Genomic DNA, 115,343 nt, shown 5'->3' on the forward strand with positions numbered 1-115,343 from the left:
CGAAGCACTCACCGCTTCGGCGGCGAGGCGGCGTGCCCGCGCGATCTTGCCAAGCGGCCAAAGCACCAGGGCAAGAAACCTCATGATAACGAACGGGAGATCCAGTGCCGAAGCCCTGAACGTCGCGGGATCCGGCTCGGCAGCATAGATCTCGAGTGCCTGCTCGAGACGCATGCTCGCGTTCAAGTAGTCACCGCCGAACCAGCAGGTAACCCCGCCCGTCCAATGTGCAACGACGGCGGCCACCGGTGAGTCCGGTCGTCGGTCAGCGGCGCTCCTGATGGCATCCGCCAGCTCCCGCATCGGAGCGAGTTCGCCGTGTGTCAGGCAAGCATTGAAGAGACCCGAATGGACCGGCGCGAGTTCAACGGGATCATTGATGTCGGCAGCGAACTGCCGGGCACGCGTCCATGCGGCAACCGTTTCGGGAGCGCTGTGGCCGAGGCTGCCTCGCAACGCACGGCCGTATGCGATTTGAAGATGCAGCCTGCTCATCATCCGGCGGGGATCATCTGGCACCTCATCGGCGGACGCAATCGCCTTGCCGAGATGCGCAATCGCCTCGGAATAGGCCGAGCGCTTCAGCGCCTGCTGGCCCGCCTTGCGCCACCATTCGAGGGCGACCTCGCTCAGCCCCGCCTCGGTGAAGTGATGCGCCAGAACTTCCGGCTCAGTCTCGGCGACGGCCGGAAACTTCTCACGCAAGACATCGCCGATGCGCTTGTGAAGCACCTGCCGTTTGCTCTTGAGCAGGCCTTCATAGGCCGCTTCCTGAACGAGAGCGTGCCTGAAGCTATAGTTTGCGTCGGGCGGCGTCCCGCGACGCACCAGCAGTTCCGCCTCTTCGAGTTGCGTCAGCGCAGCGCTCAGCGTCAGATCATCGCGTCCTGTCACATATCTTAGCAGCGCGTATGAAAAGTCGCGGCCGATGGCGGCGCCTATCTGCGCCACCTCCTTGACGGGAGCCAGCCGGTCGAGCCGCGCCATCAGCGAATCCTGCAGCGTCGCGGGAATAGCGAGCGGCGGAAGCGGACTATCGAGGCGATAACGTCCGGAATCTTCGGTGAGCAGTCCGGACTCCAGCACCATCTTGGTCAGTTCCTCGACGAATAGCGGGATGCCGTCCGTCTTGTCGATGATCTGCTCCATCATCTCGCGCGGCAGCTGGCGGCCAACGGTCACCTGCTCGACCAGCGCACGCGTGTCCTGCCGGTCGAGCCGGTCGAGCCGCAGCAGACTGACGTTGCCAAGGCCCGACCAGGAGGGCTCGAACTCCGGCCGGGATGTCATGAGCATGAGTATTGGCAACCCCCTGATCCGGTCGACCCCGAGATCGAACAGTTCAAGTGTCGTGGCATCGGCCCAATGCATATCCTCGCAGATGATCAGCAGGGGTTGCTCTCGCGCCAACCCCTCGAGCTGATCGAGAAGCGAGGCAAACGTCTGTCGCCGCTGCTGCGCCGGGCTCAAACCGAGCGGCGGATAATGGTCGCTGGTTGGAATCGAAAGGAGCGCCGCAATGAGCGGTGTCGCCCGGGCGACCTGCTGCGTTCCAAGCGCCAGCATTGTCTTAAGCTTGTCGAGCTTTTGCTCCGGCGTGTCGTGCGAGCGGATACCGGCTGCGCGCTCCAGCTGCGCGACAAAGGGATGAAGCGCGCTGTTGGTGTGGTAGGGCGAACACTGATATCGCACCCGGCGGTGCGCCCCTAACGCGGGGTTCTCGGACAGCGTTGCGACAATGCGCGACTTGCCGATGCCCGCTTCGCCGGAGATCAACACCATCTGGCCCTGCCCCTGCCATGCCAATCGCTGGCGCGAGAGCGTGAATTCGATCTCATCCTTGCGACCGACAAAGCCGATCGAACGCGCTGCGCGGACCGCCTCGAAGCGACTTTCCGATGCGGCCGCCCCCTCGACCGCCCAGACCGCGATGGGTTCGGCTATCCCCTTGACCTCGCGGCGGCCGAGATTGCGAAAAGTGAAGAGATCGCCAAGGAGCCGGCGCGTCGACGAGGCGACGACGACCACTCCCGGTTCCGCCAGGCTCTGAAGCCTGGCAGCGAGGTTTGGTGTATCGCCGACCGTTGCGTGCTCCTCAGACGCGTCTCCGCTGATGAGGTCGCCGACCACCACGAGCCCGGTCGCGATTGCGATCCGCAGTTCAACTCGTTCGTCAGCGCCCGTTTTGAGTTGCCCAATCGCAGAAATGGTGTCGAGGCCCGCTCGCACTGCGCGCTCCGCATCGTCCTCGTGGGCGCGGGGATAGCCGAAATAGACCAGTATTCCGTCACCGACGAACCTGGCGATCCTGCCGTCATAAGCAGCAATGACGCTCGCACAGGCGGCGCGGTAGGCCCGGATCACTTCCCACATGTCCTCGGGATCGAGACGCGCCGAGAGCGCAGTCGAGCCGACCAGGTCGCAAAACATAACGGTCAGGTGACGCCGCTCGGCGTCGTGAGGAGGAGCCGGTGATGCGATCAACGCAGCTGGATCGAGGTCGGCAATGGCACGCAGCATTTTGCGGCGATGGCCAAGCAGGACTCCGAGCTTGTCGAAGTCCTCGGCCATCAGTTCGGGAAGGACGCCCATGTCGATCCCATTTTGGACAAAACGCTCTGCGTATTGTCCAAGCCCCAGCTTCTCGAGCCATTCCGCAATCTGCATTGGCTCCACCGATCGTGTGGTTGGCAGTTAGCAGAATTTTGGACCACGGCGTGCGGGGACAATATCGCAACGTCACCATGATGGCACGTCTTGTTTGTTGCGCGACAACTTAGGTTGCTCAGTACCGATGCCGCTTCCAAGCAAAGACATTGCTCGACGCGAACGGCGGCGCTACTAAAAATCGTCTGCACGCAGCGTTGAACGACAGAAGTTGCGATGAGCCGTCAACCACTCGCCTTCAGACCTGACGTCGGCACTGGCACTGGTGCCCACATCACGATGCCAAGCAGACGTCTTCCGTGAGCACAATTGTCTTCATTCCTTGTCCTTGGGCACTTCGTAGTTGCGCGCCATCGTTCCCGCCGCAACTTGAAGCGAAGACCCAACGACCCAACAGCCGACGAGAAAGGCTATCAGCCCATTGGGTAGGCTTTGATCAAGGACAAGGATGCTGACGGACAGAGTTGCTGCAATCGCCGCGCCGAACGTACCGGCCGCACTCATGATCTCAGCAACCTCAGAGCCGTTGTATTCTTCCGAGGTGCTCGAAATCGACTTCCGAGCGACAGACCGGGACAAATCAATTCCAACATAATAGCTGAGAGCTCCGTAGAGCATCGTTAGCAGCACGATCCAGCCGCTTTCAAAAAGCCCGCCTTTCTGACGCAACAGGGTCGCACCCACATAGAGGCCGCAAGAGGCCCCAACGGCTGCGAGCCCAATTCTTTCGAGAAGATGGGCCGACTTGATAAGACTGGAACGGGCGATCCCAAGATTACCGGCGTACCTCGTTAGGGAAAATGCGCTGGAAACTGCGTTGCCTTTCTTCATGGGGGGCTCCTTAGTAAGTAGCAGCCTACCGGCCGACCCCGATTAGAAGCTGCGTGGACGCGTTTCGCGATGCCCTTGATTCCAATTTCCAAAAGATGTGGCTGAGTGATGGGGCTGGCTTGCTCGTAACCAAGACGAGAGCCAAACCAAAGCTGCGAGCTCGCGGCTTCGCAGGCATTGCATCTCACCCTTGTCTGTCAGTCAGCTCCGGGTGCAGCAATTTCTTGGAGGAGAGTTAGCTCGAAAAGAGAGTGATGGACTATGAGACTGTTCACATACTCCCGTTCCCTGTCGCTCCATCCAGTCACGATCTCAGGAGGACTAAGTTTGCATCGTTGCATACGCGGGATGTCGCCGCCTGCTGAAGGAATGGCCGGAATGCTTGCCCTGAAGCCCAGCGCCTCACGAATTCACGGGCACGAAGCAGGCGATCTCGCTGGCGAAGCGGCACCGATTTGGATTCTGATTTTGACGTGAAAACGCTCTACGCGTCCTGCCCGCCATGGGCTTCGCGACGCCATGCGCCCGGACTGACGCCGACCATCTGCGTGAACACGCGGGTGAAATGGCTTTGATTGGCAAATCCGGCCGAGATCGCAATCTCGGACAACGGCAGGTTGCGGACCGTCATCAGCTGCGTGGCCGCCTTCACGCGCTGACGCAGCAGCCATTGATGCGGCGGCAGGCCGGTGGAGATCCGGAATGCGCGTGAAAAGTGGCTGACCGAAAGGCCGAGCTCGGTCGCGATCTGCTCCAGCGCGACCTTGCCTGAGAGATCGGATTCGAACCGGTCACACGCGCGCTTCACCTGCCATGGCGCGAGGCCGCCACGGTTAGGCTCTGCGACAGGCTTCAGCCCGCCATAGGTCTGGGCGACGTGGGCGGTGAGCGCGAGCATCATGTGATCGACGAAAAGCTGGTTGGTCTCGTCAGGCCGACGCAGTGCTTCCTGCAAGGTGGCGCCGATATGACGGATGACCCCGTCGTCATGGCCCACACCGGGCTCGTAAGAGAGTTCGCCAATGCGCGGCGCGCCCGGTTGCCTCGCCATGTCGTGAAGGGCCGAGCGCGGCAAATAGAAGAAGAGCGAGTGAAACGGCTTGTCGATCACGTAGCGCGGGTCGCGCTTGAGGTCGTACAGATAGGTCGCGCCTGCACGAATATTCTCCCTGGTGACGTAGCGGCCTTCCTCCCAACATTCGCAAGCGGGATAGTCGCGGAGCTTCAAGCTGACGAGGTAAGCATCCTCCGCCGGCAACGAGCCGGAAAGCTCGGGCGTCGGCTTGTCATTGCGGACCTCGGTGACCGCGAGTTCCGCACTGCGCAGCGAGCGCGTGATCAGAACCGGAGCTTCCGTCACGCGAAAGCCCCGCCCGAGCCTCTGCCCGTAGACGCCTGCTTCTGTCATTTCAATATTCCATCCGTGAAAGGCACGTCCGCGTCGGCCTCTCCGAGGCGATGCATTATCGGAGATCGACGGCCGACGGTCCAGCTTCGCCGCATTAACACATAGATTGTGGCAGGCGGTCGCACTCCGTCGCGGCGAGGTGAATTCATTGTGATTTCAGCACGATTCCACAGGCTTGGCATCGCGAAGGACACCGCCGTTAACGTGTGCGGCAGATCATGGCGCGATTTTATCGTGCGTTCTCGAAAGCATCCGCTACGCGCCTTCGCGCGCTAGGCCGACCATTCCTCGCCCCAGACCTGGACGACGTGGCCGGGCGAGACTTCGCGATACTGCCGGACCGGCGGTTGATAATCCGGTGCGCGCACCGGGCTTCTGATCTCGTCGTTGGATGTCTCGCGCTTCGTGCCGCGGCGCGATGGATCGGGCACCGGCACCGCGGCCATCAGCTTCTTCGTGTAGGGATGCTGCGGATTGCCGAACAAGGCTGCGCGCGGGCCGGTCTCGACGATCTCGCCGAGATACATCACCGCGACGCGATGGCTCATGCGCTCGACCACCGCGATGTCGTGGGAAATGAAGAGATAGGCAAGGCCCATGCTGGCCTGCAGGTCGAGCATCAGGTTGACGACCTGCGCCTTGACCGAGACGTCGAGCGCGGAGACCGCTTCGTCCGCAACGATCAGCTTCGGCCCGAGCGCGAGCGCGCGCGCAATGCAGATGCGCTGGCGCTGGCCGCCGGAGAATTCGTGCGGAAAGCGCGCAGCCATATCGGCGGTCAGGCCGACGCGCACGAGCAGATCGGCGACCTTGTCTCGTGCCTGCGATGCCGTGGCGAGCCCATTGGCGAGCAGCGGCGCGGCAATCGCCGTCCCCACCGACATGCGCGGATTGAGGCTCGCGAACGGATCCTGGAATACGATCTGCATCTGCTTGCGGAAGTCGCGCAAGGTCCGGGCGTTCATGGCGAGGACGTCATGGCCGTCGACCAGGACGGTGCCGCTGTCCGGCTCCGTGAGCTTGAGGATGGAGCGACCGGTGGTCGACTTGCCGCAACCGGATTCGCCAACCAGCGCCAACGTCTCGCCGGCGCGCAGGGTGAAGGAGATGTTCTCGACCGCGTGGACCCGGCCCGAGACTTTTCCGAACAAGCCCGAGCGGATCGGAAAGCGTGTGGTGAGGTTGGCGACTTCGAGCAGCGGCCGCTCCGCGGTTGAGACCGTCTCAGGCGTCTCCGCCGGCTCGTCCGAGGTCCCCGTGACCTTGTCGACGATCGGAAACCGCATCGGCCGCGTCCGCCCGCCCATCGAGCCGAGACGCGGCACGGCCGCGAGCAGCGCGCTCGTATAGGGATGCGAGGGCGTAGCGAAGATGCGCGCGGTGGCGTCAGTCTCGACCGCCTGCCCGCCATACATCACCACGGTCCGGTCCGCGATCTCGGCCACCACGCCCATGTCGTGGGTGATGAAGAGGATCGACATCCCCTCCTCCTGCTGGAGCTCCTTCAGAAGCTCCAGGATCTGCGCCTGGATGGTGACGTCGAGTGCCGTCGTCGGCTCGTCGGCGATCAACAGCTTCGGCTTGCAGGCGAGCGCCATCGCGATCATCACGCGCTGGCGCATGCCGCCGGAGAAACGATGCGGATGCTCGTGGAAGCGTGATGCCGCCGCGGGAATGCGGACACGATCGAGCAGACGGATGGTCTCGGCCTCTGCCGCCGCGCGCGACAGGCCGCGATGCTGGATCAGCGCCTCGGCGATCTGAAAGCCGATGGTGAGCACCGGATTGAGGCTCGTCATCGGCTCCTGGAAGATCATGGCGACATCGTTGCCACGAACATCCGTCATGCTCGCTTCGGACAGCGTCAGTAGATCGCGGCCCGCGAGCGTGACGCGCCCCTCGACCCGGCCGCTCTCCTTCGGAATGAGCCGCATGATGGAAAGCGCGGTGACGCTCTTGCCCGAACCGGACTCGCCGACGATCGCCACGGTTTCCTTGGCCGCGATATCGAACGACACGTCGCGGACGACGGGAATCCATTGCCGCTCGCGCAGAAAGGACGTGGTCAGGCCCGCGACCGACAACACGGGGGACTGAGCTTCGGCAACGATTGGATCAGGCCTGCTTGCGCCGGTGCTCATGCGATTGCCCTAATAGCCGCGACTGCGATCGACGCGCCCCGGCAGATCTTCGCCGCGGCGGTGGCGGGCGATGACGTCGAGCACGAAATCGACGGCCGTATCAGGCGTCGTCATGCTGGCATTGTGCGGCGTCAGCAGGATGCGCGGGTGGCTCCAGAACGGATGGCCCGCCGGCAGCGGCTCGGGATCGGCGACGTCGAGCACCGCACCGGACAGCGCGCCGCTGTCGAGCGCCGCGAGAAAATCGGCTTGGACGAGATGCGGGCCACGCCCGACATTGACGAGCCCTGCTCCGCGCGGCAGGCGCGCGAACAGATCGGCATTGAGGATGCCGCGGGTCTCGTCTGTCAGCGGCAGCAGGCAGACGAGGATGTCGGCCTGCGCGAGAAACTCTGGCAACGTGTCGGTACCGGCGTAACAGGTGACGCCTTCAATCTCGCGCGGCGAACGATTCCAGCCGAGAAGCGGGAAGTCGAACGTCTTGAGCCGGTCGAGTACGGCCTGGCCGAGCTGGCCCAGCCCCATCACGCCGACACGACGACGTTTGGCCGGCGTGATCCGGATCTCGCGCCAGACCTGTTCCCTCTGCTGGCCGACGAAGTGCAGGAGATCGCGATGCAGGGCGAGCACGGCCATGGTGACGTATTCCACCATGGTCTCGGCGATGCCGGGCTCCAGCATGCGGACGAGCGGAATGTGCGCCGGAACTTTCGTGGCATCGAACTGATCCACGCCCGCACCGACCGAAAAGACCAGCTCGAGATTGGGAAAGGTCGTCGCGATGTCATCCGGCGGCACCCAGGCCACGAGATAGCGCACCTCGGCGGGATCGCCGATGTCGGGCCAGAGCCGGAACGGCACATCGGGCGCGCGCTCGGCGAAGAAGCTCGCCCATTCGGCGCCGCGAACCATGTTGGCCTTGTAGAGAACCGTCATGCCGCCAGCACTCTCAGAACGGGCTGACCGGCGCGAGACGCCGGCCGTCAATCATGCGCTTGTGGCTGTAGGCCGCGGGATCGACCAGCGGCGTCGCGCCGGTCACGATGTCGGCGGCGAGCTTGCCGGCGGCGGGGCCGATGCCAAAACCGTGGCCGGAGAAGCCGGTCGCGAGGAAGAAGCCGGGCAAGGCATCGACCGGCGAGATCACGGGAATGGTGTCCGGCGTGCAGTCGATAGTGCCGCCCCAGGCTTCCGCGATCTCGATGTCCTTCAGCTCCGGGTTCGCCTTGATCAGCGAGACCAGCGCCGCATTCACCAGCGACATGTCGGGCTCGGGATCGCGCACACGCTCGGTCTCGAACGGCGACGGCTTGTCAAAACTCCAGCTCGTACCGCGCACGATCTGGTCGAAGAACGACTTGCCGAACGAGAGCTTCAGCCCGTTCTTGCGATGCAGATAGGTCGGCCAGAAGGTGCGCGCGTAGCGGAACAGGTCGGGCGACAGCTCGACCGTGCCGCGGTTGCGCAGGGCCAGCGTGAAGCCGCCGTCGAGACGGCGGCGGATGCAGTAGAGATCGGTGCCGAGCGCGCCGGACGTGATCTCCGGCGCTGGCGTGGTCCGGCATGCGGTGGCGTTGACGAGGCCGATCGGCAGCTCGATGCCGTGGCGGCGGCAGAACAGCGACGACCAGGCGCCGCCCGATAGCAGCACCGCCTGCGTGCGAATGGTGCCCTTCTCGGTGACGACGGCGCTGACCTTTCCGCCAGTCGTCTCCAGCCCGCGCGCGGCGCAGCCCTGATGGATGGTGACGCCATGCTTTCGCGCGGCCGTCGCCAGCGCAGGCACGGCCATCGACGGCTCGGCGCGTCCGTCGCTCGGCGTGTGCAGGCCGCCGACCCACTTGTCGGTATTGCCTGGCATGCGCTCGGCGACCTCGGCCGGCGTCAGCACGGTCGAGTGGACCTGCATCTCGCGCGCAGTTGCGGCCCATCGCTCCCAGCTGGCCAGCTCGTCCTTGCTCTTGGTCAGGAACAGCACGCCGGTGCGGCGGAAGCCGGCATCGACACCGGCGTCGTTCTGCATGTCCTCCCACAGCCGGAGCGCCTCGCGGGCCAGTGGGATCTCCTCGCGGGCGCGGCCCTGCTGGCGGCACCAGCCCCAATTGCGGCTCGACTGCTCGCCGCCGACATGGCCTTTCTCGACGAGGGCAACGGAGAGACCCTTCTTCGCCAGATGATAGGCCGCGGACACGCCGATGACGCCACCGCCGATGACCACGACGTCCGCCTGCGCCGGCAGGCGTTCGTCGCTGTTTATACGGGTGAGCGGCGGGGACATGGGACACTCCAGCTATTCAGTTCGATCGACGCAAGTCGGCTCGGGGGCAGGCTCATCATGGGATATTCATTCGCGGGTCGAGCGCGTCGCGCAGACCGTCGCCGAGGAAATTGAAGCTCGTCACCGCGAGCGTGATGGCGACGCCCGGCGCGATCGCGAGCCACGGCGAGCTGGTGAGGTAGATCTGCGCGTTGTTGAGCATGTTGCCCCAGCTCGCGGCCGGCGGCTGGATGCCGTAGCCGAGATAGCTGACATAGGATTCGAGCAGGATCGCCTTGGCGACGTTCAGCGTCGCCGCCACCACGATCGGCGCGATCGCGTTGGGCACGAGCTCGCGGAACATGATGCGCAGGTTCGACGAGCCGAAGGCGAGCGCAGCAACCGCGAATTCGCGTTCGCGCAGCGAGCGCACCTGGGCTTCGACAACGCGGGCCACGGCCATCCAGGCGGTGGCCGCGATCAGCACGGTGGTGGTGACGGGGCCCGGCTCGGTGAGCGCCGCCAGCGCGAGCAGCAGGAAGATCGTCGGAAAGCACAGCACGGCGTCGACGAGCCGCATCAAGACCGCGCCGACCACGCCGCCATAGAAGCCGGCGAAAGCACCGACGACGACGCCGACCGCCATCGCGATCACCATCGCGACGATGCCGATCGAGAGCGAGACCCGCCCACCCATCATCAGCCGCGCCAGCACGTCGCGGCCGAGCTCGTCGGTGCCGAGGATGTGCGCGCCGGACAACGGCGGCGCGAACCGCTTCATGATGTCGATATAGGTGTCGTCGAACGGCAGCAGATAAGGACCCAACGCCGAGCCGAGCACGAGAACGAGAATGATGACAGCACCGGCGAGCGCAAGCCGGTGCCGGCGGAAGCGCCGCCATGCGGCCTGGCCGGGCGCGAGCTGAACGGTCGAGAGGGTCGCAGCCGTCATCCCTAGCCCACCCGGATGCGCGGATCGACGACGGCGTAGAGGATGTCGGCGACCAGCGAGCCGATCAGCACCATCGTCGCCGAGAACATCAGGATGCCCATCACCACGGGATAGTCGCGGTAGCCGATGGAATCCAGGAACAGCCGGCCCATGCCGGGCCAGGTGAACACGGTCTCGGCGACCAGCGCACCGCCGAGCAGCGTCGGAAACTGCAGACCCGCGACCGTGATCATCGGCAGTAGCGCGTTGCGTAGCGCGTGCACGGTGAGGATGCGCCATTCCGGCATGCCCTTGGCGCGCGCGGTGCGGATGTAATCCTGATTGATCACCTCGAGCATGGAGGAGCGCATGAAGCGGCCCCACATCGCGGTCTCGACCAGTGCCAGCACCAGCGCCGGCGCGATCAGATGATGCAGCAGGTCGAGGAAGGAGCCATCGCCGACGGTTTGGCGATTGCCGGCCGGCAGCCAGCCGAGCTTCACGGAGAACAAATAGATGGTGACGAGACCGAACCAGAAGGTCGGGATCGACAGCGCGATCATGGCGCCGACGGTGGCGAGCGAATCGAACAGCGAATAGCGGCGCAGCGCGCCCAGCACGCCGATCCAGCAGCCGAGCAAAACCGCGATGATCGTCGCCGTAGCCATCAGCTCCAACGTGGCGCCGAGATGGGAGGAGATCACCGACAGCACCGCCTCGCCGTCGCGATAGGACTTGCCCCAATCGCCTTTCAGCATGCGGCCGAACCAGTCGAGATACTGGATCGGCAACGGGCGATCGAGGCCGAGCTGCCTGGTGACGCGGTCGAGGTCCTCCTGCGTCATCTGCGCGGACGCCGCGTATTGCGACAACGGACCGCCGGGCGCCAGATGCAGGATGGCAAACCCGATCGCGGAGACGATCACCAGCAGCATGATCGCCTGCGCCAGGCGGTTGACGACGTAACGGGCCATCTCAGGCGATCCAGCGAGCCTGAGGCATCAGGCCCAGTACCATTCGCGGATGTTCCAGCAGTTGATGGAGGTGTTGATGTTGGGACGGAAGCCTTGCAGCCCCTCTTTCACGCCCTCGGCGATAAAACCCTGGAACAGCGGCAGGATGGCGAGGTCGTTGCGGATCAGCTTCTGCAGATCGCCATAGGTCGTCTTGCGCTGGGCGAGATCGAACTGTCTGGCGCCCTCGGCAAGCAGACGATCGGCCTCGGCGCTGTTGTACTGATAGGTGTTGAAGCCACGGCCGCCCTTGGCAGGGATAGCTCCGGAGCCGAAGCGCGGCGTCACGTCGGGGTCGCTGCCGAGCATGAAGTTCACGGACACCAGCACCGAATTGAACTTCGACTGCTGCCAGAAATCGCCCCAGATCACGGCGGCGGGCATGTTGTTGACGCGCATCGCCGCGCCGATCGCGCGCCAGTCCTGGATCAGGAGTTGCTGGGTCTGCTCGCGCACCGCATTGCCCGACGTGGTCGAGTTGGTGAATTCGAGCTTGACCCCACCCTTCTCGCGGATGCCGCCGGAGCCGCGGGTCCAACCGGCAGCGTCGAGCAGCGCGTTGGCCTTGGCCGGATCGTATTTGTGCTGCGGCAGGCCCTGCCGGAACGACCAGGCCTGCTGCGGCACGAAGCTCTCGGTCTGCGTCGGCAGGCCGTAGTTCAGCGCATCGATGATCGCCTGCTTGTTGATGGCAAGATAAAGCGCCTCGCGCACCGCGCGATCGGCGAAGGGGCCGAATTCGAGGTTCGGCGCGACGTGCTCCACCGATGACGTCGCGGAGACGAAGATCTTGCGGCCCTTCAGCGTCTTCGCCTCCTGCACGAAGTTCGGCAAGATGCCTTGCAGGCCGGTGTAGTCGACCTGCCCCGTGCGGAACTGGGTGTAGAGCACGGTGAGATCGGGAATGTATTTGAAGACCACGCGTTCGACATAAGGTCCCTTGCCGTGATAGCCGGCATGGGCATTCAATTGAATGTGGTCGCCGGGCACGCGCTCGCCCCAGCGGAACGGCCCGGTGCCGACAGGCGCGTTGTGGAACGGCGAGGAGTTCGGATCCGACAGCTTCTCCAGGATGTGCTTCGGCACGATGAAGGTGAGCGACAGGATCGACATGTAGGGCGAATAGGGAGCCTCCATCCGCCAGTGGATCTCGTCGGGCGCGACGACCTTGATGTCCTTGACGAGGTTGTGGCCGACGCGGTTGCGGACGCGGAAGTCGGGATTGTTGATCAGGTCCAGCGAGAACTTGACGTCCTCGGCCGTGAACGGCGTGCCGTCGTGCCATTTCACGTCGCTGCGCAGCTTGATCTTCCAGGTCAGACCATCGGCCGACAGGCCGCCATTCTCGACGGTCGGGACTTCGCGCGCGAGGTCGGGGACGAACTTGCCGTCGGGCTCGATGAACCAGAGCGGCGAGAACACCTGCCACCAGATGCCCTGATCGACCTCGATCCCCGGCATCAGCGGATGAAAGACGGTCGGCTCCTGCGACAGCGCCGCGATCACCTGCCCGCGCGGCTTGTCCGGCGGATTGGTCGGGCGTTCCGTTTGCGCGAACGCGTTGCCTGCAAGGGTCCATCCCGCCGCAGCGCCCGCGCCGAGTTGGAAGAATTGTCGGCGATTTGGAATGCCGAGATGATGCAGCCCGCCAACGCCGAACTTGCCGGTGCTGTCTGCCATGACCAGTCTCCGTTCCCGCACGCGGCACCGTCTCCCGCGCCCCCGAGACCCGGCAAAGGGACAGGAGTGGGCTTTAGTGCTTCTAAATTTTTCAGTCAAAAGTTCATCATGACTAAATACAGCTGTCAATCACATTGCTAGGATGCGCGACCTTTTCACGCCGCCGGCCATTCCGGCGGCGAGGCAATGCATGGGAGAGCGACATGGATGGTCGCGGCGAGACCAACGGCCCGAAGGACGCCCCGGCGATCGAGGCTGACGATGCGGTCGACCAGCGACTCGGCGAAACCGTGCGGCTGCTGCGGCAGCGCGCCGGCCTCTCGATCCAGGACGTCGCCACCAAGACCGGGCTCTCCAATGGGATGATCAGCCAGCTCGAACGCGCGCGCGCCATGCCGTCGATACGGACGCTGCGCCTGCTCAGCATCGCGCTCGACGTTCCCATCTCCTATTTCTTCGAGACCACCGATCCCGCCGATGTGCAGCGCTACATCGTGCGCAAGAACTCTAGGCGCCTGCTGCGGCTCACCGCCAGCGGCGTCGTCAAGGAAGCGCTGACGCCCGCAGACAAGGGCCAGCTCGAACTCTATGAGCTCACGCTCAATCCCGGCGCCTCGTCCGGCACCGACTTCTTGCAGCACACCGGCGAGAAGGCCGGCTACATCCTGTCCGGCAGCCTGCGGCTGTGGCTCGACAACCAGGCTCATCTGCTCGAGGCCGGCGACAGTTTCCGTTTTCCGAGCATCGTGCCGCACATGTTCGACAACCCGACCCAGCAGGCCGCGCGTGTGATCTGGGTCACGACGCTCCGCCAGACCGATTCGCCGGCAGGTTGAGCGCGAGGAACGCCGGCGCCCCGCCGGAAATTGCCCCTCGACGCAGGCTCGCGGAGCCTGTAGCTGACGTGAAGCCGGAGCAATCTACAGCGCGAACGCGAGGGTCCCGCGATTGACGTCGTTGGTGTGAGACCATGAAACTCAGACCGCTTCTGACACTCGCGATGGCCGCGCAGGTCGCCGTGACCGCCGCGGCCCTCCTCGCCTCTTATGCCGCGACCGGGACCGGGTTCGGCTTTGCCCAGGTCGTCGCCTTGCTGGCAAGCGGCGCCGTTGCGGTGCTGCTCGCACGGCTGTGCACGCGCGCGATCGAAATGGCGCAGGACAAACGCGCCGCCGCGCAACTGGCCGAGCAGGCCCAGGCCGGCGCGCAGATGACCCAGGCCGTCATCAAGACCGCACTCGACGCCTTCGTTCAGACCGATGCGAACGGCATCGTCCTGGAGTGGAGTGTCCAGGCCGAGGCCCTGACCGGATGGACGCGCAAGGAGGCGCTCGGCGCCGATGTCGTCAACCTCCTCATCGCCGAGCCGCTCCGCGACGGCTTCAGGCAACGCATGATGCGGCTTTTGCCGGAACTGTCGGATACGCCAATCGGCATCCGGTTCGAAGCGACGCTGCTGCACCGGAACGGCGACCAGATCCTGATCGAGGCGTCGAGCACGGCGCTCGAGCTCGGCGGGCGCACCATCATCAACAATTTCGTCAAGGACGTCACCCAGAAGCGCGCGGCCGAGGAGCAGCTGATCCAGGCCCAGAAGATGGAGGCGGTCGGCCAGCTCACCGGCGGCATCGCTCACGAATTCAACAACATGCTCACCGTGATCACGGGCACGATCGAGATCCCCGCCGACGCCGTGAAGGACAACCCGCCGCTTGCGACCATCACCAAGCTGATCAGCGAGGCGGCCGATCGCGGCGCCGCGCTGACGTCGAGCCTGTTGTCCTTTGCCCGCAAGCAGGCGCTCCAGCCGGCCGAGATCGACGTCAACGAACTGCTCGAAGAGGTGGCAAAGCTGCTGCTGGCGACCTTCGACAAGAAGATCGAGATCGTGTCCAGGCTTGACCGCAACGTCTGGCTGGCTTTCGCCGACCGCGGCCAATTGAGCGCGGCGCTGCTCAACCTCGCGATCAACGCCCGCGACGCGATGCTGGACGGCGGCAAGCTCACGCTGACGACGCGCAACGTGGTGTTCGGCGTGCGCGAGGCCGTCGCGGTGGGCGCCGGCTACGCCGGTGACTATGTCGAGATCGAGATCGCCGATACCGGCACGGGTATTCCGCAAGCCATTCTCGAACGCATCTTCGATCCGTTCTTCTCGACCAAGGATGTCGGCAAGGGCACCGGGCTCGGTCTCAGCATGGTGTTCGGTTTCGTCAAGCAGTCCGGCGGCGGCATCAAGGTCACGTCCGAAGAAGGCCGCGGCACGATTTTCACGATCTACCTGCCGAAAGCCGAGACCAGCACGCTCCGTCCGGCCGGCTATGACGAGCGCAAGGTCGTGGGCGGCACGGAAATAATCCTTTGCGTCGAGGACGATCGCGACGTCCGCCAATATGTCACCGTCCAGCTCGAAAGCCTCGGCTACAAGGTCATCTCCGCCGGTAACGCGACCGAAGCGCTCGCCATCGTGGCCGAAGGAACGCCGTTCGATCTGCTCTTCACCGACATCGTGATGGCCGGCGGCGTCAATGGACGCGAGCTCGCCGAGCAGATGGTGGCTGCGCGGCCCTCGCTGCGGGTGCTGTTCACGTCGGGTTATGCCTACGATTCCCTGCACGCGCAGGGACGCGCCACCATGGGCGCGCCGCTGCTGGCAAAGCCGTACCGGAAAGCCGAGCTCGCGCGCATGCTGCGCCGCTCCCTCGACACCGCCGTCGACGCCGCGGGCGATCCGATCCCGACGCCGTACTCGGTGCAGGCGGATGTCGAAGGCTTTTTGCGGAGGCAAGCGGCTGAAGACAGCGGCACGACGCGATCGCGAAAATAGATGCCCGCCGCCTAGCTCATCCTTCGCCGCAGCGTTGCCGACGGCGTCTCGCCGAATTTTTCGCGGTAGGCACCAGCCATGCGGCCGAGATGGGTGAAGCCGAGATCAAAGGCGATCTCGGTGATGGAGACATCCGGCGAAGCCTGCGCCAGCCGGGCGTGCAGAGCAGCGAGGCGCATGCCGAGCAGCATCTCCGAGATCGATACGCCGAAGTGGCGGCGGAAGCCGAGCTGGAGCGCGCGGACGCCGATCCCGGACGCGCAGGCGAGCTGCGCGAGGTCGAGCGGCTCACCGGCATTTTCCGCAAGATGGTCCCGCGCGGCGCGGAGCGCACGCGGCAGACGCTCGGCCTGCCCCGAAAACCTCCTGATGGCATCCGACAGGTCATGCCGCTGGCCATTGAGGAGATGATCGAGCAGCACCTCGCGCCAATCGGCCATCGCGACCGATGAAAGCCTGCCGGACGGCCCGAGACGCTCGGCAAGCCGCATCAGTTCGGCAAGGCTGGTCCGCAACGCCTGCCCCGCCGGTGCGTCCAGGTCGATCGCGGCATTAAACTCGACTGTGCCGGCCGCCCTGCCCGACAGCGACGCAGCGCGTTGCTCGATCATGCGACGGTCGAGCAGCAGGATCGCCTGGGCACAGTCGCTCCACATCATCCGGGTCGGAATGGTCGGCGACAGCAGCGATGCCGTGCGGCCCGGCGCGGCATCGATTTCGCTGACGCCGGCACGAATGCGGGCGGTGCCGGTGAGCGGGACCTGCACCAGGAAGAAGCGCTCGAGGCAGCCGGGATCGATGCTCACCGACCCGCCATAGGCCACATAGTTGATGGAGAAGCCGTCGAACGCCGCGCAATTGTGCCGGGCGGAGAAGCCGGGCCCGCGCGGCCGTGCCGGCTCGAGGTCGTGCGGGCAGAAGATGCGTCCGATCTGCTCTGCCGCTTCGTCGACATCGTCCGTGGTGACGCGGGCGAAGTCCGCAAGCCGTTCGGCTTCGGACCGCCGCGTGATCATTTCCAGCTCGGCTGCGGACATCGTCGACAACGCTTCGGGCCACGGATTTGCTTTAAGCCTATAATAGTTCCCGGGACGCGGAAAGAGCCGCGCCGCAAAATCGTCGTGCTGCATGGCAACAGCCGCATCCGGATTCGTTTAGCGGATAGACAGCGACCGTCGACGGGCCGAAGCTCCATCCTCGCCGGAATCCATGAGGAGCGAGCCATGACTGCACTCGAAAAGACTGCACTCGAAAAGGGCATAACCGCCGTTGGCACGGGCTATGGTGGCAAGAGCTGGAACATCCTGGGCCAGGTCTATTTTCCCAAGGCTGTCACAGATTCCACCTTCGCGTTCGAGACCAACAGCGAGCCCGGCCAGTTCGTGCCCGTGCACATCCATCCGACCCAGGACGAGTTCATCCTGGTGCAGGAAGGCACGCTCGACCTCAAGCTCGACGGCCAATGGGTCAAGGCCCATGCCGGGGATCTCGTGCGCATGCCGCGCGGCATCCCGCACGGCTATTTCAACAAGTCCGACAAGCCGTGCCGCGCGCTGTTCTGGGTCTCGCCGATGCAGAAGCTGGAGGCGCTGTTCAACCAGCTCCACAATCTGACCGACCCCGCCGAGGTCGTGCGCATCTCGGCGCTGCACGAGGTCGACTTCCTGCCGCCCGAGGCCAACGACTAGGCAGCGGCCTCCCGACCACTTCATCTGCTTGCAGGTCCGCCGGCCGCGCATTGCGGCCGAACGTGGCCGCTTGCGCCCGAAACACATTGATTGCGAGGAATCCCATGGTCAGCCCCAAGCATGTCTGCGTGATCGGCGCCGGCGTCTCCGGCCTCGCCGCCGCAAAGGCGTTTTCCAGCCACGGCCACCGCGTCACCATCGTCGAGCGCAGTGCCGATCTCGGCGGCGTCTGGGAGCCGGCGCGCTCCTATCCTGACGTCCAGACCCAGAGCCCGAAGGAACTCTACCGCTACACCGATCGCGCCATGCCGGACAGTTATCCGGAATGGCCCACCGGGCCGCAGGTCCATGCCTATCTCTGCGACTATGCGAAAAACTTTGGCCTCGACCACATGCTGCGCCTCAACACTGGGGTCGCGGGCATGGCGCGCCGCGCCGACGGCAAACCGGGCTGGACGCTCGCGTTGTCGAACAAGAACGGCACGACGAATGAAGATTTCGATTTCGTCGCGGTCTGCACCGGGCAGTTCAACGAGCCGCGCGAGCTGCATTGCCCGGGCGAGGACGGCTTTCTGGCGCAGGGTGGCCAGATCCTGCACTCGTCGACATACAGCGATCCGACGCTGGCGAAAGGACGCCGCGTCGTCGTGCTCGGCGGCTCGAAGTCCGCGACCGACATCGCGGTGAACGCGGTGAAATCGGGCGCGCGCGAGGTCACCATCGTGATGCGCGAGCCGGTGTGGCGCATTCCGTATTTCATCGGCGGGCTCGTGAACTTCAAGCGCATCCTCTACATCCGCGCGCAGGAGGAGATGTTTCCGGGCTGGGGCGCGAGCTCCATGGCACGGCTCGCGCACCGCATCGCCGCGCCGCTGATCTGGGCGAACTGGCGCGGACTGGAGAGCCTGTTGAAGGCACAGCTCAAGCTGAACCGGTGCAAGATGGTGCCGAAGGAGCGGATCGAGGACGGCGTCAACTGCTCGGTGCCGATCGCAACGCCGGGCTTTTACCCGATGGTCGCCGACGGCCGCATCAAGGCGGTGTTCGGCAGCTTCGATCACTATGAAGGCGACGGCATCGTGATGAGCGGTGGCGAGCGCGTCGCGGCCGACGTCGCCGTGCTCGCGATCGGCTACAAGCTCGGCGTGCCGTTCCTGCCCGCGGCCTATCGGCAGAAACTTGTCGATGCGGATGGGCAGTACCGGCTCTACCGCCTGATCGCCAACCCTGATCTGCCGGAGATGGGCTTCGTCGGCTTCAACTCGTCGTTCTGCACCGTGCTCTGCGCCGATCTCGCGGCAAACTGGCTGGTGCGCTATGCCGACGGCCAGCTCGCGAACCAGCCGACGGCACAAGCGATGCGCGACAATGTCGAGATGATGCTGCACTTCAAGCGCGTCGAACGGCCGGCTGCCGGCGTCTATGGCGGCCTCTGCGTCGCGCCTTATCACTACCGCCATTTCGACGAGCTCATGGCCGATATCGGCGCCAGGAACCAGAAGCGCGGCGGGCTTGCGGGGCACTTCCAGCCGCCGGATGCGGGTGCCTATGCGAAATTCCTGGCGACGGCGCCGGAGTACCGGGCCACAGCGTAAGGTCGGAGAACCCGGGCTGGGCGCGATTTGCAACTCGCCAGTCCGCGCGTTTGATGTTTACGATCCCGTGACCGACGAATCTCCGGCACATGGGAACCCGCCATGGGACGACGATGTCACGCCGCCACAGCCCTGGCGGTGCTTGGGCTGATCCTCACGACGTTCACGGTCAGCCAGGCACAAACGCTTAACGCAAAGCAATCCGAGGCGCTCGCCACCTACGATCGCGCGCTCGGCGATTTCAAATCCATCCTTGCCAAGCGGCGCCGACAGATCGAGGCGAAGGAGCCGTTGCCGAACCTGCCGGGACAGGCGCTCTATCTGGCACGCGTCGCTGTCATCAGTGCTTACAAGGATCTCACCGACGCCATGCCGTCGCGAATCGGCAAGCCCAACAAGTTCGAGATACCACCGGCCTATTTCGACGCCGACATCGAGCCGCTGATCGACGAATATTCAAAGCTGTTCGACGTCATGGAGGCGCCGCCGGCCGGCGCGCAGAACTCGGCGACGCCGTTCAAGGACGTCGTCGATCTCGCCACAGCGATCGCGCGCGCCAAGGGGCTTGCAGCGGCTCACGCCGAGGCTGCGGGCCGCATCAGCCTCGGGCTGTTCTTTGCGGAGACCAATGGCAAGCAGAATGTCCGCAACGGGCGTTCGAACACCTATATGGGCAGCTTCCAGACCGGCCCGTCCGAGGACCGCAACGGCCGCAGGAAATGGGAGGCCATCAAGGGCGACATCGTGGCGGCCAACCCCGAGCTCAGCGCGCGCGATGACAAGGAAGAGGCACGCGCCCGCGGCACGGACTATCGCTTCAACCACTGGACCAACGTGCGCGACGGCCTGATGAACGCACATGCGGAGGTCTTCCGGGAGATTCCGGGAATCGTGAAGACGCTTCCCGACCCGATCGACCAGATGAAGCTGTTCGAACTGATCCAGATCGTGCCGACCCCGACGCGGTCCGCGCTCAAATCAGGCGATCTGCTGAACTACAGGGTGTCCAGCCCGACCATCATGAAGCACCTGCGCAACAACAGCATCTTCGCGTTCGGACAGGCCGACCGGGCGCGGACCTCGGCCAGCTTCCGCGAGATTCTCGGTGCGATGTGGCTGTTCAACCGGAAGTTCGAGCGCGCGATGGTGAAATATTCGGAGCTGAAGATACGCTGAGGGATCGGTTGTCGCCGTCCTGGACACTGCAGGCTGTCACGCCCATACCTCCGCGCCCCGCGGCACGCAGAGAGAACGGCTTAGTTTTCCGCCTTGTAGCCGTCCGTCAGCGTCTTCAGGAACGCGATGATGTCGGCTTCGTCCTGCTCCGTCATCGCCGGCTTGTCGCCGGGGTGGCGATCGAAGGGAGGATCGGTGACGTCGACATTGGCATGATATTTTTGCGGCAGGTCGTCGTATTTCCGCACCGTGCCGTCGGCGGCGCGCGGAAAGACCTTTTCCGGATTGGTGTCGCGGAAATTGTAGAAGTCCAGCACCTGCTCGAGGGTGCTGAAGACGCCGTTGTGGAAGAAGGCGTGGCGCGTCGCCGTGTTGCGTAGCGTCGGCGTCAGGAACATGCCGCAATATTGCATCTGCTCGGGAATGTCGGTGCGCTGCGGGCCGCAGACGCCGAGATCGAAATGATTAGGATCGCGATTGCCGGCGAGCGCTGCATTGCGTGGGGCGCCGAGCGCCTCGTATTGGTGATCGGTGAACAGCGGCGGCAGGCCGTCGCGCGTCGGCGCCGAGGTGTGACAGCCGGCGCAATTGGCCTTGTCAGGGTCGTTGAACATCTGCAGGCCGCGCAGCTCGCTTTCGGACAGTCGCGCCTTGCCCTCGAGCCAGTGGTCGTACTTGCTGGTGTAGGGATGGAAGCTGACTTCCTCCACCTGATAGCGCGCCACCGCGAACATCGCCTCCGCGATCAGGAGCCGCTGATTTCTGAGCACGCCGGCGCCGAACAGCTCGACGAAGCGATTGGCGTAAGGCGCACGGCGCAGCTTGTCCGCGATGATCTCGGCACTGCCGCCGTCCATCTCGTTGGGGTCGAGCAGCGGGAACAGCGCCTGGTCCTGGAGCGTGTCGGCGCGGCCGTCCCAGAACAGACCGCCTTGCGGCACGATGTTCGCCGACGCGCCGCTGCCGCCGGCCGTCTTCGTCGTGCGCGCGGCCTGCTGGCCGATCGCAGCCATCTGCGCGAGGTCGATGACGTTGTCGTCGTCGCCCTTGTCGGGGCCGATGCTGAAATTCGGATGGCGATCGAGATAGGTCAGCGACGGCACCGCGCGTGCGCCTTGCCGCGACAGGGCGGCGCCGCCGAGCATCACCGGTCCGTCGTTGGGCGGACCGTAGGCGTGATCCGGGCTGTGGCAGGACGCGCAGGACAGCGCGCCGGACGACGACAGCGACGCGTCGTAGAAGATCTCCTTGCCGAGCTGCGCCATCGCGGACAACGGCGCGACGGGCGGACGCATGAGACGAACCGGATTCGGGTTCGCGCCGAGCTGGTTCGTCTCCGCAAGTCCTTGCGTCCCGGCCGCAAAGACGGCGCCGGCCAGACAAAGCAGGCCGGCGCCGAGGAGCCACATGGTGCGGCTGTTCATCAAGCGTCCCGTTGGACTAGTGGTGGTGATGCTCGTCCGACGGGCTGGTGATCACCGTGCCGGAGGTCGGATCGAGGAACAGCGCGTCGGTCCGATAGTCATGGCTGTGATCCTGATCGAAGTCGAACAGGTCCATGATCGAGCCAGAGCTGGCATCGAACGAGCCGCCACCGATACGCTGGCCGCGCAGCCAGTTGTCCTCGATGAACCGCACCACGGACGCCTGCGAGATGTAGGTGCTGCTCACGTGGTTGGTCCTGGCGTAGGGCGAGACCACGATGAACGGAATGCGCGTGCCCGGACCGCAGCGGCCGTTCACCGGCTTGCCGACGAGACCCTTCGGTGCCGGCTGCTTCTGCGGGCCGAGGCCGCACAGGCCCGAACCGTTGACCTGATCGGCGGTCGGGTCATACGAGGCGCTCTTCGGCGCAACGTATTGGTGGTCGTACCAGCCGTCGGAGTCGTCATAGGTGATGACGACGGCGGTCTCGCGCCATTCCGGCTGCTTCTGGAGGAAGTTGATCAGCTCGACATTGCCGACCTGCTCGTCGAGCGGATCGGAGTTGCCGGCGTGACCGTCCTGGTAGGCCGACATCTTGATGTAGGAGACGGCCGGGAAATTGCCGGCCTTCACGGCGGCGTAGAAGTCCTCGATATCGTAGCCGTGGTTGGCGGGATCGACCTTGCCGTCCATCGCGTAAGTGTGGCCGACGGCATGCACCGAGCTCGGCCGCGCATGGGTCGGGTTCGCGGTCGACTTGTAGTACTGGAACCAGGCGTGGTGCGGAATGTAGTCCACGATGGTGCCGTTGACGTTGCTGGAGAAGGTGCTGCGGCCGCAGCCGGTGGTGCCGTTGGCGTTCTTGAGCGTCAGGTCGAAGCCGCCCATGAAGCTGCCCCAGCTGATGTGCTCGGCATTGAGCAGGTCACCGATGTTCTTGCCGTCCATCAGGATGGTGCTGGTCGTGCTCGAGCAGGGATCGTTGCCCGGATCGGTGTCGCCGATCAGCGTCAGGCCGCCCTGGCCGTCGGGAACGGTCTGCGTCGACACGCCGACAACGTTCTGCACGCCGTTGGTCTGGCCGGAGATCACCTCGAGCATGCCCGGCGTCGACGGACCGAAGGTGTCGGTCCAGGCATTGTCGCTCATGGCGAAGTGCTGGGCGTAATTCCAGAAGGCGGTGGTGGTGTTGCCGTCGAAATAGCCCATCACCTGACCGTTGGTGCCGAACGCACCGGCGCCGCCGGCTGTGCCGCGGCCGGTGAATTTCGGAAACAGGTCTTCCTTGCCGTTGTCCACGGCCTGCTGCTCGGGCGTGTAGGCGTGGTTCTGCGAGCGCGTGTTGGCCTGGGTGCGGTCGAGGCGGAACGGGTCCGTCGCGCCGGTGCCGTTGGCCGCGCTGTCGTTCGGATTGCTCACGAGCAAATGCGCGTTGGCGAGATTATTGACCTTCGGCGTATGCGGCTTCGGCACGAAGGGGATCGAGCCTGACGGATTGGCCGCGTTCGGATAGGTCGCGAAGTAATGATCGAACGAACGGTTCTCGTTGAAGATGATCACGAGATGCTTGATCGGCGTCTCGGTGTGGATGTCATGCGGATGACGGTGATGATCGCGATCGTTGTCATGATCATGTCCGCGATCGCGGTCACGGCCGAAGTCGTCCGCGAGGACGGGAAGAGTGCACGCGAGCGCGCTCGCGGCCGCGAAAATCGCAGCCGTCGTCAGAAGTCTCGATTTCATTTTTTTGACGCCCCGGAAATGAGGATGTTTACGATCAGAAATATTTCTAGACAGCTGGGGTGACAGAGCTGTGTCAGTTTGACGCACGAGACACTTTGCGCACTGGTCGGCGCATAATTTTTTAAGCGGGCGCGTGCTTCACGCCGCCGGGTCACGTCATGCCGTTTTATTCCCCGAGCGCAGGCAAAAATGATCGCGCCCAGATTGTTGCGCGATACGCCCGGTTGCATTTAGCTTTGCCGGAAGAACATAACTTTCGGGGGAAACATGAAAGCCGCATTTGGCAGGCGCACGCGCCTTGCCGCGTCAGCCCTTGTAGCGACCTCGATGATCGGCGTTGCCAATTTCGCTGCTCATGCCGAGATCGTCGTCACCGCCAATGACGGCGAGATGGCGCTGGAAAATGGCGTTGCCGTGGTCCGCAAGCAGCCGCTGCCGGACACCGTCAGCGTCATCGATCTCACCGACGGCACGCTGAAACTGCTTGGCGAGGTGCCGGCTCCCGCCAGCGTCGTCGGCCCGCCGCCGAGCGTGGCGGTCGCATCCGATGGCGCGTACGCGCTGGTGACGGGCGCCAGGAAGATTGATCCGGCGGATGCGACCAAGACGGTGCCCGATGACAAGCTCTCCGTCATCGACCTCAAATCCTCGCCGCCAAAGGTGCTCGCGACGCTTCAGGCCGGCGCCGGCGCGGCCGGCGTCTCGATCAATCGTGCAGGCACGCTGGCACTGGTTGCGAACCGCAGCGAAGGCACGGTCTCGGTCTTCACGATCAGCGGCAGCACGCTGACGCCATCAGGCAAGATCCAGCTTGGCGACGCCAAATCAGGCCCGAGCCACGCCGTCTTCTCCCGTGACGGCGCGACCGCGCTGGTCACCCGTGACGGCGACAGCAAGATCTCACTTCTCACCGTGGACGGGACCAAGGTCGAATACACCAAGCGCGACCTCTCCGCCGGCATCCGCCCCTACGACATCGACCTCACCGGCAGCGCGGTGGCCGTCGTCGGCAATGTCGGCGCCAGCAGCGGCGACAGTGACACGATCAGCCTGATCGACATGAACGCCAAGCCGGTCCGCGTCGTCACGACTGTTACCGTCGGACAGACACCGGAGGCCGTGAAGATGTCGCCGGACGGCAGCCATGTCGCTGTCACCGTCATGAACGGCTCGAACAAGCCATCGGCCTCGCCCTTCTTCAACGATTTCGGGCTGCTGAAAGTCTACAAGATTTCAGGGACTGACCTCACGCCGGTTGCGGAGGCAAAGATCGGCCATTGGTGCCAGGGCATGGTGTGGTCGAAGGACTCCAAGCATGTCGTGGCGCAGTGCATGGTCGAGAACGAGCTGATTGCTTTCTCGTTCGACGGCAAGGCGCTGAACAAAATGTCCACGCTGAAGCTGCAGGTCAGCCCCGCAGGCATTCGTACCGCGGAGCCGTGAGCCAACCCTAATAGCAGGCGAGGAGCCCCGAGATGCCGTCAGAGCCGCTTGGTGAAATGGTAGCGACGAATACCACCGCCTAGTGTCTTGTTGCTGGCGGCATCGGCGATCTCTTCGCGCTCGTTCTCGTATCCCGCGCGTCGATACAGCTCCAGCGCATCCTGCTGAAGCTCGGACGTGCTTAGTTGCAATTCTAGCCGATTGCGGCGGCGGCACTCCTCTTCTGCGAACGCCAGCATCTTTCGCGCGATACCCCGGCGCCGCGCGCCGGGAGCAACGTACATGCGCCGTAACTCCATCGCGGACTCGCCGACGGCTTCCAGTCCAAACATGCCGACAATGTCGTCGTCGACGGCGACCCAGAAACCACCGTTGCGAACCGCATAATAGTCAGCGAGACGGTCAATCTCTTCCGCGAGGGAACGCGTAATGTATCCCTCAAATGCCTCCGCCAAATGGGCCGGCGCCAATAGACGATTGACCCGGACGAACAGCTCGCGCACAGCGGCTGCATCGGCCGGCAAGAAAGCGCGGATCTGAATCTCGCTTGCCATGGAGCCGCTGCCGCTACTCCGTCCGGATCGGCGTGTCCTTCAGGCCGTTGTTGTCATAGGCCTTGCGCAAGGTGCCGTTCGTCGTGGCTTCCGTCATGAACCTGGAAACGAACGTCAGCGCCTGGGGATGACCGAGCGGGACGGCGACGGCCGTCACCGTTTTCTTGAACGTCTCGTCCAGCACCTTCGTGCCCGGGATCTTCTGCGCCATCTTGTTGAGCTGGTCGCGCGACAGCGCGAAGGCGTCGATCTCGCCGCTCTTCAGGAGGCCGAAGATCTCGTCATAGGTCTGATAGCCCGTGACTTTCGCATTCTTCAGATGCGCGATCGCGCCGCGCATGGTCGTGGTGGCGTTGACGGCCGCGACCTTGATGCCGGGCTGGTCGAGGCTGGCGAAGTTGGTGACGGCTGAGCCGGGCTTGACGATGTAGGTGGCATCCGCGACCTCATAGATCGGGCCGAACATCATCTTGGTCTCGCGCTCGGGATCCTTGGGCAGCCAGGTTACGTCCCACGTCCCCTTGCCGGCTGCGTCGGTGATCTGCCCGGAATTCTGGTGCACGACATATTCGACGGGGACGCCGAGCTGGCCGGCCATCTCCTTGCCGAGGTCGACCGGCACGCCGGCATAGCCGGCTTCGGTCTTGGTCGACCAGAACGCGCCGCCCGCCGGGCTGATCGCGATCGCGACCCGCAGCTTGCCGGTCGGCGCGATCTCGTCCTTCAGGCCATCGGCTAGCGCGGGCATGGCGACTGCAGCTGCGAGAACGAGGCCGGCAAGGGCCGCCTGGAGGGACGTGGGCATGTCATGTTCTCCTCACCTTTTCTTCTTTCCACGGGCTTCGTTTCCGCTACGCCGGCTTTGACACAATTCTGGTCGATCATGCACCCGGTGAAAAGCGGTTTGCCATGACAAACCTGTCGAAGGCCACTGCGCCGTTGCAGTGCGAGGCCGGTGACCGCCATGGCTATGGTGTTCCACGGCCGGGCATTTGTTGGTAGCCTGCTACACCGACAGACAATAATCGGGGGCCACCGAATGACCTGCGCGAATCCCGCGGATCTCGCACAACGGAACGGAGCGTGGAGACATGTCGGGCGGGCACTCGTCGCCGCGGCGGCCGTGGTGGCGCTCGCCGGCTGCGAGGACAAGAACGCGTTCGTGGCGCCGCCGCCGCCGAAGGTGGACGTCGCGGCGCCCGTGCAGCGCGCGGTGACGCGCTATGTCGAAGCTACCGGCACCACCGCGCCGGTCAAGAGCGTCGATCTGGTGGCGCGCGTGCAGGGCTTCCTGCAATCGATCGACTATCAGGACGGCAGCTTCGTCAAGCAGGGCACCCAGCTTTTCTTAATCGAGCCGGAGACCTACAAGCTCAAGCTCGAGCAGGCGCAGGCGGCCGAGGTCGGCGCGCAGGCCACGCTCAAGCAGGCCGAAGCCGATTTCAAGCGGCAGGCCGAGCTTGTGCAGCGCCAGGCGGTCTCGCAGTCCACCCTCGATACCTCGACGTCGACCCGCGACAACGCCCAGGCCAGTCTCCAGCAGGCGCAGGTCAATACGAGGCTCGCCGAGGTCAATTACGGCTACACCAAGGTGAGCGCGCCGTTTGACGGCATCGTCAGCGCGCACCTGGTCTCGATCGGCGAGCTCGTCGGCGTCTCCTCCCCGACCCAGCTTGCAACCATCGTCGCGCTCGACCCGATCTGGGTGAACTTCACGGTCAACGAGCAGGATGTCCTTCGCATCCGCGCCGAAGCGATCCGCCGCGGGCTGACCGTGGCCGACCTCAAACAGTTGCCGCTCCAGGTGGGCCTCCAGACCGAGACCGGCTATCCGCATGAAGGCCACCTCGACTACATCTCGCCGACCCTCAATACATCGACGGGCACACTCGCGGTGCGCGGCGTCTTGCCCAACGACAAGCGGGCGCTGCTGCCCGGCTATTTCGTCCGGGTCCGGGTGCCCTTCGACCAGGACAAGAGCGCCCTCCTCGTGCCCGACACCGCGCTCGGCAGCGACCAGGGCGGCCGCTATCTCCTGGTCGTCAATAGCGACAACATTGTCGAGCAGCGCAAGGTGCAGATCGGTCAGGTCGACAACGGCCTGCGGGTGATCGAAAGCGGCTTGAAGCCTGATGACCGCGTGGTGATCGCAGGGCTGCTGCGCGTGATCCCGGGTCAGAAGATCGATCCGCAACTGACGAAGATCGAGCAGCCGCAGGCGTCTGCCAAGTGAGGGGTCGCCAGCCATGATCTCGAAATTCTTCATCGAGCGGCCGGTCCTCTCGAACGTCATCGCGCTTCTGATGATCCTGATCGGCGGCGTCGCGCTGTTCAACCTCGCGATCGCGCAATATCCCGACGTGGTGCCGCCGACGGTGCAGGTCACCACGCGCTATCCCGGCGCCAGCGCCAAGACGGTGATCGATACCGTCGCGCTGCCGATCGAGCAGCAGGTCAACGGCGTCGAGGACATGCTCTACATGCAGTCCTACAGCGGCTCCGACGGCACCTACACGCTGACCGTGACCTTCAAAATCGGCACCGACCTCAACTTCGCGCAGGTGCTGGTGCAAAACCGCGTCTCCAGCGCGCTATCGCAACTGCCATCCTCCGTGCAGAACCAGGGCGTCACCGTCCAGAAGAAGTCGACCTCGATCCTGCTGTTCGTGACGCTGACCTCGCCGGACAAGACATTCGACAGCCTTTATCTGAGCAACTACGCCACCATCAACATTCGCGACGAGCTTTCGCGCCTGCCCGGCGTCGGCAACGTCACGGTGTTCGGCGCCGGCCAGTATTCGATGCGGGTGTGGCTCGATCCGAACAAGCTCCAGGTCCGCGGACTGATGCCGTCGGACGTCGTCACGGCGATCCAGCAGCAGAGCCAGCAGGTCTCGGCCGGCCAGGTCGGCGCGCCGCCGACGCCGCCGGGCCAGGCGTTCCAGTACACGTTAAATGTCAACGGCCGGCTCGACGACACCACCCAGTTCGAGAACATCATCGTCAAATCAGGCACCAGTGGCGACGTCACGCGCGTGCGCGACGTCGGCTGGGTCGAATTGGGCGCGCAGACCTACAGCCAGATCTTCTCGCTGAACAATCAGCCCGCCACCGGCATCGGCGTGTTCCAGTCGCCGGGCGCCAACGCGCTCCAGGTCGAGCAGGCCGTCGAGAAGAAGATGGCGGAGCTTGCAAAACGATTCCCCGAAGGCATCAAATACGACACGCCGTTCGACACCACCAAATTCGTCGAAGCCTCGGTGCACGAGGTCTACATGACGCTGATCGAGGCCGGCCTGCTGGTGCTGGTCGTGATCCTGGTGTTCTTGCAGGACTGGCGCGCGATGCTGGTGCCGGCGACGACCGTGCCCGTCACCATCATCGGCGCGTTCGCGGCGATGGCGGCGCTCGGCTTCACCATCAACATGTCGACGCTGTTCGCGATCGTGCTCGCGATCGGCATCGTCGTCGACGACGCCATCGTCGTGGTCGAGGGCGCCGCGCACAACATCGAGCAGGGCATGAACGGCCACGACGCCGCGATCAGGGCGATGGACCAGCTGTTCGCGCCGATCGTCGGCATCACCCTGGTGCTGATCTCGGTGTTCCTGCCGGCCTCGTTCCTCGCCGGCCTCACCGGGCGCATCTATTCGCAATTCGCGCTGGTGATCGCGGCGACCGCGCTGCTGTCCGCCATCAACGCGGCGACGCTGAAGCCGACGCAATGCGCGCTCTGGCTGCGGCCGACGGTGCCGCCGGAGCAGCGCAATTTCTTCTACCGCGGCTTCAACGCCGTCTATAACCGTGTCGAGCGGGGCTACACCCGCCTCATCGGCGTCCTGTGCAGGAACAGCACGGTCTCGGTCGCATTCGCACTGGTGCTGATCGGGATCGGCGGCTACGGCCTGTCGCGGGTGCCGACCGGCTTCCTGCCGATCGAGGACCAGGGCTATCTGATCGCGGCCGTGCAACTGCCCGACGGCGCCGCGCTGGAGCGGACCCAGACGGTGCTCGACAGAGCGAGCGTGCTGATCAAGGACACGCCTGGTGTCCAGCAGGTCATCACCATCGCCGGCATCTCCGCGCTCGACAACAGCGCCAGCCTTGCCAATGCCGGCGTCGCCTACATCATCCTGAAGGACTGGGGGGCGCGCAAAGGGCCCGGCGAGGATCTGCGTTCGCTGGTCTACGGGCTGAACGACAAGCTCGCGACCATCATGGAGGCACGCACTTTGGTGCTGCCGCCGCCGCCGATCCAGGGCATCGGCAACGCGGCCGGTTTCTCGATGCAGGTCGAGCTGCGCGACGGCAACAGCGATTTTGCAAAGCTCCAGGCCATCACCGGCGCGATGGTTTCCAACGCCCAGAGCCAGAGCGCGCTGCAGCGCGTCTCGTCTTCGTTCCGCTCGTCGGTGCCGCAGTTCAACGTCGAGATCGACCGCATCAAGACCCAGACGCTGCACGTCACCACCGATCAGGTGTTCGCGGCGCTGTCGACCTATCTCGGCTCGTCCTACGTCAATCAGTTCAACAAGTTCGGACGCGTGTTCCAGGTCTATACCCAGGCCGATCCCGCGTTCCGCGTCACCGAGCGCGACATCGCCAGCATGCAGGTGCGCAACTCGAACGGCGACATGATCCCGATCGGCACCGTCGCCACGATCACGCCGGCCACCGGCCCGTCGCTGATCAGCCTCTACAACCTCTACCCTTCCTCGACCATCGTCGGCCTGCCGGCGCAGGGCTACTCGTCCGGCCAGTCGCTGAAGCTGATGGAGGAGATCGGGGACAAGACGCTGCCGCCGGGCACAGGCTATGAGTGGACCGCGATGTCCTACCAGGAGAAGGCCGTCTCGAACCAGATCTACTGGGTGTTTGGCCTTGCCATGCTGCTGGTCTATCTCGTGCTCGCCGGCCAGTACGAGAGCTGGTACGCGCCGATCTCGGTGATCCTCGCGGTGCCGCTGTCGCTGATCGGGCCCATGCTGGTCCTCAACGCGTTGAAGATCGACAACAACCTCTATTGCCAGATCGGCCTGATCCTGCTGATCGCGCTGTCGGCCAAGAACGCGATCCTGATCGTCGAGGTCGGGCTCGAGCTGCACGGCCGCGACGGCAAGCCGGTGCTGGAATCCGCGATCGAGGCGGCGCGCGCCCGTTTCCGGCCGATCCTGATGACGTCGTTCGCCTTCATCCTCGGCGTGGTGCCGCTGGTGATCGCGACCGGCGCCGGCGCCAGCGCCCGCAAGTCGATCGGCATCACCGTATTCTCCGGCATGCTGGCCTCGACCTGCCTTGCAGTGCTGTTCGTGCCGGCCTTCTTCGTGGTGGTGCAGCGCTTCGAGAACTGGCGTGCATCGAAGAAGCCGCCGAAGGCGCAACCGGTGGCCGAGGTGAAACCCTAGGCTTTTCCTGCGGAGGCCTGTCCGATAAAAAAAGTCGAAAACAACCCCATGCACAGTAGAACGGCGTTGATGGCATTGGGGTTTTTGGAGCGTTCCGGTGCTTTGACACGTCGGGCAAAACACTGGCAGAATGGCATGATGGGCAGGCATTGCACGACGTGCCGTCACATCCCCCGTCATTGCGAGCGCGGCGAAGCAATCCAGAGTCCCTCTGCGGAGGCCGTCTGGATTGCTTCGTCGCTACGCTCCTCGCAATGACGAGCGGAGAGAGCCCCGGCCTCACGCCGGCTGCGGCGTCCTGATCTCGCGCGGCAGGATGATCGCGGCGGCGATCGCGAGCAGGCAGAGCGCGGCGAAGGCGTGCAGCATGGTGACGAAGCCGCCCTGCTCGTAGAGCCAGGCGACCAGGCCGACGGAGGCGCCCGCGGCGGTGAAGCCGATGAAATAGCGCACCGCATAGGCGCGCGAGCGCCATTCCTCGCTGGTGTACTTGCCAACCATGGCATCGTTCACCGTGACCTGCCCGAACGCACCCATGACGATGCCTATCGAGACCAGGATCAGCGGGAGATTGGACAGGCTCGCGGCGAGATACAGAAACGGCGCCAGCATGAAGGACAGCGGCAGCGCCACCGTCTTCAGCGAGTAGCGGTCGAGCAGCCGGCCGATCGTGTACTGCGTCATCGCGCCGAACACGTAGACGCAGGCGGCGATGACGCCGAGCAGCGCAGGGCTTTTCGTCAGGTCCGCAAGCCGTTCCGCGAACAGTTTTGGCAGCGCGACGGTCACGGCATTGAAGGTCGTCGAGATCGCGATCACGACGATCAGCAGCGACAGGATCACGCGCCACATGTCTTTCTTCGCCACGCGCGCTTGAGCTGCCGCCTGCTTCGAGCCCTTGCGGTCCTCGTGCACGACCATCATCGCAAAGGCGATGCCGATCAGGATGGTGACGACACCGGGCACGATGAAGGCAAAACGCCATCCGAGATACTGGCCGATCACGCCGGTGACCAGCGCGGACGACGCAACGCCGAGATTGCCCCAGACGCCGTTGATCCCCATCTCGCGGCCGAGCCGGTCGGCATAGGACACGATCATCGCGGTGCCGACGGGATGATAGATCGAGGCAAAAATGCCGATCGCGAACAGCGCCGCGCCGAGCTGTGCCGGGGTCTGCACGAAGCCGACCGAGATCATGGACGCACCGATGCCGACGAAGAAGATCAGCATCATGTGGCGGCGGCTCCAGCGGTCCCCGAGCCAGCCGGTGAGCAGCGAGCCCGCGCCGAAGGCGACGAAGCCCGGCGTCGCATAGGGCAGAAGTTCCGAATAGGCCATGCCGAGCGCCGGCCCCATGATGATCACGGCGGCGGCGAAGATCAGCATCGCATAATGGTCGATGAAATGGCCTGCGTTGACGAAACTGATCACCCGGCTGGGGCTGTTCATTCCGAATCCTCTCCTGCTCCGAAATGAGTTATATGTCCTGGGCATGACGGGATGCTGCCAATGACTGTCGTCGAAACGCCAATCCTCCGGGAGGTCCGGAGCAACCATCTCTCGCCCGCGGGCGTGCACCTCGTCGCACGCGACTATCCCAAGGGCATGCGGATCGATCCGCATATGCACCGCGAGTCACAACTCATCTACGCGGCCAGGGGGACGATGCAGGTGACGACGCCCGCGGGGCGCTGGCTGGTGCCGCCGGACCGCGCCGTCTGGGTGCCAGCGGGTCTCGAGCATGCCCTCGACCTGCTCGCCGACATCGAGATGCGCACGCTGTATTTCGACCTGCCCTGGCTGAAGCGCGAGCAGCGCTATGAGGGGCTCACCAAGGAATTCGTGGTGCGGGTGTCGTCGCTGCTCAACCAGGCGATCCTGGCACTGTTCGACGCACGCAACACCGAGGAACGCACAGAGCTGCTGGTCCGCCTGGTGATGCTGGAATTGCACCAGGCCGAGGATCCCGCGACCTTCGTGCCGCTGCCGCGTGAGCCGCGCTGCCGGCGCGCCGCGATGATCGTGCTGGACGATCCCACCGGCCTGCACGACATCGACACGCTGGCGCGCGAGGTCGGAACCTCCGCGCGTACGTTGTCGCGGCTATTTTCAACCGAGACTCAACTGAGCTTCAAGAGCTGGTGCCAGCGCGCAAGGGTTGCGGCGGCGATCCAGCGACTGTCGACCGACGCCAATGTGTCGGTGAAGCAGCTCGCCGCCCAGCTCGGCTATGCCAGCGTGCCGGCGTTTTCGGCAGCATTCCGTCAGGTGACGGGGCGGACGCCGACGGAGTTTGCGGGGAAGTAGGGTTGCTGCCGCACTCACGGTGTCGTCGCCCGGCTTGACCGGGCGACCCAGTATTCCAGAGACGGCCGTGATTGAACCGAGAGGCCGCGGCGTACTGGATGCCCCGGTCAAGCCGCGGCATGACGGCTTTGGTGGCACTCTCGGCCTTCGCGGGACATGACAGCTTTCCTGATGGCGCATGGCACCACGAAAGATACAAAATTCCTCCGCTTGATTGTGATCGGCTTCCGCCTAAATCCCGTGTAAGCTTCCGCAGCGCACAAACCGGAATCGAAAAGCCCAGATGGCCAACGCCTTCTTCTCAGACCTGCTCGCCACCATCTCCGATCGCGGCCGCACGCTGTTGCGCCGCGGGGATTCCGCCGACACCAAGCACGATGCCGAAGGCCTGATCGAGCTCTGCGGTGCGCTGCTGTCCGGTCGTGGCGAAGCTTCGGGCACTGCCATGGCGCGTGACGTGCTCGACATCTACCAGGAGTTGGATGCGGCAGGACGCCGCGCCTTCTTCGAAGCCCTGGTGCGCGATTTCGGCCCCGATCGCGAACGCCTGTCCAAGGCGATCGAAAAATGGCGCGCCAGGCCCAGTGACGAAGACGCAAGCTCGCTGCACTTCGCCTCCGAGCCGCGCCGGCAGGAGCTGATCCGCCGCCTCAACCGCGCGCCGGGCGGCACCGGCGATCTCGTCAACATGCGCGCCGATCTGCTCGGCATGATGAACGGCCACACCGATCTCGCCGCGCTCGATCGCGACGTCTCGCATCTTCTCTCGTCGTGGTTCAACAGGGGGTTTCTCGTGCTGCGCCGGATTGACTGGTCGACCCCGGCCAACATCCTCGAAAAAATCATCCGTTACGAAGCCGTGCACGAGATCAGCGATTGGGACGATCTGCGCCGCCGCATCGATCCGGTCGACCGGCGCTGCTACGCCTTCTTCCATCCGGCGATGGTGGACGAGCCCCTGATCTTCGTCGAGGTGGCGCTGACCGAGACGATCCCCGGTGCGATCGCGCCGCTGCTGGCGGTCGACCGCCAGCATCTGCCGATCGAGCGCGCGCGCACCGCAGTGTTCTATTCGATCTCCAACACCCAGCGCGGCCTTGGCGGCATCTCCTTCGGCAGCTTCCTGATCAAGCAGGTGGTGGAAGAGCTGCGCCGCGAGACGCCAAAACTCGACACCTTCGTGACGCTGTCGCCGGTGCCGGGCTTCATGCAATGGGTGAAGCAGGACAAGGACCTGCCGCTGTCGGACGAGGACCGCGAGATCCTGAAGCGCCTCGACGATCCCAAATGGTTCGAGAACCCCGAGACGACCACGCTGCTACGCTCCGTGATCGAGCCGCTCGCGGCCTATTACTTCCTGAAGGCGCGCACGCCGAAGGGCAAGCTGATCGATTCCGTCGCCCGCTTCCACCTCGGCAACGGCGCACGGCTCGAGCGCATCAACTGGCTCGGCGACCTCTCGCCGAAAGGCGCGCGCGAGTCCGCCGGCGTGATGGTCAACTACCTCTACCGCCTCGACGACATCGAGAAGAACCACGAAGCCTACGCCAATGACGGCGAGGTCGTGGCTTCGAGCGCGGTGAAGAAGCTGCTCAAGGGCGAGGGACGACGGCTGCTGGACATGCGGTTGTCGTAGGGGGACGGCCTCGGCCGCTTGCGTTGGTTCGCAGCCACAATCTCGGTGTCATCGCCCGGCCTTGACCGGGCGATCCAGTATTCCAGAGGCCGGCGTTGAAGCGCTCGCTCTCGCCACATTCGCCGCAGCGTACTGGATGCCCCGGTCAAGCCGGGGCATGACAGCGGAGAGCGTGGCGTGGCCGTCGCAACCCAAGCGCCCCCTATTCCGCCAGCGCCTTCATTTCCTTGTAGAGATCCGACTTGCCTTCGAAGCCGATGCCCGGCAAGTCGGGCATGGTGATGTGGCCGTTCTCGACGCGCACGCCATCCGGGAAGCCGCCGTAGGGCTGGAACAGGTCGGGATAGCTCTCGTTGCCGCCGAGGCCGAGGCCGGCGGCGATGTTGAGGGACATCTGGTGGCCGCCGTGCGGGATGCAGCGGCTCGGCGACCAGCCGTAGGTTTTCAGGACCTCCAACGTGCGCTGGTATTCGCACAGGCCATAGGACAGCGCACAGTCGAATTGCAGCCAGTCGCGATCCGGGCGCATGCCGCCGTAGCGGATGAGGTTGCGCGCGTCCTGGTGGCTGAACAGGTTTTCGCCTGTCGCCATCGGGCCGGGATAGAATTCGGCGAGCGCGGCCTGGAGCGCATAGTCGAGGGGATCGCCGACTTCCTCGTACCAGAACAGCGGATAGTCCCTCAGCATCTTGGCGTAGGCGATGCCGGTCTCGAGATCGAAGCGGCCATTGGCATCGACCGCGAGCTGCGCGTCCTTGCCGATCTCCTTCAGCACCGCCTCGATGCGGGTGCGGTCGTCTTCGATCGACGCGCCGCCGATCTTCATCTTCACGACGTTGTAGCCGCGATCGAGATAGCCGCGCATCTCGCCGCGCAGCATCGAGAGATCCTTGCCGGGATAATAATAGCCGCCGGCAGCGTAGACGAAGACGCGCGGATTGGCGGTCACGTCGTGCCGTTCGGCGAGCAGCCGGAACAGCGGCTTGCCTGCGATCTTCGCCACGGCGTCCCACACCGCCATGTCGATGGTGCCGACCGCGACCGAGCGCTCGCCATGGCCGCCCGGCTTCTCGTTGGTCATCATCGCGGCCCAGACCTTGTCGGGGTCGAGATTGTCACCGGCCGCATTCAGCAGCGACTTCGGATCGGCCTCCAGGATGCGCGAGGCAAAGCGCTCGCGGATCAGGCCGCCCTGCCCGTAGCGGCCGTTGGAGTTGAAGCCGTAGCCGACGACGCGCTTGCCGTCGCGAACGACGTCAGTGACGACGGCGACGAGGCTCGTCGTCATCTTGGTGAAGTCGATATAGGCGTTGCGGATCGGCGAAGAGATCGGCTTCGTGATCTCGCGGACGTCGACGATGCGGACGGACATGGGATTTGGCCTTTCACTTTCGTCATTGCGAGCGAAGCGAAGCAATCCAGACTGTCACCGCGGAAATGGTCTGGATTGCTTCGTCGCAAGGGCTCCTCGCAATGACGGGGAGAGAGCGTGCTCCTCGCAATGACGAGGAGAGACAATGCGGCGCGCTTACTTCTTATCCCTGAAATACGGCTCGACCGGACCATGCACCTTGATGGTCAGCGGATTGCCGTAGCGGTCCTTGGCGTTGCCGGCGGCGACGCGGACCCAGCCTTCGCTGATGCAATACTCCTCGACATTGGTCTTCTCGACACCCTTGAAGCGGATGCCGACGTCGCGCGAAAGAATATCCGCGTTGTAATACGGGCTGTTCGGGTCGACCGACAGGCGGTCCGGAAATTCGTCGCTCATGATTGTCTCGCTCATAACAGGGTCTCGATTTGCTGCCGCAATCCTTCGGGCCGGGCGGTCGGCGCGTAGCGTGCGATCACCTTGCCGGCACGGTCCACGAGGAATTTGGTGAAATTCCATTTGATGGAGGCGCCCAGCAGGCCGGATTGCTGGCGTTTCAGGTACTCATACAGAGGGTGCGCGTGGGCGCCGTTGACGTCGATCTTCTCGAACAGGGGAAAGGTGACGTCGTAGTTGGTCGAGCAGAATGCCTGGATCTCGCTCGCCTGCCCCGGCTCCTGCGCGCCGAACTGGTTGCAGGGAAAGCCGAGCACCGAGAAGCCGCGCGGTGAGAGGTCGCGATAGAGATCCTCCAGCCCGCGATATTGCGGCGTGAAGCCGCATTTGCTCGCAGTGTTGACGATCAGCAGCACCTGCCCTTCGAAACGGCGCATGGGCACTTCATCGCCGAGAAGCGAGTTGGCCTTGAAGTCGTAGATCACAGACATCGCTAACCCACGGGATCGATCGGCGACGGCGGCACGCCGCCCGCCTCGATCGCTTCGCCCGCGAGCAGACACAGATCCTCGCGATAGCGGCCGGACACGATGTGCACGCCGACCGGCGCCTTGCCGACCAGACCGGTGGAGACCACGAGGCCCGGCAGTCCCATGAACGGGGTCGCGATCTGCGGCATCTGCGCCTCCCAGACGCGTTCGAAAGACTCACTGTCCTTGCGGTCGAGATGATCCGGGAACGGCAACTCGCCGGACACCGGCGTGAGCACCACGGCATATTTTTCGAAGAACAGCATCCAGTCGCGGGTCAGCGTGGCGCGTCGCGTGAGCGCCTTGGCGTAGTCCGCCTGATCCATCGGCGTGACCTTGGCGCGATTGCCGCGCAGGCAAGCCAGCGCACCGGGATCGCCTTCGCGCTCAGCCATCTCAAGCTGCGCCTCATAGCCGTCGCCAAGCCAGAGTTTTCTCTGCCACTCGACCGCCTCGCGCATCGGCGGCGTGTTCTCGATGACCTCGACAGTCCAGCCGGCGCGCTCCAGCCGCTTGCCGGCGTCAGTCACGGCCGCCTTCACCTCCGGTTTGGTCGCAAGCCCGTCCGGGTTGAGGCAGAGCGCGGCGCGCTTCGGGCGCGTGGGGCCTTCCAGAGGGACCGGCACGAACCAGGGGTCGCGGATGTCGCGGGCTGACATGGCTTCGAGCGAGATCCTGAGATCGTTGACGGTGCGCGCCAGCGGGCCCGACACGGCCATGATCTGCGGCCCGATCGGACGCTCCGGCAGCGCCGGGTTGAAGGCGGGGATGCGGCCGAGCGTCGGGCGCAGGCCGTGCACGCCACAGGCATAGGCGGGATAGCGGATCGAGCCGGCGATGTCGGTGCCGTGGGCGATATGGCCGATGCCGGCCGCGACCGCCGAGCCGGCGCCGCCGGACGAGCCGCCCGGGGTCAGCGAGGCGTCGCGGGGGTTCTTGGTGTCGCCATGGACCAGATTGGTGGTGAACCAGCGATAGGAGAAGGCCGGGCAATTGGTGCGGCCAAGCAGAATGGCGCCGGATTTGCGGAAATTGGCGACCACCGGATTGTCCTCGCGCGCGATCAGGTCGCGCTGGAGTTTCAGGCCGTTGGTGGTGGCAAAGCCTTCCTGGTCGACATTGGCCTTGATGGTGACGGGCACGCCGGCGAGCACACCGGGATCTTCTCCCCGGGCGATGGCGGCATCGACGGCGTCAGCCTGCTTGAGCACGTCCTCCGGCCGGTGGTCGATCACCGCGTTGAGCTGGGGATTGACGGCGTCCAGGCGGGCCAAACCGGCCTTGGCCGCCTCCCGGGCGGAGACCTTTTTGGATTTGACGAGGGTCGCGAGGTCGGCGGCCGACAGGCGCCAGAGATCTTGCATGGCTTGCTCCGTTTAACCGGCGTCTTTTAGCGCCGGGAACGCGGCAAAGCCATGCGATTTTCCCGGGGAGGAAGAGCGGGTTTGGTGTCGGGTGGCGCGTCATTCTCCGTCATTGCGAACGCGATGAAGCAATCCAGAATCCCTCCGCGGAGACAGTCTGGATTGCTTCATCGCAAGGGCTCCTCGCAATGACGGGGGAGAGAGCGGAGGCCTCAATGCCTGGTCGCGGACTCGTCTGGCATGTCCAGCAGGGCCTCGGTGAAGGGGAATTCGAGCACGATCTCCCCGTGGTCGTCGGTCACCTCGATGACGGCCTCCATGAGCACCGGCTGGGCGCCCTCCGACTTCACCACCTCCAGGATCATCTGGCGGGCGACCTCCCAGGCGCGATCGGGGTTACGCAGGTCCTCTCCGTCGGGATCCACGATCAATTCGTCGCCGATGCGGGTGTTGAAGAAGTATCTGGGCATCACGAGGGTCCAAATTGGGAGGCCTGTACCGGATTGAAAGCTGCGCTGCACTCACAACTGCTTTATCAGGACAGGGTTCGCGACCGAATGCGCCCTGCGCAAGGCAGCATCACGGGAAGTGATGTTCCACCATCATTTTTCGCGGCGCAACATGACTTTCTCGGGAAGATTTCACTAGCGAACTTTTCCACTCGCATTACTTTAACCGTTGGGCGGATACGTCCGAATTCGTGAAATGGAGAGCCAAAATGGCCTGGAAAGCCCCGAAGATCGTCGAAGTGCCCTGTGGCATGGAAATCAACATGTATGTGAGCGCCACCCGCAAGTAAGCGGTTGGTGGTTTCTGCGCAGGTGGATCTTTTGGTCACGATCGGTTTCCGGAAGACACGAACTTTGTCGGCACCCGTGTCGGCCTGAGATCCACCTCGCGACGTTCCCTCCAGGAGACGTATTATGCTTCGCGTCGTCGTCCTGGGCGCCGGGGCCGGCGGCGGAGTCCCGCAATGGAATTGCGGGTGCGAGGGCTGCCGGGCGGCCCGTGAAAATGGCCATGAGCTTCAGAGAACCCAGGCCTCGGTCGCGTTCAGTGGCGACGGCGAGCATTGGTTCCTGATCAACGCCTCCCCCGATCTTCGCCAGCAAATGAATGCCGCGCCGCAGCTGCATCCCAAGGCCGGCGCGCTGCGCCATACGCCTGTTGCAGGCGTGATCCTGACCAACAGCGAGGTGGATGCGGTCGCGGGCCTGCTGTCGATGCGCGAGGGTTCGCCCTTCACGGTCTATGCGCATCAGAAGGTGCTGGCGATCCTGAAGAGCAACAGCATCTTCAACGTGCTGAACGAGAAGAACGTACAGCGCCAGCCGATCTCCATTCACGAGCCGTTCGAGCCGCGGCTGCCTGATGGTGCGCGCTCAGGGATAGAGGTGCTGCCCTTCGCGGTATCAGGCAAGTCGGCCTGGTATCTGGAAGGCAAGGCGCATCCCGGCGGCGAGACCGGCGACGGCGATACGCTGGGGCTCAAGATCACGGACAAATCAACCGGCAAGTGCTTCTACTTCATCGCCGCCTGCGCCGAGGTGACGGATGCGCTCAAGGCCGAGATCGATGGCGCAGCACTGGTGTTCTTTGACGGCACGGTCTGGCAGGATGACGAGATGATCAAGGCCGGGCTCGGCCACAAGACCGGCAAGAGCATGGGCCATGTCGCGATGTCCGGTCACGATGGCGCGATCGCGCGCCTCGCCGACCTCACTCTCGACAGGAAGATGTTTCTGCATATCAATAACTCGAACCCGGCGCTGCTGCCCGATACACCCGAGCGCAAAGCGCTCGAGGCCGCGGGCTGGCGGATACCCGCCGACGGAACGGAGATCGTGCTGTGAATGCCGCGTCCATGACTGGAATGACTGCGCTCTCTGTTGGCAAGGACATCAGGCTCAACTCGGCGGAGGAGCTGGAGGCGACGCTGCGCCATATCGGGGCGACGCGCTATCACAGCCTGCATCCGTTTCATAAGCTGCTGCACGGCGGCAAGCTGAACAAGGGCCAGGTGCAGGCCTGGGCGCTCAACCGCTACTATTACCAGAGCACGATCCCGATCAAGGACGCCGTGGTGATCTCGCGCTTCCGCGACCGCGCCACGCGGCTGGAATGGCGCCACCGCATCGAGGACCATGACGGCGACGTCGGCAGCGAGGGCGGCATCGAGCGCTGGCTGAAGCTGACCGAAGGCCTCGGGCTCGACACGGCCTATGTGGAATCGACCGAAGGCATCTTGCCGGCGACGCGCTTCGCGGTCGAAGCCTATGTCCATTACTGCCGCGAGAAGAGCCCGCTGGAGGCGATCGCCTCCTCGCTCACCGAATTGTTCGCGCCGAACCTGCACGAGGAGCGCATCTCCGGCATGCTGGAGCACTACGACTTCGTCAATCCCGACATCATGAGCTACTTCAAGCGGCGGCTGGCGCAGGCGCCGCGCGATGCCGGCTTCGCGCTCGACTACGTCAAGGCGCACGCCACGACGCCGGAGCAGCGCGCCTCCGTCTGCAACGCGCTGATCTTCAAGACCAACGTCTTGTGGGTGCAGCTCGACGCGCTCCAGCACGCCTATGTCGAGGGCCACATTCCGCCGGGCGCGTTCGTGCCCCAAGAAACCAAAAAGGCGAGCTGAGGGACAAGCGCAATGGCCGGGCCGCGGAACATCAGCGTCAGCGAGGCAAGCCGCCCGGTGCTGCCGCGGCATGCCAAGCTGAAATATGACGAGACGCGCAAGGTCTGGGTGATCCTGGCGCCGGAACGGGTACTGGCGCCCGACGAGATCGCGGTCGAGGTCTTGCAGCTCTGCGACGGCGAGCGCAATGTCGGGGACGTCGCCGACCAACTGGCCGCGAAATACGCCGCGCCGCGCGAGGCGATCCTGGCCGACGTCATCGTCATGCTCCAGGATCTCGCCGACAAGGGCTTCCTCACCGAGGCCCGGGAGAAGACGTCATGAGCGATGTGCTCCCGACCATCCCGCCTCACGCTAGCGACAGCCTCGCGGTGCTGGAGAAGAGCCGCTCGACCGCGGAGACGTTCGGCATTCCGCTCGCGGTGCTGCTCGAGATCACCCATCGCTGCCCGCTGCAATGCCCCTATTGCTCCAACCCGGTCGAGCTCGACCGCTCCGGCAAGGAGCTGACGACCGAGGAATGGAAGAAGGTCTTGAGCGAACTCGCCGAGATCGGCGTGCTCCAGGTCCATTTCTCCGGCGGCGAGCCGACCGCGCGGAAAGACCTCGTCGAGCTGGTCAAGCATGCCAGCGACGTCGGGCTCTACACCAATCTGATCACCTCGGCCGTGCTGCTGACGCGCGAGCGGCTGAGCGAGCTGGCGGATGCCGGGCTCTGCCATGTGCAGATCAGTTTCCAGGGCGTCGAGGAAGGTCTCGCCGATCGCGTCGCCGGCTACAAGAACGGGCACCGCAAGAAGCTCGAAGTCGCAAAATGGACCCGCGAGCTCGATCTGCCGCTCACTGTGAACGCGGTGATGCACCGGCAGAATTTGCACCAGCTCCCCGACATCATCCAGATGTCGATCGATCTCGATGCCGACAGGCTCGAGGTCGCCAATGTGCAGTATTACGGCTGGGCGCTGAAGAACCGCGCCGCGCTGATGCCGACCGTGGCGCAGCTCGACGAATGCACCCGCATCGTCGAGGAGGCGCGCGAGCGGCTGAAGGGCACGCTCGCGATCGACTACGTCGTTCCCGATTATTATGCGCTGCGGCCGAAGAAGTGCATGGGCGGCTGGGGCCGGCAGTTCTTCAATATCTCGCCCGCCGGCAAGGTGCTGCCCTGCCACGCCGCCGAGAGCATCACCGGGCTCGATTTCGAATCCGTGCGCTCCAACCATTCGATCGCCTGGATCTGGCAGAACTCGGATGCCTTCAACCGCTATCGCGGCACCGGCTGGATGAAGGAGCCGTGCAAATCCTGCGAATTCCGCGAGATCGATTTCGGCGGCTGCCGCTGCCAGGCCTTTGCGCTGACGGGCGACGCCGCCAACACCGATCCGGCCTGCGCGCTGTCGCCGCTGCACGAGACCATCTTCAAGCAGGCCGAGCGCGAGGCCGAGGGCGAGACCAACCGCTTCCTCTATCGCAATTTCGCCGGCGGCACTCTGGAATCCGGGAATGATTCCTGACGCCGACGCAGGCACAGCCGCAAAACGTGCCGATCCCTTCGCGCCGCTGACCTCCGACATGCTCGACGTCGGCGACGGCCACGAGCTCTATGTCGAGAGCATCGGCCGCGCCGACGGAATCCCTGCGATCTACCTGCATGGCGGCCCCGGCAGCGGTTGCCAGCCGGATCATCGGCGGCTGTTCGATCCCGATCGCTTCTGCGCCGTGCTGTTCGACCAGCGCGGCTGCGGTCGCAGCCGTCCGAAGGGATCGCGCGAAAACAACACGACGGCGCATCTGATCGCGGACATGGAGAAGATCCGCGAGAAATTCGGCTTCGACCGCTGGATGGTGGTCGGCGGCTCCTGGGGGGCGACGCTGGCGCTGGCCTATGCCGAGGCGCATCCCGAGCGCGTCTCCGGCATTGCGCTCCGCGCAACCTTCCTGGGCACCCGCGCCGAGGTCGAAACCGCTTTCACATCGCGCCTGTCGCAATTCTATCCAGCGCTCTACGAGGATTTTCTCAGCGTGCTGCCGCCCGATGAGCGCGCACACCCGGTGGACGCCTATTGGCGCCGCATCCTCGATGCCGATCCGGCCGTGCATGGTCCCGTCGCGCGGGCCTGGCACGACACCGAGCGCGCTCTGTCTGAGCACAAGGCGGCCAAGACGCGGCTGGACCTCGCATCGCTGAACGTGTGGCGCACGCTGCCCGCGACGCCGTTCATGGAGGCCCATTATTTCGTCCACGACAGCTTCATGACGGAAAACCAGTTGTTGCGAAGCGCGGACCGTCTGTCCGGCATTCCCGGCATCATCGTGCAGGGCCGCTACGATCTGTTGTGCCCTCCTGAGACATCCGACCGGCTTGCGAAAGTATGGCCCGGTTCCGAGATTCGGATCGTGGAAGAAGCCGGACATTCGCTCTATGATGCCGGCGTGCGGGACGCGGTCATGAGGTCGATCGCCGATCTCGCGTCGAAGATCTCGCGCTAGATCCATCTCCTCATCCTGAGGAGCGCTCCGCAGGAGCGCGTCTCGAAGGATAAGGCCGAGATGTAGCAGCGGGGCCTTCATGGTTCGAGACGGCGCTTGCGCGCCTCCTCACCATGAGGGGATAGCATGGGAAGGACAAGAACAATGCCGCTCGCCGGGCAAGGCATGCTGCTGACGTCGATGAACATCGAGGTTCCAGATGAGGCCGATTTCAACCGCTGGTACGATCGCGAGCATCTGGAAGAGCGCGTCGCGATCGAGGGTTTCCTGGAGGCGCGGCGCTATGTCGCGCATGCCGCCAACCCCAAATATCTCTCGCTGTACTCGACCGCGACGCTCGACGTGCTCGACAGTCCCGCCTACCGGGCTCGCCTCGCCAACCAGACCGAATGGTCGCGCCGGACCATGGCGCATTTCAAGAACATGCTGCGCGTCGTCGCGCGCATCACCATCAGCAAGGGCACCGGTCGCGGTGCTGCGCTCGGTGTGGTGCGGCTGCGGCCGAGCGCCGACAATGCCGGGACATGGCGTGATGCACTGCACGAAAAGCTGACGCCCGGGGAGCGCGAGGGCATCATCTCGATGCATCTGCTCGAAAGCGAGCCGGAATTGTCGGGCGCGACGGCCGACATTCCGGCGGTGCGCAATGAGGGCGCGCGCGACTGGTTCGTGCTGATCGACGGCACGCATGTCGGCGCGGTCTCCGCTGTCATTGCCGAACGCTTCACCGGCCCCGCCGCATCGCCCTTCCCGCTTCCCGTCTCCGTCGGCACTTACAGCCTGATGTGGGATCTCGCGAAGAGCGATATCGCGCGCAGCTAGCGGCCATCCGCAACGCAACATATTGCACCGCACGCATCATGCGTGCGGCCGTTAATGCTGGGCGCGCGCAGCACCTATGAAAGCAGGTGATCGGGCAAATTTGCCGTTGTACTTCGGAACGGTTCTAATAAGCTAACCCAATGACGTCATTCATAAACCAGATCGACGCGCATTAGCGTTCGCGAAGCTCAAGAAAAGGCCGCCGGGTCTTTGGGCCTGTGCGGACAGGGTAGGAATGAAACCGACCGATATCGCGGCCCCCGACTACTTTCACAAAGTGGTCGATTGCCAGTGGGCCTGTCCTGCACACACCCCGGTTCCCGAATACATCCGACTGATCGCACAAGGCCGCTACAGCGACGCCTACATGATCAATTGGAAATCGAACGTGTTCCCCGGAATTCTGGGACGCACCTGCGATCGTCCATGCGAGCCGGCGTGCCGTCGCGGACGCGTCGAGGAGACGCCGGTGGCGATCTGCCGCCTCAAGCGCGTCGCCGCTGATTTCAAGGACGACATCAGGCAGCGCCTGCCGCGCCCCTCGCCGAAGAACGGCAAGCGCGTTGCGTTCGTCGGCGGTGGGCCCGCCTCGCTGACGGTCGCGCGTGATCTTGCCCCGCTCGGCTATCACTGCACCGTGTTCGACGGCGATCCCGAGGCCGGCGGCATGATGCGCACCCAAATCCCGAAATTCCGCCTGCCCAATTCGGTCATCGACGAGGAGACCGGCTACATCCTGGGTCTCGGCGTCGAGTTCAAAGGCGGTCATCGCATCGAGAGCATGAAAGCGCTGCTCGCGGAGAAATACGACGCGATCTTCGTCGGCTCCGGCGCGCCGCGCGGACGCGAGCTCGACGTTCCCGGCCGGAAAGAGGCTGCCGCCAACATCCATATCGGCATCGACTGGCTGTCCTCGGTGTCGTTCGGCCATATCGACAAGATCGGCAGGCGCGTGATCGTGCTCGGCGGCGGCAACACCGCGATGGATTGCTGCCGCACCGCGCGCCGCCTCGGCGGCGCAGACGTGAAAGTCATTGTGCGCTCCGGCTTCGAGGAGATGAAGGCCTCGCCCTGGGAGAAGGAAGACGCGATCCACGAGGACATCCCGATCCTCAACTACATGGTGCCGGTGGCATTCAAGCATGTCGCCGGCAAGCTCATCGGCGTCACCTTCCAGCACGTCAAAGCCGAATACGACGCCAAAGGCCGCCGCAATCTGGTGCCTTCGGGCGACCCCGATCAGACCATTCCCTGCGACGACGTGCTGGTCGCGGTCGGCCAGGAAAACGCCTTCCCCTGGATCGAGCAGGATTGCGGCATCGAGTTCGACAAATGGCACATGCCGAAGGTCGATCCGAAGACCTTCGTCTCGACCAATCCGAAAGTGTTCTTCGGTGGCGACGCCGCGTTCGGCCCGAAGAACATCATCTGGGCCGTGGCGCAGGGACACGACGCCGCGCTGTCGATCCACAAGATGCTCTCGGGCGATGACATCACCGAACGGCCGCTGCCGGAGGTGCACATCTCCTCGCAGAAGATGGGCATCCACGAATGGAGCTATGACAACGACATCTCCAACGACAAGCGCTTCAAGGTGCCGCATCGCGACAAGGTGATTGCGCTGAAGGACATCCGTACCGAGGTCGAGCTCGGCTACGACGTCAAGCTGGCGCTGGGCGAAGCCGAACGCTGCCTGAACTGCGACGTCCAGACCGTGTTCTCGACCTCGCTCTGCATCGAATGCGATGCCTGCGTCGACATCTGCCCGATGGATTGCATCACTTTCACGCAAAATGGCGAGGAAGACGATCTGCGCCAGCGCCTGAAGGCGCCGTCGCCGCATCCGGACCAGGACCTCTACGTGTCCAGCGATCTCAAGACCGGGCGCGTGATGGTCAAGGACGAGGATGTCTGCCTGCATTGTGGGCTGTGCGCCGAGCGTTGTCCCACCGGAGCCTGGGACATGCAGAAATATTTCATCGAGATGACTCACGCAGGTTCGACATGTCCGACAAAAAGCCGCTCAGCAGCGTAAACGACTTCGTCGTCCGCTTCGCCAACGTCAACGGCTCGGGCTCGGCCAGCGCCAACGAGATGTTCGCGCGCGCGATCCTGCGCCACGGCGTTCCGGTCTCCCCCCGCAACATCTTCCCCTCCAACATCCAGGGCCTGCCGACCTGGTACGAGGTGCGGGTGACGGAAGACGGCCATCTCGGCGCCCGTGGCGGCGTCGACCTGATGGTGGCGATGAATCCGCAGACCTGGGACAAGGACGTCGCCGGCATCGAGCCCGGCGGCTATCTATTCTACGATTCCACCAAGCCGATGCCGTCGACCAAATTCCGCGACGACATCACCGTGATCGGCGTGCCGCTCACCGCGATCACCAACTCGACCTACACCGATCCGCGCCAGCGCCAGCTGTTCAAGAACATCATCTATCTGGGCAGCCTCTCGGCGCTGCTCGACATGGATCCGAAGCTGATCGAGCAGCTGATCGGCGAGCAATACAAGGGCAAGGAGAAGCTGCTCTCCTCCAACGTTCACGCGCTGCATCTTGGCCGTGACTGGGCGCTGCAGAACCTGAAATGCCCGATCGGGCTGCGGGTGAAGAAATCCGACAAGGTCGGCGACCGCATCTTCATCGAGGGCAACAGCGCCGCCGCGCTCGGCGCGGTCTATGGCGGCGCCACCGTGTGCGCCTGGTATCCGATCACGCCGTCCTCGTCGGTGGCGGAAGCTTTCACCGCCCACTGCAAGAAGTACCGGCACGACCCTGAAACCGGCAAGGCGAAATACGCCATCGTGCAGGGCGAGGACGAGCTGGCTTCGATCGGTATCGTCATCGGCGCCTCCTGGAACGGCGCCCGCGCCTTCACTGCGACCTCCGGCCCCGGCATCTCCTTGATGACCGAGTTCATCGGCCTCTCCTATTTCGCGGAGATCCCGGCCGTGATCATGAACATCCAGCGCGCCGGTCCCTCGACCGGCATGCCGACCCGCACCCAGCAATGCGACATTATCGCCTGCGCCTATGCCTCGCATGGCGACACCAAGCACGTGCTGCTGTTCCCAGAAGATCCGGCCGAGGCCTTCGAGTTCGCGGCGGCCGCATTCGATCTTGCCGAACGGCTCCAGACCACGATCTTCCTGATGCTCGACCTCGACATCGGGATGAACCACCGTCTATGCCGCCCGCTGAAATGGGATGACGCGAAACAGTATGACCGCGGCAAGGTGATGACCACGGAGATGCTGGAGGAAGGTCGCGACTTCGGCCGTTATCTCGACGTCGACGGTGACGGCATTCCCTACCGCACCTATCCCGGCACGCATCCGACCAAGGGCTCCTATTTCACCCGCGGCACTTCGCGCGATCGCTATGCGCGTTACTCCGAGGAAGGCTCGGTCTATGCCGACAACATGCAGCGCCTGGTGCGCAAGTTCGAGACCGCGCAGGACCTGGTCCCGCGCCCGCTCCAGGCCAACGCGGAACGGCCGACCAAATATGGCGTGATCTATTTCGGCTCGACCTCGCCCGCGATGGACGAGGCGATCGGCCTGCTGGAGGCGCGCGGACATCAGCTCGACCGCCTGCGCATCCGCGCCTTCCCGTTCCACTCGAGCGTGGCGAGCTTCCTCGCCGAGCACGACTTCGTCTACGTGGTCGAACAGAACCGCGACGCCCAGCTCCGCCAGCTCATCGTCAACGAGAACGGCATCGACCCGGTGCGCCTCGTGCCGATCGTGCATTATGACGGCACCCCGATCACCGCCCGCTACATCGCAAAAGCCATTGGCGACCACCAGGATCACCTCAAGGTGACCCCGCTCCGCAAGGCCGTGTCATGACCTATATTGCCAAGCCGAAATTCCATCATCCGGGCCTCAAGAAGAACGAGCTCGGCTACACGCACCGCGACTACGAGGGCAAGATCTCGACGCTGTGCGCCGGCTGCGGCCATGACTCGATCACGGCCTCGATCATCGAAGCCTGTTACGAGCTCTCGATCGAACCGCACCGGGTGGCAAAAATCTCGGGCATCGGCTGCTCGTCGAAGACGCCAGACTACTTTCTAGGCAATTCGCACGGCTTCAACTCCGTGCACGGCCGCATGCCCAGCGTGCTCACAGGCGCCAACCTCGCCAATCGCGACCTGATCTATCTCGGCGTCTCCGGCGACGGCGATTCCGCCTCGATCGGCTTCGGCCAGTTCGCGCATTCGATCCGGCGCGGCGTCAACATGACCTATATCGTCGAGAACAACGGCGTCTATGGCCTGACCAAGGGCCAGTTCTCGGCGACCGCCGACCGCGGCTCGAAGTCCAAGAAAGGCGTCACCAACACCGACAACGCGATCGACCTCGTCGCGATCGCGCTACAGCTAGGGGCCACCTTCGTTGCGCGCTCGTTCTCCGGCGACAAGAGCCAGCTGGTGCCGCTGATCGCGGCCGCGATCGGCCACAGGGGCGCATCCTTCATCGACGTCATCAGCCCCTGCATCGCCTTCAACAACCACGCCGGCTCGACCAAGAGCTTCGACTATGTGCGCGAGCACAATGACGCCGTGAACCGGCTCGACGTGCTGGTCGGCCGCGATCCCATCGCCGTCGAATACGCGCCGGGAACGGTGCAGGTTGTCGAACAGCACGACGGCAGCAAGATCGCGCTGCGCAAAATCGACGCGGATTACGACCCGCACGACCGCCTCGGCGCCCAGACCTTCCTCCAGAAGCACGCCGCCAAGGGCCAGATCGTCACCGGCCTGCTCTACGTCGATCCCGATGCGGAAGACCTGCACACGCATCTCAACACGGTCGAGACGCCGCTCAATACGCTGGAGGCGGACACGCTGTGCCCGGGCTCGGCTGCGCTGGACAAGTTCAACGCCAGCCTGCGGTGATCGATCACTCGTCATTGCGAGCGCAGCGAAGCAATCCAGAATCTTTCCGCGGCAAGAGTCTGGATTGCTTCGCTACGCTCGCAATGACGCCGGAGATGGTTCGCATACCGAAGCCAACGTCGATTCGTTCAGACCGGCTAGCGCGCTGAAGCGGGCTGCCTGACACGTATGGTGATCTTGTCCGATACGACAGGCGGCTCGAACGGATAGTGCTTCGCGTCGCCCAGCACCAATTGCAGCGTGTGCGTCCCGGGTGGAAGTTCGAGCTGGGTTTCGGTCTGCCCCGCCCCAAAGTGCAGATGCGACTTGTCCTGCGGGATTGGCTCCTTGGGATCGATGGGATCGTTGACGTCGACCAGCAAATGATGATGGCCGGCGTTCTGGTACTCGTCGCCGGCGTGCGTCACGCCCATGTTGCGCAAGCCGAACCGGACCCAGAACGCGCCGCGAACCTTCTGCCCGTCACGCGGGGTGATGAAATAAAGCTTGGTGTCCTTGGGAGCGGTCTTGCCCTGCGGATAGGCGACGCCTGGGAGCAATGCGAGCGCCATCGCCAGGGCGGCGCAACGAATGATCTGCATCGAAATGGCTCCACCACCTAAGGACTTAGAGCAACGCGGAATCCATGCGTCGGATAACGAACATTGGTATCGTAGCCATCGCGGTTGGACGGCCTCACGTATCTCGAATCGTTCTTCCATGAACCCGAGCGCAGCACATGCGACGAGCAGTCCCCGCCGGACCATGCCGAGCCGTCACCGGGTGCGCCCTGATAGGTCCTGCGCCAGCAGTCCTCAACCCACTGATCGACACCGCCGCCCATGTCGTGGAGGCCGAACGGATTCGGCTTGAAGCTGCCGACCTTCGCCGGCTGCTCGACCGCGAGGTCACCGCAATCCTTGCATCCCGCCATACCCGGCTGGAGCTTGTCGCCCCACCAATATTTCGTCTGCGTCCCGCCGCGCGCGGCGTATTCCCATTCGGCTTCGCTCGGAAGCCGATACGACTTCTTCGTGGTCCGCGCGAGCCAGGCCGCATATTGCTGCGCGTCGGTCCAGCTCACATTGCTGATCGGCGCATCGTCCTTGCCGATGGCGGTGAAGCCGCACGCCTTTGCAGCCGCGCATTCGTTCCATTCCCGCACGGTCACCGGATATTTGCCGATCGAGAACGGCTTGACCGTGACCTGGTGGACGGGACGTTCGGTCGGGTCGTCATTGCTGCCCATCGCGAAGCTGCCGCCGCGAATGGCGATCATCTCGGGTTCGCGGAACGGCGTGGCCGATGGGCTTGGTGCTGGACTTGACGTCGAAGCACTTGGCGCCGAAGCACTTGAAGCCGAAGCACTTGGCGCCGGAGCACTTGAAGCCGAAGCACTTGCCGCCGGAGCGGGCGATGGAGACGGTGCCGCCAATGAAGGAGACGGCTGCGGCGTTTGCGTCGCTGCTTCTCGCGGTGCAGGTTGCGGGCTCGGTGATGCGACCGGAGCAACAGTCGGCGCGGCGGCCTGCTCCTTCACCCTGCCCGACGGCTGCGCCAGCAGATACCACAGCACACCGGAAGCGATCACGAGGAGCGTGACGCCCAGAAGGAAGATCAGGGTATTCTCGCGCCGGCCTCGCGTCCTCCCGACCGCATCTGCGTCCGGCAGCACGCGATAGACGCGCACCGGATCGGTGATGTTCTTGACCTTGCGATCGCCGAGCGACTCATAGCCGCACACCACCTTGTGCTTGATCTGCTCGTAGATCGCGCCGGAGATATAGACCTGACCGGGCTCGGCGATACCCTCGATGCGCGTCGCGATGTTGACGCCATCGCCGTAGATATCGTCCGGCTCCACGATGACGTCGCCAAGATTGACGCCAATCCGATATTCGATCCGGGAGTCCTTCGGAAGCGAAGCGTTGCGCCCGACGAGATTCTGCTGAATGACGATGCTGCAGCGAACGGCCTCGACGGGACTGTCGAAGATCGCGATGAAGCCGTCTCCCGTCGTCTTCACCAACGCCCCGTGGTGTTCGACGATGCTGGGCTGGATGAGATCCCGCTCGATCCGCTTGACGCGAACATGCGTGCCTTCCTCGTCGGCCTGCATCAAGCGGCTGTAGGAGGCGATGTCACCAACGATGATTGCGGCGAGACGACGAGGCATCGAGCCGTGTGGCGGCGGCTCGTCATGATTTCCGGATCTGAAGTTACGAATCTCGCCCATCGCGGGAACTCCACAAACGCGGGTGAGCTTACGACGTCGAATTTCAGCTGTCTGTGAAGACTATCACATTGATGATCCGCGACAATCTCGTAGAAATCAGCGGCGCCGAGTTCCCGGGCAGAATCGCCGCAAGGATTGAACCTTCTCGGACCGACAGCGGACTAAGGCTTGCGCGACGACCCTGCAGCGCCGCCGATGCCTGATTCGACCGCCGCTGCGATGCGCGGCATTTTTCCCGATGCCGGCGATGCCTCGGCGGCTTCAGCTGACAGCCTCGGGCTCCGGTTCAGGCTCCGGCACGGAGTGCTCCGAAGCGACCGGTCGTCCGGCCCCCCAATATTGCTTGCAGGTCTCGAGCAATGTCTTGACGTCCATGGTCAGGCCGCCCGCATTGACGATCACGCCGTCAGCGCCAAGCGTCTTGTTCATCAGCGACAAGGCACGCCTCAGGAAGCCCCCGGAGAATCGCCCGGCGACAAGGGGATCGACCTTGAGCACCACGAACTTCTGCACGCGCTGCTCCCAGATCTGTATCTTCCGCACGGAGCTCCAGGCGATGGTCTCGTCGGCGAGCCTGGTGTCGCGAATGCCGACGCGGCTGATGAAGACGACCGGCGACCTGGCGGAGATCAACCTCCAGAGCATCCTGAAGGTCGCGAGGCCGAAAAACACCGCTCCGACATAGCAGGCGGCGACCTCGAACGTGGTGATGTTCTTGCCTTGCTGCCACATGAATGCGAGCGCAGCACAGAGCAGCGTCAGCAGCAGACAGGCGCCGAAAGACATCAGCAGCCGTCCCCGGGAATAGCCGATCGTAATGTTGGGCAAGTTCTGACCTACGGACATGTTCGACCGCCACCAGCCTTTTGCGACAACCCAGGGTTTACGAACGCCCCGTCTTCCAAGTCATTAGGACTGGAACCTTGCGCGAGGCTCCCCACGGGAAGGCAAGGCATCGGCACTTGAACGCGTGGCGTTCGGCTTGCGACTAACCGCCAGTCGGCTCCCACCGTCCTCCGATGCGAGCCAGCAATGGTTCACGCGCCGGGTGCGATCATGACAAGTCGGCGATCGTACGGCTGGCGCAGGGGCCGCCGATGAAGGCGTTTCACCGGGCGCAGGCCAATCCCGACGTCGGCAAGCGCGTCGGCGATTTCTCCAGGGAAGGTGTCGAGCTCGCGGCGTGCGCCAACACCACGAAGGCGCAGAACGTCACGCTGGCGGGTTTGCTGCCGGGCTTCGTCAGCGCGGAGAAAGGCGGCGTGGTCCGCTTGGCCGAGCTCCAGTCGCAGGGTTATCTCTACCTGCGGCCTTAGGCACTGCGCGCGGCGCCGCCACATTCTCCGTCATTGCGAGCGCAATGAAGGTGGATATGGCCACCGAACGCCACATCCTCCCATCGCGCTTGACTTACCCATAACTTTACGGTTATGAGTCTATCCATAACTTATGGGTTATGGGTTTCACATGTCCGCCGCGCACGATCTTCTGTTCAGGACGCTCGCCGATCCGACCCGGAGGGCGATCTTCGAGCGGCTGTGCCGGGAGGGCGAGCAGACGGTCGGGGCACTGACCGCGACATCGGGCGTTTCCCAGCCGGCGGTCTCGAAACATCTCGGCGCGCTGAAGCAGGCCGGGCTGGTGCGCGACCGCCATGCAGGACGCCAGACCCATTACAGCGCGCAGCCCGGCGCGCTCAATCCGCTGATCGACTGGACCGGCCAGATGGCCGGCTTCTGGCAGAACCGGCTCGACGCTCTCGACGATCTCCTGAAGAGGATGGACCAATGACCGAAGCTGCCGCCGAGATGCGCTCCGTGGTGATCGAGCGCGAATTTGCCTTTCCGGCCGAACGGATCTGGCGCGCGCTGACGCAGCCGCATTTGATCGAGGAATGGCTGATGAAGAACGACTTCAAGCCGGTCGTCGGTCATCGCTTCAATCTTCGCGGCGAATGGGGCGGCGTGCTGGACTGCGAGGTCCTCACCATCGAGCCGCGGCGCGCGCTGGCATATACCTGGAATTTCTCGCATGAGGACGCGGCGTTCGATCTGAAAAGCGTGGTGACCTTCACGTTGACACCGACGAACGCGGGCACGCATTTGCGCGTCGAGCAGGCGGGCTGCAGCCCGACGCAGAAGCAGGCCTATGGCGGCGCGCATGCCGGCTGGAAGCAGTTTTTCGCCAGGCTGGACCAGGTGCTGGCGCGGGCTGACTAGGTCCCTCGCCGGCTTTCATTCGAACATCTCAAGAGGAGGTCTCATTGACCGGGAATATGTGGGTTCGACAGATCCATCGCTGGCTGTCCATCGCTTTCACGCTCGCCGTGATCGCGAACATTGTTGCCCTGACGCTGCAAATCCAGGCCACGTGGATCGGGCTGCTGGCATTCGTCCCGCTGATTCCGTTGCTCGCGACCGGGCTCTACATGTTCGCGCTGCCCTATGTCAGCCGCCGCAGCGGCGCGCGGCAAGAGGCGTGATCATGAAGAAGGCTGTGACCGCGAAGACAAGCAGCGCGACCAAGACGGACGGCGCTTCGCCTTCCAAGCTGATCGACGGCCGGATCAAGGAGCTCGGCGACTGGCGCGGCGAGATGCTGGGGCGCATCCGCGGCCTGATCAAGGAGGCCGATCCTGATGTCGTCGAGGAATGGAAATGGCGCGGCGTTCCCGTGTGGGAGCACGACGGCATCATCTGCACCGGCGAGACCTACAAGGCCGTCGTGAAGCTGACTTTTGCCAAGGGCGCGGCGCTGGACGACCCGGCCGGCCTGTTCAATTCGAGCCTCGAGGGAAACGTCCGCCGCGCGATCGACATTGGCGAAGGCGAAAAGATCAACGAGAAGGCGTTGAAGGCGCTCATTCGCGCGGGCGTGGAGCTGAATGCGTCCAAGGCCAGGAAGAAGCCCGCAAAGCGTTCGGCGTAGCCAGCCGCCTCAGGCCGCCGCCGGGATCGGGCGCGGGCTTACGACATACTCGCGCAGGACCTTGTCGTTGGCATCGACCTCGATCAGTGAGACGTCGTAAGTCCAGAGATCGGCGAGGTGCTGGAGCACGCGCTTGGCGTCGGTCTCGTTGAGCTGCGAGCCCTTGATGACGTGGTGATGCAGGATCAGCCGGCGGTCGCCTGAGAGATCGACGTCGACCACCTCGATGTTGGCATCGATGTAGCCGACATCGTGCTGCCGCGCCAACTCGCGCCGCACGCGGCGGAAGCCGCGCTCGTCGTGGATGGCATCGACGCGGATGCCGGCGCGCTCTTCGGGATCGTCGTGGAGATGGAACATGCGGAGTTGCCGCATCAGCTTCGGGCTCAGGAACTGGGCAATGAAGCTTTCGTCGCGGTAATTGGCCCAGACGTCGCGCAGCACGCCCATCACGTCGTTCTTTCCGGCGATGTCAGGGAACCATTCGCGGTCCTCGTCCGCTGGATTGGTGACGATGCGCTCGATGTCCTGCATCATGGCGAAGCCGAGCGCATAGGGGTTGAAGCCGGAGAAGCGCTGGTCGTCGAATTCGGGCTGGAACACCACATTGGTGTGCGATCCCAGGAATTCGAGGAAGTTGCCGTCGGTGATGCGGCCTTGCTGATGCAGCTTGGTCATGATGCGATAGTGGACGTAGGTCGCCGTCCCCTCGTTCATCACCTTCGTCTGGCTCTGCGGATAGAAATATTGCGCGATGTGGCGGACGATGCGCAAAAGCTCGCGCTGCCAGGGCGCCAGCCGCGGCGCGCTCTTCTCCAGGAAGTAGAGCAGGTTTTCCTGCGGCAGGCCGAGCAGCTTGCGGCGGCGCTCGATGCTGAGCGCGGAGCGGGTCTTCGACGCGCCCTTCGGCACGGTGCGCCAGAGGTCGTTGAAGACCTCCTCCTCGTGCTGACGGCGGCGCCCCGCCCGCTTCTCCTCGGCGCGCAGATCCAGCTTCTTCTTGCCGGGATAGCGGTCGATGCCGTGCGACATCAGCGCATGCGCGGCATCCAGGGTGCGCTCGACCTCGACGCGGCCGTAGCGCTCCTCGCAGGTCATCACGTAGTTCTTGGCAAAGTCGAGATAGTCCAGAATGCCGTCGGCGTCGGTCCACTGCTTGAACAGATAGTTGTTCTTGAAGAAGTGGTTGTGGCCGAAGGCGGCGTGGGCGATCACCAGCGTCTGCATCGTCGCCGTGTTCTCCTCCATCAGATAGGAGATGCAGGGCGAGGAGTTGATCACGATCTCATAGGCAAGCCCCATCAGGCCCTTGCGATACGAGGCCTCGTGGAACGCGAAGTGCTTGCCGAACGACCAGTGCTTGTAGAACAGCGGCATGCCGACGGACGAGTAGGCATCCAGCATCTGCTCGGCGGTGATGACCTCGATCTGGTTCGGATAGACGTCGAGCCCGAGATCCTTCGTCGCCACCTCCTCGCAGGCATCGGTGATGCGCTGCAAGGTGTGAAAATCCCAATCGGCGCCTTCGAACAAGCGTTCCGTCATGGAGCGGCTTTCTCCTGGGAAGTTTCGCGGCGCTGGAATAGATCGTGGAACACCGGGAAGATCTCGCTGCGCTCGCTGACCTTGCGCATCGAGAGCGATGCACCGCTGTTGCGCAGGCGGTCGTAGAGGGTCCAGAGCGAGGAGTCGGAGAGATCGAAGGCGCTGCCGCCGGACTCCCCGACCTCGAGATAGGCAAAGAACTGGCAGACCGGCAGGATCTTGTCGGTCAGCAGCATGCCCGTGAGCTCGCCGTCGGAATAGGAATTGTCGCCGTCGGAGGCTTGCGCGGCGTAGATGTTCCAGTCCGCCGGATTAAAACGCTCGCGTACGATCTCGTGCATCGCGTTGAGCGCGCTGGAGACCAGCGTGCCGCCCGAGGCCGGACCGTAGAAGAAGGTCTGCTCGTCCACCTCCTCGGCGCGGTCGGTGTGGCGGATGAAGACGATCTCGACATGCTTGTAGCGCCGCTTCAGGAACACGTAGAGCAGCATGTAGAAGCGCTTGGCGAGATCCTTCATGTGCTCGGACATCGAGCCGGAGACGTCCATCAGGCAGAACATCACCGCCTGCGCGACCGGCCGCGGCACCTTCTCGTAGCGGCGGTAGCGGATATCGAGCGGATCGACGAAGGGAATGCGCTTGGTCTTCGCCTTCAGCTTTTCGAGCTCGGCGAGCAGCACCACACGCTCGTCCTCGTCGGTGCACGCCGCGATCGCGGCTTCCAGCTCCTCGATCTCCTCCTTGCGGGGACGCTTGAGCGCGATGCGGCGCGCCAGCGCGAGCTTCACCGTCCGGCTGACCGAGATGTTGGCGGGAGAGCCGGACGTGGTGTAGCCGGCGCGCTGGATGCCCTCGCTCTCGGTCTGCGCGATCTTGCGCTTGGCAAGATCGGGCAGCTCGAGGTCGTCGAGGAACAGATCAACGAACTCGTCGCGGCTGAGCACAAAGCGGAACGCGTCCTCGCTGTCGCCTTCGCCGGGACCTGAGTCCTTGGCGCTGCCCTGGCCGGATCGCTGGAGGTAGTCGCCCTCGATGAACTTCTTGTTCCCGGGCAATACCATGTCGCGCGTTCCGCCTTCACGGCGGAAACGCGGCTCATGCATGCCGTCGAGCGGTATGGTGACCTCACCACCCTCCAGGACGTCCCTGATGTCGCGTTCCTGCGAGGTCTTCTTGACGGCGCCCTGCACCAGGGATTTGGCCCGACGCAAGAACCGCTGCCGGTTCTCAAGACTCTTGCCGCCTGGATTCAGGCGCCTGTCAATAATGTGAATGGGCACTTTTCCATCCGCCTCAACCGGCCTGCTTCACACGCATGTACCATTCGACGAGCCGGCGAACCTGACGCTCGGTGTAGCCGCGCTCCACCATGCGTGCGACGAACTCGCCGTGCTTCTTCTCCGTCTCGCCGTCCTTCTTCGACCCGAAGGAAATGACCGGAAGCAGGTCCTCGACCTGCGAGAATATCCGCTTTTCGATCACGTCGCGAATCTTCTCGTAGGAAATCCAGGTCGGATTCTTGCCGCCATTCTGGGCCCGCGACCGTAACGAGAATTTGACCACCTCGTTGCGGAAGTCCTTCGGGTTGGCGATACCCGCCGGCTTCTCGATTTTGGTCAGTTCCTGGTTCAAAAGCTCGCGATCGAGCAGCTGGCCGGTGTCGGCATCCTTGAAGTCCTGATCCTCGATCCAGGCATCGGCGTAGTCGACGTAGCGGTCGAACAGATTCTGGCCGTAATCGGAGTAGGATTCGAGATAGGCCTTCTGGATCTCGTTGCCGATGAACTCGGCGTAGCGCGGCGCCAGGTCCGCCTTGATGAATTCGAGATAGCGCTTCTCGACTTCCTCCGGGAGCTGCTCGCGGCGGATCGACTGCTCCAGCGCGTACATCAGATGCACGGCGTCGGCAGCGACTTCCTGCGGATCGTGGTTGAAGGTCGCAGCCAGGATCTTGAAGGCAAATCGGGTGGAGACGCCGTCCATGCCTTCGTCGACGCCGGCGGCATCGCGATATTCCTGGACGCTCCGTGCCTTAGGATCGGATTCCTTCAGGCTCTCGCCGTCATAGACCCGCATCTTGCCGAACAGCGTGGAGTTCTCGTGCTTGCGCAGGCGCGACATCACCGAGAACCGCGCCAGCGTCTCCAGGGTCGAGGGTGCGCACGGCGCGGCCGCCAGCTCCGAGCCCTGGATCAGCTTTTCGTAGATCTTCTGCTCTTCGGTGACCCGGAGGCAGTACGGCACCTTGATCACGCAGATGCGGTCGATGAAGGCCTCGTTGTTCTTGTTGGCCTTGAAGCTCGACCACTCGGCTTCGTTCGAGTGCGCGAGGATCACGCCGGTGAAGGGGATCGCGCCGATATTCTCGGTGCCGATGTAGTTGCCCTCCTGCGTTGCGGTGAGCAGCGGGTGCAGCATCTTGATCGGCGCCTTGAACATCTCGACGAATTCAAGGATGCCCTGGTTGGCGCGATTGAGGCCGCCCGAATAGCTGTAGGCGTCGGGATCGTTCTGCGCGTAGGTCTCGAGCTTGCGGATATCGACCTTGCCGACCAGCGACGAGATGTCCTGGTTGTTCTCGTCACCAGGCTCGGTCTTGGAGACCGCGATCTGGCGCAGCCGCGACGGCTGGATTTTTGCGACTCTGAACTGAGAAATGTCGCCGCCGAAGGCTTCCAGCCGCTTGTAGCACCACGGGCTCATCAGGCCGGTGAGACGCCGGCGCGGAATGCCGTACTTCTCCTCCAGCATCGGCCCGAGATGATCGGGATCAAACAGGCTGAGCGGACTTTCGAACACGGGCGAGAGTTCATCGCCGGCTTTGAGCACGTAGATCGGCTGCACTTCCATCAGCGACTTGAGCCGCTCGGCGAGCGAGGATTTGCCGCCGCCGACGGGGCCGAGCAGATAGAGGATCTGTTTGCGCTCTTCGAGGCCCTGCGCCGCGTGGCGGAAGAAACCGACGATGCGCTCGATGGTTTCTTCCATGCCGTAGAAGCCCGCGAAGGCCGGATAGGTCCGGATGGTGCGGTTCAAAAAAATACGGCCAAGGCGTGGGTCCTTGGCCGTGTCAATCGTCTGGGGCTCACCGATGGCTGCTAGCAGTCGCTCGGCCGCGTTCGCGTATTTCATGGGATCGCTTCGACACGATTCCAGATATTCCGCCATCGACATGTCGTGTTGGCTTCTCGCCTCGAACGACTTAGCGAAAGCGTTGAATAGAGAATCGTTATACATGATCCCTCTCCGCGTGAGTTCCGCTACAAGCTGAAACGAAAGCAGTTACCGGACCGTTCCTCAGGCCATTTCGAATCAGCGTGAGCACATGACGATCATTGGACACCCGGGTGCCGACACGACGCAACGCACAACGTAGGCACTCATTGAGTTACGAACAGGCACATGCCTGTAATTTGTGCGAATCTGTATCTATCTTCGCTCATTTCCAGAAAATGTCACTTGGTCGCAACATCCGGGCATTACCGGGGATGAGCCCATCCGGCACTGCAACATGGGGCGATCTGCGAGCGGCAATCTTATGACGCTTGTACGGCGAAGCCTTGCGTGCCGCGTTCATCTTCCTGCTGCAATGCGGTGCGCGCAGCGCTCGCAGCATGACAATCGCGGCAAGCGCGCAGCAGTGTATCAAAATCGGTCGCCAACCCCTCGGAGCGGATGACAATCCGTTCATTCTGCCGTTCGTTCTCCGCGCGGGGCGCCAAGGTGCTGATGGTGCAGAGCTGCCGCTGCAAGGCCGGCGTCAGCGTCAGCACGATCGCCTTGTGGCCGCGGCCTTCCTCAGTCGAAACCTCCGCAATCGAGTCCCACAGCAGAAATTCGTTGCCGATGCGGAGGTCGCGGATGCCATAGGGGGTGACGATCACCACCGGTCCCCGTTCGGCGGGCAGCAGCCAGATCAGCCGGCCGGTCACCAGGCCGAACAGCACGACGCCGGCATAGCCGACCGTCGTATCGTAGTCGCCCAGACCGTCCCACCAGTCGAAGGCAAGGGTCGCACTGAACAGGGTCATTGCGAAGCCCGCCGCGACCAGCAGCCGCAGCTGGGTCGTACATGGACTGATTTCCAGATCGTGGGTCGCATCGACGCATGCGGCCGGCGCAACCGATTGCGGGCTGTCGGCAACAGCGAGCGTCAGACGGTCATGATGTGAGTGCATGCTCTTCCCCAGCATGGCCATTCGCGGCCGAGCGACGATCTATCAGGCGGACCGTAATCCGCTGATGACACTCCACGCAGACTGGGCTGACGAGACGAAGCGGCTACGTTGCGCAACGAGCCCCTGGCCACTGCTCCGGCCGACGACTTTTTACGCAACACGGCTACTTCCGCCTGGATCGCCATGATCGCGACGGAGTTACACTGGAGGGTAAGACGCCTATCCCCTTGATTGGTTCCCTCCCGGGAGCATGTAGGCTAGAGGATAGCGCGTCAGGACCGGGGCGGAAACCCCTCGCCCGCAGGCTTGGAGATAAATAAACATCATGAATCCCGTCAAAGAACTGGAAAAGCACGGACAAGCCGTCTGGCTCGACTTCCTGGCCCGTGGCTTCATCGCCAAGGGCGACCTGAAGCGGCTGATCGACACCGACGGCGTCAAGGGCGTCACCTCCAACCCGTCGATCTTCGAGAAGGCGATCGGCAGCTCGGACGAGTATGATGCTCCGATCGGCAAGGCGCTGAAGCGCGGCGACCGGACCGTGGCCGACCTGTTCGAGGCCGTCGCGATCGAGGACATCCAGAATGCCGCGGACGTGCTCCGCCCGGTCTATGACCGCCTGAGGGGCGGCGACGGCTATGTCAGCCTGGAAGTCTCGCCCTATCTGGCGATGGACACCGCGGGCACGGTCGCCGAGGCGCGGCGGCTCTGGAAGGATGTCGATCGCAAGAACCTGATGGTGAAGGTGCCGGCGACGCCGGAGGGCCTGCCGGCGATCGAAACGCTGATCGGCGACGGCATCAGCATCAACATCACGCTGTTGTTCGCCAGGGACGTCTACCTCCAGGTCGCCGAGGCTTATCTCGCCGGTCTGGAAAAATACGTCGCCGGCGGCGGCGACCCGTCGCACGTGGCGAGCGTCGCGAGCTTCTTCGTCAGCCGCATCGACTCGGTCGTCGACAAGCAGCTCGACGAGAAGATCGCCCGCGCCAACGATCCATCCGAGAAGGAGCGGCTCGCCGCGCTGAAGGGCAAGGTCGCGATCGCCAACGCCAAGGTCGCCTACCAGGATTACAAGCGCCTGTTTTCCGGCCCGCGCTGGGACAAGCTTGCTGCCAAGGGCGCCAAGCCGCAGCGGATGCTGTGGGCCTCCACCGGCACCAAGAACAAGGATTACAGCGACGTCCTCTATGTCGAGGAGCTGATCGGCCCCGACACCGTCAATACCGTGCCGCCGGCGACGCTCGACGCGTTCCGCGACCACGGCAAGCCGCGCGACAGCCTGGAAGAGAATGTCGACGACGCCCGCCGCGTGCTGGACGAGCTGGAGCGCTCCGGCGTCTCGCTCGAGGCAATCACCGAGGAACTCGTCAAGGACGGTGTCAAGCAGTTCGCCGATGCCGCCGACAAGCTCTATGGCGCCGTCGCCCACAAGCGGGCGACCGTGCTCGGGCCCGCGATCGACCACCAGCTTCTCTCGCTCGGCGACGGCCTCGGCAAGGCGGTGGCGAAGAGCACCGAGGAATGGCGCGCGTCGGCGAAGATCCGCAGGCTGTGGCAGCGCGACAAATCGGTCTGGACCGGCGCCGACGAGGACAAATGGCTTGGCTGGCTCGACAGCGCGGCGAAGGCCGACGTCGCCGACTATGAGGACTATGCGAGCCGCGTGAAGGGCCAAAAGTTCTCCGATGCCGTCGTGCTCGGCATGGGCGGATCGAGCCTTGGCCCCGAGGTGCTGGCCGAGACTTTTGCGCGGAAGTCCGGCTTCCCGAAATTGCACGTGCTGGATTCCACCGATCCGGCACAGGTTCGGGCAATGGAGGCCAGGATCGACATCGCCAACACCGTGTTCATCGTGTCCAGCAAATCCGGAGGGACCACCGAGCCGAACGCGATGAAGGATTATTTCCACGAACGCGTCGCACAGGCGGTCGGGCCGAAAGTGAAAACCGGCCACCGCTTCATCGCGGTGACCGATCCCGGCTCGTCGCTGGAGAAGGCGGCAAAGAGCCTCAACTACGCCCGCATCTTCCATGGCGAACCCTCGATCGGCGGCCGCTATTCGGTGCTCTCGCCGTTCGGCCTGGTGCCGGCGGCAACCGCGGGCATCGACGTCAAGACGCTGATCAAACACGCGCTCTCCATGGCCCGCTCCTGCGGACCCGACGTGCCGCCAAGTGAGAACCCGGGCGTCCAGCTCGGGCTTGCGATGGGCCTCGCCGGCCTCGAAGGCCGCGACAAGGTGACGATCCTGTCGTCGAAGAAGATCGCCGATTTCGGCGCCTGGGCCGAACAGCTGATCGCGGAATCGACCGGCAAGGAAGGCAAGGGTCTGATCCCGATCGCCGGCGAGCCGCTGGGCGAGCCTGCGCTCTACGGCAACGACCGCTTCTTCATCGACATCCGCACCGAAGGCGAAGCGGACGCCGCGCATGACTCGCAGCTTGCCGCGATCGAAGCGGCCGGCCATCCCGTCGTGCGCATCGTGATGAAATCGATCGACCATCTCGGCCAGGAGTTCTTCCGCTTCGAGATGGCGACGGCGGTGGCGGGCAGCATCCTCGGCATCAACCCGTTCGACCAGCCGGATGTGGAAGCGGCCAAGATCAAGACCCGCGAGCTCACCGCGTCGTTCGAGAAAACTGGCGCATTGCCGGCCGAACAGCCGGTGGTCAGCACCGACGAGGCCGATCTCTACACCGACGAGGCCAACGCCACGGCGCTGCGCGCCGCCGGCGCCAACGGCGACCTCACCTCGTGGCTGAAGGCGCATCTCTCCCGCTCCAACCATGGCGACTATGTCGCCCTGCTCGGCTACATCGCGCGCGACAAGGCGACGATCGACGCACTCCAGGCGATGCGTCTCGAAGTGCGCGAGAAGCGTCATGTCGCGACCTGCGCCGAGTTCGGACCGCGCTTCCTGCATTCGACCGGGCAGGCCTACAAGGGCGGGCCCGACAGCGGCGTGTTTCTCCAGATCACGGCCGACGATGCCAAGGACTTGTCGGTGCCGGGCCAGAAGGCGAGCTTCGGCGTGATCAAGGCCGCGCAGGCGCGCGGCGACTTCGACGTGCTCACCGAGCGCGGCCGGCGCGCGCTCCGGGTCCACCTCAAGGGCGGGCTCAAGAAAGGTCTCGCGGCGCTCAACGCGGCGCTTAATGCTGCGCTGAACTAAGGGAATCTCTCGATGCAACTCGGCATGATCGGCCTCGGCCGGATGGGCGGCAACATCGTTCGCCGCGTGATGCGTCACGGCCATACGACCGTGGTCTACGACAAGGACGCCAAGGCCGTCGCGGGTCTCGCCGCGGATGGCGCACAGGGCGCGGCGACGCTGGAAGATTTTGTCGCCAAACTGGAGCGGCCGCGCACGGCCTGGGTGATGCTGCCTGCCGGCCACATCACCGAGACGACGATCGACACCATCGCGGGCGTGATGCAGGCCGGCGACGTCATCATCGACGGCGGCAACACGTTCTGGCAGGACGATGTCCGCCGCGGCAAGGCGCTGAAGGAACGCGGCATCCATTATGTCGACGTCGGCACCTCGGGCGGCGTCTGGGGCCTCGACCGCGGCTATTGCATGATGATCGGCGGCGAGAAGCAAGTGGTCGACCGGCTCGATCCGATCTTCGCCGCGCTGGCGCCCGGCGCCGGCGACATTCCGCGCACGGAGGGACGTGAGGGGCGCGATCCCCGCATCGAGCAGGGCTACATCCACGCAGGTCCCGTGGGCGCCGGCCATTTCGTCAAGATGATCCACAACGGCATCGAATACGGCCTGATGCAGGCCTATGCCGAAGGTTTCGACATCCTCAAGAATGCCAACATCGAGGCTTTGCCGGCGGATCATCGGTACGATTTCGACCTCGCCGACATCGCCGAGGTATGGCGGCGCGGCAGTGTGATCCCGTCCTGGCTGCTCGACCTCACCTCGACGGCGCTCGCCGACAGCCCTGCACTCGCGGAATATTCCGGCTTCGTCGAGGATTCCGGCGAAGGCCGCTGGACCGTGAATGCGGCAATCGACGAGGCTGTGCCGGCCGAAGTTTTGACCGCGGCCCTCTACACACGTTTCCGTTCCCGCAAGGAACACACCTTCGCCGAAAAAATTCTCTCCGCGATGCGCGCGGGTTTCGGCGGCCACAAGGAGCCGAAGCAGCCGGGCGCTTCGAAACCCAAATAAAAGCCGAAGTCACAAGTAACAGAGCGAAGGCCGATCATTCGTGACAAAAGACCCGCAAGCCAAGCGCAAGCCTGAAAATTGCGCCTTCGTCATCTTTGGCGTCACCGGTGACCTCACCCATCGGCTGGTGATGCCGTCGCTCTACAATCTCGCCGCCGAGCACCTGTTGCCGGAGAAGTTTTGCGTCGTCGGCGTGGCCCGCAACCGCCAGTCGGATGACGAGCTGCGCGACGGCCTGTTGAAGGGCCTGCGCCAGTTCGCGACCCGTCCCGTGGACGACGACATCGCCACGAGGCTGCTGGAATGCGTGACCTTCGTCGAGGCCGATCCGAAGGATCCACCCTCCTTCGACCGCCTGCGCGAGCATCTGGATTCGCTGGAATGCGCGCAGGACACCGGCGGCAACCGACTGTTCTATCTGGCAACGCCGCCTGCCGCGTTCGCGCCGACCGCGCGCGAGCTCGGCCGCACCGGCATGATGAAGGAGAACGGCGCCTGGCGGCGGCTCGTGATCGAAAAGCCGTTCGGCACCGACCTCGCCTCGGCCAAGGCGCTGAATGCCGAGCTGCTGAAGATCATGGACGAGCACCAGATCTACCGGATCGATCACTATCTCGGCAAGGAAACGGTGCAGAACATCCTGGTGCTGCGCTTCGCCAACGGCATGTTCGAGCCGATCTGGAATCGCAACCACATCGACCACATCCAGATCACGGTGGAGGAGAAGCTCGGCGTCGGCCATCGCGGCGGCTTCTACGACGCCACCGGCGCGCTGCGCGACATGGTGCCAAACCATCTGTTCCAGCTGATGTCGCTGGTCGCAATGGAGCCGCCGGCGCGCTTCGACGCGCATTCCGTGCGCTCCGAGAAGGCCGAAGTGCTCACGTCGATTCAGCAGCCGAGCCGCGAGGAAGCGCTTAAAAATTCGGTGCGCGCGCAATATCTTGCCGGCCGCATTGGCGATGACGAGATCGCGGACTACCGCAAGACCGAAGACGTCAAGCCCGGCAGCACCACCGAGACCTTTGTCGCGCTGAAACTGATGATCGACAATTGGCGCTGGGCCGGCGTGCCGTTCTATCTGCGCACCGGCAAGGCGCTGGGTCACAAGCGCACCGAAGTCGCGATCAAGTTCAAGCAGGCGCCGCTGTCGATGTTCTCAGGCACGACGGTCGACCGCCTGTCGCAGAACTTTCTCACCATCGGCATCGCACCGACCGAGACCATCGAGCTCCAGTTCAATGCCAAGATTCCGGGGCCGAGCGTCACCATCGACGGCGTCGAGATGAAATTCCGCTACGGCGACTATTTCCGAGCCGATCCCTCGACCGGCTATGAGACGCTGATCTACGACTGCATGATCGGCGACAACATCCTGTTCCAGCGCGCCGACGGCATCGAGGCCGGATGGCAGGCGGTGCAGCCGTTCCTGGATGCCTGGAAAAGTGAAGGCACCAACGGCATCGAGACCTATGACGCCGGCAGCGACGGCCCGGCCTGCGCCGATGAGCTGCTCCGGCGCGACGGGCGCAGCTGGCGGAAGTATTCGTGATGGCAGCGGCCGACCAGCCGAAGCTGATCGTCGAGGCCGACGCCGAGACGCTGGCGCAGGCCGCAGCCGAACGGGTTTTGGCGCGGATATCAGCAAATCCCGGGCGGATCGCGATCTGCCTCACCGGCGGCTCCAGCCCGAAGAAGCTCTATCAATTGCTCGGCAGCGACGCGTATCGCGGCAAGATCCCGTGGGACCGCGTGCACTGGTTCATCGGTGACGAGCGTTTCGTGCCTTCGAGCGATCCCCTCAACAACATGGCGGTCGCTCGCGCGACCTTTCTCGACCGCAATGCGCCGTCCGGGCATATTCACCCGATCCCAACCACGGCTGAAAGCCCCGAAGCGGGTGCCGAGGCCTATGCGCGCGAGCTTCAGTCCTTCTACGGCGCCAAAAACCTCGATCCGGCACGGCCGCTGTTCGACATGGTCCTGATGGGCGCGGGCCCGGACGGCCACACCGCCTCGCTCTTCCCCGGCTACCCCGCGATCGAGGAGACCATGCGCTGGGTGGTCGGCGTCCCCAAGGCCAATGTCGCGCCGTTCGTGCCGCGGGTCTCGCTGACCCTGCCCGCTTTGGCTTCCTGCCGCGAAATGCTGTTCGAGATTGCCGGGCACGACAAGCAGCCGATCTTGACGCGCCTGCTCAATGGCGAGACTCTGCCGGCTGTACGCGCGCGCTCGAATGGTGAGACCGTCTGGCTGGTCGATAGGGCCGCGCTTCCGGAGGGAATTCGTGGCGGGCGTTGAAGCACCTTGTGCGTTGATCGTGATGGGCGTGTCGGGTTCAGGCAAGAGTACGGTTGCGGAGGCGCTCGGGCAGCGGCTCGGCTGGCGTTTCGAGGACGGCGACAGCTTTCACCCCGCCAGCAATGTCGAGAAGATGCGGGCCGGCCATCCCCTCACCGACGAGGACCGCTGGCCCTGGCTCAACGCCATCGCCGACGAGATCGCGCGGGTTTGCGACAAGGGCGAGCACGTCATCATCGCCTGCTCGGCGCTGAAGCACACCTATCGCGACGTGCTGCTGCGCGGACGCGACGACGTTCGCTTCATCTTCCTGAGGGGCACCAAAGAGCTGATCGCCGCCCGCCTCGCGCAACGCAAGGGCCATTTCATGCCGCCCGGACTCCTGACGAGCCAATTCGACACGCTGGAGCCGCCGGAAGCGGGCGAACATGTCGTCACCGTCTCGATCGACGAATCCGTCGAGGCGATCGTGGACGGCGTGGTGCGGCAATTGAAACTGAGCGGGGCGAAACGCTGAGGCCGATAAACCCTGAGGTCCTGCCATGACGAAAATTTCACTGGTCGTCTCCGACGTCGACGGCACGCTGCTGACCAAGGACAAGACGCTGACGGAGCGCGCGCGGTCCGCGGTCCAGCGGCTGCACCAGGCCGGCATCGGCTTCACCATCACCTCCAGCCGCCCCGCGATCGGCATGCGATTCCTGATCGAGCCGCTGGCGCTCTGGCTGCCGATCGGCCCGTTCAACGGCTCCTCGATCGTCGATCCCGAGATGCATCCCGTCGAGCAGCACCTGATCCCGGCGAGCGCGGCTGAACGGTCGCTAAAGATCCTCCGGGAGTTCGGCGCCGACATCTGGCTCTTCACCACCGACAAATGGCTGATCGATAACCCTGATGGTAAATACGTCGCGCACGAGCAGCACACGATCCGCTCCGCCCCGACCATCGTGACGGATTTTGCGCCGTTTCTCACCAGCGCCTGCAAGATCGTCGGCGCCAGCGCCGATGCGGCCGGCCTGGAGCGTTGCGAGAAGGCGATGCAGGCGGCGCTGGGCAGCGATGCCACCGCGGTGCGCTCGCAGACCTACTATCTCGACATCACGCCGCCCGGCTTCGACAAGGGCACCTTCGTGCAGGCCATGGCCAAGCGCCTCGGTATTTCCACCGACGCGGTCGCCACCATCGGCGACATGCAGAACGACCTCGCGATGTTCCGCGTCAGCGGCACCTCGATCGCCATGGGCAATGCCACCGACAGCGTCAAGGACCAGGCCACCCACGTCACCGCGACCAATGAGCAGGACGGTTTTGCGGAGGCGATGGAGGTGATTTTGAAGCGGAATGGGGTCGCTTGAGTCATTGCTTCGAGCGCTGCACCGCCGGCTTCTCACTTTCCTGCCTTGCCGCCGACAGATTGTGGGCGGTGTTGATGAGCGCGATGTGGGTCAGCGCCTGCGGGAAATTGCCGGTCTGGCGTCGCGCGATGGAATCGTATTCCTCGGCCAGCAGGCCGACGTCATTTGCGAGCCCCGCCACCCGATCGAACAGCGCCTGCGCCTTGTCGAGATCGCCCGACAGCACATAGGCGTCGGCCAGCCACAGGCTGCAGGCCAGGAACGCGCCCTCGATCGGCTGCGTCTCCTCGGACACTTCGCGGGGATCGTGGCGCAGCACAAAACCGTCGCGCATCATGTGTTTCTCGACGGCGGCGATGGTGCCCCGAATGCGCGGGTCCGATGGCGGCAGGAAGCCGACGGCCGGCAGCAGCAGCACGCTGGCATCGAGCAGCTTTGAACCATAGAAGTCGACGAAGGCATTCTCCTCCGCGTCAAATCCCTTGTTGCAGACATCGCGATGAATGGCTTCGCGCAGGGCGCGCCAGTGCAGCAGCGGCGCCTTGAAGCCAAAGGTCTCGGCGCTCTTGATGCCGCGGTCGAAGGCGACCCAGGTCATGACCTTGGAGAACACGTAGTGCTTCGGCTGTCCACGCAGCTCCCAGATGCCGTTGTCGGGATGGTCCCAGACCTCGGCGAGATGGTTGAGCACGGCGCATTCCAGCGCCCAGGTCGTCTCGTCGTCGAGCTTGAGCTTGGCCATGCGCGACTGGTGGAAGGCGTCGATCAGTTCGCCGTAGACGTCGAGCTGGAGCTGCGCATGCGCGGCGTTGCCGACCCGCACCGGCTGGGCGCCCTCATAGCCGTCGAGCCAGCCCGCTTCCCATTCCAGCAGACGCCGCTGGCCCCAGATGCCGTACATGATCTGCATGTTCGCCGGCGAGCCTGCCGCGGCGCGTAAGAGCCAATTGTGCCAGGCCAATGCTTCCTCGGTGTAACCCGAGTTCATCAGCGCCAGCAGCGTGAAGGTCGCATCGCGCAGCCAGCAGAAGCGGTAATCCCAATTCCTGGCACCGCCGAGCTTTTCCGGCAACGAGGTGGTGGGCGCCGCGACGATGCCGCCGGTGGGGGCGAAGGTCAGCGCCTTCAGCGTGATCAGCGAGCGTACGATCAGATCGTGATATTCGCCGTCGCGGGTGCAGCGGCTGCACCATTCGTTCCAGAATTTCTCGGTCTCCTGGAAGGCGATCTCCGGATCGATCGGCGCGGGCGGATCGAGATGCGAGGGGCCGTAGGTCAGCACGAACGGCACCGTCTCGCCGGCCTTCACGTCGAAGTCGGAGACCGTGGTCAGATCCTCGCCGCGGGTCTCCACCGGGGTGCGCAGCACCGTCATGTCCTGGCCGGCGACCGCCAGCAGCGAATGGTCGATGCGTCGCACCCAGGGAATGTCGACGCCGAAGCCGAAGCGGATGACGAGCTCCATCCGCATCTTCACCGTGCCCGTGAGGCCACGGACCAGCCGCACGATGTCGGAGGCCTTGCCGCGCGGCGGCATGAAGTCGATCAGCGCAATGGTGCCGCTCCTGGTCTCGAAGCGCGTTTCGAGGATGAGGGTGTTGCCGAGATAGCGGCGCGAGATGGAGGTCGTGTCCTCGCCCGGCGCGATCAGCCAGCGGCCGTTCTTGTGCGTGCCGAGGATCGCGGCAAAGCAGGCATCGGAATCGAAGGCCGGCCAGCACAGCCAGTCGATCGAGCCGTCGCGCCCGACCAGCGCTGCGGTCTCGCAATCGCCGATCAGCGCATAGTCCTCGATCCTCTGAGCCAATGTGTTACGAGCCCCGGAAAATCCGCCGTTTCAACTCCCGCCGGTCAACGAGCGTTCCCGCGTCGCCGCCTTCAAGGCCGCAAGATCGACCTTGGCGGCGATCTTGTCCAGCGCCACCGGCAGGCGCTGGCGCCAGTTCGGATGCTCATCGATCGTGCCGGGAATGTTGGGCTGGTCGATCACGCCGAGCAGATCCTCCAGCGACACCGCCAGAAGACGCGACGGCGTCCGCGACAGGAAGGCGAGCACCGAATAGAGATCGTTGGCGTTGATGCCGTTCTGGCGCAGGATCTCGTCGAGCCTGCCGAGCGCATCCCAGCGCGCCTGGTCGTTCTCGCCGGGGTCGAGCCCGAGCGAGCGCTTCATCCTGAGATCGCTGAAGGAGCGCCAGCCGGCATAGGTGCACAGATCATGCGTGTTCAGCGTGACCAGCGCATTGGGCCGGTAGTGGTCGGCATTGCGGAAGCGGCCGGCATCGTCGCGCTCGAACATCATGACGAGGTAGGACCAGATACCGAAATCCTGCATCGTCTCGCGGAAACCTTCCGGCACGGTGCCGAGGTCCTCGCCGATCACGATGCATTTGTGCGCCGCGCTCTCGCGCACCACGGCGCCGAGCAGCGCCTCGAACGGCATCTGCACATAGGCGCCGTTGTCCGGCTTGAAGCCGCGCGGCACCAGATACAGCCGTTTCAAGCCCAGCACGTGATCGAGCCGGATCGCGCCGGCGTGGCGCATCGAGGCGGCCAGCATGTCGGCGAACGGCACGAAGGATTGGGCCTCCAGACCACCGGCATTGAAGCCGGCAAGGCCCCAATCCTGTCCGACGGTGTTGAGCACGTCGGGCGGCGCGCCGACGGCGAGATGGCGCGAAATCGCCATCTGCTCGTTCCAGGCGTCGAAGCCGTTGGACTGCACGCCGACGGCGACGTCGAGATAGAGCCCGACGCGCATGCCGAGCTGGCCGGCCAATTCCTTGGCGGCATGCAATTGGCTATCGGCCGTCCATTGCACGAATTCGACGAACGCGACCTCGCGCTCGTCGGGACCGTTGCGGAGCTCGGCGCATTTGGCTTCATCCGGCTGCAGCCACTCTTGCGGCCACTCCCACCAAGGCCCGGAGAAGCGATGCCGCAGCACCTCGAAGCAGGCAAAGCGGGACAATAACGGCGCACGCGCGGCACGGAATGCGTCAAACTCCTTGCGGCGCGCCTCGCTCGCACTCGTCAGGAAACTGTTGTAGGCGGCGCGCAGGCCGAGCCACTTCAGTGCCGCCATGTCCGCATAGGGCACACGGTCGCCTTCGCGGAGCCGCGCGGCGGTCGCAGCCGCGTCGGGGACGAGGTCGGCGGAAAATTCCGGGATCGCCTCAACGTCGATATAGAGCGGGTTGAGAAACAGCCGGCTGTTCGGCGAATAGGGGCTGCAATCGGCGGGGTGGTTGTCGAACAGGACATGCAGCGGATTGAGCCCGACGCCATCGGCCCCTAACTGCCTGGCGAGCCGGACGAGACCGGCGAGATCCGTGAAATCGCCAATGCCCCAGTTGCGGTCCGAGCGGACGCTGTAGAGCTGCACGGCAAGCAGCCAGCCACGGTCGAAATCGCCGCCGAACGCGCGCTCGGGCGCCACGATCATCGGCACCTCTTCCGCTACACCCTTGGCATCGGTCAGCGTCAACCGGTGATAACCGAGCGGCAGGCCGGCGGGCCAGGCGATCACGGGCTCGCGCGTCTCGCCTTGCGCGATCACATTGCCGTTTGCGCGCAATGTCCATTGCAGCGGCGGCGCGCCGATCGTCGTCAATTCGGTGCGCGGATGCCCCAGGGCGCGCACCACCACGGGCCCGCCGACGAAGCGGTAAACCCGCTTCTCCGGCAGGGCCTCGAGGATGGATTTGAGGGCCACGGGATCGGTGACCCGCAGCTTTCCGAGGGCATCGACGAATTCGGACTGAACGCCCTTGATCCGGGCTTGAGCTAAAAGATCCATTCGGCACGCAGCTTGCAGGCCGTTATCCGGCCGGGGGCATGGATTTTAACGAGGTCGTGGAAGAGGTTAGTCAGGCGTAACTCGCAGACCGTGCCTGCCGTTCCCAAGGGAACCAATGACACACAAGCGGCTTTCTATATTGGTATCAAGCGTAGGTTCCCGACAAGGGAAACGGGCTCCTGCTTTCTTGTCAATGGCATCACCGTGAACAAGACAATTCAAACTGTCGAGAGTGCCGCAGCCGGCAGCGCTTTCCTCATCGAAGATATCTATCCCTCGATCGACAGCGGCCGTTTCGCCGTGAAGCGGATTGCGGGCGAACGGGTCGACGTCTGGGCGGACATCTATCGCGGCGGCCACGCGGTGATCGGTGCCGCGCTGATCTGGCGAGGAGAGCAGGACCGGGAATGGCGGAGCGAGCCGATGATCCATCACGGCAATGACCGCTGGTCCGGCGCGTTCACGCCCGTCGAGCCCGGCCAATATGTCTATGCGATCGAAGCATGGACCGACGAATTCGCCACCTGGTCGCACGGGGTTGAGCGCAAGCGGCGCACCGGCGCGGACGTCAGCCTCGATGCGATCGAGGGCGCCGGCCTCCTGACCAAGGCGCATGGCGCCCGGCAGGACGCGGCGGCGGTCATCGTGAAGCAATGCGAGGATTATCTTCAGACCGGCGATGTCGGCTCGCTGCTTGCAGCCGATCTCGGCGCGGCCATGGCTGAGAGCCAATCGCGGCCCGACCTGACCCGCTCGCAGAACTTCCCGCTGATCGTCGACCGCGACAAAGCCCGCTTCGGCGCCTGGTATCAGATGATGCCGCGCAGCCAGAGCCAGAGTCCCGGCCGGCATGGCACGCTCCGTGACTGCATCGCGCGCGTACCCGACATCGCCGCGATGGGCTTTGACGTGCTCTACTTCACGCCCATCCACCCCATTGGCCGCACCCGCCGCAAGGGCCGCAACAATGCGCCGGTGGCGACCGAAGGCGATCCCGGCTCGCCCTATGCGATCGGTACGGCCGAGGGCGGGCACGATGCACTGCATCCCGAGCTCGGCACGATCGAGGATTTCCGCGCGCTGGTCGCGACCTGTCTCGAATATGGCCTCGAGCTCGCGCTCGACTTCGCCGTGCAATGCTCGCCGGACCATCCCTGGCTGGTGCAGCATCCGGAATGGTTCAAATGGCGGCCGGACCGCTCGGTGCGGGCGGCGGATGATCCCTATTCGGACATCGTCATCCCCGATTTCGCCTCCGTCGACAGGGCCGGGCTGTGGAACGCGTTTCGCGACGCCATGCTGTTCTGGATCGACCACGGCATCACCATCTTCGCCATCGACAATCACGACACCGCGCCGCTTCCGTTCTGGGAGTGGCTGATCAGCGACATCCGCCGCCGCCATCCCGAGGTGATCCTGTTCTCCAAGACCTTTGCACGGCCAAAGCTGATGAAGGGCCTCGCCAAGCTCGGCTTTGCACAGTCCTTCAGCTATTTCCCCTGGCGCACGGCGAAGTGGGAGCTGGAGCAATATCTGGGCGAGCTGACGCGCTATCCCGAGCGCGATTTCTACCGGGCGAGCCTGTTCGTGAGCACGCCCGACCTGCTGCCCTATCATCTCCAGGGCGGCGAGCCCTGGGCGTTCAAGTCGCGGGTCGCGCTGGCCGCGACGCTGTCCGGCAGTTACGGCATCTACAGCGGGTTCGAGCTGCTGGAGCATGACGCGGTTCCCGGGCGCGAAGAATATCTCGATTCCGAGAAATACCAGATCAAGCACCGCGACTGGGACCGGCCCGGCAACATCAAGGCCTACATCGCCGCCCTCAATCGCATCCGCAACGATAACGCCGCGCTTCAGCAGACACAGAATTTGCGCTTCCTCGGCGTCGAGGACGGCGAGACGATCGCCTTTGCCAAGGAAGCGGCCGATCCAGCCAACGCCGTCGTCGCGGCCATCGCCCTCTCGCGCCATGCGCGCGAAGTCTGGTTGCCGCTGGGCGACCTCACCATTGACGCCGGCGGCGCACGCCGCCACGTCACCGCACTCGAGAATCTCATCACAGGCGAACAGTCCCGCATCGAATGGGGCGGGATCAAATTGCGTATCGATCCCGACCGCGATCCGGCGCTGCTGTTCCGCTGTCTGGCGTAAGGATCACGCCATGAACGTTTTGTCTTCCGTCGACACCAAGAAAGCCGAGGCAGCCGAGATCGTGGATGAACTCTGGTACAAGGACGCCATCATCTACCAGCTCCACGTCAAGGCGTTTGCCGACAGCAACCATGACGGCATCGGCGATTTCGCCGGACTGACCGAGAAGCTGCCCTATCTCCAGGAGCTCGGCGTCACCGCGCTGTGGCTGCTGCCGTTCTATCCATCGCCAGGACGCGACGACGGCTACGACATCGCCGACTACGGCTCGGTCAATCCCGATTTCGGGACGATGAAGGACTTCAAGCGCTTCATCCAGGAAGCGCAGAAGCGCGGCCTGCGCGTCATCACCGAGCTCGTCGTCAATCACACCTCCGACCAGCACAAATGGTTCAAGCGCGCGCGCCGCAGCCATCCGGGCTCGAGCGCCCGCAACTGGTATGTCTGGAGCGACACCGACCAGAAATACCAGGGCACGCGGATCATCTTCACCGACACCGAGAAGTCGAACTGGACCTGGGACCACGAGGCCGGGGCGTTCTACTGGCACCGCTTCTTCTCGCACCAGCCGGACCTCAATTTCGACAATCCGCGCGTGGTCAGCGCGCTGATCCAGGTGATGAAGCGCTGGCTGGATGCCGGCGTCGACGGCTTCCGCCTGGATGCCATTCCCTATCTCTGCGAACGCGACGGCACCAACAACGAGAACCTCCCCGAGACGCATGCCATCATCAAGCGTCTGCGTCAGGAGCTGGATTCCTACTCGAAGGGCAAGCTGCTGCTGGCCGAGGCCAATCAATGGCCGGAGGACGTGCAGGAATATTTCGGCCGCGGCGACGAGTGCCACATGGCCTATCACTTCCCGCTGATGCCGCGCATCTACATGGCAATCGCGCAGGAAGACCGCTTTCCGATCACCGACATCTTGCGACAGACGCCGGACATTCCCGCAAGCTGCCAATGGGCGCTGTTCCTGCGCAACCATGACGAGCTGACGCTGGAGATGGTCACCGACGTCGAGCGCGACTATCTCTGGACCACTTACGCCAACGATCCTCGCGCCCGCATCAATGTCGGCATCCGCCGGCGGCTAGCGCCGCTGATGGACAATGACCGCCGCAAGATCGAGCTGATGAACTCGCTGCTGCTGTCCTTTCCCGGCACGCCGATCATCTATTACGGCGATGAGATCGGCATGGGCGACAACATCTATCTCGGCGACCGCAACGGCGTGCGCACGCCGATGCAGTGGAGTCCGGACCGCAATGGCGGCTTTTCCCGATGCGATCCGGCCCGCCTCTATGCGCCGCTGATCATGGACCCCGTCTACGGCTACGAGTCGGTCAACGTGGAAGCGCAGTCGCGCAGCCTGTCCTCGCTGCTCAGCGCCACCAAGCGCCTGATCTCGGTGCGCAAATCGACCCTCGCCTTCGGCCGCGGCACCATGACCTTCATCCGCCCGGCCAACCGCGCCGTGCTGGCCTATGTCCGGCAGTACAACGACGAGGTCATCCTGTGCGTCGCCAACCTCTCGCGCGCAGCCCAGGCGACCGAGCTCGACCTGTCGCCGTGGAAGGACCGCATTCCGCAGGAGATGCTCGGACGCACGCGTTTTCCGCCGATCGGCGAGCTGCCCTACATGATCACGCTCGGGCCGTACGGCTTCTACTGGTTCCAGCTCACCGAGCGCGACAAGTCCGAGCCGGTGACGCCGCGCGCGGTACCGGAGTTCGAGACACTGGTGGTGCCGGTCAATTCGAACTGGGTGTCGCTCGCGCGCGAGCGCGGCGTGTTCGAGCGCGACGTGCTGCCGGGCTTCCTGTCGCGGACCCGCTGGTATCCCGAGCACAATCCCAAGCACATCCAGGCCACGCTGATCTCGGCGGTGCCTTTCAGCGACATCGGCGACAACAGACCCTGGATCGCGTTCTTCGAGACCACGCAGAACGACGTTACCACGCGCTACGTGCTGCCGATGCAGATCGAGTGGGTGCGCTTCGACCGCGAGCGGTTCAACCCGAAGGCGCTCGCTGCCGTGCGCCAGGGCGCGCGCGAAGGCACGCTGCTCGACGTAGCAACCGAGCAGATCTTCATCGGGCTTTTCCTGCGGGGCCTGTCGCAGAACCTGGTGGTGGATGAGAACAATCTGCGGCTGGAATTCAAGGCGACCAGCCGGTTTGCCGATTACATCATCAAGGAGCCCGGACGCATCCGCACCATCGAGCAGTCGAACAGCACGGCGCTGGTCGACAACCAGTACGTCGCCAAAATTCATCGCCAGCTCGAAAGCGGCATCAATCCCGAGATCGAGATCGGCTGCTATCTCACCGAGGTCGCGCGCTTTGCCAATACCCCGGCGCTGCTCGGCAGCGTCGAGTTGATCGAGGGCGATAGAAGCAGCGCGGTCGGCGTCCTGCACGCTTATGTCGAGAACCAGGGCGACGGCTGGGCCGTCACCACGGGCTATCTCGACCGCTATATCGACGAGCAGCGGCTGGCGCCGATGGGCGAAGCGCCCCGCGAGACCCAGGAGCAGGCGCCCTATCTGCACTTCGTGGCGCAGATCGGCCGGCGGCTTGCCGAGCTGCATGTGGCGCTGGCCGCCGCCAAGCCCGACAATCTCGCGCCGGAGCCGATCGGCCCCGCCCACGTCAAACGCTGGGCCTCCGACCTCAAGGCACGGGCCGAGCGGGTTTTTGAACGGCTCGCCGACAGCCGCGACGGCCTGCGGGAATCCGACCGGCCGCTGATCGATCGGCTCGTCGCGGTGCGTGCGACCCTGCCCGACCACCTCGACGCCCTCTTGCCATCCGGCATCGCCGGGTTGAACATCCGTCATCATGGCGACTTCCGCCTCGGGCAAACTCTGATCGTGAAGGACGATATCTTCATCATCGATTTCGACGGCAATCCGCATCTCGCGCTGGCCGACAAGCGGCGCAAGCTGCCTGCCGCACGCGACGTCGCCGGCCTGATCCGCTCGATTGAGCTTTCGGTTAACACAGCGCTCAGCCGCGCGCTGACGGGCGCATCCGACGAGCAGGACCGGCTTGCGACCGCACTCGACGAATGGCGCGAACGCGCCGCCGCGACATTCCTTAACGCTTACCGCGAAGCCATGACCGATCGCCGGCTGTGGCCGGAAGATCGGCAATCCGCGGAAGGCCTGTTAAGGTTTTTCCTGCTTGATCAAGCCTTCGACGAAGTAGAGTACGAGCTGTCCCACCGGCCTGAGGGGCTCCGCGCGCCGCTGACCGGACTGCTTCGCATTCTGTCCAATGAGAGCGAAGCCCATGCCTAAACTGCCAGCCGAGGCCTACGCGATCATCGAGGGCCGCCACTCCGACCCCTTCCATTATCTCGGGTTGCATCCCGAGGGCGGCAAGAGCGTGGTGCGCGCGTTCCTCCCCGAGGCCACCAATGTCGAGGCGGTGGGCGAACATGGCGAGGTGGCGAAGCTCGATCGCGTCCACGCTTCGGGCCTGTTCATCGGCGCCCTGCCGAACGGTTCGAAGCGCTATCAGCTCCGCGCCAAATTCGGCGACAACATCGTCGAGTTCGAGGATGCCTATCGCCTCCCGCCGATCCTGACCGACTTCGATCTCTATCTGCTCGGCGAAGGCACTCATCAGCGCCTCTACGACAAGCTCGGCGCGCATCCGATGCGGCTCGAAGGCATCGACGGCATCGGCTTCGTCGTGCTGGCGCCGAATGCGCGGCGCGTGTCCGTGGTCGGCGATTTCAATTTCTGGGACGCACGGCGCCATCCGATGCGGGTACGCGGTGCCGGTTATTGGGAGCTGTTCATCCCGCACGCCAAGAGCGGCGACCACTACAAGTTCGATATCATCGGGCCGCACGGCCATCAATTGCCGCTGAAGTCCGATCCCATGGCCTTTGCGAGCGAGGTGCGGCCGAAGACGGCTTCCATCGTGTTCGACGAGGCACATCTCGCGCGCCCGCGCCCGGCGCCGGATGGCATCAACGCGCTCTCGGCGCCGATGTCGATCTACGAGGTCCATCTCGGCTCCTGGCGGCGCAAGAACGGCGACGAATGGCTCACCTATCGCGAACTGGCCGAGCAGCTGCCGGCCTACGCCCGCGACATGGGCTTCACCCATCTTGAATTCCTGCCCGTCAGCGAGCATCCGTTCGACGGCTCCTGGGGCTATCAGCCGACCGGCCTCTATGCGCCAACCAGCCGCTTCGGCGGGCCTGAGGATTTTGCCGCGCTGGTCGATGCCTGCCATCGCGAGGGCGTCGGCGTGCTGCTCGACTGGGTGCCCGGCCATTTCCCTGACGATCCGCACGGCCTCGGCAGCTTTGACGGCACCTCGCTCTACGAGCATGCCAATCCGCTCCAGGGCCGCCACCTCGACTGGGGCACGCTGATCTACAATTACGGCCGCACCGAAGTGACCAACTTCCTGGTGTCGAACGCGCTGTTCTGGCTCGAGCGTTACGCGATCGACGGGCTGCGCGTCGATGCGGTCGCCTCCATGCTCTATCTCGATTACAGCCGCCCGCCGGGCGCCTGGATTCCGAACCAGTATGGCGGCCGCGAGAACATCGAGGCGATCGCGTTCCTGCGCCGCTTCAACACCGAATTGTTCGCGCGCTTCCCGCAGGCGACCACGGCGGCCGAGGAATCCACCGCGTGGCCGCAGGTCTCGCGCCCGGTCGAATTCGGCGGGCTCGGCTTCGGCTACAAGTGGAACATGGGCTGGATGCACGACACGCTGAACTACATCAGCAAGGATCCGATCCACCGCAAGCATCATCACGGCGAGATCCTGTTCGGCCTGCACTACGCTTTCTCGGAGAACTTCATCCTGCCGCTGTCGCATGACGAGGTCGTGCACGGCAAACGTTCGATCCTCGGTCGCATGCCCGGCGACGAATGGCAGCGTTTCGCGAATTTGCGCGCCTATTACAGCTTCATGTTCGGCCATCCCGGCAAGAAGCTGCTGTTCATGGGCGCGGAGATCGCGCAAAGCCGCGAATGGAATCACGACCAGTCGCTCGACTGGCATCTGCTCGAATATAAGTACCATTCCGGCATCCAGGCGTTGATCCGCGACCTCAACCGGCTCTATCGGGCAGTGCCGGCGCTGCACCAGATGGATTGCGAACCGGCCGGCTTCGAATGGCTGATCACGGATGACGCCAACCGCAACGTGTTCGCCTGGCTGCGCAAGGGATTCGACGAGCACGCACGGTGTCTCGTGATCATCAACTTCTCACCCAACGTCTATCGCAACTATCGCGTCCGCGTGCCCTTTGCCGGCAAGTGGAAAGAGGTGTTCAATTCGGACTCCGCCCATTACGGCGGCACCAATGTCGGAAACATCGGCGAGGTTCTTGCCACCGACGGCAAGGCGCCCGAGCTTCGCCTCACCGTTCCGCCGCTCGCCGCGATCTTCCTCGTTCCGGAAAGCTGACCGATGCGCCTGACTGCTGGATCGCCCGCACGCCTCGGCGCAAGCTGGGACGGACGCGGCACCAATTTCGCGCTGTTCTCCGCCAATGCGCAGAAAGTCGAGCTGTGCCTGTTCGACACGCAAGGAAGGCGCGAGCTCGAGCGTGTCGAGCTGCCCGAGCGGACCGAGGACGTCTGGCACGGCTATCTCAACGACATCTCGCCGGGCCAGCTCTACGGCTATCGCGTACACGGCCCCTACGAGCCCGAGCACGGCCACCGCTTCAATGCCAACAAGCTGCTGCTCGACCCCTACGCCAAACGGCTCGCCGGGCGGCTGGTCTGGAGCGATGCCCATTTCGCCTATCGCACCGGCTCGCCGCGCGAGGACCTCTCCTTCGACCGGCGCGACAACGCGCGCGGCATGCCCAAGGCGGTCGTCGTCGACGAGACCTTCAACTGGGGCCGTCGCGAGATCCGGCCCAACATTCCCTGGGAAGACACCATCATCTACGAGGCCCACGTCAAGGGCCTGACGCAAAAGCGCGACGACGTGCCGCCGAATTTGCGCGGCACCTATGGCGGCCTGTCGTCGCCGGCGATGATCGAGCATTTGAAAACGCTCGGCGTCACCACCGTCGAGTTGCTTCCGATCCACAGCTTTATCGACGACCGCATTCTGGTCGAGAAGAAGCTCGCCAACTATTGGGGCTACAACACGCTGTCCTTCTTCGCGCCCGAGCCGCGCTACGCCCAGGACAATGCGCTCGATTCCTTCCGCACCACGGTCGCGCGCCTGCACGATGCCGGCATCGAGGTGATGCTCGACGTCGTCTACAACCACACGGCCGAAGGCAATCACCTCGGTCCGACCCTGTGCTACCGCGGCATCGACAATGCCTCCTATTACTGGCTGAACCGCGAGAACCCGCGCTATTACGACGACTTCACCGGCTGCGGCTCGTCGGTGAACCTCACCCATCCGCGCGTGCTCCAGATGGTGATGGATTCGCTGCGCTACTGGGTCGAGGTCTGCCATGTCGACGGCTTCCGCTTCGACCTCGCCACCACGCTCGCGCGCGGACCGAACGGCTATGATCGCGGCAGCTCGTTCCTGACGGCGATCCGGCAGGACCCGGTGCTGGCGGCGGTGAAGCTCGTCGCCGAACCCTGGGATCTCGGGCTCGGCGGCTACCAGGTCGGCGCATTCCCTTCCCAATGGTCGGAGTGGAACGACCGGTATCGCAGCGCCATGCGCCGCTACTGGAGCGGCGAAGGCAGCCTGATCGGCGACATCTCGAGCCGCATGACGGCGTCATCCGACCTGTTCAATCATGACGGCCGGCGGCCGCGCGCCAGCATCAATCACATCACCGTGCATGACGGCTTCACGCTCGCCGACCTCTTCAGCTACAACGAGAAGCACAACGAGGCCAATGGCGAGGACAATCGCGACGGCTCCAGCGACAACCACAGCAACAATTGCGGTGTCGAGGGTCCGACCGACGATCCCGAGATTCTCGGGCTGCGGCGGCAGCTTCGCAAGAACGTGCTGGCCTGCCTGATGCTGGCGCAGGGCGTTCCGCTGATCCTGGCCGGCGACGAGGTCGGCAATTCGCAGTCCGGCAACAACAACGCCTATTGCCAGGATAACGAGGTCGGCTGGGTCGGCTGGGACAATCTCGGCAAGGACGGCGACGACATGGTCGATTTCGTCGCCGGGCTCGCCGAGATCCGCCGCCGGTTCTCGCAGCTTCGCAGCCATCGCTGGCTCGACGGCCGCCCCAAGGACGGCGTCTCCTACGGCGCGCTGTGGCTGACGCCCGCCGGCGACGAGATGACAGAGAACGACTGGAAATTCCCGGAGGGGCGGTTCCTCTCCTATGTGATGGGGCCGATGGAACCGGGGAGCGCCGCGATCTTTATCGTACTGAACGCCGCCCCCGAAGAGATCGCATTCAAATTGCCCAACATGGCCGAGTACAAGAGCTGGCAGCAGATCCTGAATACCACTGATGCCAGGCCGAACAGTGTTGATTTGCAGCCCGGAGGCGACAGCAAGGCGCCGCCGCGCTCCGTGCTCGCCTTCGCGGGGGCGCTATGAGACCATCCTTCGGGGCGAGGCCGACCAAGGACGGCGTGTCGTTCCGGCTGTGGGCGCCCGGTGCTCGCCGAGTCGATCTCCTGCTCGACAGGCGGCACGCGATGCAGCGCCGGCAGGATGGCTGGTATGTCGCCGAGATTGCCGGCCTGCCCGTCGGCAGTCCCTACCAGTTCAGGATCGACGACGAGATCGACGTGCCCGATCCCGCATCAGCCTTCCAGCCGGACGACGTTTCCGGCCCGAGCGAAGTCGTCGATCATGATGCCTTCGCGTGGCGCGCGCGCGATTGGCGCGGACGTCCCTGGGAAGAGACGGTGCTGATCGAGGCCCATGTCGGCACCTTCACGCCTGAGGGCACCTACCGCGCCATGATCGACAAGCTCGATCATCTCGTTACGACGGGGATCACCGCGCTGGAATTGATGCCGCTGGCCGATTTCGCCGGGCGCCGCGGCTGGGGCTATGACGGCGTGCTGTGGTACGCGCCCGACAGCGCCTACGGCCGGCCCGAGGACCTGAAGACACTGATCGACGAGGCGCATCTGCGCGGGCTGATGGTCTTCCTCGACGTCGTCTACAATCATTTCGGCCCCGAGGGGAATTATCTCGGCCGCTATGCGCCGGCTTTCTTCACCGATGCGCATACGCCATGGGGCAGCGCGATCGATTATCGCGTGCCGCAGGTCCGGGCCTTCGCGGTCGAGAACGCGCTGTCCTGGCTCACCGACTACCGCTTTGACGGCCTGAGACTGGATGCCGCCAATCACATCATGGCAATCCCGGGCGAGCAGTCGATGTTGCAGGACCTCAGCGTCGCCGCCGGTGAGCTCGCCAAGGCTACGGGGCGGCACATCCATCTCGTGCTGGAGAACGGCGACAACCGCGCCAGCCTGCTCGATGCCGCGCAGGATCCGCCCAACGGCAAATATCGCGCGCAGTGGAACGACGACTATCACCACGTCTGGCACGTGATGCTGACCGGTGAGCTCGCGGGCTATTACGCCGACTACCAGACGCCGCGCATGGATCTCTCGCGCGCGCTCGCGTCAGGCTTCGTCTACCAGGGCGAGATCTCGGAGTTCTGGGGCAAGAAGCCGCGCGGCGAGGCGAGCGGCGAGCTGCCGCCGGCGACCTTCGTCAACTTCCTGCAAAATCACGACCAGATCGGCAATCGCCCATTGGGCGATCGGCTCGAGAGCCTGGCATCGCCACGGCAGATCGAAGCCGCGCTCGCGGTGACGCTGCTCGCACCGATGGTGCCGATGCTGTTCCAAGGCGAGGAATGGGGCTCCACGGTACCCTTCCCGTTCTTCTGCGATTTCCAGGGTGGCCTTGCCGATGCCGTGCGCAAGGGTCGCAAGCAGGAATATGCCTGGGCCTACGAGAAATACGGCGACGAGGTCCCCGACCCGCTCGATCCCAAAACGCTGCAATCGGCCATGCTGGATTGGACCGGCCACACGCCGGAGCAGGATGCGCGGCTCGCGCTGGTGCGGGAGCTGCTCGCGCTGCGTCACAAGGAGATCGCACCGCGGCTGAAGGGTGCGAGGTTCGGCGATGCCGAGACGGCCGATAGCGGCCTGCTCACCGCGCATTGGCGCATGGGCGACGGCGCGAGGCTGCGCCTGACCGCCAATCTCTCGGACAAGGACATCGCACGTCCGAGCGACGCGACAGGCACGCCGATCTGGGGCTCCGTCAGCGGCGATCGGCTCCCACCCTGGTCGGTGATCTGGCATCTCGGAGGTTAGCATGCCTCCTGCCATTCCTCTTGCGACCTATCGGCTTCAGCTCACCGCGGATTTCGACTTCGACAAGGCCGCCGCGGTCGTGCCTTATCTCAAGGCACTCGGGATCACACATCTCTACGCCTCGCCGGTCATGAAGGCGCGCAGGGGCTCGACCCATGGCTACGACACCGTCGACCACAGCCAGTTCAATCCCGAGCTCGGCGGCGAGGCCGGCTTTGCCCGGCTGAGCGACGCCCTCACGCAGCACGACCTCGGCCTTATCATCGACTTCGTGCCGAACCATGTCGGCGTGCACTTTGCCGACAATCCCTGGTGGCTCGATGTGCTGGAATGGGGCCAGGCCTCGCCGCATGCGGTTTCCTTCGACATCGACTGGGATCAACTGGCCTTTCGCGCCCGGGGCGGCGTGCTGCTGCCGATCCTCGGCTCGCCCTATGGCGAGGCGCTGGAGCGCGGCGACATCGAGCTGCGCTACGATGCCGATGAAGGCAGTTTTTCCGCCTGGTATTTCGAGCATCGCCTGCCGATCGCGCCGGAACGCTATGGCGAATTGCTGCGCCTGATCGTGAAGGAAGCCGACGCCGCCGAGACAGGGGCCGGCAAGCACCTGCTCGCGCTTGCGGCCCGCTACACCGGGCTGCGTCGCCCCAACCGTAGGGAAGCGCCCGGCTTCAAGGCGGAGCTCAAGGAGATCGCAGGCAGCGCCGATATCATCGTACGCGGCCTCGCCGCCTATCGTTCCGCCAAGGATCGCCCGGCGCAGACGCTGGCGCTGCATCATCTGCTGGAGCGCCAGCACTACAAGCTCGGACACTGGCGGCTTGCCTCCAGCGACATCAATTATCGCCGCTTCTTCGACGTCAACGGGCTTGCGGGCCTGCGCGTCGAGGACGCGAGCACGTTCGCCGCCACGCACCGGCTGGTGAAGCAGCTCATTGCCGACGGCAAGCTGCAAGGCATCCGCCTCGATCACATCGACGGCCTGCGCGATCCCGCCCAATATTGCCAGCGGCTGCGCCGACTGGTGCGCGACGCGCAGGGCAACACCAAACCGTTCTATACCGTGATCGAAAAGATCCTGTGCGAGCACGAGCGCCTGCCGCATTTCGCCGGCGTTCAGGGCACCACGGGCTATGAGTGGATGAACGTCATCACCCAGGTTCTGGTCGACCCGAAAGGGCTGGAGGCGTTGAACGAGACCTGGCGGCAGATCAGCAACCGCCCGCCACGGCTGGCGCCTTACGTCAAGGACGCCAAGCGGCGCGTGCTGGAGACGCTGCTGACCAGCGAATTCACCGTGCTGACCCGCCTGCTCGCGCGCATCGCCAACGGGCATTACTCGACCCGCGACTTCTCCGCCGACAGCCTGCGGCAGGCGCTCGAATTGTACGTGCTGCACTTCCCGGTCTATCGCACCTATTTGACGCATAGCGGGCCGACCGCGCTCGACCGCAAGCTGATTGACGACACCATCGAACGGGCCCGCGCGGAATGGTTCGCCGCGGATGAAGGCATCTTCGACTTCCTGCGCGATGCGCTGACCATGGACCTGCTCAAGCCCGGCCGTCCCCCGCACAGCGCTCCGCGGGTGCGCCGCTTCGCGCTGAAGGTGCAGCAGTTCACGGGACCGATGATGGCGAAGTCGCTGGAGGACACCGCCTTCTATCAATTCCACCGGCTGCTCGCCCTGAACGAGGTCGGCGGCGATCCCGCGAGCAACGGCCTCACGATACCTGCCTTCCACGAGGCCATGCGCGCGCGTGCCAAGGAATGGCCGCAAGGGATGACGGCGACCGCGACCCATGACACCAAGCGCGGCGAGGACGCACGCGCGCGGATCGCGGCGCTCAGTGAGATTCCCGGCGAATGGACCAGCGCGGTGGCGCGCTGGAAGGTGCTGAACGCGCCGCACCTCGCGCTCAACGGCAATCTGCGCGCCCCGTCGGCGACGTTCGAATACATGCTCTACCAGACCCTGCTCGGCGCCTGGTCGCTTCAGGAGCCGGCCGATGCCGGCTTCGTCGAGCGCATCCAGGCCTATGCGCTCAAGGCCGCGCGCGAGGGCAAGGAGGAGACCAGCTGGCTCAACCCGCACGAGGCCTATGAGAACGGCGTCGAGAGCTTCATCGGGAAGATCCTCGATCCAGCGCAATCCAGCGAGTTCCTGGAGGCGCTGCAAACCCTGGCACGCCGCGTCGCGCTGCTCGGCGCCCTGAATTCGCTGAGCCAGCTCACGCTCAAGGCGACACAGCCCGGCGTGCCCGACTTCTACCAAGGCACCGAATACTGGGACCTGTCGCTGGTCGATCCCGACAACCGCCGCCCGGTGGACTTTGCCGCGCGGCAGACGGCGCTGACGTCACTGGAAGCGCCGGACTGGCGCGGGTTGATCGAGACCTGGCCGAACGGCCAGCTCAAGCTGGCCTGGACGCGGCACCTGCTCAAACTGCGCAACGAACTCGCCGATGTGTTCGCGCAGGGCGAGTATCAACCGCTGCAGGTCCGGGGCGCGCACGCAGACCACGTCATTGCCTTTACCCGCCGACACGGCCGCACGGCTGCGATCGTCGTGGTCGGGCGCCAGTTTGCGCCGTTCACGCAAGAGGGCCGACAATGGCCCGCCTTCGAGGGCGTTGACGCGACGATCGACATCACCGGCTACACCGGGCCGGACTTTGCCGGCAATCAATTGCCGCTCGCGCAAGCCTTCCGGGATATTCCCGCTGCGGTCATCGAGGCACGTGCCGCCAGCACTGCGCGACCCAGGCAACAGCGCGCTCGGAGCTGACGGCTACTTGCCCCCGTCCTTGCCCCCATCCTTGGTCAGCAGCAGCTGCCCGCGCTTGCGGATGGTCGCCTGCGCCATCTCGGCGAAGCGCTGCAACAGCCACGGCAACACAACCTCAACCTTGACGTGGTCGTCGGCGACATCGACCTGGCCGCTCGCGATCTGCCCGAGCGCGCGGATGCGAAAACTCATGCTGTCGCCGCTCCAGCGCTCCTCCTCGACCTGCATCACGGGAATGCTGGCGGCGGCGCGACCGAGCCCGGTCTTGAGCCGGCGCACGGCTTCCTCCCGGCCGAGACGATGTGGAATGGAGACGACAAGCGGTGCTGACATGGCCCTGCCCTGTGGTGACTGATCCTCACATAGTCATGCCGTCTGGACTGGCAAAGGTTCCATGCAAGTTGGCCCCGTTCGCCGTGTTTCATCGTGGGAACTATAGAACCTGCGGCAAGTTGCCCTCGCACCACGGGACAGGTGCAAACGACCCTTTCAACAAAGGGCTGGAGGAGACTAGCATGTCTATCGGTACGATCATTCTGATCATTTTGGTCATCGCGCTGCTCGGCGGCTTCAGCGGCATCGGCGGCGGCCCGTTCTACGGCACCGGCTATTACGGCGGCGGCGGACTCGGGCTCGTCATCGTCATCCTGCTGATCCTGCTGTTGCTCGGACGGATCTAGCCGCGGCTTCGTAGGGTGGGCAAAGGCGCAACGCGCCGTGCCCACCGCTTCGCCGCAATGAGAAAGATGGTGGACACGCTTCCGCCTTCGCTCTTCGAGCTACAGCGGACAAGTCGCTTTGCCCACTCTACTTCATTTTCCCCGCAAGCTTCTTCATCGCGGCCTTGATCGACGCAGCCGCATCGTCATAGCCATCCCAGGCTTTCGAGCGCGCCAGCAGACCCGGCACCGTCCGCACCGTGTACCGCTTCGGATCGAGATCACCCTTCACCTGCGCCCATGTCACGGGCATCGACACGGTCGCGCCATCGCGCGCACGGGGCGATAGCGGCGCCACCGCCGTCGACAGGCGGTCATTCCGCAAATAATCCAGGAAGATCTTTCCGTTGCGCAGCTTCTTGGACATGTTGAGCAGATAGCGCTCGGGATCGTCGTCGGCCATCCACTGGCAAACGCCTTGCGCGAACGCCTTGGCCTCCTTCCAGCTCACCTTGTCGCGCGCGCCGTGGAGCAGCGGCACCACCACGTGCAGGCCCTTACCGCCGGTGGTCTTGCAAAAGCTCTCCATGCCGACGTCGGTGAGGCGCTGCCGCATCTCCTTGGCGGCGTCCACGACATCGGCAAATTTGACGTCCGGCGCGGGATCTAGATCGAACACCAACCGGCCCGGCGTATCATAGGCGTTCGGGGCACAATTCCAGGGATGCAGCTCGAGGCCGCCGATCTGTGCGACCGCGGCAAGCCCCTCGACGCGATCGATCTGCAAATACGGCTTGCGATCGCCCGAGACTTTCGCGAGCTCCAGCAGATTCGACGTGCCTTGCATCGCATGGCGCTGGAAGAATTTTTCGCCGCCGATGCCATCAGGCGCGCGCAGGATCGAACAGGGACGGCCCTTGATGTGCTCGATCATCCAGGCGCCGACGGCCTCGAAATAGCGCGCGAGATCGAGTTTCGTCACGCCCTCGCCGTCGCCGCCATCCGGCCACAGCTCCTTGTCCGGCTTCGAGACGACGACACCCATCACCTCGGCCGTACCGGCATCCTTCCGCTTGCCTGCCTTCGGCACGGCGCGCTTCCTGGCCGAGGGCTTTGCGAGTTCGGTATCACCTGGTGTTTCCGCCTCGACCTCCTCGGCCGGCTTGTCCTGCCGCAGGCCCTTGAAGGCGGCCTGGCGGATATTGCCGTCGGCGGTGAAGCCGGCGAACTCGATCTCGGCGACGAGCTCCGGCTTCAGCCAGTGCACGTCGCGCGTCTTTTTCGGTGCGTTCTTGCCGCCGAAGGGGCTTTGCCCGGCCTCCATGGCTTTCAGGGACGGCATGATGCGCTTGACCTTGTCCGCGCCGAAGCCGGTGCCGACCATGCCGACGAAGGCAAGATGATCGCCGCGGTGCACGCCCGCCATCAGCGAGCGGAATTTGCCGTTGGTGGTCTTCCAGCCGCCGATCACGACCTCATGGCCGGCGCGGCATTTGGCCTTTGTCCAGCTTTCCGTTCGCCCCGACCGATAAGGCGCGTCGAGCTTCTTCGACACCACGCCTTCGAGCTCGAGCTTGCAGGCCGATTGCAGCACGGCATCGCCGCTGCTCTCGAAATGCTCGACATAGCGGATTTGGCTCGATTTCTTCTTGCCTGCGTTCAGAAGTACCTTGAGACGGTCCTTGCGCTCGCCGAGTGGCAGGCGCCGGCAATCGAGCCCCTCGGCGAACAGGAGGTCGAAGGCAAAGAAGATCAGGTCCTCGGTCTTGCCGTCCGACAGCGCGGCCTGGAGCGAGGAGAAATTCGGCGCGCCGTTGTGATCCAGCGCGACGATCTCGCCGTCAATCATGAGGTCGGGAAGCTCCCCCGCCTCCTTCGCGATGGCTGCGAACTTGTCGGTCCAGTCGAGGCCCTTGCGCGTCTTCAGCGTCGCCTCGCCGTCGTCGACGCGGAGCTGGACGCGATAGCCGTCGAACTTGATCTCGTGGCACCAACCATCGGCCGCCGGCGGCCGCTCGACCGGGGTGCAGAGCTGCGGCGCGACGAAGTCCGGCATCTCCGAGACTTTTTTCGCGGTCGTCGCGGTCGTCGCTTTCTTCTTTGCGCCCGTCCCGCGCTTCAACGCCGCGCCGGGCGCCGGCCTGACGGTGCGCCCTTTCGGCTCCTCGACACGATTGGACTGCCAGACCGCATCGGCCTTGACCTTGGCGCCCTTCGCCAACATGAACGGCTTTGGCGCGCGACCCTTGCCATCGGCGATCTCAGCCATCGCGCGGCCGGAGGCCACCGACTTGTCCTCGCCGAGAATGTCTTCGCTCTCGCTGGCATATTCGTCGCGATGCTTGATCAGGAGCCAGTTGGTGCGCTTGCCCCCGGTGCGGTCATGCCTCATTCGCACCAGCACCCAGCTTCCATGCAACTTGTCGCCGTGGAGCGTGAACTTGAGGTCGCCCTTCTGGAAGCCGCGCTCGGGATCCTCGGACTCCCAGGTGCCGCGGTCCCAGAGCATGACCGTGCCGCCGCCATACTGCCCTTCCGGAATCGTGCCTTCGAAATCGCCATAGTCGAGCGGATGGTCCTCGACCTCGACCGCCAGCCGCTTGTCATGCGGATCCAGCGAGGGTCCCTTGGTGACCGCCCACGACTTGAAGACGCCGTCGAACTCGAGCCGCAGATCATAGTGCAGTCGCGTCGCATCGTGCTTCTGGATCACGAAGCGCCGCTGCGCCGATGGCGCCACCGCGGTCTTGCCCGACGGCTCCGGTGTCTTCTCGAAATCGCGCTTCTGTCGGTAGGTGGAGAGTTTTCGCAGCACGACCGGTCCCGCATTCTCTTTCGGCGCCAAAAGCCTATCACGGCAAAAGTCCCATCCGGAACCAAAACCCGATGGGGCGGTTGGGGTTCCAAAATGCCTTGAAACGCTGGAGAACGGAATGGCCCCGCGCGCCTATTGGAAGGGAACGTTAAAGCTCTCGCTGGTCAGTTGCCCGGTCGCGCTTTATCCGGCGACCACCGCAGCCGAGAAGACGCGGTTTCACATGATCAACCGCGAGACCGGAAACCGGCTCAAGCAGCAGATGGTGGACTCCAGAACCGGTGACGTGGTCGAGAGCGACCAGAAGGGACGCGGCTACGAGCTGCGCAAGGGCAAATATGTCGAGATCGAGCCGGAGGAGCTCGAGGCGGTCCAGATCGAAAGCAACCACACCATCGACATCGAGAGTTTCGTGCCGAGCGACGAGATCGACCAGCGCTACCTCAATCATCCCTATTATATCGCGCCCGACGGCAAGGCCGCGGTCGATGCTTTTGCCGTGATCCGCGACGCCATGAAGGACCAGGACCGCGTTGCGCTCGCCAAGATCGTGCTCACCAACCGCGAGCACATCATCGCGATCGAACCGCTCGGCAAGGGCCTGCTCGGCACCACGTTGCGCTTCCCCTACGAGCTCCGCGACGAGGGCGAGTTCTTCGACGACATCAAGGGCCCCAAGATCACCAAGGACATGGTCGAGCTCGCCAGCCACATCCTGCAGACCAAGGCTGCACATTTCGACCCGAGCAAGTTTAGGGACGACTACGAGACCGCGCTGAAGGCGCTGGTGAAGCGCAAGGCCAGCGGCAAAACAATCGAGCTGCCGGAGCGCGAGGAGCGGCCGAGCAACGTCGTCAGCCTGATGGACGCGCTGAAGCAGAGCCTGAAGGGACGCGGCGGGAAGAAGACGGCAAAGTCGCATGCACGCCGGGCCACCAGAGGGCAACGAGCCACGAAGAAGGCACACCGGTCAACGGCACGGCAGAGGAAGGCGGGGTGACACAGCGGCTAGAACTTTGCAAACTCGAAATGCATTCCGTCCTGGCTGCCTTCGCTGAAGTGTCCTCCCCAGTAGAACCCCAGCTCGTTGGCGGGCTCCACCAATTCGCGCACGCAGCCACGCCGCGGGCATCGCGCGGGCTCCTTGGTGAATTGATTGTCACGCTCGTTGACGTCAAACGCCGAGCCGAAGGCATGATTGGACAGCGCGCTCACCTGGTTGCTTTGCTTGAGACCATGCCCGCCGTTGCCCGGTGACTGGCCGCGCTTGTATCGCGGATTGTAGTCACCATCATAATGCCAGAGGAGATGCAGCAGATCGAGCTCCTCCCAGCGGGCAAACAGCAGAAGCAAGTGCGGCGCGACCAGCCTGTGGCATCGCATGATGCCGGAGAAGCCGGTGACGAACTTCATCTGGGGGATCGGCAGGTCCACGATGTTTGCATTCCGCCAGTCCGGAATCGTGTGATCGCAGCTGTCCTTCGGCACCACCTCGTCCTTGTCGGCGCGGTTGCCGAGCGGCAATTGGACGAACCTGAAGCAACCCAACGCAGCATTGCGATCTGCATTGCTGGGGCTTTCCAGGTTGGTGGGCTTCGGAGGAAAATTGCTCCCCGTCTTGTTGCTATAGAAATTGTCCGGGCGGACGGTATATCCGAGACCCTGCGCGACCTGGAGCGTGGCCTCGTCAAATTTGCCCGTGGTCGGGCGCGAATGCTGGAGCTGGAAGATCTTCGTCGCCTCTTCGGTCTTCATGCCGAACTGGCCATCGATGGCGCCCGTCTGTGTCACGTTGTTCTTGCGCAGGAAGTACTGCCAGCGCTGGACTTCCAGCGGGTTGTTCTCGCCACCACGCTCCAGGAAGAAAGGCATATGAGTCTCCTCAGAACCGAATTCAGCGTTCAAATGTCGGGCCTTCGTCCGGCCGGCGGGTTATCGAAGCGCCTCACACGCGCCAGCTGAGGAATCGACGATGTCCTGCACGCCGCGCAGCATCGTGTCGCAATCGCGAATGACTTGAGCTTCCTTGCGCTTGATCGGCCCCCAATGGGCCAGTTTATTCCGCAGGCCGACAGCCGCGAATTCTGCGGCAAAAGCTGGAGCCTCCTTGGTCAACTGCTGAAATTCCTTCCCCGTCCCGGTCCCCCAGTTCTTGAGCATTTTCGGCTTGCAGTGGACGTCCTCCTTGAAGATCTCCACGAAGCCGGACGGGGTAACCTGGTATGTCGCGAACAAGGGAGGCAGCAGCGGGCTCATGCTGCGCGCATTGAAGCTGACCTGGAAAAGACCGGCTTCGGCCGTCTCACCGTCTTCATTGTCCGCGGAGTAGTCGCGCCCCTCGCAGTACTGGCCCGAGCTCTCGCGCATGCCGAGACCGATCAGGAGCACGAACAGATGGCGCAGCGTGTCCGCGCTGGTGGTTTCGTTGCTCCATCCGAGCGCCTGGAATTCGGGAGTGTAGAGGGATAGTGCGTCGACCGCTGGCGCACGGGTGTCAGCTTTGGCCATCTCGATCGCCGCCACGTCATCGGCCAGGAATTTGCAGTAAACCCTGCCATAGGTGACGGCCATCCCCTTGATATAGCCGATGGGTGCGACACCCCGGTTTTTCCAATCGAAGTCGGCAATGGGCGAGGCGGCGGCGAGAGCGACGATCTGGCCCACAACTGGCCCGAATGACGATGCAGCTGCAGCGGCCTTCATGGCAGACGGGGCTCGCCCGTTTTTCCGCTTCGGCGTCCGCTTTGCCGGCGCGCGCGAGCGCTTCGGCGGCGTCTTTGAAACGCCCTTCCTCCTGGCGGATACCTTCTTCGCCTTGCTCTTGGTGGACGCCTTTTTCGCCATTGTGCTCACTGCTCCATCATCTGCAGACGCACAGAACTTGCCCGGTCCCAAGCCCGGAGAATACGACCGAATGATACAATCATTGGTTGCTTTGTGAAATCCATTCCGGTTGGCGGGCGGTGCGGCGCTTTAACGCGCTTCGACGCTCGCCTCCGGATACGCTCAACGGCCGGCAGCGCCGAACCGGGGAGACTAATCCCCCGCCTTCAGCCGGTACCCGATCCCCGTCTCCGTCAGCACATATTGCGGGCGTTCGGGATCGGCTTCGATCTTCTGGCGGAGCTGGCGGACATAGACGCGCAGATATTGCGCGTCGGTGAGCTCGTCCCAGAGCTCTTTCAGCAGGAAACGATGGGTCAGCACCTTGCCGGCGTGCTGCACCAGCACGCGCAAAAGATCGTATTCCTTCGGCGACAGTTTTACGTCGCGCTCGCCGACCTTGACGATCCGGCGCACGAGATCGACGGAGAGGTCGCCGGTGCGGAATATCGGACGTTCACCCTGTACCTGGAGCTGGTGCCGCAGCGCGGCGCGCAGGCGCGCCAACAGCTCGTCCATGCCGAATGGCTTTGTCAGATAATCGTCGGCGCCGAGATCGAGCGCCTGCACCTTGCCGGCCTCGTCGCCGCGGCTCGACAGCACCACGATCGGCACGCCCTCGTTGCGGCCGCGGATGGTGCGCAGCAATTCGTGGCCCTGGATGTCCGGCAGGCCGAGATCGAGAATGATCAGCGCGGGTTCTTCCGCGAGCTTCTCAAGCGCGGTCTTTCCGTTCGATGCTTCCAGGATCTCGTAGCCTTGCGTCGAGAGTCCCATCCGCAGCAATTTTCGGATCGGCGGCTCGTCGTCGATGACCAGAACCTTGATCGGGGCGGCGCTCATGCGGCGGTATCCAATGCGTGGGTCCGTGCCGGAACGGGCAGCCGGATGGTGAGGATCGCGCCGCTGCGGTCGCCGCGGTTGGCGGCCGAGATCGTGCCCTGCATCGCCTCGACGAAGCCGCGGGAGATGGCGAGCCCCAGCCCGGTGCCGGGACGGACATGGTCGCCCTTCTGCACCCGATAGAACTTGTCGAACACGCTCTCGAGCTCGTCAGGCGGAATGCCGCCACCCTGGTCGGCGATCTCTAGCACAACATGATTCCCCTCGCGCCGGCTGCGGATCGAGATCGTCGTCTCGGGCAGCGAATATTTCGCGGCATTGTCGAGCAGATTGAACAGCACTTGCTCGAACAGCACGGCATCGAGCTGAAGCATCGGCAGATCGGCGGCCAGCACCAGTTCCACCTTGTGCGCCGTCAATATCTTGCTCGCACGCCGCAGCGCGCTGCCGACGATCTCGCCGAGATCGTGCAGTGCCGCGTTGGGCACGATGGCGCCGGATTCGAGCTTTGTCATGTCGAGCAGATTGGCAATGAAGCGGTTGAGGCGCTCGGACTCGTCGATCACGGTAGCGAGCAGATCACGCTTCTCGGTGTCGGACAGCGCACCGGCGAGATCGCGCATGGTCGAGGCCGCACCGAGCACGGAGGCGAGCGGCGTCTTGAGGTCGTGCGAGATCGAGGTCAGCAGCGCAGAGCGCAACCGCTCGGATTCGACGGTGCGCTTGACGCGATCCACGTCCTCGACCAGCAGCACGCGCTCGATTGCCAGTGCGCCCTGGTCGACGAGCGCATCGAGCAGCCGGCGCTGGTCCGGGGTCAGCAGCGGGCCGGTGCGATCATTGTCGATGCCGATGACGCCGATCGGACCACGCCCGGTGCGCATCGGCAGGAACAGCCGCTTGGCGCCGGGCAGCGTGTCCGAGCCGCGGCCGGCGGGACGATCGTTGCTCCAGGCCCAATTGGCGGCGGCGAGATCGGCCTGGTCGATCTGGTCCTCGGGCGGATAGCCGGACTTCACCGTGAGCAGCCCTTCCTCCGGCAGCAGCAGGACCACGCGAACCTTCAGCATCAGCGCAGTTTGATAGGCAGTTGCCCAGAGCACATCGTCGAGCGTGCCGGTGCCCGTGAGCTTGCGGCTGAACGCATAGAGCTGCTCGGTCGTGCGGATGCGGCCGAGCGCGGTGTCCGCCTGCGTGCGCACCCGCCCGGCGACGTTCGACACCACGAACGCGATCAACATGAAAAAGAAGAACGCCGCGACATTGGTCGGGTCGGTAATCGTGAAGGTGTAGACCGGCGGCAGGAAGAAGAAGTTGTACGCCAGCGACGCCGCGACGCTCGCAAGGAGCGACGGCCACAACCCGTAGCGAACAGCCACAGCGACAACCGCGGTCAGGAACATCAGGTCGACGTTTTCGATACCGAAATACGGCTTGATGGCCACCGCTGCGGCAAGGCCGAGCGCGGTAATCCCGAGCGCCTTCAAATAGGGCCGCGCATCAAACGCCTCTGCCCGTGCCGCCGTCTGAACCGCCGTCTTCGGCGCCGGCTCGGTCGTGAGCTCATCGCCGGGAATGACGTGAACGCTGATATTGCCGGCACTGCGCACGAGATCGTGCACGACGGAGCCGCGCGTCAGTTCGAACCAACGCGAGCGCGTCGATTTTCCGATCACGATCTGGGTGACGTTGTTGCCTTGCGCGAAGTTGATCACGTCGTCGGCGATGCGGCGGCCGACAGCGGGAATGGTCAGCGCTTCGCCGCCCAGCGATTCGGCAAGCCGCAGCGTATCGGCGAGACGGTCGCGCTCCTCGTCCGAAAGCTGCAGCGACCGCCGGGTCTCGATCGAGATCGCGGTGAATTGCGCATGCAGCCGGTCGGCCAGCCGCTTGGTGTAGCGCACGAGCCCGGCCGCGCGCGGATCCTCGCTGATGCAGACGAGGATGCGCTCGCCCGCGGCCCATGGGCCGGCGATGGCATTCGCCTGCATGTGATTGAGAAGCTGCTCGTCGACCCGCTCGGCCGTACGCCGCAGCGCCAGCTCGCGCAGCGCGGTCAGATTGCCCGGCGAAAAATAGTGCTCCAGCGCCCGCTCGGCCTGCTTGGGCACATAGACCTTGCCCTCTCGCAGCCGCTGGATCAAATCGTCGGGCGTGAGGTCGATCAGCTCGATCGCATCGGCGCGGTCGAATACCGAGTCCGGCACGGTCTCGCGCACCCGCACATGGGTGATCTGGGCGACGACGTCGTTCAGGCTCTCGATATGCTGGATGTTGACGGCGGTGTAAACGTCGATGCCGTGGGACAGCAGCTCCTCGACGTCGAGATAGCGCTTGGGATGGCGGCTGCCGGCGGCATTGGTATGAGCGAGCTCGTCAACCAGTGCGATTCGAGGGCGGCGCTCGATCACGGCATCGAGGTCCATCTCCTCGACGATCTGGCCGCGGTAATCGAACCTCATGCGCGGCACCACCTCGAGCCCGCGCACCAGCGCCTCGGTCTCCGCGCGGCCATGGGTCTCGACAAAGCCGACCACCACGTCGATGCCCGCCTTGCGCCTGGCATGGGCGCTTTGCAGCATCTCGTAAGTCTTGCCGACGCCGGGGGCGGCGCCGACGAAGATCTTCAGCTTGCCGCTCGCGCTCTCCTCCCGGCGCGCGGCTTCAAGCAGCGCCTCGGGAGACGGACGTTGTTCGGGATCGCGGCGTTCTCTGACCATGAGGCCAATATAATCATCCGCGCGCCGCGAGCCTAGAGCGCTACTTCGCGGCAACGCGATCGAGCGCGAGGTTTAGAGCAAGGACGTTAACCCGCGGTTCGCCGATCAGGCCGAACAGACGACCCTGGGTATTGGAGGCCACGAGCTGCTTGACCTGATCGTCCGGCAGATTCCGCGCCTTCGCCACCCGCGGCACCTGAAATTCGGCCGCCTCCGGCGAGATGTCCGGGTCGAGGCCGCTGGCCGAGGTGGTGACCAGGTCGACCGGCACGGCGGCGTTCGGATTTTCAGCCTTCAGCTTGTCCACGTCCTCCTTGAGCCGGTCAGCCAGCGCCTTGCTGGTCGGGCCAAGGTTGGAGCCGCCCGAGTTGGCCGCGTTGTAGGGCGCCGGGACCGTCTTGGTCGAATCATTCGGGTCCGGCGCCAAAGTCGCCGACAGGCGGCCGTGGAAATATTTGTCCTCCTTGAACTCCTGCCCGATCAGGGCGGAGCCGATCACCTTGCCGTCCCGCTCGATCAGGCTGCCTTGCGCCTGCGAGGGGAAGATCGCACCGGCAATGGCGGTCATTGCGAGCGGATAGGCCAGGCCGGTGATGGCGGTGAGCACCAGCAGCAGGACGATGGCGGGGCGGATTTCTCTGAGCATGTTATGTCTCCTAAGTCCTCGTCATTGCGCGCGGCGCATCGCGCCGCGTGACGACGGTCAAGCCAGGTGCAAGGCGGTCACGACGAGATCGATCGCCTTGATGCCGATGAAGGGAATGAGGATTCCACCCAGGCCGTAGATCAGCAGGTTGCGACGGAGCAACGCGCCGGCACCGACCGCGCGGTAGGCGACGCCTTTGAGCGCCAGCGGGATCAGCGCGATGATGATCAGCGCGTTGAAGATGATCGCCGACAGGATGGCGCTCTGCGGGCTCGATAGGTTCATGACGTTGAGCACGTTGAGTTGCGGGTAGAACGCCAGGAACATCGCCGGGATGATCGCAAAATACTTTGCGACGTCGTTGGCGATCGAGAACGTCGTCAGCGCACCGCGTGTCATCAGCAGCTGCTTGCCGATCTCGACCACCTCGATCAGCTTGGTCGGGTTGGAATCGAGGTCGACCATGTTGCCGGCCTCGCGGGCGGCCTGCGTGCCGGTGTTCATGGCGACGCCGACGTCGGCCTGGGCAAGCGCCGGCGCGTCGTTGGTGCCGTCGCCGCACATGGCGACCAGCTTGCCCTTGGCCTGCTCGTCGCGGATCAGCTTGAGCTTGTCCTCGGGCGTTGCCTGCGCGAGGAAATCATCGACGCCCGCCTCCGCCGCGATCGCAGCGGCCGTCATCGGGTTGTCGCCGGTGATCATGATGGTGCGGATGCCCATGCGGCGCAGTTCTGCGAAGCGCTCGCGGATGCCGCCCTTGACGATGTCCTTGAGCTGGATCACGCCGAGCAGCTTGCCGTCCTTGGCGACCGCAAGCGGCGTTCCGCCCGCTTTCGATATCTCGTCGGCAATGGTCTGGACTTCACGGCCGACGTCGGAAAGCACTGCAGGCTGGATGGCACGCGCGGTGTTGCCGGAGGCAACGGCCAGCGGCGCACCGCCGCCGACATAATTGAGCATGGCATCGACAGCGCCCTTGCGCACCGACGAGCCGCCGGCATCGACACCGCTCATGCGGGTTTGTGCCGTGAACGGAATGAAGGTGGCGCCAAGCTCGGCCATGTCGCGGCCGCGCATGGAATACTTCTCCTTCGCTAGCACGACGATCGAGCGGCCTTCCGGCGTCTCGTCGGCGAGCGAGGCGAGCTGCGCCGCATCGGCGAGCTCCTGCTCGGTGACGCCGCGAACCGGGCGGAAGGCGGTCGCCTGGCGGTTGCCGAGCGTGATCGTACCGGTCTTGTCGAGCAGCAGCGTGTCGACGTCACCGGCAGCCTCGACCGCGCGGCCGGACATCGCCAGCACGTTGAAGCGGACCAGGCGGTCCATGCCGGCGATACCGATCGCCGATAGCAGCGCGCCGATCGTGGTCGGGATCAGCGTCACGAACAGTGCGACCAGCACGACCACCGAGATCGAGCCGCCGGCATAAGCCGCATAGCTCGGAATGGTGACGGTGGCGAACACGAAGATGATGGTGAGGCCGGCGAGCAGGATGTTGAGCGCGATCTCGTTCGGCGTCTTCTGCCGCTCGGCGCCCTCGACCAGCTTGATCATGCGGTCGATGAAGGTCGAGCCTTGCGCGGCCGTGATGCGGACGCGGATCCAGTCGGACAGCACCTGCGTGCCGCCGGTCACCGCCGACCGGTCGCCGCCGGACTCGCGGATCACGGGCGCGGACTCGCCGGTGATGGCGGCTTCGTTGACGGAAGCGACGCCTTCGATCACCTCGCCGTCGGAGGGGATGGTGTCCCCTGCCTCGACCAGCACGATGTCGCCGACCTTCAGGCTGGTGCCCGGCACCAGGTTGAAGGCCTGGCCGGCACCGCTCAGGAGCTTGGCCTGGCTCTCGGTGCGGGTCTTGCGCAACGATTCGGCTTGTGCCTTGCCGCGGCCTTCAGCCACCGCTTCGGCGAAATTGGCGAACAGCACCGTGAACCAGAGCCAGAGGATGATCTGGAAGGTGAAGCCGAGACTCTCGCCGCCGGTGACGAGGTCGCGCAGGAAGATCACCGTGGTGAGCGCGGCCACGATCTCGACCACGAACATCACGGGGTTCTTGATCATCAGCCGCGGGTCGAGCTTGGTGAAGGACGCGCTGATCGCGGGCAGAACGATCTTGGGATCGAGCATTGCCGACATCGGGGCACGTTTTTGCAGTTTCATCGTATCCATGGAGGTCACTCCAAACAATCAGAAGACGTTGCCGGCGTTCATCGCGAGTTGCTCGACGATCGGGCCGAGCGCGAGTGCCGGGAAGAAGGTCAGGCCGCCGATGATCAGGATCACGCCCACGACGAGGCCGACGAACAGCCCGCCCGTGGTCGGGAACGTGCCCGCCGACGGCGGGATCGACTTCTTGGCGGCCAGCGAGCCCGCAATCGCCATCGCCGGAACGATCATGAAGAACCGGCCGACGAACATCGCGGATGCGAGGGTGAGGTTGTAGAACAGCGTGTTGCCGGTGAGGCCCGCGAAGGCCGAGCCGTTGTTGCCGGTCGCCGAGGTGAAGGCGTAGAGCACCTCGGTGAAGCCATGCGGGCCGGCATTCGCCATCGAGGCGACCGCCGCCGGATAGACCACGCCGACCGCGGTCCAGCCGAGATACATCAGCGGCAGCACCAGGATCGCGAGCATCGCCATCTTGACCTCGCGCGCCTCGATCTTCTTGCCGACATATTCCGGCGTGCGGCCGACCATCAGGCCGGCGACGAAGATCGCGAGCACGACGAACAGCAGCATGCCATAGAGGCCGGCGCCCACGCCGCCGATGATGACTTCACCGAGCTGCATGTTGATCAGCGGGATCATGCCGCCGAGCGCGGTGAAGCTGTCATGCATGGCGTTGACCGCGCCGCAGGAGGCGGCCGTGGTCACCACGGCGAACAGCGAGGAGGCGACGATGCCGAAGCGGACTTCCTTGCCCTCCATGTTGCCGCCAGTCAGGCCGAGCGCATGCATCATCGAGGTGCCGTTGGCTTCCGCCCAATAGGTGATGACGACGCCGGCGATGAACAGCACGCCCATGACCGCGAAGATCGCCCAGCCCTGGCGCTGGTTGCCGACCATGCGGCCGAACACATTGGTCATGGCCGCGCCGATCAGGAAGATCGAGAGCATCTGCACGAGATTCGACAGCGCGGTCGGGTTCTCGAAGGGATGCGCGGCGTTGGCGTTGAAGAAGCCGCCGCCATTGGTGCCGAGCATCTTGATCGCAACCTGCGATGCGACCGGGCCGACCGCGATGGTCTGCTTGGCGCCTTCGAGCGTAGTGGCCTCGACGTAATCGCCGAGCGTCTGCGGGATGCCCTGCCAGACCAGGAACAGTGTGTAGACGACGCAGATCGGCAGCAGCACATAAAGTGTCGTGCGGGTGACGTCGACCCAGAAATTGCCGACCGTGCGCATCGAGGCGCGCGAGAATCCGCGGATCATGGCCACCGCGAGCGCGATGCCGGTCGCCGCCGACAGGAAGTTCTGGTGCGTCAGGCCGAGCATCTGCACGAGATAGGATAGCGTGCTCTCGCCGCCGTAATTCTGCCAGTTGGTGTTGGTTATGAAGGAAATCGCGGTGTTGAAGGAGAGATCCTGGGCGACCGCGCCCTGCCCGGCCGGGTTGAACGGCAACACCGCCTGAAGCCGCATCACGCCGTAGATGATGAGGAAGCCGCCGACATGAAACAGCAGCATGGAGACCGTGTAGGTCAGCCAATGCTGCTCGCGCCTGTCGTCGACGCCGGAGAACCAGTAGATGCCGGCCTCGATCGGCCGCAGCACCGGCGAGAGAAACGTCCGCTCGCCGTTGAACACAGCCGTCATGTACCCGCCGAGCGGTTTCGTCAGCGCGACGATAATCGCGCAAAAGAGAATGATCTGGAGCCAACCGATCACGGTCATGGAATCAACCCTTCAGGCTTGGTGCCCGGCCCAGCAACGACCGGAGCACCGTCAGGAGGCAGGCGACGAGCACGGCGTCCGCCAGCAGCAATTTGACAATGAGCAGCACGGTCAGAACCGTTCCGGCCGGAGCAGCGCGTAGGTGAGGTAAATCAGGAGGCCGAACGAGACGGCGCTGGCGAGCGTATAATCGAAGATCATGGTGCGCCCCTCACAGCCGTTCGCAGGCATAGGTGTAGCCGATCGCAAGGGCGAAGAAGACGAAGCCCAGCGCCAGCATCAGGATGTCCATCATGGCGATACTCCTCAGTACGAGACGATGTCTGGCATAGCCCGTCTCCGGATCCCGGCGGGCCGCGTGCTGCGAGCGAACGCAACACGTGTCTCTCCCGGCCGGGAACTTCACCGCGCTGAAATGCCACCGCGCGCATAGGTTTTCGAGATGAGGCCTATGGCGACGTTATAGGAATCCCATAAAGGCCGGCACGTCGTGGCCGGCCACTATGTGGCACCGACGCTGTATTTCGGGCGGTCGTTCCGAGCAGGCAGCGCAGCGACACAAACCACCATCGCTTTCACGACCGTTGTTAAGGCAGGCCATGGCCAGGGTCTTTTCAAAAAGCCCTGCTTCTATAAGCCTTCACCTTCGACGGAGACGGCGGTCGGCGATCTGTCGCTCATACCCGGAAGATTCCGTGCACTTATGAAATCCCTATATCTCCCGTCCCGTCCCCATCTCGTTTTCAAATGCGCTTCCAGCCATCTTGGAGAGGCCGGCCGACTGACCGACACCAATTCCAGGAGGCCTGACATGACCGCCGTTCTCCGACGCCTTGCCCCACCTTCCCTCAACCAGCAGCTTCGCGCGGCACCGGCAATGACGCGTCCGCTGATGCTCGACATCATCGATCAGGCCTGCCGGCGCTTCCCGTCGCGCGGGCGGAGCGAGCGCAGTGCGCGTATCATGCGCCTGGTCGATGCCGAGGCCTGGACCGACGCCGCGCTGGCGCTGATCGAGCTCGAGCTGCCGCTGTGGCAGGTCCGCCGCATCGCCTATGACGAGGGCGAGTGGCATTGCGCTCTGTCGCGCGAGCGCGAATTGCCGGACTGGCTCGACGCCGCCGTCGAAGCCCGGCATGCCGATCTTGCGCTGGCATTGCTGTCGGCCTTCATCGAGGTACAGGCGTTAGCCGTGGAGGTATCGCGGCCGAGCGTTCCCACCGTGCGCCCCGCCCCGGACCCGCTCTATCAGCCGGTCGCCTGCGAGAATTTCAGCTAAGCCAAGCGGAGGTTCGCGCCTTGCCGCAATCTTCGGACAGTCGCGGGTCCTCAGCCCGGCGCGGGTGATCGCGCGCTTTGCCGTCCGCCTCGCACTGCTCGTTGCCTTTGCAGCCTTCGGCAGCGTCGGCTTTGCACGCAGCCTCTCCGCCCTGCTCTGGATGTCGATCATCCTGTGCGCCCTCGCCGGCCTCGTCAGGCGCGAGCCGCTGTTCGGTGCCGTCCTCAATCATTGGGACGAAGGCGTTGCCTTCGGCGCGCTGTTCGCGCTGGTTCAGGTCGTCAACGAGCTGGCCTGAACATCGGGCTTTATGACCTTCCTATGAGATCGTCGCGCAGCCTCACTCGAAATCATATTCGCTTGAAAAGATATTGATCGGGTGGTCGCGGGACACGCACCCGCCGCCCGCGTCAATCGGAAGGAATACGAAAGTGAAACTCGTCGAACCTCCCTCGTGCAGCTCACCCTCGACCATCGTCTTCATCGGCCGCAACCACAGGGGACAGTGGGTCGCGCAGCAGCAGAACGGCCTCTACGGTGGCCTGTTCGTCAACCGCGCCCAGGCCATCAAATATGCGCTGTTCGAGAACGGACAGCATCCTGAGACCATCATCGAGCTGCCGCGCGAGATCGAGCTCGACATGGGCAGCAGCCCCGATGCCGCTGCTCCCAAGCGCGCCGCCTGAGCTTCTCGGCAAAAAGCCATGTTCATCCCACCCTCCGCCTGGTTCACCGGGTTCATACCAGACCTGCCGACGCCGTTCGATTCGGCCGACACGATCGACCTGAAGGCGTTCGCCACGCTCTGCGAGCGTCAGATCGCGGCCGGCGTGCCCGCACTCGTGGTGTGCGAGACCGCCGGCGAGGCACCGACGCTCTCGCCGGCCGAGCAGGCGCTGATCATTCGCACCGCGGTCGATGTCGCGCGCGGCCGCGTGCGGATCATTGCCGGCGCCGTGTCGAATTCGACGAGCCACGCCATCGAACTCGCGCGGCGGGCGGAAGCCGCCGGCGCCGATGCCGTGATGTCGGTGGTGCCCGCCTACAACAAGCCGATGCAGGAAGGAATGCTCGCGCACTTCCGCGCCATTGCCGGCGCGATCGGCCTGCCCGTGATCCTGCACGACACACCCTCCCGCACGCTGCGCCCGCTCGCCGACGAGACGCTTCTGCGTCTCGTCGAATCGCGCCGGTTCGTGGGCCTGCGCGATGCGAGTGGCGACATCACCCGTCCGATGCGCCTGTCCCGCCACTTGCCTGCCGGCTTTCGCTGTCTATCCGGCGACGACACCACCTCCTTCGGCTTCATCGCGGGCGGCGGCGATGGCGCGATCTCGGAGGTTGCCAACGTCGCGCCGGATCTCTGCCGCACGATTTTTTCACATGTCAGGCAGGGCCGGCTGCAATCCGCCCGCTACCTGCACAGGCGCCTGATCCCCTTGATCGCCTGCCTCGGGAAGGAGAGCCCGGCCGCACTCAAATGTGCACTCGGCGTGCTTGGCCTGATGTCGCCTGCCACAAGGCTTCCGATCGTTCCGCTGGACGCAGCCGCGCAGAGGGAAGTGGTACGCGCATTCGCCGCGATCGCCGACGAGGAGCTGATCGACCGCGTCGGCGCCTGAGGCGTCGCACGGCATCCGGGTATCCCCATGCGGCAATCAATCGAAGGGCCTCACAGGCTGCTCCGCGCCTGGCAGCTCGCGCTGCTGCGATTTGCGGTGACGCTCGATGAGTCCGACAGGCTTAATGTCGCCGCGCTCGCGGCAGAGCTCGATCATCTCGGCGGCGGCGCCAGGGCCTCCATCCACTTCTTTCGGCGGACCAACTCGCAACTCTGTGCGGCTATCAGCGGGCAGCGGCAGAGTGTGGAAGCGACGCTGGAATGCTTCTGCAAGCAGATCGAGGAACCGCGGCTGCGGAACGCCTTTGCTGCAGCGATCGGGATGACGCATTCGGATCCTGCGCCGTCTCAGGTCCGGCCGAAGCGGAACCCCGGTCTCTTCAGAGGGCTGCCGGCACGACGGTCGGCATCTTTATAGCATTCCTATACTGGTGCCTCGGCGCTCGTCTCGCAATCCTACGCAACGATGGACATCATGAGAGACAGATCGGAACGGCCGTCTCGCCGCCCGAGGCAGAAGGACTTCCAAAATGTCGGTAATGACACATGGCTTTGACCGGCCCTTCGGCGGGGCCGAACGCTCGCCGCGCATTTCCGGGACGCGCAAGGCCCAGCTCAAACGCATCGCGCTCAGCGCACTGACCCTGCTCTCGATGGCCAGCGTGCTCACGGCGCTGATTGCGCTCAAGACCGCGATCTATGTCTGGCATTTCCACGCCTGACGGCATGGGAGACCATCATGACCCTGCAGATGTGTGAGGAAGCCGCCATGGCCACGATCGCCCTTCAAGCCACGCGTCGCCAGCCCGAGCGACCGACAATGGCCGCGTCCGCGGCGGCGCTTGGGCCGATCGACCCGGATGTCATAAGCACGGCCATCCCCGCCTTCTTCATCGGGCGCAACGGCGCCGGCCTCTGGGTCGCGCGCGAGGCGCATGGGCGCGTCGGCGGTTTGTTCCTGTTCAAGAGCTCCGCGGTCGAATTCGCCAACCGGCAGAGCGGACTCGCAAGCTGCGCGCTGGTGTTTCCCGCCGAGACCTTCGAGCTCGATATCGAGAACCGCGGCAATCCGCTGATTGCGCTGGCGGAGGGTGCGAGGCGGCTCCTGGCCCGTGCGGCGACAAGGCTGCGGACATGATCGAGCTCAAGATCGCCATCCTGGTTGCGGTGCTGGGTGCATTGCTGCTCGGCATGCGCATCACCGCGACCTCGGACAACTAGCATGCAGCTCCTCAAGGGAAATCTGGAGCAGGCGGTCACGACGACGATCCTGACCATGACACTGAGCCTGGTCTGGGGCGCGATCCTGACAATCGTGATCACGCTCGTGGCACGCGGGCTGGGAGTTTAGAACCCGGCAAATCGATGGACCGTGAATTGACCATGGCTGCCTACGCGGCGAGCAGCTGGGTGTGCGGCGCCGTCGCGATGCCCACCTGAGGCCGCGTATCCCCGCGAAAAGATCTGGCCGATCTGGCGCAATTTCACGGAACCGTGTAGAGCGGTTTCATGAGCACAAGCAGCGTCAACGTCGTCGCCCACCCCCTGGTCCAGCACAAGCTCTCCCTCATGCGGGAGAAGGACCGCTCGACCAAGAGTTTTCGCGAGATCCTGAACGAGATCGGGATGCTGCTCGGCTACGAGGTGACGCGCGATCTGCCTTTGGAGCTGGTGGAGATCGAGACGCCGATCTCGCCGATGCGGGCGCCGAAGATCGCCGGCAAGAAGCTCACTCTCGCGCCGATCCTGCGCGCCGGCGTCGGCTTCCTCGACGGCATGCTGGCGCTGATGCCCTCGGCGCGCATCGCCCATATCGGGCTCTACCGCGACCCCGAGACATTGCAGGCGGTGGAATATTACTTCAAGGCGCCGCAGGACCTGTCCGACCGCACCGTGATCCTGATGGACCCGATGCTGGCGACCGGCAACTCGGCCTGCGCCGGCGCCTCCCTGCTCAAGGCGCGCGGCGCCCGCGACATCCGCTTCGTCTGCCTTCTGGCCGCGCCCGAAGGCATCGCGCAGTTCCAGAGCGAGCATCCGGACGTGCCGGTCTGGACCGCCGCGATCGACGAGCGGCTCAACGACCACGGCTACATCGTGCCGGGCCTGGGCGATGCCGGCGACCGGATGTTCGGCACCAAGTAGACAGATTTGCGCGATCGGGTTAGTCCGGTTGCATGAGCGTCAACCAAGTTTCGCTTCAATCGCTGATCGGTGCCGAAGGCGCCGAGCCCGCCTTCGTGTTTGACGGCAGGCCGGTCTCGCGCGCGGAATTCTCCGGGAAGGTCGAGCAGACTGCCGCATGGCTTACGGCGCAAGGCATCGGCCAGGGCGACGAGGTCGCGGTCTGGCTGGTCAACCGGGTCGAATGGATCGCACTGCTGCTCGCCGCCGCCCGCTGTGGTGCGATCGTCGCCGCGGTCAATACCCGCTACCGCAGCGCGGAAGTCGGCCATCTGCTCAAGGTGTCCGGCGCCAGGCTGATGGTGGTCGAGGCCGCGTTCCGCTCGATCGATTTCGCCGCCATCCTCGCCGAGATCAGCAGGGACGAAGTGCCTGCGCTACAAAGGCTCGCGGTGGTCGGCGGGGATGCGATCCCCGCACACTGGCCCTGTGTGCGCTTCGATGCGTTCGAGACGTCCTATCCGCCAGCGCCGCCGGCGCAGGACGATGTCGATCTGCCGGTGCTGCTCTACACGACATCGGGCACGACCAAGGGGCCGAAGCTCGTCGCGCATTCGCAGCGGACGCTCGCCACGCACGCCGCCTCCGTCGCCAAGGCGCTGAAACTCTCGCCACGGCGCCATTCGCTGCTGGCCATGCTGCCGTTCTGCGGCACCTTCGGCATGACCAGCCTGCTCGGCTTCATCGCGGCCGGCGCGACCATCCATGTGCTCGATGCTTTCGAGGCGGCATCAGCGTTGAAGGTCCTTGGCGAACACAAGATCACGCACGCCTTCGGCTCCGACGAGATGTCCCGCCGCATCCTCGCGCTCGCCGATGCGCCACGGCCATTCCCGCATCTCGAGGTCTGCGGCTTCGCCGCGTTCCAGCCCGGCTGGCGTGAGCTCGCCGGGGAGGCCGAGGCGCGTGGCATGCCGCTGTTCGGCCTCTACGGTTCGAGCGAAGTGCAGGCGCTGTTCTCGATCGCCCGCTCCGGTGATGCCTTCGCCGATCGTATCGAAGGCGGCGGCTGGCCGATGTCTCCCGACGCGAGGGTGCGCGTGCGCGATACCGATACCGGGGAGCTAACGGCGCAAGGCGTCTTCGGCGAGATCGAGATCAGCGCGCCCTCGTGCTTCCTTGGCTATTTCAACAACCCGGATGCGACGCGCGATGCGATCACCGCTGACGGCTTCTTCCGCACCGGCGACATCGGCCGGATGCGCGGCGACGGCGCCTTCGTCTACGAGACCCGCGCGGGCGATGCGATGCGGCTCGGCGGCTTCCTGGTTGCGCCCGGCGAGATCGAGGACGAGCTCAAAGCCTGCACGGGGGTTGCCGACGCCCAGGTTGTGGCGATCGATCTTAGGGGTCAGGCGCGCTGCGTCGCCTTTGTGATCCCGGGCAAGGAGCCGCCGCAGCAGGAGATGCTGGTGGCGCGCCTGCGCGAGCGGCTCGCCGGCTACAAGGTGCCGGCACGAATCTATATCGTCGACGCTTTCCCCGTCACCGACAGCGCCAACGGTGTGAAAATCCAGCGCGCCCGGCTTCGCGCCATGGCGATGGAACGGATTGCCGCCGAATAGGCCCGCCTGTTTCAGATAGCTCGCGAGATTCTAGCGCGCGGCGCGAAGCTGCGCCGACAGCGCGTCGCGGTGCCCGGGCGCCGCGATCGCGATCATGCGGCGCGCACGCTCGGCAAGACCGCAGCCGCGCAGCTCTGCGATACCCCATTCGGTCACGATGGCATCGACGTCGGCGCGCGGCGTCGTCACGGTCTCCACATCGGTGACGATGCGGCTGGTCCCGTCGGACGCCGTCGCCGGCAGTGCGATGATCGCCCTGCCCCCGGGCGATGCATTGGCACCGCGCACGAAATCGAGCTGCCCGCCGATGGCGCCGATCGCGACGCCGTTCAGCGTCTCGGAATTCACGCTGCCGTCGAGCCCGACCTGGAGCGCCGAGTTGATCGCGACGAGCCGATTGATCCGCGCCAGCACGTTCTGGCCGTGCGTATAGGACGTCGGCCGCACGGAAACCGCCTCGTTCTCGTCCACGAAACGATAGAGCCGCTTCGTCCCGATCACCTGATTCGTCACCGTGACCCCGGCGTCGATCCCCTTCTCTGCATTGGTCACCGCACCGCGCTCGATCAGGTCGACGACCGCGTCGTTGATCAGGCCGGAATGGATGCCGAGATTGCGCGCATGCGACAGCGAGGACAGGATCGCATCCGGAATCCGGCCCACGCCGAACTGAAGCGTGCTGCCGTCGGCGATCAGGCTCGCCGCATGTGTCGCGATTTTTCGTGAGACGTCATCCAGCGGCGCCGGCGGCAGCTCCACGGGCGGACGGCGAGCGGCGACCCGCAGATGGATCGGTGCGTCCGCAGGCCATTCCGCGCCAAACGTCCAAGGCGCATCCGGATTGATCTCGGCGATGACGACACGCGCGCCCCGTGCGGCATCGATGACATAGTCGTTGGAGAGGCCAGCGCTCAATCGACCATCGCCGGACGCGGCGAGTTGCACCAGCACCACATCCGCGCGATGGCGCCCTGAGGCGAAATCGGCGCAGAAGGCGCTGTAGTTGCTAGAGATCACGTCGAGCCGTCCCGCTTTCGCGAGCCGCCGCGCATTGCCGATCACGCCATAGCTCTGGAACGAGATGTTGGGCGCGCACGCCGCGGAAAACGTGTCGGAGAATATTGGACCGACCATCATGCGGAACGCCGGCAGATGCACGGCTTGCGCGACCAGCGCCTCGGTCAGGGTGACCGGCTCGGCCGTTGCCTGCCCGCACGCGACACGGTCGCCCTCCCGGATCAGGCCGGAGAAGTCGAGGTTCATTGGCGTCCCTGCTAAGCGATCCGCGCGAAGACTAGTAAGACTTTGCCAGTCCGAGCACCTTTTCCGCGATGAAGCTGAGCGCGAGCTGAGGGCTGACCGGCGCGATGCGCGGGATCAGGACCTCGCGCAAATAGCGCTCGACATGGAATTCCTTGGCATAGCCGAAGCCGCCATGGGTCATCACCGCCTGCTCGCAGGCATGGTAGCCGGCTTCGCCTGCGAAATATTTCGCGGCGTTCGCGCCAGCGCCGCAGGGCAAGCCCTTGTCGTATTGCCAGGCCGCCTGCATCACCATCAGCCAGGCGGCCTCGAGCTCGACCCAGTTCACCGCGAGCGGATGCTGGATGCCCTGGTTCTTGCCGATCGGACGGTTGAACACCACGCGCGTCCTGGCGTATTCGGTCGCGCGCGACAGCGCGAGCTTGCCGAGGCCGACCGCCTCCGCGGCGATCAGGATCCGCTCGGGGTTCATGCCTTCGAGGATATACTGGAAGCCCTTGCCCTCTTCGCCGATCCGATCCTCCATCGGGATCTCAAAATCCTCGAAGAACAGCTCGTTGGAATCGACGATCTTGCGGCCCATCTTCTCGATCTCGTGGACCTTGATCTTCTTGCGGTCGAAATCGGTGTAGAAGAGGCTGAGGCCATGGGTTGGCGAGCGCACGTCCTCCAGCGGCGTGGTGCGCGCCAGCAGCAAAATCTTGTGCGCGACCTGCGCGGTCGAGATCCAGACCTTCTGGCCGTTGACGATGTAGCGGTCGTTCTTGGCCACAGCACGCGTCTTGAGCTGCGTCGTGTTGAGGCCGGTGTTGGGCTCGGTGACGGCGAAGCACGCCTTCTCGCGGCCCTCGACCATCGGCGGCAGCATGCGCTTGCGCTGCTCCTCGGTGCCGAACACGACGACGGGATTGAGACCGAACACGTTGATGTGCACCGCAGAGGCACCGGACATGCCGGCGCCGGATTCCGCGATGGCGCGCATCATGATCGCGGCCTCGGTGATGCCGAGCCCCGAGCCGCCATATTCCTCCGGCACACAGATGCCGAGCCAGCCCGCATCGGCCATTGCCTTGTGGAAGTCGTGCGGGAAGCCGCCGTCGTGGTCCTTCTTCAGCCAATAGGCGTCGGGAAAGTCCTCGCAAACTTTTGCGACGGCAGCGCGAATGGCTTCCTGCTGATCGGTGAGCGCGAAATCCATGTTGTTGATCTCCTTCTTGGGAGCCGGGCTCCGATCCTAGCGCCCCATCTGTGAGGGCAGCCAGAGAATGATAGACGGAAACGCCACCAGAATCGCAATTGCGATCAGATGTGCGATGAAATGCGGGAAGGTGCCGTGGAACACTTCCGCCACCGGCCGCTTGGCATAGCGGGCGACGATGAAGCAGTTGAGCCCCACCGGCGGCGTGATCATGCCGACCTCGGCGGTGACGATCTTGATGACGCCGAACCAGATCGGATCGAAGCCGAGCGTCTTGATCAGCGGCAGCACAATCGGCACCGTCAGCACCAGGATTGCGATCTGGTCCATGAACGAGCCGAGCACGATGTAGCCGCACAGGATCAATGTAATGATCACCCAGCGCGAGGCCGGCAGGGACCCGATCCAGGCAACGAGGTCCTGCGTGACATGGGTGAGCGTGAAGAAATAGCCGAAGATCGACGCGCCGACCAGGATCATAATGATCATGCAGGTGCCGTGGCAGGCGCGCAGCAGCGTCGCATAGAGCGATGACGGCGTGATCTTGCCCTTGACGATCGCGAGCAGGAAGGCGCCGAACGCGCCGAAGGCGGAGGCCTCCGTCGGCGTCGCGACGCCGAGATAGATCGTGCCCGTCACGATCGAGAACAGCACCACCATCGGCGAGACCTGCCACAGCAGCGCGAATTTCTCGCGCCACGGTACAGACTTCGCGGCCGGTGCGCGCGAAGGATCCTGCCAGACCAGGAAGTAGATCGTGGCCATGATGGTGAACGTGACCAGGATCGCCGGGATGATGCCGCTGATCAGCAGCTTGCCGATGTTCACTTCGGCCAGCAGGCCAAAGATGACGAGCGCAACGCTGGTCGGCAGCAGCATCGACAGCGTACCGGAGATAGCAACGACGCCTGCGGCCATCTTCGGCTCGTAGCCCTGGCGGATCATCGCGGGCAGGCTGGTCGAGGACAACGTCGCGGCGGAAGCGGTCGAGGTGCCGCAGATCGCGCCAAAACCGGCGCCGGCGAGCGCGGTCGCCATGCCGAGGCCACCGGGGATGCGGCCGACCCAGGCCGAGGCGGTCTTGAACAGATCGTCTGCGACACCCGACAGCAGCACGAGATCCGCCATCAGCAGGAACATTGGAATGGTGATCAGCTCGTAGGACGAGACGGTCGAGAGCGGAGCTGTTTGCAAAATGCCGAGCAGCGTGGGCCATCCGCCAACCATGACGAGGCCGACCGATCCGGAGAAGGCCATGGCAAAGCCGACGGGCGTGCCGAGGGCAAGCAGGCCGAACAGCAGGGCGAGAACGATGAAAGGTGTCATGGATATCGCCCGTTACTCGAAGCTGCGGGCTTCGCCGACGCCGGTCACCGGCGGCAGCGGATAGAGGTCGCGGCCGCTAACGAGGCTCAGCACATTGCCGACGAGCTGCAGCGCCAGCCGCAGCACCAGCACGCCGCAGCCGAACGGCACCAGCGCGGCCGAGATCCAGGTCGGCCAGGGGATCGCGCCGGAGAGGACGTCGTGCTGCTCGTAATTCTCCAGCGCGCGCTCGAAGCCGACCTTGCAGATCAGGATGAACACGAACAGGCCGGCGAGCGCGGTGACGATCTCGGACAGCCGTCGCCCCGTCAGCGAGAAGCGCGACAAGAGGATGTCCACCCCGACATGGACATGCTCACGCAACGCGTCCGACAGCGTGAAGAAGAACACGCCGGCGAGGAGATAGAGCCCGATCAGATCATAGGTGAAGGAGAACGGACTGTTCAGCACATAGCGCATGAACACGTCGGTCACGACAAGCAGCATGATCACGAACATGAACACCATCGCGATGACAGTCAGCGCGCGTTCCAGCGCGCCGAGCACATCTCCTGCCCGTTTGATCACCTCTCACGCCTCCCTGTTGGATGTCGGACTACATGGCGCTACTTGGCGCCGCCAGCGGCGAGCAGATCGTCGAACTCCTTCAGCGCGGCAGACGCCTGCTTGCCGCGGCTGTCGAGCCCGCTTGCCCATTCCTTGCCGACGCCCTTGAGCTTGTCCTTGATCTCGGTGCGCGTCGCCTCCGGCAGCGGATCGAAGCTGATGCCTTCGTCCTGCATTTGCTTCCTGGTGACTTCGCCTTCTTTTTCGACGCCGGCGCAGGCTTGCGGCGTAATCGCCTCCGAAGCCTCGTTCATCGCCTTCTTCACGTCGTCGGGCAGCTTGTCCCAAACCGACTGGTTGATGGAATAGGCGACGATGAAGCTGCCGAAGCTGACGCCTTCGGTGGCGTGCTTGACCAGCTTGTCGAGGCCGTAGGAGACGACGCTGTCGAGCGGGAACAGCAGCCCGTCCATGGTGCCGCGCGACAGCGACTCATAGGCATCGGGCGCCGCCATGCGCACCGGCACAGCGTTGAGCGCACGCAGCGTCAGATCCTGCGCACCGCCCGTGGTGCGCAGCTTCAAGCCCTGCATGTCCTTGGTGGTTTCCACCTTCGACTTGACGGTCCACACCTGGTAGGGCGGCAGCACTACGGCGAGCAGCAGCTTGATCTTGTTCGGCGCGTATTCCTGCTTGGCGAGAATGCCTTCACGCGCGGTCTTCCAATAAGCGAGCGTGCCCTGGCAGCTGGTTGCGAACGCGCCCGGCAATTGCGCGACCTCCGACAGCGGCATCTTGTCGGAGACATAGGACGGCCCGATGTAGCCGATGTCGACCACGCCGGACTGCGTCAGCCGCAGCATGTCGGCCGCCTTGCCGATCTGCTGGTTCGGATAATAGGTGAAGGTCACCGCGCCGTTGGAGCGCCTGGTGACGTCGTCCATCCAGGGCTTCAGCATCAGGCGGACGAGATAGTGACCGGCGGGGAAGCTATCGGCGACCTTCAGCTCCAGCGCCTGCGCCGGCATTGTCGAGACCGGCAGCAAGAGAGCGAGCACGGCTGCGGCCCTGACCAGATTCTTCTTCATGTCGTTCTCCTTGACGCGTCCCCACGCCGAACGCGGCAGCGAACTGCTGCGGCACCGTCCGGCCCTCGCTCTAATTCTTGCTTGAGGAAAATGTACATATAGATGAATTTATCTGTCAAGTATATGAACTATGCATAGAGCTATGCGCCACCGACCGGAGCCGTGGAATTGACATGGCCGCTTTATGAACTCTAACTCCACGTATATGAATTTATGCAACGAGGCCTCATGGGACCGCTCGCCGGCTTCACCATTCTCGACCTGACCTCGGTGCTGATGGGCCCCTATGGCACCCAGGTGCTGGCGGACATGGGCGCCGACGTGATCAAGGTCGAAAGCCCCGAGGGCGACATCGTTCGCCAGATCGGTCCCGGCCGCACGCCCGGCATGGGCGGGATGTTCCTCAATGCCAATCGCGGCAAGCGCAGCATCGTGCTCGACCTGAAGAAGACGGAAGGCCGCGACACCTTGCTGCGGCTGGCGAAGCACGCCAACGCGCTCGTCTACAATGTGCGCCCGCAGGCGATGGCGCGACTCGGCCTCGACTACGAGACACTTCGCGAGATCAACCGCGCGCTCGTCTATGTCGGCGCTTTCGGCTACGGCCAGTCCGGGCCCTATGCCGCAAAGCCCGCCTACGACGATCTGATCCAGGGCGCCGCCACCATTCCGACGCTGCTTGCGGCGGCCGGCGACGGCACGCCGCGCTACGTCCCCGTCACCATCGCCGACCGCATCGTCGGCCTGATGCTGGTCAACGCCATTATGGGCGGGCTGATGCATCAGAGCCGCACCGGCGTCGGTCAGCGCATCGACGTGCCGATGTTCGAATCGATGACGGAGTTCGTGCTGGTCGATCATCTGGGCGGTCTGACCTACGATCCGCCGCTCGACCATGGCGGCTACGCCCGCCTGCTGTCGCGCTATCGCCGCCCCTACAAGACCAGCGACGGCTATCTCTGCGTCCTCATCTATAACGACAAGCACTGGCGCAGCTTTTTTGAGGCGATCGGACAGCCGCATTTCCTCGATCAGCCGCGCTTCGCCAACCATGCGTCGCGGACAAAGCACATCGACGAGATCTATGAGGAGATCGGCCACATCTTCCTCACACGCACCACCGCAGAATGGCGCGATCTGCTCGAGCGCGCCGACATTCCCGTGATGCCGATGCATACGCTGGAAACGATCCTCGAAGATCCGCATCTCCAAGCGATCGATTTCTTCAGGACGGTGGATCATCCCGTCGAAGGCCGTATCCGCCAGATGCGCGTGCCCTCCACCTGGAGCGTGACCCAGCCGGAAGCCGCCGGCCCCGCACCGACGCTCGGCCAGCATGGCCGCGACATTTTGCGCGAGGCCGGTTTCTCGACCGACGAAATCGACCAGCTCGCAGAGCAAAAAGCAGTTCACCTGGCCGCGCCGCCCTAAGGGCAGCGCTGGCCAGGATCGCAGCGATACAGGGAGGGAGACCGCGATGGCCGGACTTTATTTCGAAGACTTTTCCGTGGGCCAGGAGTTCAGGCATCCGCTGACCCGGACGGTCACGGAGATGGACAACACCCTGTTCAGCCTGCTGACGCTCAACCCGCAGCCGCTGCATATCGACGCGCATTTCGCTGAAAAGACCGAGTTCGGCCAGCGCATTTTCAACAGCCTTTACACCCTCGGCATCATGATCGGCATGACGGTCTATGATACGACCATGGGGACCACCGTTGCCAATCTCGGCATGACCGACGTCACGTTTCCAAAACCGGTCTTCCATGGCGACACGTTGCGGGCGACGACGAAGGTGCTTTCGTTGAGGGAATCCAAATCGCGCCCGAGAGCGGGCATCGTCGAGTTCGAGCACCACGCCTTGAACCAGAACGACGAGATCGTCGGCAAATGCCGCCGCACGGCGATGATGCACAAGAGGCCGGTCTGATGCGTTCGATGCTGTTCGTGCCGGGGGATTCCCCGCGCAAATTCGAGAAAGCGAGCGAAGGCAAGGCCGACGCGCTGATCATCGATCTCGAGGATTCCGTCGTCACCGAGAAGAAGCCGGAAGCGCGCGGGCTGACGCTTGCGATGCTGAAGAGCCGCCCCGGCCCGCATCAGCTCTATGTCCGCGTCAACGCACTCGACACCGGCCTGACGCTCACCGATCTCGCCGCGATCATGCCGGGCAAGCCCGACGGCATCGTGCTGCCGAAATCGCAAGGCGGCGATCACGTGCGCCAGGTCGCAACCTGGCTCGAAGCCTTGGAAGCAGCCGCCGGTATCACGGTCGGCGCGACGCGCATCGTCTGCGTGGCGACGGAGACGGCCAGCTCGATCTTCGGCCTCGGCAGCTACAAAGGCTGCTCCCCTCGCCTCGCCGGATTGATGTGGGGCGCGGAGGATCTCTCGGCTTCGCTCGGCGCCACCGAGAAGGCTGCGGGCGGCGTGTTCCACAGCCCCTACCGCCTCGCGCGCGATCTTTGCCTGATGGCGGCGGCCGCGGCCGAAGTCGCGCCGATCGACACCGTCTATACCGACATCGACAACCTCGCCGGCCTCGAGCAGGAAACGCGGGCCGCGCGGCGCGACGGCTTTTCGGCGAAGGCGCTGATTCATCCGAAACATGTCGACGTCGTCAACGCGGCATTCGAGCCGACCGAGGCTGAGCGCACCTGGGCGGAAAACGTGATCGCCGCATTCGCGAGCAATCCGAACTCCGGCACGCTGCGTCTCGACGGCCAGATGATCGACAAGCCGCATCTTCGCGCCGCGAAGAAGATCCTCGGCCAGCCCTAGATCGGAACGCCGCCACCATGATCGTTCGCCAAGCCGCAAACGTCCTGGAGATCATGGAATTCT

Annotated in this window: 98 protein-coding genes and 1 pseudogene (2 of these 99 only partly in view); 53 read left to right on the top strand and 46 right to left on the bottom strand. The window is 64.3% G+C overall.

Annotation, left to right across the window (positions count from 1 at the left end; all coding sequences use genetic code 11):
* The 9 genes from AC5ZFO_RS15880 to AC5ZFO_RS15920 all read right to left on the bottom strand — a co-directional run.
* A protein-coding gene (locus AC5ZFO_RS15880) for an adenylate/guanylate cyclase domain-containing protein (RefSeq protein WP_282522873.1) crosses the window boundary here: on the bottom strand, positions 1-2,667 show its 5' portion. The gene continues 663 nt to the left of window position 1, outside the view; only the first 2,667 of its 3,330 coding nucleotides appear in the window; the start codon lies at positions 2,665-2,667; its stop codon lies beyond the left edge, outside the window.
* 315 nt (positions 2,668-2,982) lie between these two features.
* Positions 2,983-3,498, bottom strand: a complete 516-nt coding sequence (locus tag AC5ZFO_RS15885) for a hypothetical protein (RefSeq protein ID WP_282522874.1) — start codon at positions 3,496-3,498, stop codon at positions 2,983-2,985.
* 484 nt (positions 3,499-3,982) lie between these two features.
* Positions 3,983-4,906: a helix-turn-helix domain-containing protein gene (locus AC5ZFO_RS15890; protein WP_282522875.1), complete on the bottom strand. Its 924-nt coding sequence runs from the start codon at positions 4,904-4,906 to the stop codon at positions 3,983-3,985.
* Between the two features lie 272 nt (positions 4,907-5,178).
* A complete protein-coding gene (locus AC5ZFO_RS15895) occupies positions 5,179-7,047 on the bottom strand; it encodes an ABC transporter ATP-binding protein (protein ID WP_282522876.1) in 1,869 nt (622 codons plus the stop codon).
* A 9-nt stretch (positions 7,048-7,056) separates the two neighbouring features.
* Positions 7,057-7,983 carry a 2-hydroxyacid dehydrogenase gene (locus AC5ZFO_RS15900; protein WP_282522877.1) on the bottom strand — a complete coding sequence of 309 codons (927 nt, stop codon included), beginning with the start codon at positions 7,981-7,983 and terminating at the stop codon, positions 7,057-7,059.
* A 13-nt stretch (positions 7,984-7,996) separates the two neighbouring features.
* Positions 7,997-9,325, bottom strand: coding sequence for an NAD(P)/FAD-dependent oxidoreductase (locus tag AC5ZFO_RS15905; RefSeq protein ID WP_282522878.1), 1,329 nt, complete (start codon positions 9,323-9,325; stop codon positions 7,997-7,999).
* Positions 9,326-9,380: 55 nt separating this feature from the next.
* Positions 9,381-10,256 carry an ABC transporter permease gene (locus AC5ZFO_RS15910; protein WP_496122222.1) on the bottom strand — a complete coding sequence of 292 codons (876 nt, stop codon included), beginning with the start codon at positions 10,254-10,256 and terminating at the stop codon, positions 9,381-9,383.
* A gap of 2 nt (positions 10,257-10,258) precedes the next feature.
* Positions 10,259-11,209 carry an ABC transporter permease gene (locus AC5ZFO_RS15915; RefSeq protein ID WP_282522880.1) on the bottom strand — a complete coding sequence of 317 codons (951 nt, stop codon included), beginning with the start codon at positions 11,207-11,209 and terminating at the stop codon, positions 10,259-10,261.
* A gap of 27 nt (positions 11,210-11,236) precedes the next feature.
* Positions 11,237-12,928: a peptide ABC transporter substrate-binding protein gene (locus AC5ZFO_RS15920; protein ID WP_282522881.1), complete on the bottom strand. Its 1,692-nt coding sequence runs from the start codon at positions 12,926-12,928 to the stop codon at positions 11,237-11,239.
* Positions 12,929-13,131: 203 nt separating this feature from the next.
* Here AC5ZFO_RS15920 and AC5ZFO_RS15925 point away from each other — a divergent pair, with 203 nt between their 5' ends.
* Both AC5ZFO_RS15925 and AC5ZFO_RS15930 read left to right on the top strand, forming a co-directional pair.
* A complete protein-coding gene (locus AC5ZFO_RS15925; RefSeq protein WP_282522882.1) occupies positions 13,132-13,764 on the top strand; it encodes a cupin domain-containing protein in 633 nt (210 codons plus the stop codon).
* A gap of 134 nt (positions 13,765-13,898) precedes the next feature.
* Positions 13,899-15,755, top strand: coding sequence for an ATP-binding protein (locus AC5ZFO_RS15930; RefSeq protein ID WP_496122223.1), 1,857 nt, complete (start codon positions 13,899-13,901; stop codon positions 15,753-15,755).
* A gap of 11 nt (positions 15,756-15,766) precedes the next feature.
* Here AC5ZFO_RS15930 and AC5ZFO_RS15935 read toward each other — a convergent pair whose 3' ends face one another.
* Positions 15,767-16,792 carry an AraC family transcriptional regulator gene (locus tag AC5ZFO_RS15935; protein ID WP_282522884.1) on the bottom strand — a complete coding sequence of 342 codons (1,026 nt, stop codon included), beginning with the start codon at positions 16,790-16,792 and terminating at the stop codon, positions 15,767-15,769.
* Positions 16,793-16,978: 186 nt separating this feature from the next.
* On the opposite strand from AC5ZFO_RS15935, the gene AC5ZFO_RS15940 reads away from it, so the two are divergent.
* The 3 genes from AC5ZFO_RS15940 to AC5ZFO_RS15950 all read left to right on the top strand — a co-directional run bounded on the left by AC5ZFO_RS15940 (position 16,979) and on the right by AC5ZFO_RS15950 (position 20,214).
* The gene (locus tag AC5ZFO_RS15940; RefSeq protein ID WP_282522885.1) at positions 16,979-17,443 is read left to right on the top strand and encodes a cupin domain-containing protein; all 465 of its coding nucleotides are present in this window, start codon (positions 16,979-16,981) and stop codon (positions 17,441-17,443) included.
* 86 nt (positions 17,444-17,529) lie between these two features.
* Entirely contained in the window at positions 17,530-19,038 is a 1,509-nt protein-coding gene (locus AC5ZFO_RS15945) for a flavin-containing monooxygenase (RefSeq protein WP_368860675.1), read from the top strand.
* Between the two features lie 102 nt (positions 19,039-19,140).
* Positions 19,141-20,214 (top strand): hypothetical protein, encoded by a 1,074-nt coding sequence (locus AC5ZFO_RS15950; RefSeq protein WP_282522887.1) that lies wholly within the window; start codon positions 19,141-19,143, stop codon positions 20,212-20,214.
* Between the two features lie 80 nt (positions 20,215-20,294).
* Here AC5ZFO_RS15950 and AC5ZFO_RS15955 read toward each other — a convergent pair whose 3' ends face one another.
* Both AC5ZFO_RS15955 and AC5ZFO_RS15960 read right to left on the bottom strand, forming a co-directional pair.
* Positions 20,295-21,638 (bottom strand): cytochrome-c peroxidase, encoded by a 1,344-nt coding sequence (locus tag AC5ZFO_RS15955; RefSeq protein ID WP_496122224.1) that lies wholly within the window; start codon positions 21,636-21,638, stop codon positions 20,295-20,297.
* A 16-nt stretch (positions 21,639-21,654) separates the two neighbouring features.
* The gene (locus AC5ZFO_RS15960) at positions 21,655-23,382 is read right to left on the bottom strand and encodes a phospholipase C (protein WP_282522889.1); all 1,728 of its coding nucleotides are present in this window, start codon (positions 23,380-23,382) and stop codon (positions 21,655-21,657) included.
* A 267-nt stretch (positions 23,383-23,649) separates the two neighbouring features.
* On the opposite strand from AC5ZFO_RS15960, the gene AC5ZFO_RS15965 reads away from it, so the two are divergent.
* Complete coding sequence (locus tag AC5ZFO_RS15965) at positions 23,650-24,825, top strand: YncE family protein (RefSeq protein WP_282522890.1); 1,176 nt, start codon at positions 23,650-23,652, stop codon at positions 24,823-24,825.
* Between the two features lie 38 nt (positions 24,826-24,863).
* Here AC5ZFO_RS15965 and AC5ZFO_RS15970 read toward each other — a convergent pair whose 3' ends face one another.
* Together AC5ZFO_RS15970 and AC5ZFO_RS15975 are read right to left on the bottom strand one after the other, a co-directional pair.
* The gene (locus AC5ZFO_RS15970) at positions 24,864-25,379 is read right to left on the bottom strand and encodes a GNAT family N-acetyltransferase (protein WP_282522891.1); all 516 of its coding nucleotides are present in this window, start codon (positions 25,377-25,379) and stop codon (positions 24,864-24,866) included.
* A 13-nt stretch (positions 25,380-25,392) separates the two neighbouring features.
* Complete coding sequence (locus tag AC5ZFO_RS15975) at positions 25,393-26,184, bottom strand: ABC transporter substrate-binding protein (protein WP_282522892.1); 792 nt, start codon at positions 26,182-26,184, stop codon at positions 25,393-25,395.
* 234 nt (positions 26,185-26,418) lie between these two features.
* Between AC5ZFO_RS15975 and AC5ZFO_RS15980 the strand changes: the two genes are divergently transcribed.
* Entirely contained in the window at positions 26,419-27,612 is a 1,194-nt protein-coding gene (locus tag AC5ZFO_RS15980; protein ID WP_282522893.1) for an efflux RND transporter periplasmic adaptor subunit, read from the top strand.
* 13 nt (positions 27,613-27,625) lie between these two features.
* Complete coding sequence (locus AC5ZFO_RS15985) at positions 27,626-30,784, top strand: efflux RND transporter permease subunit (RefSeq protein ID WP_282522894.1); 3,159 nt, start codon at positions 27,626-27,628, stop codon at positions 30,782-30,784.
* A 279-nt stretch (positions 30,785-31,063) separates the two neighbouring features.
* Here AC5ZFO_RS15985 and AC5ZFO_RS15990 read toward each other — a convergent pair whose 3' ends face one another.
* Complete coding sequence (locus AC5ZFO_RS15990; RefSeq protein WP_282522895.1) at positions 31,064-32,236, bottom strand: MFS transporter; 1,173 nt, start codon at positions 32,234-32,236, stop codon at positions 31,064-31,066.
* Positions 32,237-32,287: 51 nt separating this feature from the next.
* Here AC5ZFO_RS15990 and AC5ZFO_RS15995 point away from each other — a divergent pair, with 51 nt between their 5' ends.
* Positions 32,288-33,094, top strand: coding sequence for an AraC family transcriptional regulator (locus AC5ZFO_RS15995; protein WP_404979822.1), 807 nt, complete (start codon positions 32,288-32,290; stop codon positions 33,092-33,094).
* 283 nt (positions 33,095-33,377) lie between these two features.
* Positions 33,378-34,730: a malonyl-CoA decarboxylase gene (locus AC5ZFO_RS16000; RefSeq protein WP_282522897.1), complete on the top strand. Its 1,353-nt coding sequence runs from the start codon at positions 33,378-33,380 to the stop codon at positions 34,728-34,730.
* 202 nt (positions 34,731-34,932) lie between these two features.
* On the opposite strand, the gene tarD is transcribed toward AC5ZFO_RS16000, so the two are convergent.
* From tarD to AC5ZFO_RS16025, 5 genes are all read right to left on the bottom strand, one after another.
* Positions 34,933-36,102, bottom strand: a complete 1,170-nt coding sequence (gene tarD / locus AC5ZFO_RS16005) for a D(-)-tartrate dehydratase (RefSeq protein ID WP_282522898.1) — start codon at positions 36,100-36,102, stop codon at positions 34,933-34,935.
* A gap of 156 nt (positions 36,103-36,258) precedes the next feature.
* Entirely contained in the window at positions 36,259-36,516 is a 258-nt protein-coding gene (locus AC5ZFO_RS16010) for a DUF3297 family protein (protein ID WP_282522899.1), read from the bottom strand.
* The gene (locus tag AC5ZFO_RS16015; RefSeq protein WP_282522900.1) at positions 36,513-36,989 is read right to left on the bottom strand and encodes a glutathione peroxidase; all 477 of its coding nucleotides are present in this window, start codon (positions 36,987-36,989) and stop codon (positions 36,513-36,515) included. The genes AC5ZFO_RS16010 and AC5ZFO_RS16015 overlap by 4 nt, the downstream gene beginning before the upstream one ends.
* Positions 36,990-36,991: 2 nt before the next feature.
* Entirely contained in the window at positions 36,992-38,392 is a 1,401-nt protein-coding gene (locus AC5ZFO_RS16020) for an amidase family protein (protein WP_282522901.1), read from the bottom strand.
* A 212-nt stretch (positions 38,393-38,604) separates the two neighbouring features.
* Positions 38,605-38,862: a DUF6894 family protein gene (locus tag AC5ZFO_RS16025; protein ID WP_496122225.1), complete on the bottom strand. Its 258-nt coding sequence runs from the start codon at positions 38,860-38,862 to the stop codon at positions 38,605-38,607.
* A 248-nt stretch (positions 38,863-39,110) separates the two neighbouring features.
* On the opposite strand from AC5ZFO_RS16025, the gene pqqA reads away from it, so the two are divergent.
* The 10 genes from pqqA to AC5ZFO_RS16075 all read left to right on the top strand — a co-directional run bounded on the left by pqqA (position 39,111) and on the right by AC5ZFO_RS16075 (position 49,249).
* Positions 39,111-39,191: a pyrroloquinoline quinone precursor peptide PqqA gene (gene pqqA / locus AC5ZFO_RS16030; RefSeq protein WP_007595659.1), complete on the top strand. Its 81-nt coding sequence runs from the start codon at positions 39,111-39,113 to the stop codon at positions 39,189-39,191.
* A 124-nt stretch (positions 39,192-39,315) separates the two neighbouring features.
* Positions 39,316-40,245, top strand: a complete 930-nt coding sequence (pqqB, locus tag AC5ZFO_RS16035; protein ID WP_282522903.1) for a pyrroloquinoline quinone biosynthesis protein PqqB — start codon at positions 39,316-39,318, stop codon at positions 40,243-40,245.
* A 20-nt stretch (positions 40,246-40,265) separates the two neighbouring features.
* Positions 40,266-41,033 (top strand): pyrroloquinoline-quinone synthase PqqC, encoded by a 768-nt coding sequence (gene pqqC, locus AC5ZFO_RS16040; RefSeq protein WP_306664525.1) that lies wholly within the window; start codon positions 40,266-40,268, stop codon positions 41,031-41,033.
* Between the two features lie 12 nt (positions 41,034-41,045).
* Entirely contained in the window at positions 41,046-41,357 is a 312-nt protein-coding gene (pqqD, locus tag AC5ZFO_RS16045; RefSeq protein ID WP_028147039.1) for a pyrroloquinoline quinone biosynthesis peptide chaperone PqqD, read from the top strand.
* On the top strand, positions 41,354-42,547 hold the full coding sequence (pqqE, locus tag AC5ZFO_RS16050) for a pyrroloquinoline quinone biosynthesis protein PqqE (RefSeq protein ID WP_282522905.1): 1,194 nt from the start codon (positions 41,354-41,356) through the stop codon (positions 42,545-42,547). Before pqqD ends, pqqE begins: the two co-directional genes overlap by 4 nt.
* The gene (pip, locus tag AC5ZFO_RS16055) at positions 42,537-43,523 is read left to right on the top strand and encodes a prolyl aminopeptidase (protein WP_282522906.1); all 987 of its coding nucleotides are present in this window, start codon (positions 42,537-42,539) and stop codon (positions 43,521-43,523) included. The genes pqqE and pip overlap by 11 nt, the downstream gene beginning before the upstream one ends.
* 144 nt (positions 43,524-43,667) lie before the next feature.
* On the top strand, positions 43,668-44,345 hold the full coding sequence (locus AC5ZFO_RS16060; protein WP_282522907.1) for a DUF4286 family protein: 678 nt from the start codon (positions 43,668-43,670) through the stop codon (positions 44,343-44,345).
* 235 nt (positions 44,346-44,580) lie between these two features.
* Complete coding sequence (locus tag AC5ZFO_RS16065) at positions 44,581-46,380, top strand: FAD-dependent oxidoreductase (protein ID WP_282522908.1); 1,800 nt, start codon at positions 44,581-44,583, stop codon at positions 46,378-46,380.
* Entirely contained in the window at positions 46,350-48,197 is a 1,848-nt protein-coding gene (locus AC5ZFO_RS16070; RefSeq protein ID WP_282522909.1) for a 2-oxoacid:acceptor oxidoreductase subunit alpha, read from the top strand. The genes AC5ZFO_RS16065 and AC5ZFO_RS16070 overlap by 31 nt, the downstream gene beginning before the upstream one ends.
* Positions 48,194-49,249, top strand: coding sequence for a 2-oxoacid:ferredoxin oxidoreductase subunit beta (locus AC5ZFO_RS16075; protein WP_282522910.1), 1,056 nt, complete (start codon positions 48,194-48,196; stop codon positions 49,247-49,249). The genes AC5ZFO_RS16070 and AC5ZFO_RS16075 overlap by 4 nt, the downstream gene beginning before the upstream one ends.
* Positions 49,250-49,386: 137 nt before the next feature.
* Here AC5ZFO_RS16075 and AC5ZFO_RS16080 read toward each other — a convergent pair whose 3' ends face one another.
* The 3 genes from AC5ZFO_RS16080 to AC5ZFO_RS16090 all read right to left on the bottom strand — a co-directional run bounded on the left by AC5ZFO_RS16080 (position 49,387) and on the right by AC5ZFO_RS16090 (position 52,310).
* A complete protein-coding gene (locus AC5ZFO_RS16080) occupies positions 49,387-49,830 on the bottom strand; it encodes a DUF4399 domain-containing protein (protein ID WP_282522911.1) in 444 nt (147 codons plus the stop codon).
* Between the two features lie 17 nt (positions 49,831-49,847).
* Positions 49,848-51,464: an SUMF1/EgtB/PvdO family nonheme iron enzyme gene (locus AC5ZFO_RS16085; RefSeq protein ID WP_282522912.1), complete on the bottom strand. Its 1,617-nt coding sequence runs from the start codon at positions 51,462-51,464 to the stop codon at positions 49,848-49,850.
* Positions 51,465-51,725: 261 nt separating this feature from the next.
* Positions 51,726-52,310: an STM3941 family protein gene (locus AC5ZFO_RS16090; RefSeq protein ID WP_282522913.1), complete on the bottom strand. Its 585-nt coding sequence runs from the start codon at positions 52,308-52,310 to the stop codon at positions 51,726-51,728.
* A 242-nt stretch (positions 52,311-52,552) separates the two neighbouring features.
* Between AC5ZFO_RS16090 and AC5ZFO_RS16095 the strand changes: the two are divergent.
* The 5 genes and pseudogenes from AC5ZFO_RS16095 to AC5ZFO_RS16115 form a co-directional block, all read left to right on the top strand.
* Positions 52,553-52,780: pseudogene (locus AC5ZFO_RS16095) on the top strand (DsrE family protein); the annotation flags it as partial.
* Positions 52,781-52,931: 151 nt separating this feature from the next.
* The gene (locus AC5ZFO_RS16100) at positions 52,932-53,255 is read left to right on the top strand and encodes an ArsR/SmtB family transcription factor (RefSeq protein WP_028147048.1); all 324 of its coding nucleotides are present in this window, start codon (positions 52,932-52,934) and stop codon (positions 53,253-53,255) included.
* Entirely contained in the window at positions 53,252-53,683 is a 432-nt protein-coding gene (locus AC5ZFO_RS16105) for an SRPBCC family protein (RefSeq protein ID WP_496122226.1), read from the top strand. The genes AC5ZFO_RS16100 and AC5ZFO_RS16105 overlap by 4 nt, the downstream gene beginning before the upstream one ends.
* 44 nt (positions 53,684-53,727) lie before the next feature.
* On the top strand, positions 53,728-53,946 hold the full coding sequence (locus AC5ZFO_RS16110) for a hypothetical protein (RefSeq protein WP_071910157.1): 219 nt from the start codon (positions 53,728-53,730) through the stop codon (positions 53,944-53,946).
* A gap of 2 nt (positions 53,947-53,948) precedes the next feature.
* The gene (locus tag AC5ZFO_RS16115; RefSeq protein ID WP_282522916.1) at positions 53,949-54,392 is read left to right on the top strand and encodes a DUF1801 domain-containing protein; all 444 of its coding nucleotides are present in this window, start codon (positions 53,949-53,951) and stop codon (positions 54,390-54,392) included.
* A 9-nt stretch (positions 54,393-54,401) separates the two neighbouring features.
* Here AC5ZFO_RS16115 and AC5ZFO_RS16120 read toward each other — a convergent pair whose 3' ends face one another.
* The 4 genes from AC5ZFO_RS16120 to AC5ZFO_RS16135 all read right to left on the bottom strand — a co-directional run bounded on the left by AC5ZFO_RS16120 (position 54,402) and on the right by AC5ZFO_RS16135 (position 60,136).
* Positions 54,402-55,937, bottom strand: coding sequence for a SpoVR family protein (locus AC5ZFO_RS16120; protein ID WP_282522917.1), 1,536 nt, complete (start codon positions 55,935-55,937; stop codon positions 54,402-54,404).
* The gene (locus AC5ZFO_RS16125; protein ID WP_282523020.1) at positions 55,934-57,211 is read right to left on the bottom strand and encodes a YeaH/YhbH family protein; all 1,278 of its coding nucleotides are present in this window, start codon (positions 57,209-57,211) and stop codon (positions 55,934-55,936) included. The genes AC5ZFO_RS16120 and AC5ZFO_RS16125 overlap by 4 nt, the downstream gene beginning before the upstream one ends.
* A gap of 19 nt (positions 57,212-57,230) precedes the next feature.
* On the bottom strand, positions 57,231-59,174 hold the full coding sequence (locus AC5ZFO_RS16130; RefSeq protein WP_282522918.1) for a PrkA family serine protein kinase: 1,944 nt from the start codon (positions 59,172-59,174) through the stop codon (positions 57,231-57,233).
* Positions 59,175-59,473: 299 nt separating this feature from the next.
* Positions 59,474-60,136 carry an STM3941 family protein gene (locus AC5ZFO_RS16135; RefSeq protein WP_282522919.1) on the bottom strand — a complete coding sequence of 221 codons (663 nt, stop codon included), beginning with the start codon at positions 60,134-60,136 and terminating at the stop codon, positions 59,474-59,476.
* Between the two features lie 304 nt (positions 60,137-60,440).
* Here AC5ZFO_RS16135 and AC5ZFO_RS16140 point away from each other — a divergent pair, with 304 nt between their 5' ends.
* Genes AC5ZFO_RS16140 through AC5ZFO_RS16165 form a run of 6 tightly spaced genes read left to right on the top strand, consistent with a single transcriptional unit; the run spans position 60,441 to position 67,957 of the window.
* The gene (locus tag AC5ZFO_RS16140) at positions 60,441-63,290 is read left to right on the top strand and encodes a bifunctional transaldolase/phosoglucose isomerase (protein WP_496122227.1); all 2,850 of its coding nucleotides are present in this window, start codon (positions 60,441-60,443) and stop codon (positions 63,288-63,290) included.
* Positions 63,291-63,302: 12 nt separating this feature from the next.
* Positions 63,303-64,301, top strand: coding sequence for a phosphogluconate dehydrogenase (NAD(+)-dependent, decarboxylating) (gene gnd / locus AC5ZFO_RS16145; RefSeq protein WP_282522921.1), 999 nt, complete (start codon positions 63,303-63,305; stop codon positions 64,299-64,301).
* 40 nt (positions 64,302-64,341) lie between these two features.
* A complete protein-coding gene (zwf, locus tag AC5ZFO_RS16150) occupies positions 64,342-65,853 on the top strand; it encodes a glucose-6-phosphate dehydrogenase (protein ID WP_282522922.1) in 1,512 nt (503 codons plus the stop codon).
* A complete protein-coding gene (gene pgl / locus AC5ZFO_RS16155) occupies positions 65,853-66,602 on the top strand; it encodes a 6-phosphogluconolactonase (RefSeq protein WP_282522923.1) in 750 nt (249 codons plus the stop codon). Before zwf ends, pgl begins: the two co-directional genes overlap by 1 nt.
* Entirely contained in the window at positions 66,589-67,119 is a 531-nt protein-coding gene (locus tag AC5ZFO_RS16160) for a gluconokinase (RefSeq protein ID WP_282522924.1), read from the top strand. The genes pgl and AC5ZFO_RS16160 overlap by 14 nt, the downstream gene beginning before the upstream one ends.
* Positions 67,120-67,144: 25 nt before the next feature.
* A complete protein-coding gene (locus AC5ZFO_RS16165; protein WP_282522925.1) occupies positions 67,145-67,957 on the top strand; it encodes a Cof-type HAD-IIB family hydrolase in 813 nt (270 codons plus the stop codon).
* A gap of 1 nt (position 67,958) precedes the next feature.
* Here the strand turns inward: AC5ZFO_RS16165 and AC5ZFO_RS16170 are convergent, their stop codons facing one another.
* A complete protein-coding gene (locus tag AC5ZFO_RS16170) occupies positions 67,959-69,764 on the bottom strand; it encodes a glycoside hydrolase family 15 protein (RefSeq protein WP_282522926.1) in 1,806 nt (601 codons plus the stop codon).
* A gap of 30 nt (positions 69,765-69,794) precedes the next feature.
* Entirely contained in the window at positions 69,795-71,756 is a 1,962-nt protein-coding gene (gene malQ, locus AC5ZFO_RS16175) for a 4-alpha-glucanotransferase (protein ID WP_282522927.1), read from the bottom strand.
* A 204-nt stretch (positions 71,757-71,960) separates the two neighbouring features.
* On the opposite strand from malQ, the gene AC5ZFO_RS16180 reads away from it, so the two are divergent.
* The 6 genes from AC5ZFO_RS16180 to treY are packed head-to-tail and all read left to right on the top strand — an operon-like array spanning position 71,961 to position 85,969.
* Positions 71,961-73,907, top strand: a complete 1,947-nt coding sequence (locus AC5ZFO_RS16180; RefSeq protein WP_282522928.1) for a maltotransferase domain-containing protein — start codon at positions 71,961-71,963, stop codon at positions 73,905-73,907.
* Between the two features lie 10 nt (positions 73,908-73,917).
* Positions 73,918-77,208: a maltose alpha-D-glucosyltransferase gene (gene treS / locus AC5ZFO_RS16185; protein ID WP_282522929.1), complete on the top strand. Its 3,291-nt coding sequence runs from the start codon at positions 73,918-73,920 to the stop codon at positions 77,206-77,208.
* On the top strand, positions 77,201-79,348 hold the full coding sequence (gene glgB / locus AC5ZFO_RS16190; protein ID WP_282522930.1) for a 1,4-alpha-glucan branching protein GlgB: 2,148 nt from the start codon (positions 77,201-77,203) through the stop codon (positions 79,346-79,348). Before treS ends, glgB begins: the two co-directional genes overlap by 8 nt.
* A 3-nt stretch (positions 79,349-79,351) precedes the next feature.
* The gene (gene glgX / locus AC5ZFO_RS16195; RefSeq protein ID WP_282522931.1) at positions 79,352-81,430 is read left to right on the top strand and encodes a glycogen debranching protein GlgX; all 2,079 of its coding nucleotides are present in this window, start codon (positions 79,352-79,354) and stop codon (positions 81,428-81,430) included.
* Positions 81,427-83,181 (top strand): malto-oligosyltrehalose trehalohydrolase, encoded by a 1,755-nt coding sequence (treZ, locus tag AC5ZFO_RS16200; RefSeq protein ID WP_282522932.1) that lies wholly within the window; start codon positions 81,427-81,429, stop codon positions 83,179-83,181. The genes glgX and treZ overlap by 4 nt, the downstream gene beginning before the upstream one ends.
* A gap of 1 nt (position 83,182) precedes the next feature.
* A complete protein-coding gene (gene treY, locus AC5ZFO_RS16205; protein WP_282522933.1) occupies positions 83,183-85,969 on the top strand; it encodes a malto-oligosyltrehalose synthase in 2,787 nt (928 codons plus the stop codon).
* A 3-nt stretch (positions 85,970-85,972) separates the two neighbouring features.
* Here treY and AC5ZFO_RS16210 read toward each other — a convergent pair whose 3' ends face one another.
* Entirely contained in the window at positions 85,973-86,302 is a 330-nt protein-coding gene (locus AC5ZFO_RS16210) for a polyhydroxyalkanoic acid system family protein (protein ID WP_282522934.1), read from the bottom strand.
* A 182-nt stretch (positions 86,303-86,484) separates the two neighbouring features.
* On the opposite strand from AC5ZFO_RS16210, the gene AC5ZFO_RS16215 reads away from it, so the two are divergent.
* Complete coding sequence (locus AC5ZFO_RS16215) at positions 86,485-86,649, top strand: DUF3309 family protein (RefSeq protein ID WP_007595743.1); 165 nt, start codon at positions 86,485-86,487, stop codon at positions 86,647-86,649.
* 127 nt (positions 86,650-86,776) lie between these two features.
* Here AC5ZFO_RS16215 and ligD read toward each other — a convergent pair whose 3' ends face one another.
* Complete coding sequence (gene ligD / locus AC5ZFO_RS16220) at positions 86,777-89,443, bottom strand: DNA ligase D (RefSeq protein WP_496122243.1); 2,667 nt, start codon at positions 89,441-89,443, stop codon at positions 86,777-86,779.
* A 118-nt stretch (positions 89,444-89,561) separates the two neighbouring features.
* Between ligD and ku the strand changes: the two genes are divergently transcribed.
* Positions 89,562-90,443, top strand: coding sequence for a non-homologous end joining protein Ku (ku, locus tag AC5ZFO_RS16225; protein WP_496122228.1), 882 nt, complete (start codon positions 89,562-89,564; stop codon positions 90,441-90,443).
* 8 nt (positions 90,444-90,451) lie between these two features.
* Here the strand turns inward: ku and AC5ZFO_RS16230 are convergent, their stop codons facing one another.
* Entirely contained in the window at positions 90,452-91,315 is an 864-nt protein-coding gene (locus AC5ZFO_RS16230; protein WP_282522936.1) for a M15 family metallopeptidase, read from the bottom strand.
* A gap of 60 nt (positions 91,316-91,375) precedes the next feature.
* On the bottom strand, positions 91,376-92,146 hold the full coding sequence (locus AC5ZFO_RS16235) for a hypothetical protein (RefSeq protein ID WP_282522937.1): 771 nt from the start codon (positions 92,144-92,146) through the stop codon (positions 91,376-91,378).
* Between AC5ZFO_RS16235 and AC5ZFO_RS16240 the strand changes: the two genes are divergently transcribed.
* Positions 92,145-92,384, top strand: coding sequence for a hypothetical protein (locus tag AC5ZFO_RS16240; protein ID WP_282522938.1), 240 nt, complete (start codon positions 92,145-92,147; stop codon positions 92,382-92,384). The two genes, AC5ZFO_RS16235 and AC5ZFO_RS16240, sit on opposite strands and share 2 nt — an antisense overlap.
* Positions 92,385-92,479: 95 nt before the next feature.
* Here AC5ZFO_RS16240 and AC5ZFO_RS16245 read toward each other — a convergent pair whose 3' ends face one another.
* From AC5ZFO_RS16245 to AC5ZFO_RS16275, 7 genes are all read right to left on the bottom strand, one after another.
* On the bottom strand, positions 92,480-93,169 hold the full coding sequence (locus AC5ZFO_RS16245) for a response regulator (RefSeq protein ID WP_014492778.1): 690 nt from the start codon (positions 93,167-93,169) through the stop codon (positions 92,480-92,482).
* Entirely contained in the window at positions 93,166-95,889 is a 2,724-nt protein-coding gene (locus AC5ZFO_RS16250) for a DUF4118 domain-containing protein (protein WP_282522939.1), read from the bottom strand. The genes AC5ZFO_RS16245 and AC5ZFO_RS16250 overlap by 4 nt, the downstream gene beginning before the upstream one ends.
* A gap of 40 nt (positions 95,890-95,929) precedes the next feature.
* Entirely contained in the window at positions 95,930-96,535 is a 606-nt protein-coding gene (locus tag AC5ZFO_RS16255; protein WP_282522940.1) for a K(+)-transporting ATPase subunit C, read from the bottom strand.
* Between the two features lie 57 nt (positions 96,536-96,592).
* Positions 96,593-98,707, bottom strand: coding sequence for a potassium-transporting ATPase subunit KdpB (gene kdpB / locus AC5ZFO_RS16260; protein WP_282522941.1), 2,115 nt, complete (start codon positions 98,705-98,707; stop codon positions 96,593-96,595).
* An 18-nt stretch (positions 98,708-98,725) separates the two neighbouring features.
* Positions 98,726-100,429, bottom strand: coding sequence for a potassium-transporting ATPase subunit KdpA (gene kdpA / locus AC5ZFO_RS16265; protein WP_282522942.1), 1,704 nt, complete (start codon positions 100,427-100,429; stop codon positions 98,726-98,728).
* A gap of 111 nt (positions 100,430-100,540) precedes the next feature.
* On the bottom strand, positions 100,541-100,630 hold the full coding sequence (locus tag AC5ZFO_RS16270) for a K(+)-transporting ATPase subunit F (RefSeq protein ID WP_282522943.1): 90 nt from the start codon (positions 100,628-100,630) through the stop codon (positions 100,541-100,543).
* A 10-nt stretch (positions 100,631-100,640) separates the two neighbouring features.
* A complete protein-coding gene (locus AC5ZFO_RS16275) occupies positions 100,641-100,835 on the bottom strand; it encodes a hypothetical protein (protein WP_282522944.1) in 195 nt (64 codons plus the stop codon).
* Positions 100,836-101,240: 405 nt separating this feature from the next.
* Between AC5ZFO_RS16275 and AC5ZFO_RS16280 the strand changes: the two genes are divergently transcribed.
* The 4 genes from AC5ZFO_RS16280 (at position 101,241) to dapA (ending at position 103,330) form a co-directional block, all read left to right on the top strand.
* Positions 101,241-101,708, top strand: a complete 468-nt coding sequence (locus tag AC5ZFO_RS16280) for a hypothetical protein (RefSeq protein WP_282522945.1) — start codon at positions 101,241-101,243, stop codon at positions 101,706-101,708.
* Positions 101,709-101,772: 64 nt separating this feature from the next.
* Positions 101,773-102,006, top strand: coding sequence for a hypothetical protein (locus tag AC5ZFO_RS16285; protein ID WP_496122229.1), 234 nt, complete (start codon positions 101,773-101,775; stop codon positions 102,004-102,006).
* A 133-nt stretch (positions 102,007-102,139) separates the two neighbouring features.
* On the top strand, positions 102,140-102,394 hold the full coding sequence (locus AC5ZFO_RS16290) for a hypothetical protein (protein WP_282522947.1): 255 nt from the start codon (positions 102,140-102,142) through the stop codon (positions 102,392-102,394).
* A gap of 18 nt (positions 102,395-102,412) precedes the next feature.
* Entirely contained in the window at positions 102,413-103,330 is a 918-nt protein-coding gene (gene dapA / locus AC5ZFO_RS16295) for a 4-hydroxy-tetrahydrodipicolinate synthase (protein WP_282522948.1), read from the top strand.
* A gap of 36 nt (positions 103,331-103,366) precedes the next feature.
* Here dapA and AC5ZFO_RS16300 read toward each other — a convergent pair whose 3' ends face one another.
* On the bottom strand, positions 103,367-103,660 hold the full coding sequence (locus AC5ZFO_RS16300; RefSeq protein ID WP_282522949.1) for a hypothetical protein: 294 nt from the start codon (positions 103,658-103,660) through the stop codon (positions 103,367-103,369).
* Between the two features lie 199 nt (positions 103,661-103,859).
* Between AC5ZFO_RS16300 and AC5ZFO_RS16305 the strand changes: the two genes are divergently transcribed.
* The 5 genes from AC5ZFO_RS16305 to AC5ZFO_RS16325 all read left to right on the top strand — a co-directional run bounded on the left by AC5ZFO_RS16305 (position 103,860) and on the right by AC5ZFO_RS16325 (position 107,078).
* Positions 103,860-104,051, top strand: a complete 192-nt coding sequence (locus AC5ZFO_RS16305) for a hypothetical protein (protein ID WP_282522950.1) — start codon at positions 103,860-103,862, stop codon at positions 104,049-104,051.
* 17 nt (positions 104,052-104,068) lie between these two features.
* Entirely contained in the window at positions 104,069-104,467 is a 399-nt protein-coding gene (locus AC5ZFO_RS16310; RefSeq protein ID WP_282522951.1) for a hypothetical protein, read from the top strand.
* A gap of 84 nt (positions 104,468-104,551) precedes the next feature.
* Entirely contained in the window at positions 104,552-104,680 is a 129-nt protein-coding gene (locus AC5ZFO_RS16315; protein ID WP_014492765.1) for a hypothetical protein, read from the top strand.
* A gap of 158 nt (positions 104,681-104,838) precedes the next feature.
* Complete coding sequence (upp, locus tag AC5ZFO_RS16320; protein ID WP_014492764.1) at positions 104,839-105,474, top strand: uracil phosphoribosyltransferase; 636 nt, start codon at positions 104,839-104,841, stop codon at positions 105,472-105,474.
* Between the two features lie 32 nt (positions 105,475-105,506).
* The gene (locus AC5ZFO_RS16325) at positions 105,507-107,078 is read left to right on the top strand and encodes an AMP-binding protein (protein ID WP_496122230.1); all 1,572 of its coding nucleotides are present in this window, start codon (positions 105,507-105,509) and stop codon (positions 107,076-107,078) included.
* A 30-nt stretch (positions 107,079-107,108) separates the two neighbouring features.
* Here the strand turns inward: AC5ZFO_RS16325 and AC5ZFO_RS16330 are convergent, their stop codons facing one another.
* The 5 genes from AC5ZFO_RS16330 to AC5ZFO_RS16350 are packed head-to-tail and all read right to left on the bottom strand — an operon-like array spanning position 107,109 to position 112,499.
* Positions 107,109-108,341, bottom strand: coding sequence for an acetyl-CoA hydrolase/transferase family protein (locus AC5ZFO_RS16330; protein ID WP_282522953.1), 1,233 nt, complete (start codon positions 108,339-108,341; stop codon positions 107,109-107,111).
* Between the two features lie 31 nt (positions 108,342-108,372).
* Complete coding sequence (locus AC5ZFO_RS16335; RefSeq protein WP_282522954.1) at positions 108,373-109,539, bottom strand: acyl-CoA dehydrogenase family protein; 1,167 nt, start codon at positions 109,537-109,539, stop codon at positions 108,373-108,375.
* A gap of 36 nt (positions 109,540-109,575) precedes the next feature.
* On the bottom strand, positions 109,576-110,865 hold the full coding sequence (locus AC5ZFO_RS16340; RefSeq protein ID WP_282522955.1) for a TRAP transporter large permease: 1,290 nt from the start codon (positions 110,863-110,865) through the stop codon (positions 109,576-109,578).
* A gap of 12 nt (positions 110,866-110,877) precedes the next feature.
* Positions 110,878-111,432 carry a TRAP transporter small permease gene (locus tag AC5ZFO_RS16345; protein WP_282522956.1) on the bottom strand — a complete coding sequence of 185 codons (555 nt, stop codon included), beginning with the start codon at positions 111,430-111,432 and terminating at the stop codon, positions 110,878-110,880.
* Between the two features lie 38 nt (positions 111,433-111,470).
* Entirely contained in the window at positions 111,471-112,499 is a 1,029-nt protein-coding gene (locus tag AC5ZFO_RS16350; protein ID WP_282522957.1) for a TRAP transporter substrate-binding protein, read from the bottom strand.
* 228 nt (positions 112,500-112,727) lie between these two features.
* On the opposite strand from AC5ZFO_RS16350, the gene AC5ZFO_RS16355 reads away from it, so the two are divergent.
* The 4 genes in view from AC5ZFO_RS16355 to AC5ZFO_RS16370 are tightly spaced (at most 46 nt apart) and all read left to right on the top strand, a layout consistent with a single transcriptional unit that may run on beyond the window.
* Entirely contained in the window at positions 112,728-113,930 is a 1,203-nt protein-coding gene (locus tag AC5ZFO_RS16355) for a CaiB/BaiF CoA transferase family protein (RefSeq protein ID WP_282522958.1), read from the top strand.
* A gap of 46 nt (positions 113,931-113,976) precedes the next feature.
* Positions 113,977-114,429: a MaoC family dehydratase gene (locus AC5ZFO_RS16360; protein WP_282522959.1), complete on the top strand. Its 453-nt coding sequence runs from the start codon at positions 113,977-113,979 to the stop codon at positions 114,427-114,429.
* A complete protein-coding gene (locus tag AC5ZFO_RS16365; protein WP_282522960.1) occupies positions 114,429-115,280 on the top strand; it encodes an HpcH/HpaI aldolase/citrate lyase family protein in 852 nt (283 codons plus the stop codon). The genes AC5ZFO_RS16360 and AC5ZFO_RS16365 overlap by 1 nt, the downstream gene beginning before the upstream one ends.
* 17 nt (positions 115,281-115,297) lie before the next feature.
* A protein-coding gene (locus tag AC5ZFO_RS16370; protein ID WP_282522961.1) for an IclR family transcriptional regulator crosses the window boundary here: on the top strand, positions 115,298-115,343 show its beginning. It continues 698 nt past the right edge of the window; only the first 46 of its 744 coding nucleotides appear in the window; the start codon lies at positions 115,298-115,300; its stop codon lies beyond the right edge, outside the window.

The organism is Bradyrhizobium sp. Unk1 (genome assembly GCF_059512345.1).

Excerpts from the sequence above, each read along its gene's own strand:
- AC5ZFO_RS15885 (WP_282522874.1), bottom strand. The coding sequence starts at position 3,498 with ATGAAGAAAGGCAACGCAGTTTCCAGCGCATTTTCCCTAACGAGGTAC.
- AC5ZFO_RS15890 (WP_282522875.1), bottom strand. The coding sequence starts at position 4,906 with ATGACAGAAGCAGGCGTCTACGGGCAGAGGCTCGGGCGGGGCTTTCGC.
- AC5ZFO_RS15895 (WP_282522876.1), bottom strand. The coding sequence starts at position 7,047 with ATGAGCACCGGCGCAAGCAGGCCTGATCCAATCGTTGCCGAAGCTCAG.
- AC5ZFO_RS15900 (WP_282522877.1), bottom strand. The coding sequence starts at position 7,983 with ATGACGGTTCTCTACAAGGCCAACATGGTTCGCGGCGCCGAATGGGCG.
- AC5ZFO_RS15905 (WP_282522878.1), bottom strand. The coding sequence starts at position 9,325 with ATGTCCCCGCCGCTCACCCGTATAAACAGCGACGAACGCCTGCCGGCG.
- AC5ZFO_RS15910 (WP_496122222.1), bottom strand. The coding sequence starts at position 10,256 with ATGACGGCTGCGACCCTCTCGACCGTTCAGCTCGCGCCCGGCCAGGCC.
- AC5ZFO_RS15915 (WP_282522880.1), bottom strand. The coding sequence starts at position 11,209 with ATGGCCCGTTACGTCGTCAACCGCCTGGCGCAGGCGATCATGCTGCTG.
- AC5ZFO_RS15920 (WP_282522881.1), bottom strand. The coding sequence starts at position 12,928 with ATGGCAGACAGCACCGGCAAGTTCGGCGTTGGCGGGCTGCATCATCTC.
- AC5ZFO_RS15925 (WP_282522882.1), top strand. The coding sequence starts at position 13,132 with ATGGATGGTCGCGGCGAGACCAACGGCCCGAAGGACGCCCCGGCGATC.
- AC5ZFO_RS15930 (WP_496122223.1), top strand. The coding sequence starts at position 13,899 with ATGAAACTCAGACCGCTTCTGACACTCGCGATGGCCGCGCAGGTCGCC.
- AC5ZFO_RS15935 (WP_282522884.1), bottom strand. The coding sequence starts at position 16,792 with ATGTCCGCAGCCGAGCTGGAAATGATCACGCGGCGGTCCGAAGCCGAA.
- AC5ZFO_RS15940 (WP_282522885.1), top strand. The coding sequence starts at position 16,979 with ATGACTGCACTCGAAAAGACTGCACTCGAAAAGGGCATAACCGCCGTT.
- AC5ZFO_RS15950 (WP_282522887.1), top strand. The coding sequence starts at position 19,141 with ATGGGACGACGATGTCACGCCGCCACAGCCCTGGCGGTGCTTGGGCTG.
- AC5ZFO_RS15955 (WP_496122224.1), bottom strand. The coding sequence starts at position 21,638 with ATGAACAGCCGCACCATGTGGCTCCTCGGCGCCGGCCTGCTTTGTCTG.
- AC5ZFO_RS15960 (WP_282522889.1), bottom strand. The coding sequence starts at position 23,382 with ATGAAATCGAGACTTCTGACGACGGCTGCGATTTTCGCGGCCGCGAGC.
- AC5ZFO_RS15965 (WP_282522890.1), top strand. The coding sequence starts at position 23,650 with ATGAAAGCCGCATTTGGCAGGCGCACGCGCCTTGCCGCGTCAGCCCTT.
- AC5ZFO_RS15970 (WP_282522891.1), bottom strand. The coding sequence starts at position 25,379 with ATGGCAAGCGAGATTCAGATCCGCGCTTTCTTGCCGGCCGATGCAGCC.
- AC5ZFO_RS15975 (WP_282522892.1), bottom strand. The coding sequence starts at position 26,184 with ATGCCCACGTCCCTCCAGGCGGCCCTTGCCGGCCTCGTTCTCGCAGCT.
- AC5ZFO_RS15980 (WP_282522893.1), top strand. The coding sequence starts at position 26,419 with ATGACCTGCGCGAATCCCGCGGATCTCGCACAACGGAACGGAGCGTGG.
- AC5ZFO_RS15985 (WP_282522894.1), top strand. The coding sequence starts at position 27,626 with ATGATCTCGAAATTCTTCATCGAGCGGCCGGTCCTCTCGAACGTCATC.
- AC5ZFO_RS15990 (WP_282522895.1), bottom strand. The coding sequence starts at position 32,236 with ATGAACAGCCCCAGCCGGGTGATCAGTTTCGTCAACGCAGGCCATTTC.
- AC5ZFO_RS15995 (WP_404979822.1), top strand. The coding sequence starts at position 32,288 with ATGCTGCCAATGACTGTCGTCGAAACGCCAATCCTCCGGGAGGTCCGG.
- AC5ZFO_RS16000 (WP_282522897.1), top strand. The coding sequence starts at position 33,378 with ATGGCCAACGCCTTCTTCTCAGACCTGCTCGCCACCATCTCCGATCGC.
- tarD (WP_282522898.1), bottom strand. The coding sequence starts at position 36,102 with ATGTCCGTCCGCATCGTCGACGTCCGCGAGATCACGAAGCCGATCTCT.
- AC5ZFO_RS16010 (WP_282522899.1), bottom strand. The coding sequence starts at position 36,516 with ATGAGCGAGACAATCATGAGCGACGAATTTCCGGACCGCCTGTCGGTC.
- AC5ZFO_RS16015 (WP_282522900.1), bottom strand. The coding sequence starts at position 36,989 with ATGTCTGTGATCTACGACTTCAAGGCCAACTCGCTTCTCGGCGATGAA.
- AC5ZFO_RS16020 (WP_282522901.1), bottom strand. The coding sequence starts at position 38,392 with ATGCAAGATCTCTGGCGCCTGTCGGCCGCCGACCTCGCGACCCTCGTC.
- AC5ZFO_RS16025 (WP_496122225.1), bottom strand. The coding sequence starts at position 38,862 with ATGCCCAGATACTTCTTCAACACCCGCATCGGCGACGAATTGATCGTG.
- pqqA (WP_007595659.1), top strand. The coding sequence starts at position 39,111 with ATGGCCTGGAAAGCCCCGAAGATCGTCGAAGTGCCCTGTGGCATGGAA.
- pqqB (WP_282522903.1), top strand. The coding sequence starts at position 39,316 with ATGCTTCGCGTCGTCGTCCTGGGCGCCGGGGCCGGCGGCGGAGTCCCG.
- pqqC (WP_306664525.1), top strand. The coding sequence starts at position 40,266 with ATGACTGCGCTCTCTGTTGGCAAGGACATCAGGCTCAACTCGGCGGAG.
- pqqD (WP_028147039.1), top strand. The coding sequence starts at position 41,046 with ATGGCCGGGCCGCGGAACATCAGCGTCAGCGAGGCAAGCCGCCCGGTG.
- pqqE (WP_282522905.1), top strand. The coding sequence starts at position 41,354 with ATGAGCGATGTGCTCCCGACCATCCCGCCTCACGCTAGCGACAGCCTC.
- pip (WP_282522906.1), top strand. The coding sequence starts at position 42,537 with ATGATTCCTGACGCCGACGCAGGCACAGCCGCAAAACGTGCCGATCCC.
- AC5ZFO_RS16060 (WP_282522907.1), top strand. The coding sequence starts at position 43,668 with ATGCCGCTCGCCGGGCAAGGCATGCTGCTGACGTCGATGAACATCGAG.
- AC5ZFO_RS16065 (WP_282522908.1), top strand. The coding sequence starts at position 44,581 with ATGAAACCGACCGATATCGCGGCCCCCGACTACTTTCACAAAGTGGTC.
- AC5ZFO_RS16070 (WP_282522909.1), top strand. The coding sequence starts at position 46,350 with ATGTCCGACAAAAAGCCGCTCAGCAGCGTAAACGACTTCGTCGTCCGC.
- AC5ZFO_RS16075 (WP_282522910.1), top strand. The coding sequence starts at position 48,194 with ATGACCTATATTGCCAAGCCGAAATTCCATCATCCGGGCCTCAAGAAG.
- AC5ZFO_RS16080 (WP_282522911.1), bottom strand. The coding sequence starts at position 49,830 with ATGCAGATCATTCGTTGCGCCGCCCTGGCGATGGCGCTCGCATTGCTC.
- AC5ZFO_RS16085 (WP_282522912.1), bottom strand. The coding sequence starts at position 51,464 with ATGGGCGAGATTCGTAACTTCAGATCCGGAAATCATGACGAGCCGCCG.
- AC5ZFO_RS16090 (WP_282522913.1), bottom strand. The coding sequence starts at position 52,310 with ATGTCCGTAGGTCAGAACTTGCCCAACATTACGATCGGCTATTCCCGG.
- AC5ZFO_RS16100 (WP_028147048.1), top strand. The coding sequence starts at position 52,932 with ATGTCCGCCGCGCACGATCTTCTGTTCAGGACGCTCGCCGATCCGACC.
- AC5ZFO_RS16105 (WP_496122226.1), top strand. The coding sequence starts at position 53,252 with ATGACCGAAGCTGCCGCCGAGATGCGCTCCGTGGTGATCGAGCGCGAA.
- AC5ZFO_RS16115 (WP_282522916.1), top strand. The coding sequence starts at position 53,949 with ATGAAGAAGGCTGTGACCGCGAAGACAAGCAGCGCGACCAAGACGGAC.
- AC5ZFO_RS16120 (WP_282522917.1), bottom strand. The coding sequence starts at position 55,937 with ATGACGGAACGCTTGTTCGAAGGCGCCGATTGGGATTTTCACACCTTG.
- AC5ZFO_RS16130 (WP_282522918.1), bottom strand. The coding sequence starts at position 59,174 with ATGTATAACGATTCTCTATTCAACGCTTTCGCTAAGTCGTTCGAGGCG.
- AC5ZFO_RS16135 (WP_282522919.1), bottom strand. The coding sequence starts at position 60,136 with ATGGCCATGCTGGGGAAGAGCATGCACTCACATCATGACCGTCTGACG.
- AC5ZFO_RS16140 (WP_496122227.1), top strand. The coding sequence starts at position 60,441 with ATGAATCCCGTCAAAGAACTGGAAAAGCACGGACAAGCCGTCTGGCTC.
- gnd (WP_282522921.1), top strand. The coding sequence starts at position 63,303 with ATGCAACTCGGCATGATCGGCCTCGGCCGGATGGGCGGCAACATCGTT.
- pgl (WP_282522923.1), top strand. The coding sequence starts at position 65,853 with ATGGCAGCGGCCGACCAGCCGAAGCTGATCGTCGAGGCCGACGCCGAG.
- AC5ZFO_RS16165 (WP_282522925.1), top strand. The coding sequence starts at position 67,145 with ATGACGAAAATTTCACTGGTCGTCTCCGACGTCGACGGCACGCTGCTG.
- malQ (WP_282522927.1), bottom strand. The coding sequence starts at position 71,756 with ATGGATCTTTTAGCTCAAGCCCGGATCAAGGGCGTTCAGTCCGAATTC.
- treS (WP_282522929.1), top strand. The coding sequence starts at position 73,918 with ATGAACGTTTTGTCTTCCGTCGACACCAAGAAAGCCGAGGCAGCCGAG.
- glgB (WP_282522930.1), top strand. The coding sequence starts at position 77,201 with ATGCCTAAACTGCCAGCCGAGGCCTACGCGATCATCGAGGGCCGCCAC.
- glgX (WP_282522931.1), top strand. The coding sequence starts at position 79,352 with ATGCGCCTGACTGCTGGATCGCCCGCACGCCTCGGCGCAAGCTGGGAC.
- treZ (WP_282522932.1), top strand. The coding sequence starts at position 81,427 with ATGAGACCATCCTTCGGGGCGAGGCCGACCAAGGACGGCGTGTCGTTC.
- treY (WP_282522933.1), top strand. The coding sequence starts at position 83,183 with ATGCCTCCTGCCATTCCTCTTGCGACCTATCGGCTTCAGCTCACCGCG.
- AC5ZFO_RS16210 (WP_282522934.1), bottom strand. The coding sequence starts at position 86,302 with ATGTCAGCACCGCTTGTCGTCTCCATTCCACATCGTCTCGGCCGGGAG.
- AC5ZFO_RS16215 (WP_007595743.1), top strand. The coding sequence starts at position 86,485 with ATGTCTATCGGTACGATCATTCTGATCATTTTGGTCATCGCGCTGCTC.
- ku (WP_496122228.1), top strand. The coding sequence starts at position 89,562 with ATGGCCCCGCGCGCCTATTGGAAGGGAACGTTAAAGCTCTCGCTGGTC.
- AC5ZFO_RS16230 (WP_282522936.1), bottom strand. The coding sequence starts at position 91,315 with ATGCCTTTCTTCCTGGAGCGTGGTGGCGAGAACAACCCGCTGGAAGTC.
- AC5ZFO_RS16240 (WP_282522938.1), top strand. The coding sequence starts at position 92,145 with ATGGCAGACGGGGCTCGCCCGTTTTTCCGCTTCGGCGTCCGCTTTGCC.
- AC5ZFO_RS16235 (WP_282522937.1), bottom strand. The coding sequence starts at position 92,146 with ATGAAGGCCGCTGCAGCTGCATCGTCATTCGGGCCAGTTGTGGGCCAG.
- AC5ZFO_RS16245 (WP_014492778.1), bottom strand. The coding sequence starts at position 93,169 with ATGAGCGCCGCCCCGATCAAGGTTCTGGTCATCGACGACGAGCCGCCG.
- AC5ZFO_RS16250 (WP_282522939.1), bottom strand. The coding sequence starts at position 95,889 with ATGGTCAGAGAACGCCGCGATCCCGAACAACGTCCGTCTCCCGAGGCG.
- AC5ZFO_RS16255 (WP_282522940.1), bottom strand. The coding sequence starts at position 96,535 with ATGCTCAGAGAAATCCGCCCCGCCATCGTCCTGCTGCTGGTGCTCACC.
- kdpB (WP_282522941.1), bottom strand. The coding sequence starts at position 98,707 with ATGGATACGATGAAACTGCAAAAACGTGCCCCGATGTCGGCAATGCTC.
- kdpA (WP_282522942.1), bottom strand. The coding sequence starts at position 100,429 with ATGACCGTGATCGGTTGGCTCCAGATCATTCTCTTTTGCGCGATTATC.
- AC5ZFO_RS16270 (WP_282522943.1), bottom strand. The coding sequence starts at position 100,630 with ATGATCTTCGATTATACGCTCGCCAGCGCCGTCTCGTTCGGCCTCCTG.
- AC5ZFO_RS16280 (WP_282522945.1), top strand. The coding sequence starts at position 101,241 with ATGACCGCCGTTCTCCGACGCCTTGCCCCACCTTCCCTCAACCAGCAG.
- dapA (WP_282522948.1), top strand. The coding sequence starts at position 102,413 with ATGTTCATCCCACCCTCCGCCTGGTTCACCGGGTTCATACCAGACCTG.
- AC5ZFO_RS16300 (WP_282522949.1), bottom strand. The coding sequence starts at position 103,660 with ATGCGTCATCCCGATCGCTGCAGCAAAGGCGTTCCGCAGCCGCGGTTC.
- AC5ZFO_RS16305 (WP_282522950.1), top strand. The coding sequence starts at position 103,860 with ATGTCGGTAATGACACATGGCTTTGACCGGCCCTTCGGCGGGGCCGAA.
- AC5ZFO_RS16310 (WP_282522951.1), top strand. The coding sequence starts at position 104,069 with ATGACCCTGCAGATGTGTGAGGAAGCCGCCATGGCCACGATCGCCCTT.
- AC5ZFO_RS16315 (WP_014492765.1), top strand. The coding sequence starts at position 104,552 with ATGCAGCTCCTCAAGGGAAATCTGGAGCAGGCGGTCACGACGACGATC.
- upp (WP_014492764.1), top strand. The coding sequence starts at position 104,839 with ATGAGCACAAGCAGCGTCAACGTCGTCGCCCACCCCCTGGTCCAGCAC.
- AC5ZFO_RS16325 (WP_496122230.1), top strand. The coding sequence starts at position 105,507 with ATGAGCGTCAACCAAGTTTCGCTTCAATCGCTGATCGGTGCCGAAGGC.
- AC5ZFO_RS16330 (WP_282522953.1), bottom strand. The coding sequence starts at position 108,341 with ATGAACCTCGACTTCTCCGGCCTGATCCGGGAGGGCGACCGTGTCGCG.
- AC5ZFO_RS16335 (WP_282522954.1), bottom strand. The coding sequence starts at position 109,539 with ATGGATTTCGCGCTCACCGATCAGCAGGAAGCCATTCGCGCTGCCGTC.
- AC5ZFO_RS16340 (WP_282522955.1), bottom strand. The coding sequence starts at position 110,865 with ATGACACCTTTCATCGTTCTCGCCCTGCTGTTCGGCCTGCTTGCCCTC.
- AC5ZFO_RS16350 (WP_282522957.1), bottom strand. The coding sequence starts at position 112,499 with ATGAAGAAGAATCTGGTCAGGGCCGCAGCCGTGCTCGCTCTCTTGCTG.
- AC5ZFO_RS16355 (WP_282522958.1), top strand. The coding sequence starts at position 112,728 with ATGGGACCGCTCGCCGGCTTCACCATTCTCGACCTGACCTCGGTGCTG.
- AC5ZFO_RS16360 (WP_282522959.1), top strand. The coding sequence starts at position 113,977 with ATGGCCGGACTTTATTTCGAAGACTTTTCCGTGGGCCAGGAGTTCAGG.
- AC5ZFO_RS16365 (WP_282522960.1), top strand. The coding sequence starts at position 114,429 with ATGCGTTCGATGCTGTTCGTGCCGGGGGATTCCCCGCGCAAATTCGAG.